Origin of the sequence: Agromyces sp. H66, assembly GCF_004959775.1 — a bacterium.
GTDB lineage: Bacteria > Actinomycetota > Actinomycetes > Actinomycetales > Microbacteriaceae > Agromyces.
The window spans coordinates 278800-389766 of record NZ_SJZG01000003.1; the positions used below are offsets into that span (position 1 = coordinate 278800).

General features: G+C 71.7%; 114 protein-coding genes (2 of these 114 cut by a window edge). 45 read left to right on the forward strand and 69 right to left on the reverse strand.

Features of this window, described 5'->3' with window-relative positions:
• The 5 genes from EZM51_RS07155 to EZM51_RS21205 all read right to left on the reverse strand — a co-directional run.
• A protein-coding gene (locus EZM51_RS07155; protein WP_136707557.1) for a nucleoside hydrolase crosses the window boundary here: on the reverse strand, window positions 1-32 show its beginning. It extends 901 nt beyond the left edge of the window; the window shows 32 of its 933 coding nt (coding positions 1-32); its start codon is at window positions 30-32; its stop codon lies off the left edge, out of view.
• Window positions 29-994 (reverse strand): ribokinase, encoded by a 966-nt coding sequence (locus EZM51_RS07160; protein ID WP_136707558.1) that lies wholly within the window; start codon window positions 992-994, stop codon window positions 29-31. The genes EZM51_RS07155 and EZM51_RS07160 overlap by 4 nt, the downstream gene beginning before the upstream one ends.
• A gap of 1 nt (window position 995) precedes the next feature.
• Window positions 996-4391, reverse strand: a complete 3396-nt coding sequence (locus EZM51_RS21200) for a septum formation family protein (protein ID WP_136707559.1) — start codon at window positions 4389-4391, stop codon at window positions 996-998.
• Window positions 4391-4963 carry an orotate phosphoribosyltransferase gene (gene pyrE, locus EZM51_RS07170; RefSeq protein WP_136707560.1) on the reverse strand — a complete coding sequence of 191 codons (573 nt, stop codon included), beginning with the start codon at window positions 4961-4963 and terminating at the stop codon, window positions 4391-4393. The genes EZM51_RS21200 and pyrE overlap by 1 nt, the downstream gene beginning before the upstream one ends.
• 189 nt (window positions 4964-5152) lie before the next feature.
• Window positions 5153-5275 (reverse strand): hypothetical protein, encoded by a 123-nt coding sequence (locus tag EZM51_RS21205; protein WP_282568134.1) that lies wholly within the window; start codon window positions 5273-5275, stop codon window positions 5153-5155.
• A gap of 136 nt (window positions 5276-5411) precedes the next feature.
• Between EZM51_RS21205 and EZM51_RS07175 the strand changes: the two genes are divergently transcribed.
• The 3 genes from EZM51_RS07175 to EZM51_RS07185 are packed head-to-tail and all read left to right on the forward strand — an operon-like array spanning window position 5412 to window position 7653.
• Window positions 5412-6329 (forward strand): LysR family transcriptional regulator, encoded by a 918-nt coding sequence (locus EZM51_RS07175; RefSeq protein WP_136707561.1) that lies wholly within the window; start codon window positions 5412-5414, stop codon window positions 6327-6329.
• A 30-nt stretch (window positions 6330-6359) separates the two neighbouring features.
• The gene (locus tag EZM51_RS07180; RefSeq protein WP_136707562.1) at window positions 6360-7157 is read left to right on the forward strand and encodes an enoyl-CoA hydratase/isomerase family protein; all 798 of its coding nucleotides are present in this window, start codon (window positions 6360-6362) and stop codon (window positions 7155-7157) included.
• A 22-nt stretch (window positions 7158-7179) separates the two neighbouring features.
• Window positions 7180-7653, forward strand: a complete 474-nt coding sequence (locus EZM51_RS07185; RefSeq protein ID WP_136707563.1) for a CinA family protein — start codon at window positions 7180-7182, stop codon at window positions 7651-7653.
• Between the two features lie 39 nt (window positions 7654-7692).
• On the opposite strand, the gene EZM51_RS07190 is transcribed toward EZM51_RS07185, so the two are convergent.
• Genes EZM51_RS07190 through EZM51_RS07205 form a run of 4 tightly spaced genes read right to left on the reverse strand, consistent with a single transcriptional unit; the run spans window position 7693 to window position 10856 of the window.
• On the reverse strand, window positions 7693-8451 hold the full coding sequence (locus EZM51_RS07190; protein ID WP_136707564.1) for an HPr family phosphocarrier protein: 759 nt from the start codon (window positions 8449-8451) through the stop codon (window positions 7693-7695).
• The gene (dhaL, locus tag EZM51_RS07195) at window positions 8448-9107 is read right to left on the reverse strand and encodes a dihydroxyacetone kinase subunit DhaL (RefSeq protein WP_136707565.1); all 660 of its coding nucleotides are present in this window, start codon (window positions 9105-9107) and stop codon (window positions 8448-8450) included. The genes EZM51_RS07190 and dhaL overlap by 4 nt, the downstream gene beginning before the upstream one ends.
• Window positions 9108-9111: 4 nt before the next feature.
• Window positions 9112-10104 carry a dihydroxyacetone kinase subunit DhaK gene (gene dhaK / locus EZM51_RS07200; protein WP_136707566.1) on the reverse strand — a complete coding sequence of 331 codons (993 nt, stop codon included), beginning with the start codon at window positions 10102-10104 and terminating at the stop codon, window positions 9112-9114.
• A complete protein-coding gene (locus EZM51_RS07205) occupies window positions 10101-10856 on the reverse strand; it encodes an MIP/aquaporin family protein (protein ID WP_136707567.1) in 756 nt (251 codons plus the stop codon). The genes dhaK and EZM51_RS07205 overlap by 4 nt, the downstream gene beginning before the upstream one ends.
• 182 nt (window positions 10857-11038) lie before the next feature.
• Here EZM51_RS07205 and EZM51_RS07210 point away from each other — a divergent pair, with 182 nt between their 5' ends.
• Window positions 11039-11791: an IclR family transcriptional regulator gene (locus EZM51_RS07210; protein WP_136707568.1), complete on the forward strand. Its 753-nt coding sequence runs from the start codon at window positions 11039-11041 to the stop codon at window positions 11789-11791.
• Window positions 11792-11794: 3 nt separating this feature from the next.
• On the opposite strand, the gene EZM51_RS07215 is transcribed toward EZM51_RS07210, so the two are convergent.
• The 11 genes from EZM51_RS07215 to EZM51_RS07265 form a co-directional block, all read right to left on the reverse strand.
• Entirely contained in the window at window positions 11795-12220 is a 426-nt protein-coding gene (locus EZM51_RS07215; RefSeq protein WP_169053816.1) for a TA system VapC family ribonuclease toxin, read from the reverse strand.
• Window positions 12217-12462, reverse strand: a complete 246-nt coding sequence (locus EZM51_RS07220) for a hypothetical protein (RefSeq protein WP_136707570.1) — start codon at window positions 12460-12462, stop codon at window positions 12217-12219. Before EZM51_RS07220 ends, EZM51_RS07215 begins: the two co-directional genes overlap by 4 nt.
• A gap of 53 nt (window positions 12463-12515) precedes the next feature.
• Complete coding sequence (locus tag EZM51_RS07225) at window positions 12516-14048, reverse strand: CoA-acylating methylmalonate-semialdehyde dehydrogenase (protein WP_136707571.1); 1533 nt, start codon at window positions 14046-14048, stop codon at window positions 12516-12518.
• 3 nt (window positions 14049-14051) lie between these two features.
• Window positions 14052-15380 (reverse strand): aspartate aminotransferase family protein, encoded by a 1329-nt coding sequence (locus EZM51_RS07230; RefSeq protein WP_136707572.1) that lies wholly within the window; start codon window positions 15378-15380, stop codon window positions 14052-14054.
• Window positions 15381-15449: 69 nt separating this feature from the next.
• Window positions 15450-16601 carry an ABC transporter substrate-binding protein gene (locus EZM51_RS07235; protein ID WP_136707573.1) on the reverse strand — a complete coding sequence of 384 codons (1152 nt, stop codon included), beginning with the start codon at window positions 16599-16601 and terminating at the stop codon, window positions 15450-15452.
• Window positions 16602-16675: 74 nt separating this feature from the next.
• Window positions 16676-17509, reverse strand: coding sequence for an ABC transporter permease (locus EZM51_RS07240; protein ID WP_136707574.1), 834 nt, complete (start codon window positions 17507-17509; stop codon window positions 16676-16678).
• Window positions 17509-18378 (reverse strand): ABC transporter ATP-binding protein, encoded by an 870-nt coding sequence (locus tag EZM51_RS07245; RefSeq protein WP_136707575.1) that lies wholly within the window; start codon window positions 18376-18378, stop codon window positions 17509-17511. Before EZM51_RS07245 ends, EZM51_RS07240 begins: the two co-directional genes overlap by 1 nt.
• On the reverse strand, window positions 18375-19349 hold the full coding sequence (locus EZM51_RS07250; RefSeq protein ID WP_248305507.1) for an ABC transporter permease subunit: 975 nt from the start codon (window positions 19347-19349) through the stop codon (window positions 18375-18377). The genes EZM51_RS07245 and EZM51_RS07250 overlap by 4 nt, the downstream gene beginning before the upstream one ends.
• 11 nt (window positions 19350-19360) lie before the next feature.
• Entirely contained in the window at window positions 19361-20377 is a 1017-nt protein-coding gene (locus EZM51_RS07255) for a TIGR03842 family LLM class F420-dependent oxidoreductase (protein ID WP_136707576.1), read from the reverse strand.
• A gap of 8 nt (window positions 20378-20385) precedes the next feature.
• Window positions 20386-21822, reverse strand: a complete 1437-nt coding sequence (gene hydA / locus EZM51_RS07260) for a dihydropyrimidinase (protein WP_136707577.1) — start codon at window positions 21820-21822, stop codon at window positions 20386-20388.
• A 30-nt stretch (window positions 21823-21852) separates the two neighbouring features.
• Window positions 21853-22701 carry a nitrilase-related carbon-nitrogen hydrolase gene (locus tag EZM51_RS07265; protein ID WP_136707578.1) on the reverse strand — a complete coding sequence of 283 codons (849 nt, stop codon included), beginning with the start codon at window positions 22699-22701 and terminating at the stop codon, window positions 21853-21855.
• 249 nt (window positions 22702-22950) lie between these two features.
• Here EZM51_RS07265 and EZM51_RS07270 point away from each other — a divergent pair, with 249 nt between their 5' ends.
• The gene (locus EZM51_RS07270; RefSeq protein WP_136707579.1) at window positions 22951-24357 is read left to right on the forward strand and encodes an aminotransferase class I/II-fold pyridoxal phosphate-dependent enzyme; all 1407 of its coding nucleotides are present in this window, start codon (window positions 22951-22953) and stop codon (window positions 24355-24357) included.
• A 138-nt stretch (window positions 24358-24495) separates the two neighbouring features.
• On the opposite strand, the gene EZM51_RS07275 is transcribed toward EZM51_RS07270, so the two are convergent.
• Window positions 24496-26556, reverse strand: a complete 2061-nt coding sequence (locus EZM51_RS07275; protein WP_136707580.1) for an elongation factor G — start codon at window positions 26554-26556, stop codon at window positions 24496-24498.
• 78 nt (window positions 26557-26634) lie between these two features.
• The gene (locus tag EZM51_RS07280; protein ID WP_136707581.1) at window positions 26635-27498 is read right to left on the reverse strand and encodes an LLM class flavin-dependent oxidoreductase; all 864 of its coding nucleotides are present in this window, start codon (window positions 27496-27498) and stop codon (window positions 26635-26637) included.
• Between the two features lie 60 nt (window positions 27499-27558).
• On the opposite strand from EZM51_RS07280, the gene cofD reads away from it, so the two are divergent.
• Window positions 27559-28602, forward strand: coding sequence for a 2-phospho-L-lactate transferase (gene cofD, locus EZM51_RS07285; protein ID WP_136707582.1), 1044 nt, complete (start codon window positions 27559-27561; stop codon window positions 28600-28602).
• Window positions 28603-28663: 61 nt separating this feature from the next.
• Here the strand turns inward: cofD and EZM51_RS07290 are convergent, their stop codons facing one another.
• The gene (locus tag EZM51_RS07290; RefSeq protein ID WP_136707583.1) at window positions 28664-29134 is read right to left on the reverse strand and encodes a hypothetical protein; all 471 of its coding nucleotides are present in this window, start codon (window positions 29132-29134) and stop codon (window positions 28664-28666) included.
• A 238-nt stretch (window positions 29135-29372) separates the two neighbouring features.
• Between EZM51_RS07290 and EZM51_RS07295 the strand changes: the two genes are divergently transcribed.
• The 5 genes from EZM51_RS07295 to EZM51_RS07315 are packed head-to-tail and all read left to right on the forward strand — an operon-like array spanning window position 29373 to window position 33427.
• Complete coding sequence (locus EZM51_RS07295) at window positions 29373-30365, forward strand: putative F420-0 ABC transporter substrate-binding protein (RefSeq protein ID WP_136707584.1); 993 nt, start codon at window positions 29373-29375, stop codon at window positions 30363-30365.
• Window positions 30365-31513, forward strand: a complete 1149-nt coding sequence (locus EZM51_RS07300; RefSeq protein ID WP_136707585.1) for a putative F420-0 ABC transporter permease subunit — start codon at window positions 30365-30367, stop codon at window positions 31511-31513. Before EZM51_RS07295 ends, EZM51_RS07300 begins: the two co-directional genes overlap by 1 nt.
• A 13-nt stretch (window positions 31514-31526) precedes the next feature.
• Window positions 31527-32360: an ATP-binding cassette domain-containing protein gene (locus tag EZM51_RS07305; protein ID WP_136707586.1), complete on the forward strand. Its 834-nt coding sequence runs from the start codon at window positions 31527-31529 to the stop codon at window positions 32358-32360.
• A 10-nt stretch (window positions 32361-32370) separates the two neighbouring features.
• A complete protein-coding gene (locus EZM51_RS07310) occupies window positions 32371-32859 on the forward strand; it encodes a hypothetical protein (RefSeq protein ID WP_136707587.1) in 489 nt (162 codons plus the stop codon).
• A 10-nt stretch (window positions 32860-32869) separates the two neighbouring features.
• On the forward strand, window positions 32870-33427 hold the full coding sequence (locus EZM51_RS07315; protein WP_136707588.1) for a class I SAM-dependent methyltransferase: 558 nt from the start codon (window positions 32870-32872) through the stop codon (window positions 33425-33427).
• On the opposite strand, the gene EZM51_RS07320 is transcribed toward EZM51_RS07315, so the two are convergent.
• Genes EZM51_RS07320 through EZM51_RS07330 form a run of 3 tightly spaced genes read right to left on the reverse strand, consistent with a single transcriptional unit; the run spans window position 33405 to window position 36413 of the window.
• The gene (locus EZM51_RS07320) at window positions 33405-34217 is read right to left on the reverse strand and encodes an ABC transporter permease subunit (RefSeq protein WP_282568135.1); all 813 of its coding nucleotides are present in this window, start codon (window positions 34215-34217) and stop codon (window positions 33405-33407) included. The two genes, EZM51_RS07315 and EZM51_RS07320, sit on opposite strands and share 23 nt — an antisense overlap.
• Window positions 34207-35169, reverse strand: coding sequence for an ATP-binding cassette domain-containing protein (locus EZM51_RS21035; RefSeq protein ID WP_136707590.1), 963 nt, complete (start codon window positions 35167-35169; stop codon window positions 34207-34209). Before EZM51_RS21035 ends, EZM51_RS07320 begins: the two co-directional genes overlap by 11 nt.
• Window positions 35170-35180: 11 nt before the next feature.
• Window positions 35181-36413, reverse strand: coding sequence for a DUF2092 domain-containing protein (locus EZM51_RS07330; protein WP_136707591.1), 1233 nt, complete (start codon window positions 36411-36413; stop codon window positions 35181-35183).
• Between the two features lie 228 nt (window positions 36414-36641).
• Here EZM51_RS07330 and ggt point away from each other — a divergent pair, with 228 nt between their 5' ends.
• The gene (gene ggt / locus EZM51_RS07335; RefSeq protein ID WP_136707592.1) at window positions 36642-38489 is read left to right on the forward strand and encodes a gamma-glutamyltransferase; all 1848 of its coding nucleotides are present in this window, start codon (window positions 36642-36644) and stop codon (window positions 38487-38489) included.
• 85 nt (window positions 38490-38574) lie between these two features.
• Here ggt and EZM51_RS07340 read toward each other — a convergent pair whose 3' ends face one another.
• A complete protein-coding gene (locus tag EZM51_RS07340) occupies window positions 38575-38982 on the reverse strand; it encodes a nuclear transport factor 2 family protein (RefSeq protein WP_136707593.1) in 408 nt (135 codons plus the stop codon).
• Window positions 38983-39032: 50 nt separating this feature from the next.
• On the opposite strand from EZM51_RS07340, the gene EZM51_RS07345 reads away from it, so the two are divergent.
• Window positions 39033-39509, forward strand: coding sequence for a MarR family transcriptional regulator (locus tag EZM51_RS07345; protein ID WP_211195841.1), 477 nt, complete (start codon window positions 39033-39035; stop codon window positions 39507-39509).
• Between the two features lie 147 nt (window positions 39510-39656).
• On the opposite strand, the gene fgd is transcribed toward EZM51_RS07345, so the two are convergent.
• The 4 genes from fgd to cofE form a co-directional block, all read right to left on the reverse strand.
• Window positions 39657-40676: a glucose-6-phosphate dehydrogenase (coenzyme-F420) gene (fgd, locus tag EZM51_RS07350; protein ID WP_136707595.1), complete on the reverse strand. Its 1020-nt coding sequence runs from the start codon at window positions 40674-40676 to the stop codon at window positions 39657-39659.
• The gene (gene cofC / locus EZM51_RS07355; protein ID WP_136707596.1) at window positions 40673-41365 is read right to left on the reverse strand and encodes a 2-phospho-L-lactate guanylyltransferase; all 693 of its coding nucleotides are present in this window, start codon (window positions 41363-41365) and stop codon (window positions 40673-40675) included. Before cofC ends, fgd begins: the two co-directional genes overlap by 4 nt.
• A gap of 94 nt (window positions 41366-41459) precedes the next feature.
• A complete protein-coding gene (locus tag EZM51_RS07360; RefSeq protein WP_248305508.1) occupies window positions 41460-42458 on the reverse strand; it encodes a TIGR03557 family F420-dependent LLM class oxidoreductase in 999 nt (332 codons plus the stop codon).
• Window positions 42459-42517: 59 nt separating this feature from the next.
• The gene (gene cofE, locus EZM51_RS07365) at window positions 42518-43303 is read right to left on the reverse strand and encodes a coenzyme F420-0:L-glutamate ligase (protein ID WP_211195842.1); all 786 of its coding nucleotides are present in this window, start codon (window positions 43301-43303) and stop codon (window positions 42518-42520) included.
• Window positions 43304-43366: 63 nt separating this feature from the next.
• Here cofE and EZM51_RS07370 point away from each other — a divergent pair, with 63 nt between their 5' ends.
• The 7 genes from EZM51_RS07370 to EZM51_RS07400 all read left to right on the forward strand — a co-directional run bounded on the left by EZM51_RS07370 (window position 43367) and on the right by EZM51_RS07400 (window position 49774).
• Window positions 43367-43777 (forward strand): hypothetical protein, encoded by a 411-nt coding sequence (locus tag EZM51_RS07370; RefSeq protein ID WP_248305509.1) that lies wholly within the window; start codon window positions 43367-43369, stop codon window positions 43775-43777.
• Between the two features lie 131 nt (window positions 43778-43908).
• The gene (locus EZM51_RS07375) at window positions 43909-44481 is read left to right on the forward strand and encodes a DUF6328 family protein (protein WP_136707597.1); all 573 of its coding nucleotides are present in this window, start codon (window positions 43909-43911) and stop codon (window positions 44479-44481) included.
• A 150-nt stretch (window positions 44482-44631) separates the two neighbouring features.
• Window positions 44632-46155, forward strand: coding sequence for a cell wall-binding repeat-containing protein (locus EZM51_RS07380; protein WP_136707598.1), 1524 nt, complete (start codon window positions 44632-44634; stop codon window positions 46153-46155).
• A 90-nt stretch (window positions 46156-46245) separates the two neighbouring features.
• A complete protein-coding gene (locus EZM51_RS07385) occupies window positions 46246-47085 on the forward strand; it encodes an exodeoxyribonuclease III (RefSeq protein ID WP_136707599.1) in 840 nt (279 codons plus the stop codon).
• Window positions 47086-47169: 84 nt separating this feature from the next.
• The gene (locus EZM51_RS07390) at window positions 47170-48438 is read left to right on the forward strand and encodes a serine/threonine-protein kinase (protein WP_136707600.1); all 1269 of its coding nucleotides are present in this window, start codon (window positions 47170-47172) and stop codon (window positions 48436-48438) included.
• Window positions 48435-48893 (forward strand): hypothetical protein, encoded by a 459-nt coding sequence (locus tag EZM51_RS07395; protein WP_136707601.1) that lies wholly within the window; start codon window positions 48435-48437, stop codon window positions 48891-48893. The genes EZM51_RS07390 and EZM51_RS07395 overlap by 4 nt, the downstream gene beginning before the upstream one ends.
• A gap of 65 nt (window positions 48894-48958) precedes the next feature.
• Window positions 48959-49774: an alpha/beta hydrolase gene (locus EZM51_RS07400; RefSeq protein ID WP_136707602.1), complete on the forward strand. Its 816-nt coding sequence runs from the start codon at window positions 48959-48961 to the stop codon at window positions 49772-49774.
• A gap of 35 nt (window positions 49775-49809) precedes the next feature.
• Here the strand turns inward: EZM51_RS07400 and EZM51_RS07405 are convergent, their stop codons facing one another.
• Window positions 49810-50238 carry a DUF6069 family protein gene (locus EZM51_RS07405; protein WP_136707603.1) on the reverse strand — a complete coding sequence of 143 codons (429 nt, stop codon included), beginning with the start codon at window positions 50236-50238 and terminating at the stop codon, window positions 49810-49812.
• An 80-nt stretch (window positions 50239-50318) separates the two neighbouring features.
• Between EZM51_RS07405 and EZM51_RS07410 the strand changes: the two genes are divergently transcribed.
• The 4 genes from EZM51_RS07410 (at window position 50319) to EZM51_RS07425 (ending at window position 53824) form a co-directional block, all read left to right on the forward strand.
• Window positions 50319-50786 (forward strand): GNAT family N-acetyltransferase, encoded by a 468-nt coding sequence (locus tag EZM51_RS07410; RefSeq protein ID WP_169053817.1) that lies wholly within the window; start codon window positions 50319-50321, stop codon window positions 50784-50786.
• 139 nt (window positions 50787-50925) lie between these two features.
• The gene (locus EZM51_RS07415) at window positions 50926-51807 is read left to right on the forward strand and encodes an ABC transporter ATP-binding protein (protein ID WP_136707605.1); all 882 of its coding nucleotides are present in this window, start codon (window positions 50926-50928) and stop codon (window positions 51805-51807) included.
• Window positions 51808-51854: 47 nt separating this feature from the next.
• The gene (locus tag EZM51_RS07420; protein WP_136707606.1) at window positions 51855-52889 is read left to right on the forward strand and encodes an aliphatic sulfonate ABC transporter substrate-binding protein; all 1035 of its coding nucleotides are present in this window, start codon (window positions 51855-51857) and stop codon (window positions 52887-52889) included.
• 11 nt (window positions 52890-52900) lie between these two features.
• On the forward strand, window positions 52901-53824 hold the full coding sequence (locus tag EZM51_RS07425) for an ABC transporter permease (protein ID WP_211195843.1): 924 nt from the start codon (window positions 52901-52903) through the stop codon (window positions 53822-53824).
• Between the two features lie 6 nt (window positions 53825-53830).
• On the opposite strand, the gene EZM51_RS07430 is transcribed toward EZM51_RS07425, so the two are convergent.
• From EZM51_RS07430 to EZM51_RS07450, 5 genes are all read right to left on the reverse strand, one after another.
• Window positions 53831-55411: a polysaccharide deacetylase family protein gene (locus EZM51_RS07430; RefSeq protein ID WP_136707607.1), complete on the reverse strand. Its 1581-nt coding sequence runs from the start codon at window positions 55409-55411 to the stop codon at window positions 53831-53833.
• A 66-nt stretch (window positions 55412-55477) separates the two neighbouring features.
• Window positions 55478-57205: a DUF5671 domain-containing protein gene (locus EZM51_RS07435; RefSeq protein WP_248305510.1), complete on the reverse strand. Its 1728-nt coding sequence runs from the start codon at window positions 57203-57205 to the stop codon at window positions 55478-55480.
• Window positions 57163-57630, reverse strand: a complete 468-nt coding sequence (locus EZM51_RS07440; RefSeq protein WP_136707609.1) for a hypothetical protein — start codon at window positions 57628-57630, stop codon at window positions 57163-57165. The genes EZM51_RS07435 and EZM51_RS07440 overlap by 43 nt, the downstream gene beginning before the upstream one ends.
• Window positions 57631-57663: 33 nt before the next feature.
• On the reverse strand, window positions 57664-58956 hold the full coding sequence (locus EZM51_RS07445; RefSeq protein WP_136707610.1) for an RNA polymerase sigma factor: 1293 nt from the start codon (window positions 58954-58956) through the stop codon (window positions 57664-57666).
• A 42-nt stretch (window positions 58957-58998) separates the two neighbouring features.
• Window positions 58999-59358: a YciI family protein gene (locus EZM51_RS07450; protein WP_169053818.1), complete on the reverse strand. Its 360-nt coding sequence runs from the start codon at window positions 59356-59358 to the stop codon at window positions 58999-59001.
• A 195-nt stretch (window positions 59359-59553) separates the two neighbouring features.
• Here EZM51_RS07450 and EZM51_RS07455 point away from each other — a divergent pair, with 195 nt between their 5' ends.
• Entirely contained in the window at window positions 59554-60246 is a 693-nt protein-coding gene (locus EZM51_RS07455; protein WP_211195844.1) for a DUF998 domain-containing protein, read from the forward strand.
• A 1-nt stretch (window position 60247) separates the two neighbouring features.
• Here the strand turns inward: EZM51_RS07455 and EZM51_RS07460 are convergent, their stop codons facing one another.
• Window positions 60248-60868: a helix-turn-helix domain-containing protein gene (locus EZM51_RS07460; protein ID WP_136707612.1), complete on the reverse strand. Its 621-nt coding sequence runs from the start codon at window positions 60866-60868 to the stop codon at window positions 60248-60250.
• 57 nt (window positions 60869-60925) lie between these two features.
• Between EZM51_RS07460 and EZM51_RS07465 the strand changes: the two genes are divergently transcribed.
• Window positions 60926-62416, forward strand: coding sequence for a DHA2 family efflux MFS transporter permease subunit (locus tag EZM51_RS07465; protein WP_248305511.1), 1491 nt, complete (start codon window positions 60926-60928; stop codon window positions 62414-62416).
• 13 nt (window positions 62417-62429) lie between these two features.
• Here the strand turns inward: EZM51_RS07465 and EZM51_RS07470 are convergent, their stop codons facing one another.
• Window positions 62430-63191 (reverse strand): DNA alkylation repair protein, encoded by a 762-nt coding sequence (locus EZM51_RS07470; protein ID WP_136707613.1) that lies wholly within the window; start codon window positions 63189-63191, stop codon window positions 62430-62432.
• Window positions 63192-63421: 230 nt separating this feature from the next.
• On the opposite strand from EZM51_RS07470, the gene EZM51_RS07475 reads away from it, so the two are divergent.
• Window positions 63422-64876, forward strand: coding sequence for a DUF6421 family protein (locus tag EZM51_RS07475; RefSeq protein WP_136707614.1), 1455 nt, complete (start codon window positions 63422-63424; stop codon window positions 64874-64876).
• Window position 64877: 1 nt separating this feature from the next.
• Window positions 64878-65549, forward strand: coding sequence for an SDR family NAD(P)-dependent oxidoreductase (locus EZM51_RS07480; RefSeq protein WP_248305512.1), 672 nt, complete (start codon window positions 64878-64880; stop codon window positions 65547-65549).
• Window positions 65550-65573: 24 nt separating this feature from the next.
• On the opposite strand, the gene EZM51_RS07485 is transcribed toward EZM51_RS07480, so the two are convergent.
• Complete coding sequence (locus EZM51_RS07485; RefSeq protein ID WP_136707615.1) at window positions 65574-66227, reverse strand: hypothetical protein; 654 nt, start codon at window positions 66225-66227, stop codon at window positions 65574-65576.
• A 108-nt stretch (window positions 66228-66335) separates the two neighbouring features.
• On the reverse strand, window positions 66336-67670 hold the full coding sequence (locus EZM51_RS07490; protein ID WP_169053820.1) for an MFS transporter: 1335 nt from the start codon (window positions 67668-67670) through the stop codon (window positions 66336-66338).
• Between the two features lie 113 nt (window positions 67671-67783).
• On the opposite strand from EZM51_RS07490, the gene EZM51_RS07495 reads away from it, so the two are divergent.
• Entirely contained in the window at window positions 67784-68176 is a 393-nt protein-coding gene (locus EZM51_RS07495; RefSeq protein WP_136707616.1) for a phage holin family protein, read from the forward strand.
• 204 nt (window positions 68177-68380) lie between these two features.
• Window positions 68381-68992 carry a DUF305 domain-containing protein gene (locus EZM51_RS07500; protein ID WP_211195845.1) on the forward strand — a complete coding sequence of 204 codons (612 nt, stop codon included), beginning with the start codon at window positions 68381-68383 and terminating at the stop codon, window positions 68990-68992.
• An 11-nt stretch (window positions 68993-69003) separates the two neighbouring features.
• On the opposite strand, the gene EZM51_RS07505 is transcribed toward EZM51_RS07500, so the two are convergent.
• Window positions 69004-69378 (reverse strand): cupin domain-containing protein, encoded by a 375-nt coding sequence (locus EZM51_RS07505; protein WP_136707617.1) that lies wholly within the window; start codon window positions 69376-69378, stop codon window positions 69004-69006.
• Window positions 69379-69461: 83 nt separating this feature from the next.
• On the opposite strand from EZM51_RS07505, the gene EZM51_RS07510 reads away from it, so the two are divergent.
• From EZM51_RS07510 to EZM51_RS07525, 4 genes are all read left to right on the forward strand, one after another.
• Window positions 69462-69797: a metalloregulator ArsR/SmtB family transcription factor gene (locus EZM51_RS07510; protein ID WP_136707618.1), complete on the forward strand. Its 336-nt coding sequence runs from the start codon at window positions 69462-69464 to the stop codon at window positions 69795-69797.
• Complete coding sequence (locus EZM51_RS07515; protein ID WP_248305513.1) at window positions 69794-70303, forward strand: SRPBCC domain-containing protein; 510 nt, start codon at window positions 69794-69796, stop codon at window positions 70301-70303. Before EZM51_RS07510 ends, EZM51_RS07515 begins: the two co-directional genes overlap by 4 nt.
• Window positions 70300-70881 carry a dihydrofolate reductase family protein gene (locus tag EZM51_RS07520; RefSeq protein ID WP_169053821.1) on the forward strand — a complete coding sequence of 194 codons (582 nt, stop codon included), beginning with the start codon at window positions 70300-70302 and terminating at the stop codon, window positions 70879-70881. Before EZM51_RS07515 ends, EZM51_RS07520 begins: the two co-directional genes overlap by 4 nt.
• Before the next feature lie 129 nt (window positions 70882-71010).
• On the forward strand, window positions 71011-71391 hold the full coding sequence (locus EZM51_RS07525) for an SHOCT domain-containing protein (RefSeq protein WP_136707620.1): 381 nt from the start codon (window positions 71011-71013) through the stop codon (window positions 71389-71391).
• A 253-nt stretch (window positions 71392-71644) separates the two neighbouring features.
• Here EZM51_RS07525 and EZM51_RS07530 read toward each other — a convergent pair whose 3' ends face one another.
• Window positions 71645-73000 (reverse strand): MFS transporter, encoded by a 1356-nt coding sequence (locus EZM51_RS07530; protein WP_136707754.1) that lies wholly within the window; start codon window positions 72998-73000, stop codon window positions 71645-71647.
• A 185-nt stretch (window positions 73001-73185) separates the two neighbouring features.
• Between EZM51_RS07530 and EZM51_RS21210 the strand changes: the two genes are divergently transcribed.
• Window positions 73186-75765 (forward strand): LuxR family transcriptional regulator, encoded by a 2580-nt coding sequence (locus EZM51_RS21210; protein WP_136707621.1) that lies wholly within the window; start codon window positions 73186-73188, stop codon window positions 75763-75765.
• 39 nt (window positions 75766-75804) lie between these two features.
• On the opposite strand, the gene EZM51_RS07540 is transcribed toward EZM51_RS21210, so the two are convergent.
• A complete protein-coding gene (locus tag EZM51_RS07540; protein WP_248305514.1) occupies window positions 75805-76515 on the reverse strand; it encodes a methyltransferase domain-containing protein in 711 nt (236 codons plus the stop codon).
• A gap of 123 nt (window positions 76516-76638) precedes the next feature.
• On the reverse strand, window positions 76639-77202 hold the full coding sequence (locus EZM51_RS07545) for an OsmC family protein (RefSeq protein ID WP_136707622.1): 564 nt from the start codon (window positions 77200-77202) through the stop codon (window positions 76639-76641).
• A gap of 145 nt (window positions 77203-77347) precedes the next feature.
• Here EZM51_RS07545 and EZM51_RS07550 point away from each other — a divergent pair, with 145 nt between their 5' ends.
• Window positions 77348-78418: a low specificity L-threonine aldolase gene (locus EZM51_RS07550; RefSeq protein ID WP_136707623.1), complete on the forward strand. Its 1071-nt coding sequence runs from the start codon at window positions 77348-77350 to the stop codon at window positions 78416-78418.
• 4 nt (window positions 78419-78422) lie between these two features.
• Here EZM51_RS07550 and EZM51_RS07555 read toward each other — a convergent pair whose 3' ends face one another.
• From EZM51_RS07555 to EZM51_RS07565, 3 genes are all read right to left on the reverse strand, one after another.
• Complete coding sequence (locus EZM51_RS07555; protein WP_169053822.1) at window positions 78423-78962, reverse strand: flavodoxin domain-containing protein; 540 nt, start codon at window positions 78960-78962, stop codon at window positions 78423-78425.
• 147 nt (window positions 78963-79109) lie between these two features.
• The gene (locus EZM51_RS07560) at window positions 79110-80861 is read right to left on the reverse strand and encodes a S8 family serine peptidase (RefSeq protein ID WP_136707625.1); all 1752 of its coding nucleotides are present in this window, start codon (window positions 80859-80861) and stop codon (window positions 79110-79112) included.
• Window positions 80862-81232: 371 nt separating this feature from the next.
• The gene (locus EZM51_RS07565) at window positions 81233-82282 is read right to left on the reverse strand and encodes a zinc-dependent alcohol dehydrogenase family protein (RefSeq protein ID WP_136707626.1); all 1050 of its coding nucleotides are present in this window, start codon (window positions 82280-82282) and stop codon (window positions 81233-81235) included.
• Between the two features lie 236 nt (window positions 82283-82518).
• Between EZM51_RS07565 and EZM51_RS07570 the strand changes: the two genes are divergently transcribed.
• The 4 genes from EZM51_RS07570 (at window position 82519) to EZM51_RS07585 (ending at window position 85772) form a co-directional block, all read left to right on the forward strand.
• A complete protein-coding gene (locus EZM51_RS07570; protein ID WP_136707627.1) occupies window positions 82519-83682 on the forward strand; it encodes a Fic family protein in 1164 nt (387 codons plus the stop codon).
• Between the two features lie 64 nt (window positions 83683-83746).
• Window positions 83747-85039, forward strand: coding sequence for an MFS transporter (locus tag EZM51_RS07575; protein ID WP_248305515.1), 1293 nt, complete (start codon window positions 83747-83749; stop codon window positions 85037-85039).
• Window positions 85040-85092: 53 nt separating this feature from the next.
• Window positions 85093-85371 (forward strand): type II toxin-antitoxin system Phd/YefM family antitoxin, encoded by a 279-nt coding sequence (locus tag EZM51_RS07580; RefSeq protein WP_136707629.1) that lies wholly within the window; start codon window positions 85093-85095, stop codon window positions 85369-85371.
• On the forward strand, window positions 85368-85772 hold the full coding sequence (locus EZM51_RS07585) for a PIN domain-containing protein (protein WP_136707630.1): 405 nt from the start codon (window positions 85368-85370) through the stop codon (window positions 85770-85772). The genes EZM51_RS07580 and EZM51_RS07585 overlap by 4 nt, the downstream gene beginning before the upstream one ends.
• 6 nt (window positions 85773-85778) lie before the next feature.
• On the opposite strand, the gene EZM51_RS07590 is transcribed toward EZM51_RS07585, so the two are convergent.
• On the reverse strand, window positions 85779-87341 hold the full coding sequence (locus EZM51_RS07590; RefSeq protein WP_136707631.1) for a carboxylesterase/lipase family protein: 1563 nt from the start codon (window positions 87339-87341) through the stop codon (window positions 85779-85781).
• A gap of 137 nt (window positions 87342-87478) precedes the next feature.
• Window positions 87479-89698, reverse strand: coding sequence for an AAA family ATPase (locus EZM51_RS07595; protein ID WP_136707632.1), 2220 nt, complete (start codon window positions 89696-89698; stop codon window positions 87479-87481).
• 194 nt (window positions 89699-89892) lie between these two features.
• Between EZM51_RS07595 and EZM51_RS07600 the strand changes: the two genes are divergently transcribed.
• Entirely contained in the window at window positions 89893-90333 is a 441-nt protein-coding gene (locus tag EZM51_RS07600; protein ID WP_136707633.1) for a nitroreductase family deazaflavin-dependent oxidoreductase, read from the forward strand.
• A 20-nt stretch (window positions 90334-90353) separates the two neighbouring features.
• Window positions 90354-91028, forward strand: coding sequence for a M23 family metallopeptidase (locus EZM51_RS07605; RefSeq protein ID WP_136707634.1), 675 nt, complete (start codon window positions 90354-90356; stop codon window positions 91026-91028).
• Between the two features lie 7 nt (window positions 91029-91035).
• On the opposite strand, the gene EZM51_RS07610 is transcribed toward EZM51_RS07605, so the two are convergent.
• The 10 genes from EZM51_RS07610 to EZM51_RS07655 all read right to left on the reverse strand — a co-directional run bounded on the left by EZM51_RS07610 (window position 91036) and on the right by EZM51_RS07655 (window position 101298).
• Window positions 91036-92172, reverse strand: coding sequence for an NAD(P)/FAD-dependent oxidoreductase (locus EZM51_RS07610; protein WP_136707635.1), 1137 nt, complete (start codon window positions 92170-92172; stop codon window positions 91036-91038).
• A complete protein-coding gene (locus EZM51_RS07615) occupies window positions 92165-92944 on the reverse strand; it encodes a methyltransferase domain-containing protein (RefSeq protein ID WP_349236061.1) in 780 nt (259 codons plus the stop codon). The genes EZM51_RS07610 and EZM51_RS07615 overlap by 8 nt, the downstream gene beginning before the upstream one ends.
• Before the next feature lie 90 nt (window positions 92945-93034).
• Window positions 93035-94183, reverse strand: coding sequence for a type III polyketide synthase (locus EZM51_RS07620; RefSeq protein WP_248305517.1), 1149 nt, complete (start codon window positions 94181-94183; stop codon window positions 93035-93037).
• A 145-nt stretch (window positions 94184-94328) separates the two neighbouring features.
• Complete coding sequence (locus EZM51_RS07625) at window positions 94329-96203, reverse strand: alkyl sulfatase dimerization domain-containing protein (RefSeq protein WP_136707637.1); 1875 nt, start codon at window positions 96201-96203, stop codon at window positions 94329-94331.
• A 55-nt stretch (window positions 96204-96258) separates the two neighbouring features.
• On the reverse strand, window positions 96259-96930 hold the full coding sequence (locus EZM51_RS07630; RefSeq protein ID WP_136707638.1) for a GAP family protein: 672 nt from the start codon (window positions 96928-96930) through the stop codon (window positions 96259-96261).
• Window positions 96911-98602 (reverse strand): SulP family inorganic anion transporter, encoded by a 1692-nt coding sequence (locus tag EZM51_RS07635; RefSeq protein WP_211195846.1) that lies wholly within the window; start codon window positions 98600-98602, stop codon window positions 96911-96913. Before EZM51_RS07635 ends, EZM51_RS07630 begins: the two co-directional genes overlap by 20 nt.
• Window positions 98603-98689: 87 nt before the next feature.
• Window positions 98690-99319 carry a hypothetical protein gene (locus EZM51_RS07640; RefSeq protein ID WP_136707640.1) on the reverse strand — a complete coding sequence of 210 codons (630 nt, stop codon included), beginning with the start codon at window positions 99317-99319 and terminating at the stop codon, window positions 98690-98692.
• Window positions 99320-99328: 9 nt separating this feature from the next.
• Window positions 99329-99673, reverse strand: coding sequence for an SHOCT domain-containing protein (locus EZM51_RS07645; RefSeq protein WP_248305518.1), 345 nt, complete (start codon window positions 99671-99673; stop codon window positions 99329-99331).
• Between the two features lie 11 nt (window positions 99674-99684).
• Window positions 99685-100113, reverse strand: coding sequence for a DUF6325 family protein (locus tag EZM51_RS07650; protein WP_136707641.1), 429 nt, complete (start codon window positions 100111-100113; stop codon window positions 99685-99687).
• Window positions 100114-100233: 120 nt separating this feature from the next.
• Window positions 100234-101298: an AI-2E family transporter gene (locus EZM51_RS07655; protein WP_136707642.1), complete on the reverse strand. Its 1065-nt coding sequence runs from the start codon at window positions 101296-101298 to the stop codon at window positions 100234-100236.
• Window positions 101299-101412: 114 nt separating this feature from the next.
• On the opposite strand from EZM51_RS07655, the gene EZM51_RS07660 reads away from it, so the two are divergent.
• Window positions 101413-101823: an SHOCT domain-containing protein gene (locus tag EZM51_RS07660; RefSeq protein ID WP_136707643.1), complete on the forward strand. Its 411-nt coding sequence runs from the start codon at window positions 101413-101415 to the stop codon at window positions 101821-101823.
• Here the strand turns inward: EZM51_RS07660 and EZM51_RS07665 are convergent.
• The 5 genes from EZM51_RS07665 to EZM51_RS07685 form a co-directional block, all read right to left on the reverse strand.
• Window positions 101820-102980, reverse strand: a complete 1161-nt coding sequence (locus EZM51_RS07665; RefSeq protein ID WP_248305519.1) for a hypothetical protein — start codon at window positions 102978-102980, stop codon at window positions 101820-101822. The two genes, EZM51_RS07660 and EZM51_RS07665, sit on opposite strands and share 4 nt — an antisense overlap.
• A 91-nt stretch (window positions 102981-103071) precedes the next feature.
• Entirely contained in the window at window positions 103072-103566 is a 495-nt protein-coding gene (locus EZM51_RS07670) for a DUF2017 family protein (protein ID WP_136707644.1), read from the reverse strand.
• Window positions 103563-103853: an ATP-dependent Clp protease adapter ClpS gene (clpS, locus tag EZM51_RS07675; protein WP_136707645.1), complete on the reverse strand. Its 291-nt coding sequence runs from the start codon at window positions 103851-103853 to the stop codon at window positions 103563-103565. Before clpS ends, EZM51_RS07670 begins: the two co-directional genes overlap by 4 nt.
• Before the next feature lie 97 nt (window positions 103854-103950).
• Entirely contained in the window at window positions 103951-105078 is a 1128-nt protein-coding gene (locus tag EZM51_RS07680) for a methyltransferase (RefSeq protein ID WP_136707646.1), read from the reverse strand.
• Window positions 105079-105148: 70 nt separating this feature from the next.
• Window positions 105149-105784 carry a hypothetical protein gene (locus EZM51_RS07685; protein WP_136707647.1) on the reverse strand — a complete coding sequence of 212 codons (636 nt, stop codon included), beginning with the start codon at window positions 105782-105784 and terminating at the stop codon, window positions 105149-105151.
• Window positions 105785-105971: 187 nt separating this feature from the next.
• On the opposite strand from EZM51_RS07685, the gene EZM51_RS07690 reads away from it, so the two are divergent.
• Complete coding sequence (locus EZM51_RS07690; protein ID WP_136707648.1) at window positions 105972-106670, forward strand: hypothetical protein; 699 nt, start codon at window positions 105972-105974, stop codon at window positions 106668-106670.
• Window positions 106671-106714: 44 nt separating this feature from the next.
• On the opposite strand, the gene EZM51_RS07695 is transcribed toward EZM51_RS07690, so the two are convergent.
• Window positions 106715-107518, reverse strand: a complete 804-nt coding sequence (locus EZM51_RS07695; RefSeq protein ID WP_169053823.1) for a mechanosensitive ion channel domain-containing protein — start codon at window positions 107516-107518, stop codon at window positions 106715-106717.
• 109 nt (window positions 107519-107627) lie between these two features.
• On the opposite strand from EZM51_RS07695, the gene EZM51_RS07700 reads away from it, so the two are divergent.
• Window positions 107628-109304: a hypothetical protein gene (locus EZM51_RS07700; RefSeq protein ID WP_136707650.1), complete on the forward strand. Its 1677-nt coding sequence runs from the start codon at window positions 107628-107630 to the stop codon at window positions 109302-109304.
• A gap of 47 nt (window positions 109305-109351) precedes the next feature.
• On the opposite strand, the gene EZM51_RS07705 is transcribed toward EZM51_RS07700, so the two are convergent.
• The 3 genes from EZM51_RS07705 to EZM51_RS07715 all read right to left on the reverse strand — a co-directional run.
• Window positions 109352-109768: a MerR family transcriptional regulator gene (locus EZM51_RS07705; RefSeq protein WP_136707651.1), complete on the reverse strand. Its 417-nt coding sequence runs from the start codon at window positions 109766-109768 to the stop codon at window positions 109352-109354.
• A 4-nt stretch (window positions 109769-109772) separates the two neighbouring features.
• Entirely contained in the window at window positions 109773-110762 is a 990-nt protein-coding gene (locus EZM51_RS07710) for a DnaJ C-terminal domain-containing protein (RefSeq protein WP_136707652.1), read from the reverse strand.
• 109 nt (window positions 110763-110871) lie between these two features.
• Window positions 110872-110967, reverse strand: partial view of a nucleotide exchange factor GrpE gene (locus EZM51_RS07715; protein ID WP_136707653.1) — the 3' portion only. 579 nt of this gene lie beyond the right edge of the window; the window shows 96 of its 675 coding nt (coding positions 580-675); its start codon lies off the right edge, out of view — the gene reads right to left on this strand; the stop codon is at window positions 110872-110874.

The window sequence follows — 110967 nt, forward strand, 5'->3', positions numbered from 1 at the left end:
GGATCGCAGTCGACGATGACGGGGATGGTCATGCCGGCGCGGCTCCCCCTGCAGGCGATGCACCGCCGCGGGCCGCCGCCTCGAGCACCGCCGCTCGCGGCGCGTACGAGTCCACCGTGCCGCGAGCCTGCACGGCAAGGGCACCCGCCGCCACCGCGATTCGCAGCGACTCCTCGAGCGACCGCCCCTCGGCGAGGAATGCCGCGAGCGTGCCCGTGAAGGCGTCGCCGGCGCCGGTCGTGTCCACCGCAGACACGCTCGGGGCCGCGATCGCCCACGTGCCGTCGACCGACGCCGCGACCGCCCCCGCGGCACCGAGCGTCACGACGACGGACCGGGCGACCCTGCCGACGGCGGATGCGGCGGTCGTGCGCCAGTCCTCGAGCGTCGCGTCCGGGGCATCCGTGCCGATGCCGACCGCTCGCGCCTCGTGCTCGTTGACGACGAGCGGGTCGGCAACGGCGAGTGTCTCGGCGGAGACCGGGGCGGGCGGGGCGAGGTTGAGCACGAACCGCACGCCCGCCTCGGCGGCGAGCGAGGCGAGCCGATCGATCGTCGCCACGGGAAGCTCGCCCTGCGTGAGCACGAGCGCGGCGACGATGCGATCCCGTTCCGCGTCGACGACGGCCGGCGTGAGCGCGAGGTTCGCGCCGCCGGTCACGATGATCGTGTTCTCGCCCGAGTCGGCGACGGTGATCTGGGCGACGCCGGTCGGGGCATCCGTCTCACGCGCGATCGCGCCGGTCGGCACCCCGAGTCGATCGAGCGTTGCCACCGCGAAGTCTCCCGCTGCGTCACCGCCGACGCGCGCGACGAGTTCCACGGCCGCACCCACCACATGCGCCGCGACCGCCTGGTTGGAGCCCTTGCCGCCGAGCGCGACCCGGAAGCCGTGCGAGCGGATCGTCTCGCCGGGAGCCGGGAACGATGCCACATAGCTCGTCGAATCGACGTTCAGCGAGCCGACGACGACGACCCGAGCGGATGCCGCCACGCTACGCCGTGGGTCCAGGGCCCTGGATCGGGCCCGTCAACGGCTCGCCGCCCGCGCGGTTCGCGAAGCAGTAGTACGTGCGCTCGCCGTCGGTCCACTGCTCCTCGGTGACCGGGAACGCGGCTTGCACCTGCAGGTCGGGAATGCCCTCGACGAGCCCCACGTCGATGATCCCGGGCGCGCTGCAGAGCTGGCTCGTCTGCGAGGCGATCGCCTCCTCCCCGGGGAACGGCGCGGCCGCGTCGCCCGGCAGTTCGCCGCGGTACACGAGCTGGGCGGCGTGCGGAGCCGCACAGTCGACGACCGAGAACTCCTCGGCCCAGGCCGATTCGAACGGGTCGATGCACTCGCCGCCGAACAGCGTGTTCCAGTCGTGCACGCCCACGGGTTGCGGCGCCGTGGGCTCGGCCACGGGGGTCTCGGTGGCACTCGGCGACGCCGACGGGGATCCCGCCTCGACGCCGCCCGAGAGCCGGGTGCCGAGGTAGAACAGGCCGGCGATGACGACCGCCACGACGAGGCCGCCCGCGACCCAGAGGAGGGTTCGGACCGCTCGGTTTCCGCCGCCGCCGGAGCCGCCGCTCGCGGCGCCGCCGGGATCTCGTCCGGCGCCGGATCCGCTGGGCGCCGGGCCGGCGGCCGGGTGGCGGGGCGGCAATGCGGTGCCTGCCTGGGCGGCAGCGAACGCGGTCGGTGCGGATGCCGCGGCAGGCGGCCACGGATCGGCAGCCGACTGCTGGGCGGCCGACGCGCCGAAGAGCGAGGCGAGCGGATCCTCGTCGTCGTGCGCGGCGGTCGATGCCGGCGGAGCGGTGTGCGGAGCCACCGGCTGCGCCGGCGTCGCGGCGGCGGTGAACATCGCCGTCAGGTCATCGCCGCCGAACGACCGCTCGGGCTCTGGCTCGGCCTCCGCCTGCCACTGGGGCTCGGACTCGGCCTGCCACTCCGGCCCGGGCTGCCACGCGGGTGCGGGTTCCCAGTCCGACGGCGGCTGCTCGACGTTCTCGTGCCCGAAGCCCAGCGGTGACGGTTGCGCGAAGGGCGAGGGCACCGTGGAATCGGGCTGCTGCTCGGCCGCCTTGGGGTCGACCGCGGTGGGATCCGGAGTCAGGTTCCAGAAGTAGCCGGTCTCCGCGATCTCCCGTGCGATCGTCGACTCGGCCTCGTCAGCGTAGTCGTCGGGCGTGCCGCTCGAGTCGTCTGCTTCGTCGGCCTCCTCGAAGCCGAACGCATCGAATCCGCGGTCGATCGGCTCGGCCGGTTCCCGGGGCGGGAGGTCGCCGCGCGATCGCGAGTCCCCGACGCCACCGGCCCCGCCGTTCCGGTCGCCGGAACCGTCGTCTCGGGTGGGTCGGGCTCCGCCGCCGAGGGCGGCGAGCAGGTCGTCGACCGGCCCATCGGGCTGCTGGTCCCGGCGCTCGGGACGGTCGTCGCCGCCGTTCGAGGCGAATGCGGGAAAGGGGGCACGACGATCGGCCATGGACTCGGCTGCCGTCGCGCCGACGATCGGCACGGGCGATCCGGCCGCGCCCCGCACCTCGATGAAGGGGAATCCGTCGGAATGCGACGGCTCCACGGGCGTGGGCGTCGTGGCTGCGAACGGGACCTCGAATGGCGCGGCCGGCGGCGTGTCCGCGGCCGCCGGGAGCGGCGCCGACGGGACGGGCGCCGCGAACGGCGGGATCGGCGCCGTGGGCGGCACCGGCGCCGCGGGCGGCAACGCGGAAGCCGAGGCCGAGGCGGGCGGAACCGAAGGAGCCTGCGGCGGCCCGACCGGCGTCACCGTCGCGCCCCGTTGGACGAATGCAGCGTCGGGCGTTGCACGCTCATCGGACGGCACGGCCGGCTGGGCGGGCGGGATCGGAACGTCAGGTGGCACCTGAGTGGACGGAACCGGCGCGACGTGCGCGGTCGGGGGCATCACCGCAGGGGGCACGGTCGCCGCAGGAGGCACGGTCGCCGCAGGAGGCACCGGCGCCGCAGGAGGCACCGGCGCCGCAGGAGGCACCGGCGCCGCAGGAGGCACGGTCGCATCGGGCCGCACCGGTGCGGCAGGCGTGGCCATGGGAGGCGCCGTGTCCGGCGACTGCGGCGGCGCGGTCATGGCCGGCGTCTCGTCAGCGTCCTCGTTGAGCGCAGACCACAGCTCGTCGTCGAAGTGGCTGGGCGTGCTCGGCCGTGCGGCGCGCTCCTCCCAACTGGGTGGCGCGGTCGTCGGTGCGATCGGATGCTGCGGCGGCGGCACGGGGGTGAACGACTGGCGCGCGACGGGTGGCGGTGAGAAGCCGGCGAACGGATCGGCTTCGGCCGGCGTCGAGGCCGCGGCCGAGGGCGGCGGCGCGGCATCCGAAACCTGCGGCGGCGGGACCTGAGTCGGTTCGGCGGCCGGAGCAACCGGCGCGTCCGACGTCGCGAGTCCGGATGTGGAGAGGCTGCGGAACGCGGCGCGGATCGCCTCCTCGGAGTCGAGGTCGCCAGCACCCCAGGTGAGGGCGAACTGGGCGGGCGGCGTCACGGGGCCGGGCGGCGGGGCGGGCTCGGGCGGCAGCAGGGGCGCGACGGGCTCGGCCGGGACCACAGGCGCAGCCTGCTCGGGCAGCACAGGCGCACTCTGCTCGGGCAGCACCGGCCGCACCGGCTCGGGCGGCAGCACGGGCGCAGCCTGCTCGGGCGGCAGCACGGGCGCAGCCTGCTCGGGCATCGGCGTCGGCATCGGCGCCGACTGCACCGGCCGGATCGGCACGGGCGCTGCGGGCGCCGTCTCGGGCAGGGGCGGCGGCGTGCTACCGACGGGCGGCTCGACCGAGGTCAGCGGCGAGGACCCCGGCGACGCGGCCGGGGCGGGAGGTGCGGGCGGCATGGACGCCGCGGGCGGCACCGCGACCGGAGGCACTGCGACCGGCGGCACCGCGACCGGCGGCACCGCGACCGGCGGCACGGCGGCCGGAGGCACCGCGCCGGTACGACCGACGGTGAACGGCGGATTCCACGCGGGGAGCCCGGCGGGCGCGTCGGGTTCCACCGGTGTCGCCGGAGGCGGTGCCACGGGCGGCTCGACCCGCTCCGACGGTGCGCCGATCACCGGAAGGGCACGCGTCACGTCATCGGGCTCGCCCTCGGGCTCGGCGAGCGAGAACCAGTCGAGCACCTCCTCGCTGCGCGGCGCCGGCGTGGGCGTGACGGCGGGCTGCGCCGGCGGCTGCACGACCGGCGGCTGCGCCAGAGGCTCGACGGACGGCTCTGCAGCGGGCGCAGGAGTGACGGGCGGAGCAGCCCCGGCCGGAGGGGCGATGGGCGGGGGAGCGACCGGCGGATCCTGACGAGCCGGCGTCCGGCCGCTCGCGAGTTGCGCAAGCAGCCAGTCGGCGTCGTCGGCGTCTCGCCCGTCGCGATTCATCAGGCCAATCCCAGGTCTTCGAGGCCGATCGCGGCCCGATACGGCACACCGGCGGCCTCGATCACTTCACGCGCACCGGTCGCGCGGTCGACGACCACCGCGACGGCGACGACCTCGGCGCCCGCCGCGCGCAGCGCCTCGATCGCCTTGAGCGGCGAGCCGCCGGTGGTCGAGGTGTCCTCGAGCACGATGACGCGCTTGCCCGCGACATCCGGCCCCTCGACCTGCTTGCCGCGGCCGTGGTCCTTCGGTTCCTTGCGCACGACGAACGCATCGTACGCGAGGCCGCGCGCGGCGCCCTGGTGCAGCACGGCGGCTGCGATCGGGTCGGCGCCCATCGTCATTCCGCCGACGGCGTCGACGTCGGGGATGTCGGCGATGAGGTCGAGCATGACCTGCCCGATGAGCGGTGCCACGCGGTGGTCGAGGCTGACCTTGCGCAGGTCCACGTAGTACGACGCCTTCTTCCCGCTGGTCAGGGTGAAGTCGCCGTGGAACACCGCGTCGGCCGCGATGTGCTCGATGAGCTGGCGGCGCGTGTCGGTGCTACGGTCCTGAGGCGCAAGGGTCACCCGAATACTCTACGACTCCCCCGCCTGAGAGGAAGGTCGGGATGCCACGCGCGTGCGCCCTGTTCGGGAGGCACGCGTGCCGGACGTCGAGTGAGATGCGGCCGCGGGAACGACAAAGGGCCGCTCCGCGGGGTGTCCCTCCCCTGCGCAGCGGCCCTGCACCCGGCCGAGCCGGGTTGTCGCGACGACCTAGACGGTGCGGGCGAACGTCTCCCGCGGCTGGCGGCGGTAGCCGTCGCGCGCGGAAACGACGATGGAGCCGACGATGCCGGCTGCGGACGCGAGGCCCAGCATGACGAGAAGCGTGAACACGGTGGTTCCTTTCGAAGAGGTGGCGGGTTCGTCGAGCGACGGAGGCGCCGTTGCACGTGTTCGACCCTTCAATCATCGCGCCGCCGACCGTGCAGCACAAGCGCACGATCCTTCACTGACGATGTAGCTTGGCTACATGGATGTGCGACGGCTCGACCTGCTCAGAGAACTCGCCGAGCGCGGCAGCGTCACGGCGGTCGCCGAGGCCACCGGCCGCACCCCGTCGGCCGTCTCCCAGCAGCTCAAGGTGCTGGAGCGGGAGGCGGGGATGCCGCTCACGACCCGCAGCGGTCGTGGTCTCGCGCTTACGAGCGCCGGGCAGGCGCTCGCGCGCAGCGCCACCGAGGTCGCGATCGCCCTCGAGCGCGCCACGGCGCTGTGGGACGAGTTCCGCCACCATCCGAGCGGAGAGGTGACACTGCTCACCTTCCCCACGATCGGTGCCACGCTGCTGCCCGGCGTGCTCACCGACCTCGCCCGGGTCGCGGGCCTGGTGGTGCACTGCACCGACCTCGACCCCGAGCTCGCCGAGTTCCCCGACCTCACCGCCGATCACGACATCGTGCTCGCGCACACCATGCCCGGCGAACTGCCCTGGGGCGGGCGCGGCCTCAAGGCGGTTCCGTTGCTCACCGAGCCGCTCGACGTCGGCCTGCCGGCCGACCATCGGCTCGCGAACCGCGCGTACGTGACGCCGGCGGACCTCGTCGAGGAGACCTGGCTCGGCGTGCCGCCCGGGTTCCCCTTCGAACGCATCCTGCACGCCATCGAGCAGGAGGGCGGCAAGCGCGTGCACGTCGCCCAGCGCTTCAGCGACATGCGCATCGTCGAGGCATTCATCGAGGCGGGCCTCGGCATCGCGTTCGTGCCCAGGTTCACGTCGGGCACGATGACCTCGGCAGTCGTGCTGAAGCCCATTCGCGGCGTCGCGTCGGCACGCCAGATCGTCGCGCTCCTGCGGCCGGATGTCGCGGAGCGACTCGCCGTGCGCACGGTGCTCGACGTGCTCGTGACCCGAGCCGCCCGGCTGCTCGAGGCGCACGCCGAAGCCTGATCGCGGTCCCGCGAAGTAGACTCCAGCACCATGAGCGACGACGCGATCCTGTTCCACGTGAGCGATGGGCTCGCCCATGTCACGCTCAACCGGCCGACACGGCTCAATGCCGTCGATCCCGTCGCGATCGGGCTCTGGCAGTCGATCGCGCACGAGATCGACGAACGAGACGACATCGGCGCGGTGCTCTTCGACGCGGTCGGCCGCGCGTTCTGCGCGGGCGGCGACGTGGTCGCGATGTCGGGGCTGGCAGCGGCCGAGCCCGACGCCGGCCGGGTCATCCAGGGCCTCGCCGACCGGATCCACGACGGTCACCGCACGCTCCGCGAGAGCTCCAAGCCCACGGTCGCGGCCGTGCAGGGACCGGTGGCCGGCGGCGGCCTCGGCTTCATGCTGGTGGCCGACGTCATCATCGCCTCGGAGGCCGCGACCTTCGCGAGCCGCTACTCCGATGTCGCGCTCACGCCGGACTGCGGTGTCAGCACCCTGCTCCCCGAGGCGGTCGGCACCCGGCGCGCACTCGAACTCACCCTCACCTCACGCACGCTCTCGGCCGCCGAGGCGCTCGACTGGGGGCTCGTGACCGAGGTGGTTCCGGCCGACGCGGTCGCCGCGCGCGCCCGCGAGGTCGCGGACTCGTGGCTCACCGGCGCGACGTCGGCGTTCGGGCAGGCGAAGCGGCTCGTCCGGTCGGGTCTCGGGCGCGCGTTCCAGGAGGCGCTCGATGACGAGGCACGCACGATCGCAGCCGCGTTCGAGACGCCCGACGCGCAGGCGGCCATCGCGGCGTTCGCCGGAGCCTCCCGCGCCGCGCGCCCGCGAGGCTGAGCGGACACGACAGGGGGACGGCATGCAGGATCCGGCAGACGAGTTCGCCGCACTCGCGGCGGAGGTCGCGCGCCGAGCCACGGCCGCGGGCCTCACCGTCGCGGCGGCGGAATCGCTCACGAGCGGCGCGATCACCAACGCGCTCGGGGCGGCGCCGGATGCCTCGCAGTGGCTGCGCGGCGGCGTGATCGCCTACGCCGAGGAGGTCAAGCGAGAGGTGCTCGGCGTCACGGCCGACGACATCACCTCGGCCCGGTGCGCCCGCGAGCTCGCCGCCGGCGTCGCCGGGCTCCTCGGAGCGGATGCCGCGGTCAGCGTGACCGGGGTCGGCGGCCCCGAGCCCGATGACGGCGAGCCCGCGGGCAGCGTCTACGCGGCGGTCACGGTACGCGGCGACGTCCGCGAAACGCACTTCCAGTTCGACGGCGACCCGTCCGAGGTCGTGCACCAGACGGTCCGCGCCGCGCTCGAACTGCTGCGCGACGCACTTCCCTGATGCGCGGGCCGCGGCGGACGCCCGAGCGGCGTCAGGTCGTCAGCTCCGCGCGGGCGTGCCCTCGCCGAACCCGTCGGCGAGCAGCCGCCGGAGCGCGCCGACCGCCGTCGCCGCATCGGGGCCCTGGCCGTCGAGCCGGATGCGGTGACCCTGCTTCGCCCCGAGCGACAGCAGGCCGATGAGGCTCTTCGCCGTGACCGGTCCGGTGCCCGTGGTCAGGTTGGTGACGTCGACGACGGCGTCGTAGCCGCCGACCGCCTGCACGAACATGGCGGCGGGGCGGGCATGCAGGCCCTCGGGGTTGATGAGCACCTCATCGGCCGAATGCGGATCCGGCGCGACCGGCGCAGCGGTCTCGTCGGTCGCGTCGGTCGCGCCGGTGGCCGCCGTCGGCTCCTGGAGCGGCTCGAGCTGGGCGAGCTTCGCGTCGAGCGCGGCGGAGGCCTCGCGGGCGACCTCCGCCAGCGGAGCGCCGGTCGCGGCGAGCACGAGCGCCGCGGTGACCCCCTCGACGAAGGGCCCACCGCTCACGATCACCTCCGCGCTCGACTCCCTGAGCTCGAGGGCCAGCCCGGCGCTCAGCACGGCCGAGCCGAGGTCGGTGATCACGAGCACGCCGTGGTCGCCCGCGACCTCGTCGATGGCGGCGGCGACGGCCGCGGCATCCGTGCCGAAGCGTCCCTCGACGCCCGCGGCGATGCGGATCGCGGGAATGCTGCCGTGCACCATCTGCAGCGCCAGTTCGACCGCCGCCTCCGCGAGCCGAGGACTGTGCGAGACGATGACGAGCCCGATCATCGGCCACGCTCCGCGTGCGAGTCCGCCAGCGCCTGCACGAGGATCGCCGCCGAGGCCGCACCGGGATCGAGGTGGTCTGCGCTGCGATCACCGAGGTAGCTGGCGCGGCCCTTGCGGGCGACGAGCGGGATGGTCGCATCCCGCCCCGCCGCGGCAGCGGCTGCGGCCGACCGCAGCGCCGCCGCGAGCGGCACGCCGTCGGCTGCCGCGGCGTCCAGCACGTCGACGGTCGGATGCAGGGCGTCGACCATGGTCTTGTCGCCCGGCTCGGCGCGGCCCCGAGCCACGACACCGGCGACCCCGGCGCGGAACGCGGCGGCGAAGACGGTGGAGTCGAGCTCCGAGGCCGCGCCGACGTGCTTGGCCATCTCGAGGAACAGCGTGCCGTACAGCGATCCGCTCGCACCACCGACCGTCGAGACGAGCGCCATGCCGCAGGACTTCAGCAGCGCGCCCGCGTCCTCGGGACGCGCCGCCGTGAGTCGCGACCGCACGGCGGCGGTCCCCCTGGCCATGTTCGTGCCGTGATCGGCGTCGCCGATCGCGGAGTCGAGCTCGGTCAGGCGTTCGGCGTGCTCGACGATCTGCTCGTCGAATCGCATCAGCCACGCGATCAGGTCGTCGACCGTGAGGCGGCTGTCCTCGAGCGTCCTCATCTGTTCAGACCCCCCAACGCAGCGCCGCAGTGCCGACCGGCGCGTCCCAGAGTCGGAGCATCTCCTCGTCGGCGCGGAGGAGCGTGAGCGAGCATCCGGCCATGTCGAGGCTCGTGATGTAGTCGCCGACGAGCGACCGGGCGACGGTGACGCCGCGCTGCTCCAGCAGGGCGGCGACGTCGCCGTACATCGCGTACAGCTCGATGAGCGGCGTGCCGCCGAGACCGCTGAGCATCGCGATCACCGGGGCGCCGGTGAAGTCGTGGTCCGCGAGGATCGACGACACCAACTCCTCGGCGATCTCCGCCGCCGGCCGCAACGGGACTCGCTTGCGACCGGGCTCTCCGTGGATGCCCACGCCCATCTCGATCTCGTCCTCGGGCAGGTCGAAGCTCGGCTTCCCGACCGCGGGCAGCGTGGCGCTCGTGAGCGCGACGCCCATCGACCGGCCGTTCTCGGCCACGCGGGTGGCGATCGCGTGCACGGCTTCGAGGTCGTCGCCCGCCTCGGCGGCGGCGCCCGCGATCTTCTCGACCAGCACCGTCGTGCCGACGCCACGACGGCCGGCGGTCCACGTCGAGTCCTCGACCGCGACGTCGTCGGCCACGAGCACCGTCTTCACGGGGATCCCCTCGGCCTCGGCGAGTTCGGCGGCCATCTCGAAGTTGAGCACGTCGCCGGTGTAGTTCTTCACGATGTAGAGGACTCCGGCGCCGGCGCTCACCGTCGTGGCGGCGGCGAGCATCTGGTCGGGCGTCGGCGACGTGAAGATCTCGCCGGCGCACGCGGCATCCAGCATCCCGAGGCCCACGAAGCCGCTGTGCAGCGGTTCGTGACCCGAGCCGCCGCCCGAGATGAGCGCCACCTTGCCCTGCTTCGCCGACGCGCGCGACACGACGCGATTGTCGAAGTCGACGGCGAGGTCGGGGTGCGCGGCTGCGACGCCCTTGAGTGCGTCGGCCAGCACGGCCGACGGTGCGTTGATGAGCTTCTTCATGCGCGGGTCTCCTCTTCGATGAGCGCTTCGGTGAGCGTGGTGCGGTCGGCCTGCGTCCGCGAGATGACGCCGAACAGGACGCCCGCCAGGATGCCGCCGACCACTTCGGCGATGACGTAGACCGGCCACTGTTCCCACTGCACCGTGCCGCCGAGGATCTGCTGCGCGAGCATCGGACCGGTGGTGCGGGCGGGGTTGATGGAGGCGCCGGTCGCCGGAGCCACCGGGATGATGGCGGCGAACACCACGAGTCCGATCACGAGGCCGGCGAATCCCGGCGCAGCCTTGCGATGGATCACGCCGAAGACCGTGAACACGAGCAGGAAGGTGCCGAGGAACTCGGCCGTGAACGCCTGCCAGATCGGGATGTCGCCGTACGCCGCCACGCCGAGGCCGAGTTCACTCGCCTGCGGGCCGAGGGCCCCGACGATGGCGAACGCGCCCACGGTCGCGCCGAGCAGTTGCGCGGCAAGATAGCCCGGCACGTCGCGCCAGGCGAACTTGCCCGTCACCGCGAGGGCCACGGTGACGGCCGGATTGATGTGGTTGCCCGAGATGTACCCGAACACGTAGACCGTCGCCACGACGATGGTGCCGAAGGCGAGCGAGATGAAGCCGAGATCGGCCGGTGCGAACGGCGCGTCGCCCCGAACGAGGGCGAAGGCCGGCACCGAGCCGACGCCGACGAATACGAGGAAGGCCGTGCCGAGGAACTCGGCAGCGAGCCGCTGCCAGGTCCTGTTGTCGTCCATGTTGCGTTCTCCTTTGAAGCGTTGGAACCGGGGAGAGCCCACCGGGCTCGGGAACCGGGTAGATTCGACATTGTCGAACCTCATTCGGCAATACCGAATACTGCACCTTCACCGCCGGCCTGTCAAGAACCCGACAGAATGGAAGCCGGTGCGGTGCCGCGACGACGCAGGGAGGGAGCGCGATGATCCAGTCGATCGACCGCGCGGCGAAGATCCTCGGTCTGCTGCAGGGTTCGCGACGCATGGGCATCACCGAGATGGCCGCCGCCCTCGACCTGCCGCCGTCGACGGTGCACGGCATCGTCAAGTCGCTGCAGTCGCACGGTCTCGTGGCGCAGCAACCCAGCGGCAACCGGTACGTGCTCGGCCCGACCCTCCTGAAGCTGTCGAGCGTCTACCTCGACACGCTCGACGTGCGTGCGCGATCGATGCGCTGGATGCACGAACTCTCGAGCCGCACCGGGCTGGCCACCCGACTGGGCGTCGAGCTGTTCGGGGAGGTGATCGTCATCCATCACGACCGGCGGCCCGACGGCAGTGAGCAGATGCCCGAGACGGGTGTGACGATCCCGAGCCACGCCTCGGCGATGGGCAAGGTGCTCCTGGCCTACGACGCGGCGCACGCCGCGGATGTGCTGTCGCGGCCCCTCATCGCGCTCACGGCCGACACCATCACCGATCCCGATCGCCTGCGCGAGGAGTTCGAACCCGTGCGCCGGGACGCGCTCGGATTCGAGAACGAGGAGGCCGTCATCGGCGAAGCGTCGGTGGCGGCGCCGATCTGCTCAGACGAGGGGGAGGTGATCGCCGCGATCGCGGTGGTGCTTCCGGCGACCGAGTGGCCCCCGTCCGACGCCGTGCTGAACGAGCTGCGCGAAGCGGCCCGCAATGTCTCACGCGAGCTCGGCGCGCCCGCCTGGCCGCCCCGCCCGTGAGGATCAGCTCGGGACGATGATCTCGAGATCGTCGAACCGACGGAAGTCCCGGTCGAAGCTCGCCACCGGGCACGCGTAAGCACGTGCGATCGACGCGATGTACGCATCAGGCACCAGGTTCCCGGCTGCGTCCGCCTCCAGGCAGACCCTGGCGAACAGGGAGAGTCCGTCGGTGAGCCCGGGCATCACCCGGTACCCGACGGCCCCGGTGACCGCGGTGACGAACTCGAACGCCTCCGCGACCGTCGCCGGCACGTCGAAGATCGCCCGGTTCGTGGCGATGCGCACGAAGCCGACCCACACGGCATCGGGGATGACGATCTCCTCTCCGTCGGAGAGCACGCGTTCGAGCCAGGGCCGCGCACGATCGTGCTGCTGGTGGTCTTCCCTGAATGCGGCGAGCAGGACGTTGACGTCGATGACGATCACGCGCGCTCGCCGTTCGCGTCGAGTGCGTCGAACAGCCCGCGGTTCGAGGCCTCGATGCCGGCCCTCATGCCGGTGCCTCGCGTGAACGTCGGCAGGGATATCGGCGCGCGCCTGGCCGAGTCGCGGAGCAGCTCGTGCCGTACCGCCTCTTCCACGTACTCACCCAGTGTCAGGTTGCGCGCGGCCGCCCGCCGCTTCGCTTGGACGAGCAGGTGCTCATCGATGTTCACGGTGGTGCGCATGATGCCATGTTAAGGCATCATGCGCATCACCGTGGAGGCATCAACCGCATCACTCAGTCGTGCTGCGGGAACCCGAGGTTGAGCCCACCGTGGCTCGGGTCGAGCCAGCGCGACGTGATCGCCTTCTCCTGCGTGTAGAAGTCGAACCCGCGGGCGCCGTACGCCTTGGCGTCGCCGAACAGCGAGTCCTTCCACCCGCCGAACGAGTGGTAGGCCACGGGCACGGGGATCGGCACGTTGATGCCGACCATGCCGACGGTCACCTCACGCTGGAACTTGCGGGCGGCGCCGCCGTCGTTCGTGAAGATCGCCGTGCCGTTGCCGTACCGCGAGGAGTTGATGAGTTGCAGGCCCTCCTCGTAGCCCTCGACGCGCACGACCGACAGCACCGGGCCGAAGATCTCGTCACGGTAGACGGCCGACGAGGTCGGCACCTTGTCGACGAGGGTCGGGCCCATCCAGAACCCGTCGGGCTCGCCGTCGACCTCGGGGTCTCGTCCGTCGACCACCACGGTGGCGCCGTCGGATGCCGCGACGTCGAGGTATCCCGCGACCTTGTCGCGGTGCTCCCGCGTGATGAGCGGCCCCATGTCGCAGCCACGCGTGCCGTCGCCGGTCTTCAGCCGAGACATCCGCTCGCTGATCTTCGACACCAGCTCGTCGGCGATGGAGTCGACCGCGATCAGCGCCGAGATCGCCATGCACCGTTCGCCCGCGGAGCCGAAGCCCGCGTTGACGGCCGCGTCGGCCGCGAGGTCGAGGTCGGCGTCGGGCAGCACGAGCATGTGGTTCTTCGCGCCGCCGAGGGCCTGCACGCGCTTGCCGTTCGCGGTCGCCGTCGTGTAGATGTACTGGGCGATCGGCGTCGAGCCGACGAACGAGATGGCGCGCACCGTCGGGTGGTGGAGCAGCGCGTCGACCGCGACCTTGTCGCCGTGCACGACGTTGAAGACGCCGTCGGGCAGGCCGGCCTCCTGCATGAGCTTCGCAAGCCACACCGCGGCCGAAGGGTCCTTCTCCGACGGCTTCAGCACCACCGTGTTGCCGGTCGCGATCGCGAGCGGGAAGAACCACAGCGGCACCATGGCCGGGAAGTTGAACGGGCTGATGATGCCGACCACGCCGATCGGCTGGCGGGTCGTGTACACGTCGATGCCCGTCGACGCGTTCTCGGAGTACTCGCCCTTCGTGTAGCCCGGCATGGCGCAGGCGAGCTCGACGACCTCGAGTCCGCGCGCGATCTCGCCCGCGGCATCCGACAGCACCTTGCCGTGCTCGCTCGTGAGGATCGCCGCGAGCTCGTCGCTGCGGGCGTTCAGGAGCTCCCGGAACGTGAACATCACCTGCTGGCGTTTCGCGATCGACGTGTCGCGCCAGCCGGGGAAGGCACGCGCCGCCGCCTGCACGGCGGCGTCGACGTCTTCGGTCGAGGCGAAGCGCACGCGCTTCTGCTCGACGCCCAGCGCGGGGTTGTAGATGGGCCCGGTGCGTTCGGAATCGCCCGCGACGGATGCCCCGTCGATCCAGTGCTCGACGGTCGCCGTCGTGGCGCCCGACGCCTGAGTCTCGGTCAATGTTTGGCTCATGAGTCAGCCCTCTCCTTCGAGTGCGGTGCCCAGTACTTCATCGTAGATCGCCATGGCCTCGGCGACCTCTTCTGCGGTGACCACGCACGGCGGCACCACGTGGATGCGGTTGTCGGCGACGAACGGCAGCAGGCCGCGAGCGACGAGCGCGGACTTGAGCCGGCCCATCGCCGCGGCCGGCAGCGGCTCGCGCGTCTCCCGGTCGGCGACGAGTTCCATCGCCCAGAACACGCCCTCGCCGCGCACCTCGCCGATCACGGCGTGGCGCTCGGCGAGGTCGGCGAGTCCCGGCCCGATCGCCGTGGCGCCCACGTCGCGGGCGTTGTCGACGATGCCCTCGGACGCCATCGCGTCGAGCGCGGCGACGATCGAGGCCATCGCGAGCGGATGCCCCGAGTACGTGAGCCCGCCCGGGAACACCCGGTCGTCGAACGTCGCCGCGATGGGGTCGGAGATGATGACGCCGCCCACCGGGATGTATCCCGAGTTCACGCCCTTCGCGAACGTGATGAGGTCGGGACGCACGTCGTACCCGTCGAACGCGAACCAGCGACCGGTACGGCCGAAGCCCGCCATCACCTCGTCGAGGATGAGCAGGATGCCGTGCCGGTCGGCGAGCTCGCGCACGCCGGCGAGGTAGCCGGGGGGCGGCAGGAGGATGCCGGCGGTGCCCGGGATGCTCTCGAGCAGGATCGCCGCGATCGACGACGGCCCCTCGAACTCGATGACGTGTCGCAGGTGCTGCAGCGCCCGCTCCGACTCCTCCTCGGGCGTGGTGGCCCAGAACTCGGACCGGTAGAGGTAGGGGCCGAAGAAGTGCACGTGCGAGCGCGCGAACTCGTTCGGAATGCGGCGCCAGTCGCCCGTCGCCACGATCGCCGCACCCGTGTTGCCGTGATACGAGCGGTACGTCGAGAGGATCTTGTCGCGACCGGAGTGCAGCCGTGCCATCCTGATCGCGTTCTCGATCGCGTCGGCGCCGCCGTTCGTGAAGAACACCTTGTGGAACCCCGGTGGCGCGTGACCCACGATCCGCTTCGCCGCCTCACCGCGAGCGAGGTTCACGGTCGAGGGCGCGATGGTCGTGAGGAGCTCGGCCTGCTCGCGGATCGCCTGCACGACGGCCGGATGCTGGTGGCCGATGTTGACGTTCACGAGTTGGCTCGAGAAGTCGAGGTATTCGCGGCCGGCGTGGTCCCAGACGCGGGTTCCGCGCCCGCTCGCGACCACGAGGTTCGAGCGCTGCGACTGGGCCGACCACGAATGGAAGACGTGGTCGGCGTCGAGCTCGCGCGCGAGCGCGTCGAGGTCCTCGGCGAGGTTCTCGGTCATGGCGTGCCTTTCGTTCGGATGGGGTGCCGCGCGGCCGGCGGGATGCACCGGCCACGCGGCATCCGTTCGCTAGTTGCCGCCCTCCTCGAGGGTGACGTCGATGGGCTCGAAGCCCTCGCCGGTGAGGTCGAGGCCTTCGCCCTCGAGCTCGTCGAGCGCCTGCTGGATCCATTCGTTCGACCACGCGGTCGCGGGCGGCTCCTCGGTGATGAGGCGGGCGCCGGACTCGTTGACCGCGGCGAGCGCGCCCGCCACGGTCTTGTCCCAGGCGGCCTCGTCGATGATGCCGATGCCGTCGGGCGAGGGCCAGATGAGCTTGTTGGTCTCGTTCACCATCCAGAGCTCGTGGCTCGGACCCCAGCCGGAGCCGGCGGCGATGGTGATCTCCGACGCCTCCTCGGGGTTCTCGGCGGCGTAGATCCACCCCTTGATGACGGCCTTCAGGAACGCCACCGTGGTCTCCTGGTACTCCTCGTCGGTCTCGAGCCGCTCGGTGTCGGCCCAGATCGCGTCCTGGAGCATGGCGCCCGCGGTGTCCTCGTAGCTGATGACGTTGAAGTCCTCGGGCTGGTAGAGCTCGCCCGTGTCGGGGTTCGCGCTCTCGAGCAGCTGCGCGTACTCGTTGTAGGTCATCGCCTGGGCCGCGTCGATGTCGCCCTGCAGGAAGGCGTTCATGTTGAAGTCCTGCGTGATGATCTGCACGGTGGTCGAGTCGAGGCCCTCTTCGGCCATGGCGGCGAAGATCTCCCACTCGTTGCCGAAGCCCCAGGAGCCGATCTTCTTGCCCTCGAAGTCGGCGACCGAGTCGATGCCCGAGTCGGCCCACGACACCTGCAGGGTGCCCGAGCGCTGGAAGATCTGGGCGATGTCGGTGAGGTTCGCGCCCTGCTCGATCGAGCCGAGCACCTTCGGCACCCACGCGATCGCGTAGTCCACGTCGCCGTTGGCGAGCGCGTCCTGCGGCACGATGTCGCCGCCGGAGGGGATGATCTCGACGTCCAGGCCCTCCTCCTCGAAGTAGCCGAGTTCCTGGGCCGCGAAGTACCCGGCGAACTGGCCCTGCGGAAGCCACTGGAGCTGGAGCTTCACGGGCGTGAGCTCGCCCTCGGCGCCGTTCGTGTCCCCCGACCCGTCGCCGGATGCCGAACATGCGGTGAATGCGAGCGTCGCCGCGAGGGCGAGCCCGCCGACCGTCGCGAGGCGACGTCTGCTGTGGTTCATGTCAGTCCTTTCGAGTTCTCGGTGCGTGTCGTGCTCTGTTCCGCCGCGGCTCGGGGGCCGCGGTGGCTTCGGCGTCAGGGGCGTCGTCGCACCTGGGGCGCGTGGCGTAGCAGCAGGCGCTCGAGGGCGAGCGTCGCGAGGTAGAAGAGCAGGCCGAGGGCGATGGATGCCACGACGTAGGCCCATGCGCGGGCGTACTGGCTCGACGCGGCCGATGTCGAGATGAGCGAGCCGAGGCCGCCGCGCGGGCCGCCGAAGTACTCGGCGACGAGTGCCGAGATCACGGCGAGCGACGACGCGATCCGGATGCCCGTGAGGATGAACGGCCGGGCGGTCGGCAGCGTGAGCGTGCGCAGCACCTGCCCCGATGAGGCGGCGTACGCCTTCATCAGGTCGCGGTGCACCGGCGCCGTCTGCCGGAAGCCGCGGAGCGTGTTGAGGAAGACGGGGACGAAGGACGCGAGCGTCGCGATCGCCTGCCGCCCGAACTGGCTGTCGGCGCCGAACATGGAGTTCAGCACGGGCGCCAGCGCGACGATCGGCACCACGGCGAGCATCGCCACGACCGGGGCGCTCATGCGGTCGACCGCGCGCCAGCGCGCCGCGAGCGCGGCGAGCAGGATGCCGAGGATCGAGCCGAGCACGAGGCCGATGAGGGCGTTGGTGCCGGTGATCAGGGTGGCCTGCACGATGGAGTCCCAGGAGGCGATGAACTCCTCGATGATGGAGGCCGGGCTGGGCAGCAGGTAGTCCGAGACGCCGACCACGCTCACGAGGAACTGCCAGATGCCGAGCACGATGATCCCCACGGCCACCGGTGCGACGATGCGCAGCGTCGTCTCGGTGCGTGGACTCATGCCCTTCGGCCGCCCGGCGGCGGTCGCGGCGGTGACGGCGCCGGCGGACATCAGCGCGTCTCCACTCCGCGCGCGCCCGCGCCGACGGGCGAGCCGCCGTGCAGGGCTTCGCGCACGGCCGTCACCATGTCGAAGAACGCGCGCTCCTCGCGAAGCTCCTCGGTGCGTTCGGCGCGTTCGGCCTCGGCGCCGAGGCGCATCGGCACGATCTCGCGGATCCGCCCGGGTCGCGGCGACATCACGACGACCCGGTCCGACAGGAACACCGCCTCGGGGATCGAGTGGGTGACGAACACCACGGCGGCGCCGGTCTCGGCGGAGATGCGCACGAGCTCGGTCTGCATCTTCTCGCGCGTCATCTCGTCGAGCGCGCCGAACGGCTCGTCCATGAGGAGCAGTCGCGGCTGCTCGGCGAGCGCGCGGGCGATGGCGACGCGCTGCTGCATGCCGCCCGAGAGTTGGTCGGGGTGACGGTCGGCGAAGTCGGCGAGGCCCACCATGTCGAGGAGCTCCGCGACGCGCGAGGCGCGGGCGGCGGATGCCACGCCGTGCAGTTCGAGCGGGAGGGCGACGTTTCCCGCGACCGTGCGCCAGGGCAGGAGCCCGGCCTGCTGGAACGCGATGCCGTACTCCTGGTCGAGTCGCGCCTGCCGCGCCGACTTGCCGAACACGGCGAGGTCGCCCGCCGTGGGCTCGTCGAGGTCGGCGACGAGCCGCATGAGCGTCGACTTGCCGCATCCGCTCGGTCCGATGAGCGAGACGAACTCGCCGGCCGCGACCGTGAGGTCGATCGACTCGAGCGCCTGCACGTGGCCGGATCGGGTCTCGAACACCTTGTCGACCCCGTGCACCTCGACCGCGGGCGTCGTCTGCGTGGGTCGATCCTGTCGAGACCCGCTTGCGTCCTGGGGCTCGCTCATGCGGCCTCCTCCGTTCGTCGGTAGTTCTTGAGGATCACGCCGAGCAGCGCGACCGAGCCGGCGGCCACGAGTCCGAGCACGACGGCCCCGAAGATCGGCCCCCAGGCCTTCGCCGGGTCGCCGGAGGCCTGCCCGGCGAACTGGATGAGGATGCGACCGATGCCGCCCTGCAGGCCCGTCGACACCTCGGCGACGACGGCGCCGACCACGGCGTTCGCGGCTCCCAGCCGGAGGGCCGGAAGCAGGTAGGGGACGGCGGCGGGGAACCGCAGCTTCACGAGCGTCTGCCAGTAGCCCGCCGCATAGGTCTGCATGAGCTCCTCGTGGATCACGTCGGGAGACTGCAGGCCCTTGAGCGCGCCCACCGCGATGGGGAAGAACGCGAGGTAGCTCGCGATCAGGGCGACCGACATCCAGTCCTGCCACTCGAACGCGCCGATCTCCACGCGCGATCCCCAGCTCTTCACCACCGGCGCGAAGGCGATGAGGGGCACGGTCTGGCTGAGCACGATCCAGGGCAGCAGGCCCCACTCGGCGATGCGCCAGCGCTGCATCACGAGCGCGAGTCCCACGCCCACGACGAGCCCCACGAGCCATCCGGCCGCCGCGATCCCGAGCGTGGTGAGCGCGGCGAGCACGATCACGAGCCACAGCGGTTGCGCCGACGCCGAGCGCGTCACCGGCTCGGCCAGGCGCCCGGCCATGTCCCACACGTGCGGCATCGCGAGATCGGTCGTGCGCGGCAGCACCCGGGCACCGCCGATCACGACCCCGTCGGCCGGTCCGAGCAGCTTGTACACCTCCCAGATGAGCGCGATGGCGACGATGCCCGCGAGGCCCCAGAGCCAGGTGGCGAGGCGCCGGCCGCCGCGGGCGCGACGGGGCGGACGGGTGTCGCGGGCGGGCGCCGAGGCATCCCTCATCGCGACATCCGGCGCATCCGTCACTGCGGTCTCCGTCTGCTCGCGCACGCCGGTCTCCGTCACGCCTTCGCCCGGAGATGCTCGGTGAGTGCGGGAATGACGGTCTCGCCGTAGACCCGCAGCGTCTCCTCCTTGAGGTCGTGCTGGAGGTAGCCCGCGAACTGGTCGACGCCGAGGGCCTTCAGCTGCTCGAGCTTCTCGATGTGCTCCTGCGCCGAACCGAGCACGCAGAACCGCTCGACGATCTCGTCGGGTACGAACTCGGTGTGCACGTTGCCGGCGCGACCGTGCTGGTTGTAGTCGTAGCTCTCGCGTCCCTCGATGTACTCGGTGAGCGCCGTCGGCACCTCGCCGGCCTTGCCGTACTTCGCGACGATGTCGGCGACGTGGTTGCCGACCATGCCGCCGAACCACCGGCACTGATCGCGCATGTGCTCCCAGTCGTCGCCGATGTACATCGGCGCGGCGACGCAGAACTTGACGTCGGCGGGGTCGCGGCCGGCGTCCTCCGCGGCCCGTCGCACCGTCTGGATCATCCACGAGGCGATGTCGATGTCGGCCAACTGCAGGATGAACCCGTCGCCGACCTCGCCCGCGAGCTTCAGCGCCATGGGGCCGTAGGCGGCGACCCAGACCTCGAGCTCGGAGCCGCGGCTCCAGGGGAACCGGATCTTCGAGCCGTGGTAGTCGACCGCCCGCGAGTTGCCGAGCTCGCGGATGACGTGGATCGACTCGCGAAGCTCCGCGATCGTCGTCGGCTTGCCGTTGGCGACGCGCACGGCCGAGTCACCGCGTCCGATGCCGCACACGGTGCGGTTGCCGAACATCTCGTTGAGCGTCGCGAAGACCGAGGCCGTGACGGTCCAGTCGCGCGTCGCCGGGTTGGTGACGAACGGGCCGACCTTGATGCGCTGCGTCTGCGCGAGGATCTGGCTGTAGATGACGTAGGGCTCCTGCCACAGGATGTGCGAGTCGAACGTCCACACGTGGCTGAACCCGTGCACCTCGGCGAGCTTCGCGAGCTGCACGGTACGCGACGCCGGGGGGTTGGTCTGCAGGACCGCTCCGAATTCCATGCTGCTCCCTAGATCAGGTACTGGCTCAGGCCGCGCTTGAGGTACCGGCCGTCGCCCTTGGCGCCCAGGTACTCGTCGCCGTCGACGATGACCCTGCCGCGGCTCATGACCGTGTCGACGTGGCCGTCGATCTCGAAGCCCTCCCATGCGGAGTGGTCCATGTTCATGTGGTGGGTCTTCTCGTAGCCGATCGACGTGTGACCGTTCGGGTCGTAGACGACGATGTCGGCGTCGGCACCCGGCTGGATGACGCCCTTCCTCCCGTACAGGCCGAACATGCGCGCCGGCGTGGTGCTGGTGAGCTCCACCCACCGCTCGAGCGTGATCTCGCCGGTGACGACCCCCTGGTACATGAGGTCCATGCGGTGCTCGATCGAACCGATGCCGTTCGGGATCTTCCGGAAGTCGCCGAGCCCGAGTTCCTTCTGGTCCTTCATGCAGAACGGGCAGTGGTCGGTCGAGACCATCTGCAGGTCGTTCGTGCGCAGCGCCTGCCACATCGAGTCCTGGTGGCCCTCGGCGCGGCTGCGCAGCGGCGTCGAGCACACCCACTTGGCACCCTCGAAGGCCCCCCATTCGTCACTGGATGCCCCGAGCTGGTCTTCGAGCGACAGGTACAGGTACTGCGGGCACGTCTCGCCGAACACGTTCTGGCCCTTGTCGCGCGCCCACGCGAGCTGCTCGACGGCCTGCTTCGCCGACACGTGCACGACGTAGAGGGGCGCGCCGGTGAGCTTCGCGAGCATGATCGCCCGGTGCGTGGCCTCCTCCTCCATCTCCCAGGCGCGGGCGATGCCGTGGTAGTACGGGTCGGTCTTGCCCTGCTCCACGAGCTGGGCCGCGAGCACGTCGATGGCCGGGCCGTTCTCGGCGTGCATCATCGTGAGCAGCCCGGTGTCGCGCGACACCTGCATGGCCCTGAGGATCTGCGCGTCATCCGAGTAGAAGACGCCCGGGTAGGCCATGAACATCTTGAAGCTCGTGATGCCCTCGTCGGGCAGCCGCCGCATGGCCTCGAGCGAGGCGTCGTTGACGTCGCCGACGATCTGGTGGAACCCGTAGTCGATCGCGCAGTTGCCGTCGGCCTTCTCGTGCCAGGCCGCGAGCCCGTCTTCGATGCGCTGCCCGTAGGTCTGCACGGCGAAGTCGATGATCGAGGTCGTGCCGCCGTGCGCGGCGGCCCTGGTGCCCGATTCGAAGGTGTCGGATGCCTCGGTGCCGCCGAACGGCAACTGCATGTGCGTGTGCGCGTCGATGCCGCCGGGGATGACGTACTTGCCGGTGGCATCGATGACCCGGTCGACGGATGCCGCGACATCCGTGCCCAGCAGGGTGCTGCCGGGCTCCAGCACGGCCCGGATGGTCTCGCCGTCGACGAGGACGTCGGCGGCGGCGCGACCCGTGGCCGAGACGACGGTGCCGCCGGTGATGAGGGTGGTCGTCATGGTTGTTCGCTCCCTGAGCTTGTCGACGGGCTACGGCTTGGGGATGGAGGTGTACGACTCGGGCCGGCGGTCGCGGTAGAACTGCCAGGCGTTGCGCACCTGCCGGATCATGTCCATGTCGAGGTCGCGCACCACGACCTCCTCCTCGGTCTCCGAGCCGTAGTCGCCGACGATGTTGCCCTGCGGGTCGACGAACTGGCTCTTGCCGTAGAAGTTCACCGCGAGGTCGCCGTACTCGTTGTCTTCGAGGCCGACGCGGTTCGCGGCGCCGATGAAGTAGCCGTTCGCGGCGGCCGCGGCGGGCTGCTCGATCTCCCACAGGCGGTTCGACAGGCCGGGCTTGGTGGCGTTCGGGTTGAAGACGATCTGCGCCCCGTTGAGGCCGAGTTCGCGCCAGCCCTCGGGGAAGTGCCGGTCGTAGCAGATGTAGACGCCGATCGGACCGACCGCGGTCTGGAAGACGGGGTAGCCGAGGTTGCCGGGGCGGAAGTAGAACTTCTCCCAGAACTTGTCGAGGTTCGGGATGTGGTGCTTTCGGTACGAACCGAGGATCGTGCCGTCGGCGTCGACGACGACCGCGGTGTTGTAGTAGACGCCCGGCTGCTCCTCCTCGTAGATGGGCAGCACCATCACCATGCCGAGCTCCTTCGCGAGCGCGGCGAAGCGCTGCACGACGGGGCCGTCGGCGGGCTCCGCGTAGTCGTAGTACTTCACGTCCTCGGTGATGCCGAAGTACGGACCGTAGAAGAGCTCCTGGAAGCAGATGACCTGGGCGCCCTGCTCCTTCGCTTGGCGGGCGAACTGCTCGTGCTTGTCGAGCATGGACTCCTTGTCGCCGGTCCAGGTCGTCTGCGTGATGGCCGCTCTGACGATCGTCATATTGCCTCCTGAGTCGGTCGGCGCCGTTGCCGTCCGCTCGGTGGTGCCTGGCGTGGAGCTGGTGTCAGGGACTCACCGGGCGTTGCGTTGGCGCCGAGAGGGAAATGCCGAGTGGCTGCTCCCGGGGGAACCGCCGAACGAGCTTGCGACCCGTTCTGTTATTGTTCGGCGTGAACATTTCTCTTTTGTTTCACTCTGTGACGCTGTGGTTACTTATCCTGTCGCCTGCTTCGTGAGGAGGCAATGGTCATGTCAGGTATTCATGTGAAACCTGTTCCCGCCGACGTCTCCACGCTCACCGCGCTCGCCGACTTCCCCGACACGAGTCCACGCGGCATCGCCGGGGTCATCGCACGTCTCGTGAACACCGGCGAGCTCGCCGGCGGCGACCGCCTGCCCACCGTGCGCGACCTCGCCGGCAGCCTCGGGGTGAGCCCCGCGACCGTGAGCCAGGCGTGGCAGGCGCTCTCCCGCGCCGGCCTCATCGAATCGCGCGGTCGCGCCGGGAGCTTCGTGCGGCCGACCTCCCCGGGCCGGCTCGCGCCGCGCATGCGCGGCATGGCCGCACCGAACGACCCCGTCCGCCTCGACCTCTCGCGCGGCACGCCCGACCCGCTCCTCCTGCCCGCGCTCGGCCCGGCGCTCTCGCGGGTCTCCGCGCGCGCCGAGACCGGCAGCTACCAGGACGTGCCCGTGATCCCGCCGCTCGCGGCCGTGCTCGCGCGCTCGTGGCCGTCCCAGGCCGGGTCGATCATGGTCGTCGACGGCGCACTCGACGCGATCTCCCGCACGCTCGAGCAGCTGGTGCGGTTCGGCGACCGCGTGGTGGTCGAGAGTCCGGGCTTCCCCCCGTTCCTCGACCTGCTCGACATGCTCGGCGCCGAGGCCGTGCCGGTGCGCCTCGACGAGCACGGCATGCTGCCCGAGGCGCTCGCGCGGGCGCTCCAGCGCCGTCCGGTCGCGGTGCTCCTGCAGCCGCGCGCGCAGAATCCCACCGGAGCGTCGATGACGCCCGAGCGGGCCGACGAGCTCGCTCGCGTCATCCGCTCCGCCCGCGACGTCGACGACCTCGTCGTCATCGAGGACGACCATTCGGGGCTCATCTCCACCGAGGGCGACGTGACGCTCGGCACGTCGATTCCCGACCGCGTGGTGCACGTGCGCAGCTTCTCGAAGTCGCACGGCCCCGACCTGCGCATCGCCGCCCTCGGCGGACCCGCCGAGCTCATGGAGCGCATCGCCGCGCGCCGCATGCTCGGCCCCGGCTGGACCTCGCGCATGGTGCAGACGATCCTGCTCGACCTGCTGACCGAGGGTTCGTCGATCGACGCGGTCGCCGAGGCGCGACGCCAGTACTACACCAGGCAGCGTGCGCTCGGCGACGCGCTGCGCGCCCGCGGCGTCGCGGTCGCCCCGGCCGACGGCATCAACCTGTGGATGCCGGTGCTCAGCGAGCGCTCGGCGCTCGTGCAACTCGCGGCGGCCGGCATCCGGGTCGCCGCTGGCACCCCGTTCCTCGCGGCCTCCGAGACGACGGATGCGCGTGGCCGAGCCGACTTCGTGCGGGTCACGGTCGGCGTGCTGCGCGAGGGCACCGAGGAGGTCGCCGACGCGCTCGCCTCGGCGGCGACGCACCTCGCGGCGGGCGGGTACTGACCGCCGGCCGCCCTGCAGCGGTCTCGGGCCGGCGGTGCCGGGATCTGAGGAGATTCCCGCAACCGAGGTCGCCTCCGAGCGGCGAGCGTTCCTCAGACGGCCGGATGTCCTCAGTTCCAGCACTGCGTCAGCCGTGCGTCATGCCCTGACCGAGCTGGGCGCCTTCGCGTAGCGGTCGGGCGTGATCACGAGCTCGGCCTGTCCACCCGTCATCGACCGCAGGTCGAGCACGTACCGGGCGAGCTCAGCGTCGGGCACGCTCGCCACCACCCGGGCCCGGCCGTCATCCGCCGCCTCCGTCGCGCTCACGCGACCCCGACGACCTGACAGGTCGGTGAGCACCGTGCCCTGCAGGTCGGAAGGCACCGTGACGGTCACGGTCGACACGGGCTCCAGCAGCACCGTGCCCGCCTCGACGAGCGCGGCCTTGACGCCCATCGACGCGGCCGTGCGGAAGGCCATCTCCGACGAGTCCACCGAGTGCGCCTTGCCGTCGTAGAGCTCCACCCGCACGTCGACCACGGGATGCCCCTGCGGCCCGCCGGTGGCGAGCGCGTCGCGCGCCCCCTTCTCGACCGCGGGGATGTACGTGCGCGGCACGGCGCCGCCCACCACCTTGTCGACGAACTCGAACCCCTGGCCCGGCGGCAGCGGCGAGAGCCGCAGCTGCACGACGGCGAACTGGCCGTGCCCGCCCGACTGCTTCTTGAGCTTGCCCTCGGCCTCGGCCGATCCCGCGATGGTCTCGCGGTAGGCGACGGGCGCCGGTCCCGTGTTCACGTGCACGCCGAAGACCCGCGCGAGGCGCTCGACGGCGACGTCGAGGTGCGTGTCGCCGAGGCCGCGCAGCACGGTCGCGCCGCCGGCTCGATCGATCACGAGGGTCGGGTCCTCGGCGACGAGCCGGGCGAGCGCACCCGAGAGCTTCTCGTCGTCGGCCTGCGATGCGGGTTCGAGGCTCACCGCGAACACCGGCGCCCGCCGTGGCCGCGCCGCAGGCCGCGCGCTGCCGTTGGTGCGCGACCAGAGCAGGGAGCCCGTCGGCGACCCGGTGAGCTTCGCGACCGCGCCCACCTCGCCCGCCCGCAGCGCGTCGGCCGGCAGGTGCTCGGCGCCGCGGAGCCGGAAGAGTCCGTGGATGCGCTCGTCGACGCCCGTGGTGGCGTTGCGCAGCCGATCGCTCGGCCGCAGCACGCCCGAGAGCACCTTGAGCATGGACACCTGCCCGACGAACGGGTCGGCCACCGTGCGGAACACGTGCACGAGCACCTCGCCGTCGGGGTTCGGCGCGACCGCGACCTCGGTGCCCGCGTCGCCCTCTCCCACGACGATCCGCCCGTCGTGGTCGAGCGCCGACGGCGCCAGCGCGCACAGCAGGTCGGCCACGCGATCGACGCCGGTGCCGGTCAGGCCCGAGCACACGACCACGGGCACGGCCTCGCCCGACGCCACCTCCCGGGCGAACGTGCGCTCGAGGTCGCGGGCGGGCGGCTCGTTCCCCTCGAGGTAGGCCTCGAGCTGCTCGTCGTCGTGCGAGACGATCTCCTCGGTCACGTCGACGTGCATGCGGTGCTCCTCGGCCTCGGCCTCGGCCGGCAGCGGCGCCTCGTGATGGCGTCCCGACTCGTCGTACTCGAGCGCCTGCTCGCTCAACACGTCGGCGACCCCGTGGAACGCCTGCTCCTCGCCGAGCGGCAGCTCGAGCGGCCACAGGTGCTCGCCGAACGCCGCCCGCAGTTCGGCCAGCACCCGCCGGAAGTCGGCGCGGGCCTTGTCCTCCTGGGTCACCACGACGATGCGCGGCACCCCCGCCGCCTCCGCGGCCGACCAGACGAACCGCGTGCCGGCGGTGACGCCGTCGACCGCGCTCACGACGACGAGCGCGACATCCGCCACCGACAGCGCCGTGTCGACGCCGCCGACGAAATCCGGATGCCCCGGGGTGTCGGCGAGGGTGACCGCATGTCCGGTGCCGTCGGCATCCGTCCAGTCCAGGTAGGCGAGCGAGAGTCCGAGGGTCGTGCCGCGCGCGATCTCCTCGGGCTCGTGATCGCACACGGTGGACCCCTGCTCCACGCTGCCGATTCTCGAGATGGCGCCGGCGCGATGCAGCAGCGCCTCGGCCAGGGTGGTCTTGCCCGAACCCGTGCCGCCCACGAGGGCGACGGTCCGGTGCGTGGGGGTTGCTGCCGAGTTCATGTGGCCTCCCGCTCCGGTGCGGATCTGCGTCGTCCATCCATCGTGGACCCGTCGCGTCGGGAACGCCAGCGCCGGGGCCTACCCGGCTCGCCGGGCGGCGACGAGCGCGCGGGTCTCCGGACCGATCCGCGTGCCGAGCTCCGCGATGAGCGACGCATCGTCGCCGGTGACGATGAACGTGTCGACGCCATGACGCGTGGCGAGGTCGGCGAGCACGTCGGGCCTGGCGGCATCCGGTCCGACGTTCAGCAGGCGCCGGATGTCGCGTGGCTCGCGCCCGGCGGCCCGCGCCGCGGCGTCGATCGCCGAGTGCCCCGCCTCGAGCGCGGCCGCACCGCCGTCGAGGCGGGCGAGCGACGGGAGCCACCCGTCGGCCGCGCGACCAACGAGCCGGAGGCCCCTGGGCTTCAGCACGCCGAGCCAGATGGGGATCGGCCGCTGCATGGGAGCGGGGCCGCGCTTGGCCCCGCGGACGGGATGGTGCTCGTGGTCGAGGAACACCCCGCCCGAGGCATCCGTGTCGAGCAGTTCCCGGATGACCGTGACCGCCTCGGCGAGCGCGTCGCCCGATTCGGCGGGGGTGCGCACCGGCGCGCCCATCGCCTCGGCCGCCTGCGGGAAGCCGCCCGCGCCGAGGCCGAGCACCACCCGCCCGGCGGTCAGCAGGTCGAGGGATGCCGCCGCGCGGGCGAGCACGGCGGGCGGCCGCAACAGCAGGTTGTGCACGTTCGCCGAGATGCGGATGCGGCTCGTGCGCGCGCCGACCCAGCTCATGAGCGTCCACGCGTCGAGGAAGCGCGGCTGGTAGGGGTGGTCCTGGAACGTCACGAACTCGAGGCCCGCCTCCTCGCTCGCGACGGCGAGCGCCACGGTGCGTTCGGGGTCGAGCGCCGAGGGCGTGATGAAGGTGCCGAATTCGATCGGTCGTCCGTAGTCGCGCATGCGGCCACGCTACGCGTTCGGGCGGGCGGGTGCGCTCGCGGCCGGCGGTAGCGTGGAGCGGTGAAGATCGCGGTGCTGGCGGGCGGTGTCGGGGGCGCACGGTTCGTGCGCGGAGTGCGGGCGGCGTGCGCCGAACGATGGCCGGCGCGAACGGATGACGCGACCGCTCCCGGCTCGTCGAGCGCCGGTGCCGCGACCTCCGCCGACGTGACCGTGATCGTGAACACGGGCGACGACCTGTGGCTCGCGGGCGTGCGCCTCATGCCCGACTTCGACTCGCTGCTGTACGCGCTCGCGGGCGTCAACGACGCCGAACGAGGCTGGGGCCGGGCCGGCGAGACCGAGCGCGTCGCCGCCGAGCTGCGCGAGTGGGGCGTGGGCTGGCCGTGGTTCACCCTCGGCGACCTCGACCTGGGCACGCACCTCGCGCGCACGGCGTGGCTGCGCGAGGGCGCGACGCCGTCGCAGGTGGCCGAGCGCCTGCAGCGTCGCTGGCCGCTCGGCGTGCGGCTTCTCCCGGCGACCGACACCGAGGTCGACACGCACGTGCGCATCGACCCGTCGCTGCCCGACGCGGCCGGACGCGACGAGCTGCACTTCCAGGAGTGGTGGACCCGGTATCGCGCCGCGATCCCCGCGCTCGGCTTCGAGCAGCGCAACCTCGCCGAGGCGCGCCCCGCTCCCGGGGTGGTGGCGGCGATCACGGGCGCCGATGTCGTGCTCGTCGCGCCGTCGAACCCGGTCGTCTCGATCGGCACGATCGTGTCGGTGCCGGGCATCCGGGAGGCGCTCGCCGCGACCGGTGCGCCCGTGGTCGGCGTCTCCCCGATCATCGGCGGCAGGGTCGTGCGCGGCATGGCCGACGCGTGCCTCACGGCGATCGGCGTGGAGACGGATGCCGCGGCCGTCGCCCGCCACTATGGCGTGCGTTCGGCGGGCGGCCTCCTCGACGGCTGGCTCGTCGACGGGACGGATGCCGCGTCGGTCGCGTCGCTCGAGGAGATCGGCCTGGTCGCGGCATCCGTGCCGCTCTGGATGCGCGACCTCGACACGTCGGCCGCGCTCGCGGGCGCGGCGATCGACCTCGCCGCCCGGACGCGCTGACGGCGCCCCCTGCCGCTCGGGGGCGCCGCCGGGTCGCGTCAGGCGCTGTCTCGGCGTCGCGTCACCTGGACGCGGGCACCGGGATCACGGGGCACTCGAACGACGCCACGACACCGCCGACGACGAGGTCGCCGGCCGTCACCGCCGCCCAGAGCTCCTCATCCGAGTCGAGCACGCCGTCGCCGTCGAGGTCGCCCGATCCGAGGGCCGCGTCGTAGCCGTTCGGCAGGCTCACCGCGTGCACCTGCCACCGCCCGCCGCGGTAGCCGGGGTCGCCGGGCGCCGCCGTGGCGATGTTGGGCTGGGTGCCCTCGGGGAACGCGTAGATCGGCTGGAACGAACTCGCCGGCGCGCCCGTGCTCGACAGGTCCGTCGGCGTGCCGACCGTGCGGTACTGCTCCCCGTCGACGTAGAAGCCGGGGCCGCTGACGCCCTCGGCGTTGGCGGCGGATGCGCCCGCCAGCACGGTGCCGACGGCGAACACCGCGGCCGCGATCGCGCCGGTCATCAGGCGGATTCGGGTGGATTCCATGTCTGCTCATCTCCTTCGCCACCGGTTCCGGCGGCACTCCACGAGTCAAGCTCCGCCGGCGGTGCGACACCATGGACGGGGATTACGGTTCGCTGACGCCTCCTCGGATCCGTTCCGGGTCTACGATGGGGATCGACCCCTCGATCTGGATCTGATCGATGCGTGTGGCCCGGGATTGGGCTGCGAGTCGCCGACGTTCGTCGGTATCGACACGTGCACGAACCGTCCCGGAGGCCTCATGTCCGTTCCCCGTCTCGCTCCCCTGTTCGCACTCCCCGCCGCGGCACTGCTCCTCGCCGGCTGCGCGGCGACCTCCACCGCGTCTCCCGGCGCGACCGGCGCCGCCGCGGCATCCGGCTATCCCGTCACGCTCGACAACTGCGGCACCGAGGTGACCGTCGAGAAGGCGCCCGAGCGGATCGTCGCGATCAAGTCGTCGACCGTCGAGCTCCTCCTCGCCCTCGGGCTCGAGGACCGCATCGTCGGCACCGCGTTCAGCGACGGCCCCGCGCCCGAGGCGTACGCCGACGCGGCATCCGGCCTCGCGGTGCTCTCCGACAAGGTGCCGTCGCAGGAGGTCACGCTCGCGGCCGAGCCCGACCTCGTCTTCGCCGGCTGGGAGTCGAACCTCTCGGCCGAGGGCGCCGGCGACCGCGACACGCTCGCGAAGCTCGGCGTCGCGACCTACGTCGCGCCCGCCGCGTGCAAGGCCGAGGGCTACATGCCGAACCCGCTCACGTTCGACGAGGTCTTCCGCGAGTTCGAGGAGGCCGGCGAGCTCTTCGGCGTTCCGGATGCCGCGGCCGACCTCGTGGCCGAGCAGCGCGCCGAGCTCGACGCGATCGAGCCGAACGACGAGGGCCTCACGGCGCTCTGGTACTCGTCGGGCTCGGACACGCCCTACGTGGGCGCCGGCATCGGCGCGCCCCAGATGATCATGGATGCCGCCGGCCTCGAGAACGTCGCCGCCGACATCGAGGACACCTGGACGTCGATGAGCTGGGAGGCCATCGTCGCCGCGAACCCCGACGTCATCGTGCTCGTGGATGCCGCGTGGAACACCGCCGAGCAGAAGATCGAGCTGCTCGAGCAGAACCCCGCGACCGCGGCGCTGCCCGCCGTGCAGGAGCAGCGCTACCTGATCGTCGACTTCCCGGCGACCGAGGCGGGCGTGCGCAACGTCGGCGCGGTCGCGTCGCTGGTGGAGCAGCTGGGAGGGCTCGGGTACTGATGTCGCGGGAAGCGGTCGCGGGTCGAGGAGCGGGCGCAGCCCGCGTCTCGAGACCCGACGATCCCCGGACGGGTTTCGCGCCGGACGCTGCGCGTCCGCCTCGACCCGCGAGCGCTGCGCGTCCGCCTCGACCCGAGCAGACCGGTGCGCGCACGGCGGCGTGGGCCGTCGGCCTCGGCGTGCTGCTCGCGGCATCCATCGTCATCGCCGTGACGATCGGACCGGCGGGTCTCAGCACCGCCGACGTGTGGGCGAGCGTGCTCGCGCACCTCGGCGTCGGCGAGCCGACCCTCAGCCCGCTGCGCGACGGGATCGTCTGGGAACTGCGGATGCCCCGTGTCCTCACCGCCGCGGCGGTCGGCGCGGGCCTCGCCCTCTGCGGCGCGGTCATGCAGGCGCTCACCCGCAATCCGCTCGCCGACCCGTACCTGCTCGGCCTCTCGTCGGGTGCGTCGGTGGGCGCGGTGGTCGTGATCGTGCTCGGCGTGGGCCTGCTCCTGCCGTTCGCGGCGTTCGCGGGCGCACTCGTCGCGCTCGTCGCCACGCTCGCCCTCGCGAACGCGGCCGGTGCGCTCACGCCGACGCGCACCGTGCTCGCGGGGCTCGCGGTGTCGGCCGTGTTCGGCGCGATCACGAGCCTCGTGATCTTCTGGAGCGCGACGGGCGACAGCTATCGCGAGATCCTGAACTGGCTGCTCGGCTCGCTCGCGGGCACCGACTGGACCTCGGTCGCGATCGCGGGCGGCGCGGTCGTCGTGATCGGGGTGCCGCTCCTCGCGAGCGCGCGCACCCTCGACGCGTTCGCGTTCGGCGACACCGCGGCGGCGGCCCTCGGCGTGCACGTGGGCCGCAGTCGCGCGCTGCTCCTCACCGGCACGGCCCTGCTCACGGGCGCGCTCGTCGCGGTCAGCGGGTCGATCGGGTTCGTCGGCCTCATCCTCCCGCACGCCGTGCGGTTCCTCGTCGGCGCCCGCCACCGCGCCCTGCTGCCGCTCTCGGCGCTCGCCGGCGCGCTCTTCCTCGTGTGGGCCGACACCGGCGCCCGCACCCTCTTCGACCCGCGGGAGCTGCCCGTCGGCATCCTCACCGCGCTCGTCGGCGGGCCGGTGTTCGCCGTCCTGATGCTCCGCAACCGGAGGCTCGCATGAACCGGAGGCTCGCATGACCGATGCCCTGCACGCCGACCGCGTGCGCTTCACCCGCGGACGCCGCCTCATCATCGACGACGTCGACTGCACCGTGCCGGGCGGTCGCGTCGGCGCCCTGCTCGGTCCGAACGGCGCCGGCAAGTCGACGCTGCTGCACCTCATCTCGGGCGTCGAACGAACGGATGCCGGCACCGCGCGCCTCGGCGAACGCGACCTCGCCGCGCTCCGTCGACGCGACCGCGCCCGTGTCGTGGCGCTCGCCGAGCAGGAGGTGACGGATGCCCCGGGCCTCCGCGTCGCGGAGGTCGTCGCGCTCGGGCGCACGCCCTACGTCGGCGCGTTCGCCGGGCCCGGCGAGCTCGATCGTGCCATCGTGCGCCGTTGCCTCGAGGACACCGGACTCGTCGAGCTCGAAGGTCGCGAGTACGCGACCCTCTCGGGCGGAGAGCGCCAGCGCGTCAACCTCGCCCGTGCGCTCGCCCAGGAGCCCGAGCTGCTGCTCCTCGACGAGCCGACCAACCACCTCGACGTGCACGCCCAGCTCACGATGCTGGGCCTCCTGCGCGAGCTCGCGCACGGCGGGCTCACGGTGCTCGCGGCGCTGCACGACCTCTCGCTCGCGGCCGGGTATGCCGACCACGTGGTCGTGCTCGCCGACGGGCGGGTCGTCGCCGCGGGCGAGCCCGGCGCGGTGCTCACACCCGAGCTGATCCGCCACGTGTGGGGCGTCGAGGCATCCGTGCTGGAGCATCCCGTCAGCGGCCGCCCGCTCATCGCCTACTCGGAGGTCGCGGCCGAGCGGATGTCGCGTGCGCACGCCGTCGCGGCGCTCGACGCCGAGGCGTAGCCTTGGCGGCATGGACGAGCTGACCGAGGCACGCCAGGCGCTGCTCGACTCGATCGCCGACGAGTTCCTGCACAACTCGCCGCGGGGTCGCCGGCTCCTGGCCGTCGAGAGCGAGACCGGCGAACGGGCCACGCGCTTCGCCGACGAGCTGGCCACCGTGCTGGGCGCCCACGAGCAGCACGCGGTGCGGGTCTCGCTCGGCGACGTCGACGAGCAGACGCTCCGGCACGACACCGTCGAGCCCTTCCGCGCCGGCAGGCTGCCCGGCGCGACCGACCCCGACACGGTGCTCGTGGTCGACGGGCGCCGGCTGCTGAACCTCGCCGTGCGCGGCATCTGGCACTTCTCGGTGTGGGTGCTCGCGGGCGACGAACTGCCGCACGCGTCGGTGGACGTGATCGTCGACGCGACCGACGAGTCGGCGCCGAAGCGGTACTTCTACGACCTGTGCCGGCTTCCGCCGAGTGTCGGCGAGCGCCCGGCCACGCAGGTCGGATAGTCTCCGCGCCATGGCGTCGACGACGGTTCCCGCACGCGTCCGCTGGGCGGTCGAACATCTCGCACCGTCGCCCGGCGAGCGGGTGCTCGACATCGGCTCGGGAACGGGCGCATCGGTCGAGCTGCTCCTCGCGGCGCTCGACGGCTCGGATGCCGCGGCCACGGGCCACCCGGCGGTGGTCGCGATCGACCGCTCGGCGAAAGCCGTCGACCGCATCCGGCGCCGCGTTCCGCAGGCGGTCGACGCCGGCCGCGTCGACCTGCGCGTCGTCGACATCGCGGGACTCGACCCCGCGGTCGGACCGCTCGACGCGGCCGTCGCCGTCAACGTCAACGTCTTCTGGACCTCGGATGCCGCGCCCGAGCTCGCCGCGCTCGCCCGCGTGCTGGCGCCCGGCGGGCGGCTGCTCATCGCCTACGGCGACGGTCCTGCTCCCGGCATGGATCGGCGCCATCTCGACCGGGTCGAGGCATCCGTCACCGCCTCACCGTGGTTCGACGTGACCCGACGCCTCGACGGCGATCACGGGTCGGCGCTCGTCGCCGTCAGGACAGCACGTCCTTCGTGAGGAACCGGCCGATCGCGAGCGTGCCGAACACCAGGATGTAGCCGGCCTGCAGCACGGCGTTGTCGACGAACGAGTCCCACACGATCGGTTCGCGCATGAGATCGCCGAAGCCCAGCCAGTAGTGGGTGAAGAGCCACGGGTGCAGGGCCTCGAGTTGCGGCAGTGCGCCCATGATCTGCGACACGACGGCGAGGATCGCGGTGGCCGCCATGGCGCCGACCGGCACGGTCGTGAGGGTCGAGAGGAACAGCCCGATCGCCGACATGCCGAGGAGCGACACCGTGACGTACCCGGCGATCGCGAGGAACCGCACGAGCGCCTCGCCGACGTCGACGGTGGCGCCCGAGAGCAGGGTGACCGGACCGACCGGGAACAGCGCCCACCCGATGAGCGTGCCGACGATCACGACCGTGAGGGTTGCGGCCGCGCAGAAGGCGGCCGCGGCGAGGTACTTCACGACGAGCAGTCGGATGCGTCCGGCGGGCGCGATGAGCAGGTAGCGAAGGGTGCCGTGGCTCGCCTCGCCGGCGATCGAGTCGCCCGCCACGACGCCGATGGTGAGCGGCAGGAACAGCGGGATCGCCACGGTCATCGCGGTGACGCCGACGAACAGCCCGTTGCCGGCCACCTGGTCGAGGAACGCCGGACCGCGGCCCGGCGACGAACCGCCCGAGATGCGGATCGCCACGGCGATGAGGATGGGGATGAGCCCGAGCGCGGCGAGCATCGCCCACGTGCGGCGCCGGCGGAACAACGTGAGCAGCTCCGAGCCGAGGAGGTCACTGGACAACGTCGAACCCCTCCCCGGTGAGTTCCACGAACCGCTGCTCGAGGTTCGCGTGCAACGTCTCGAACCCGCGCACGCGCACGCCGCCCTCGACGAGGGCGGCCACGACCCGCTCGGGCGGCGTCGCGCCGAGGCGCGCGGTGACGGATGCCTCGGCCGCGGCATCCGGGCCCGAGGCCTCAGTGCCCGCGGCCTCCACTCCGAGCCCGAGCCCCGCCAGCACCTCGCGGGCCCGCGCGACGTCGGGCGTGCGCACGAGCACGCGCGTCTCGCCCTCGGCGCGGAACTCGTCGAGCGTGCCCTGGGCCACGAGCCGGCCCGCGCTCATGACGCCGACGTGCGTGCACACCTGCTCGACCTCGGCGAGCAGGTGGCTCGACACGAACACGGTGGTGCCGTCGTCGGCGAACGACCGGATGAGCGCGCGCACCTCGCGCGTGCCCTGCGGGTCGAGGCCGTTCGTCGGCTCGTCGAGCACGAGCAGCTCGCGAGGCGTGAGCAGCGCGTTCGCGAGGCCGAGCCGCTGCTTCATGCCGAGCGAGTACGCGTGCACCTTCTTGCGAGCGGCGTGCGAGAGCCCGACCCGGTCGAGCGCCTCGGCGACGCGCGCCGAGCGGGTGCGACGCGACGCCCACCGATCGGCCGCGTCGAAGCGGCGGAGGTTCGCCTCGCCCGAGAGGTAGGGCGAGAACGCCGGACCCTCCACGAGTGCCCCGACGCGGGGCAGCACGGTGTCGACGTGCCGTGGCATCTCGGCGCCGAGCACGCGCGCGTCGCCCGCCGTCGCCGCGACGAGGCCGAGCAGCATCCGGATCGTCGTCGTCTTTCCCGAGCCGTTCGGGCCCAGGAACCCGAAGACCGAGCCGCGCGGCACCGCGAGGCCGAGCCCGTCGACGGCGAGCTGCGAACGGAAGCGCTTGGTGAGGTCGTGCGTCTCGATCGCGAGCTCGGCCACCGCAGCGCCCGTCAGCGACCGGCGACGTCGAGCAGGTGGTCGACGGTCACGGCGCCGGCGAGCACGCGGCCGTCGTCGGTGAGGAGCACGGTCACGAGCGAGGTCGAGAGCACGCGTCCGCCGTCGACCCGCTGCGTGAGGGCGTCGAGCATGGCGGATGCCTCGGCGTCGAGTCCGGCCGCGGTGCCGTCGCCCGCGGGCAGTTCGACCACGGTCGTCCAGCCCTCGCCGTGCACGACCGGCTGCGGCATCCCGTCGCCCGTCGCCCCTGCCTCGGCCTTCCGCTGCTCGAGCTCGGCGAGGGTCGGCGCGGTCACGACGTGCTCGGTGACCTCGGTGCCCTCGGGCGGCGTGAAGTCGAACACCGACGCGTCGGGCGCCTCGAACGAGACCTCGGTGAAGGCGACGCGGAATGCGGGCTCGCTCGCGCCGCGGGCGGTGACGGAAGCCGCGAGCGCCGCGCCCGTCTCCCCATCGATCGCGATGGCGATCTCGCCGACGAGCGTCTCGGCGTCGCGGGGCTCGAGCACGAGCTCGTACGCCTCGCGGCCGGCGACCCGCGCGTCGGTGCCGACGGAGACCTCGGTGGTCTCGTCGAGCTTCGCGAGCGCCCGGTCGAGCATCTCCTCGGGCGTGGGCATCGGCTCGCCGGCCTCGGCCTCGAACTGCTCGCGCAACTGGTCGGCGCGCGCCTCGGCGTCGGCGCCGTGGGTCGCCTCGAGCTCCTGCTCGAGCGCCTCGAACGAGGCCTCGTCGACCGTCACGTGGGTCGCCGCTTGCTCACGGGAGTCGTAGACCCACGCGCCGTCGTCGCTCACGTAGACGTCGCGCTCGGCGAGCCGGTCGAGCACCTGCAGGCGCGCGTCGTGCCCGTCGACGTAGACGCGCGCGGTGTGGGTGCCGGTGGCGAGCGAGATGAGGTCGTCGAGGTCGGTGGCGGATGCCTCGGCGTCGGCGGAACCGTCGCTGTCACCCTCGCCCGAGCCGCCGCCCATGGCGCCGCTGAGCCCGGAGAGGTCGGGGAGTCCCAGTTCGGAGGTCTGCTCGATCGTGCCCGAGAGCGCGTCGACCTCGCTCGACGCGGCGAGTTCCAGGAGTTCGGCGGGCGTCAGGTCGGGGAGGTCGACCGCGGCATTCGCCTGCATCGGCACGAGCACGACGCCGACGCCGATCGCGATCGGTGCGGCGATGGCGGGAATCCAGCGGGTGAACCGGCGGGACGCCCCGGTGTCATGGGCGCGCATGTATTCAGGCTACGCCCGCCCGCGGCATCCGGTGCCGGAACGTGGCGAACACTCAGGATGGCGCGCCGAGCGCGTGCAGATCCGACCAGCGCGCATGCGGACGCAATTGCGCCCGACGGATCTGCACGCGCTCGGGTCACGGGGGCGGCGTCAGCGCCCATTGCCTCCGGACGGACGGCGGGTCTAGGGTGGGCGACATCGTCCGTTGTACCCAGTTCGGGGGTCCTCATGGCCAACGTCGTCCACCGTCGCTCCGCCCTTCGCAGGGCGGGCATCGCCCTCGCCGCCACGGTGTCACTCGCGGCCGCCGCCGTGGTCGCACCCGCATCGGCGCTGCCCACAGCCGCGCCGGGATCGGCAGGAGCGGTCACGGCCGGTCGCCCCGCGCCACCCGCGCCGTCGACCTCGACCGGCTACGGCGGTGCCGTGTCGTCCGTCGACGCGGAGGCCAGTCGCATCGGCCTCGAGGTGCTCCGCGACGGCGGCAACGCGGCGGACGCCGCCGTCGCCACGGCCGCGGCGCTCGGGGTCACCGAGCCGTACAGCGCCGGCATCGGCGGCGGCGGGTACTTCGTGTACTTCGACGCCGCGACCGGCGAGATCACCACGATCGACGGCCGCGAGACCGCGCCGGCCGCGATGGAGAGCGACGCGTTCCTCGACCCGGCGACGGGGCAGCCGTACTCGTTCCGCGACGCGGTGTCGTCGGGCCTGTCGGTCGGCGTGCCCGGCACGCTCGCGACGTGGGAGGCGGCGCTCGACGAGTTCGGCACCGAGTCGCTGAAGGAGATGCTGAAGCCGGCGACCCTCCTCGCGACCCGCGGCTTCCGCGTCGACGAGACGTTCCGCGCCCAGACGCTCGCCAACAAGGACCGCTTCGCCCAGTTCCCCGACACGGCGGAGCTCTTCCTTCCCGATGGCGACGCCCCCGTGGTCGGCACCACGTTCAAGAACCTCGACCTCGCGAAGACGCTGCGGCAGATCGCGCTGAAGGGCACCGACATGTTCTACGGTGGACCGATCGCCGACGAGATCGCGGCCGTCGTGCAGGATCCGATCACGGTCGACGGCGCCACGCTGCCGGCCTACCCAGGGTTCATGGCCGCCGACGACGTCGCCGACTACGAGGTGATCCTCCAGGATCCGACGCACGTGGAGTATCGCGGCCTCGACGTCTACGGCATGGCGCCGTCGTCGTCGGGCGGCACGACGGTGGGCGAGTCGCTGAACATCCTCGAGAGCTTCGAGCCGTCGGCGGATGACCCGGGGCAGGCGCTGCACCTCTACTTCGAGGCCACCGCACACGCGTTCGCCGACCGCAACGCCTACGTCGGCGACCCCGCGTTCGTCGACGTGCCGACCGAGACGCTGCTCAGCCAGGAGTTCGCCGACGCCCGGGCGTGCGAGATCGACCCCGAGCAGGCGTCGCCGCGACCCGTGTCGCCGGGCGACCTGAGCGCGACCGGATGCGTCGCGGCCGCGGCATCCGACCGCTCCGACCTCGAGGGACCGTCGACGACGCACCTCTCGGTCGTCGACCAGTGGGGCAACGCCGTCGCGTACACGCTCACCATCGAGCAGACCGGCGGCTCGGGCATGACCGTGCCGGGCCGGGGCTTCCTGCTCAACAACGAGCTGACCGACTTCAGCTTCGTGCCGAACCCGGATGACCCGAACATCGTGGAGCCCGGCAAGCGCCCGCGTTCCTCGATGTCGCCGACGATCGTGCTCGACGGCGGCGAGGTGCGGTACGTGCTCGGCTCGCCCGGCGGCTCGACGATCATCACGACCGTGGTGCAGATCCTGTTGAACCGCATCGACCTCGGGATGACGCTGCCCGAGGCCGTGGCGGCGCCCCGCGCGACGCAGCGGAACACCGTGGCCACGCTCGCCGAGGCCGCGTTCATCGCGGAGTACGAGGACGACCTCGCACCCTACGGGCAGGGACTCGCCCCGACCGGCGAGATCGGCGCCGCGGCAGCCATCGAGGTGGACGCCGACGGGCTCATGACGGCCGCCGCCGAGCCCGAGCGTCGCGGCGGCGGGACGGGGCTGGTGGTCGACCCGTCCGAGTGACGGGCGTCGCAGAAGTCGCAGTCGTGCAGGTTCGGCGGGCCCGAACGCTGCACGACTGCGACCCCTGGCGTCGATGTGCGCCCGATCAGGCGTCGACTGCCCCGAACGGCTCGTAGCAGTCGTAGGAGCGCAGCCGAAGCACCCGCCCGTCGTGGAACTCGTAGAACTGGGCGATGTGGGCGGTGAGCTCCGAGCCCGCGGGCAGGCCAGGCAGGTCGGCGGCCGTGCGGGCGCGCCAGGTCAGGCGCACGGCCGCGGCATCGCCGTCTTCGAGGAACTCATGCATCTCGTACGCCTGCGACGCGAGGATCCGCGCGCCGACCTCGGCGCCGTCGAGGACCCCCTTCAGTCCGCGGGAGCCGCCGGTCGGGTTCATGACGCTCGGGTACTCGACCTGTTCCGCGTCGGGATCGAAGTACTCGGCGAGCGCGGGGCCGCGCTCGCCCCGCTCGATCGCCGACATGAGTCCACGCACGAGTGATTGGTTCGACATGCCGACAACCTATGTTGCACAACCATGGTTGTCAAGTGTGGAATGACTGGATGGACCTCCGTCTGCTCGACGTCACGACCCTGTCCGCGCTCGCCGGTGATGCGGCATCCGATTACGTCCTCGAGCACCTGCGGACGCTCGGCCACACCGGTGTGCGCCTCTCGCACGGCTACGTGTTCCAGCGCCTGCTCGCGACCGAGCCGACGGTCGGCGAACTCGCCGAGTCGCTCGCGATCACCCAACAGGGAGCCTCCAAGCACGTGGCGCAACTCGAAGCGCTCGGATGGGTCGACCGCTTCGGAGACGCCCACGACGCCCGAGTGCGTCGCATCCGCCTGACCGCCGCCGGACGCCGGGTCGTCGAGGATGCCCGACGGGTGCGCGCTGAACTCGACGAGCGCCTCTCCCGCCAGGTCCGCGACGGCGACCTCGCCGCGACGCGGCGCACGCTCGTCGCGCTGCTCGAGCTTACGGGCGGCGACGTGCGGGCGCGCGACCGACGCGTGCCGCTCGACGGCCGCGGCTGACGCCCTCGCCTGCAGGGGGCGGTGCGGGGGGCGCGTGGCGCGCTCACCGAGCGCGTGCACATCCGACCAGCGCGCATGCGGACACAATTGCGCTGGTCGGATCTGCACGCGCTCGGGGGCCGGGGGGAGGGGGAGGGCATCCCGAGCTCAGCGGGCGCGGAGTCGCGGCGCGAGGTCGCGTTCGAAGAGCTCGAGGAAGCGGAGCTGGTCGTGGCCGGGCGCGTGGAACACGAGGTGGTTGAACCCCCAGTCGATGTAATGCCCGATCTGCTCGACCACCTGATCGGGGTCGCTGCCGACGATCCACCGCTTCGCGATCTGCTCGATCGGCAACGCGTCCGCCGCCCGCTCCATCTCGACCGGGTCCGTGATGTCGTGCTTCTGCTCCTTCGAGAGCGACAGCGGCGACCAGAACCGCGTGTTCTCCAGCGCCGCCTCCTCGGTCTCCTCGTACGACAGCTTGATCTCGATCATGTGATCGATCGCCGCGTAGTCGCGGCCTCCGGCCTCGGCGCCCTCCTTCACGGCGGGCAGGAGCTGGTCGACGTAGAGCTCGGGCCCCTTGCCCGAGGTGCAGATGAACCCGTCGCCCGCACGGCCTGCGTACTTCGCCACGGTCGGCCCGCCCGCCGCGATGTACACCGGCACCGGGGCATCCGGCCGATCGTAGATCGACGCGTCGTGCGTCGAGTAGAACTCCCCCTCGAAGCTCATCTGGTCGTCGCCGGTCCACAGCGCGCGCATGAGCCGCACCGCCTCGCGCAGCCGGGCGAACCGCTCCCGGAACTCGGGCCAGTCCTGCTCGCCCGCGCCCCGGAAGCCCGTCGCGATCTCGTTCAGCGCCTCACCGGTGCCGAACCCCGCGATGACGCGGCCCGGGTACAGCACGCCGAGCGACGCGAACGCCTGGGCGAGCACCGCCGGGTTGTACCGGAACGTCGGCGTCATCACGCTCGTGCCGATCCGCACCGTCGACGTGCGCTCGCCGACCGCGGCCATCCACGTGAGCGAGAACGGCGCGTGCCCGCCCGTGTGTCGCCACGGCTGGAAGTGATCGCTCGTCCACACGGACTCCATGCCGTGCGCCTCGGCTGCGACGGCGATCTCCACGAGCTCGCGCGGGTCGAACTGCTCGGCGCTGGCCTTGTATCCGAGTGTGAGCGTCATGCGATTCCCTTTCGATCGGCGAGGTGCGCCACGACGTCGGCGGTGTGCTCGCCGACTCCATGGTGCAGCACGGTTTCGAGGCCGTCGACCGTGTCGACGTCGTGCGTGAGTCCTGGTGCGGCGGATGCCTCGAGCTCGACGAACCCGGCCGCGACGTGCCGTGCCGCCGAGCCGGACCCGAACTGCGGCTCGAACGGCACGCCGGCGGCGGCAGTCGCGAGGGTCGTGCCCGTGCCGTCGGCGTCGCGGACGAAGGCGAGCGGATGCCTCGTCGCCGCGTCGAGGGCGGCGTCGAGTTCCGCGGGCTTGAGCGCGGGCAGGTCGCCGAGAAGCACGGCGACGGCGACCTCCCGCGGTCGCGGGTCGAGGAGCGATCCAGCCGCGCCTCGAGACCCGGCCCGCGCATGCGCGATGCCGTGGCGGATCGCCGGGAGCAGGCCGCGCTCCGCGGCGCTGCCGGGATTCCCGTCGGCGCCCGGCTCGGCCAGGAACTCCGCTCCGTCGGCGAGGTCGGGGTCGTCGCCCACGACGATAACATGCTCGACCGAACGCGCCGCGCGCGCCGCCGCGACGGTGTCGAGCGCGAACGCCCGGGCGAGGGCAGCGCGCGCGGCGTCCGTCACGCCCGGAACGAGCCGCGACTTGCCCGACGCGGGCGCCTTCACGGGGATGACGAGGGTCCACCTCATCGCGGTCCCCGCACGAGTCGATGCGAGACGCACCGGTCGGGTACCCCAGCGGTGCGGATGACATCGACTCGCGACATCCGCCGCCCAATCCCGCTCACGAGCGCAGCCCGGGTAGCACGTCGCGGCCGAACACCTCGAGGAACTCCGCCTGGTTGCGGCCCACGTTGTGCAGGTAGATGCGCGTGAAGCCGAGGTCGAGGTGGCGCTGGATGTCGGCGCGGTGCACGTCGGGGTCGGCCGACACGACCATGCGGCCCGCGAAGTCCTCGGGACGCACCGTGCGGGCGAGCTGGTCGAACTCGTAGGGCGAGCGGATGTCGCTGCGCGGGAAGCGCATCCCCCCGTTGGGCCACTCGCGCAGCGCGTTGCGCATGGCCTCCTCGTCGGTCGGCGCCCATGACAGGTGCAGCTGCACCACCTTGGGCATGGCGGCCGGGTCGCGTCCGGCCTCGCGGGCGCCCTCGGCGAAGCGCGTGACGAGCGGCGCGAGCCGATCGGTCGGGCCGCCGAGGGTGATGAACCCGTCGACGTTCCGTCCGGCCCGGCGGGCGGTCACGGGGCCGGATGCCGCGACGAGGATGTCGGGCGCGACGGTGGGCATGGTCCACAGGCGCGTCGACTCGAGCCGGAAGTGCGGACCGGAGTGACGCACGTCGCGACCGGCGAGCGAGCCCGTGAAGAGCTTGCGGATGACGTCGACGGCCTCGAACATGCGGTTGATGCGCTCGTGCGCCTCGGGCCAGTACGGTCCGACGACGTGCTCGTTGAGCGCCTCGCCCGATCCGATGCCGAGCCAGTGCCGACCGGGATACAGGGCACCGAGCGTGGCGCTCGCCTGGGCGACGACGGCCGGATGCATCCGGAACGTGGGCGTCGTGACGCCGGGACCGAGGTCGCCCGTGGTGCGTTCGCCGATCGCGGCGAGCACGCTCCAGACGAACGAGGACTCGCCCTGCGCGGGCACCCACGGCTGGAAGTGGTCGGTCGCCATGACGCCCGTGAAGCCGTGCGACTCGGCGAGCGCGGCGAGCGCGACCGCCTCGGCGGGCGGGAACCGTTCGAGCATCGCGGCGTAGCCGATGTGCGCTGTCACCCGTCCATCCTCTCGCGATTCCGGAACGGCGCGGGCGGCGGAGACGCCTGCTTCGCGCGTCAGCCCGCCGGGTTCAGCGGCCCCTCGGCCTGGGCCTCGTCGAAGCCGTCTCGATAGCCCTCGTTGTACGCCTCGTCGGCGCCGATGCGGAACAGGTCGCGTTCGGCGGGCCGCTGGATGCTGCGCGCACCGGGCAGGTCGAGGTCGCCCACGAACCGTCCGAGGCCGCGCACCACCGCGACGGGAACCCCCGAGGCCTTCCCCTTCACGAGCTCGGCGGCGCCTGCGATCTCGTCGGCGACGCACGGCATCGTGACCGCGAGCGGCTTGCCCGAGGCATCCGCCTGCCCTCGCAGGTCGTCGAACACGTGCACGCCCGCCGCACCGATCGCGATGTCGGTCTGCCCCTCGCGCCAGGCGCGTCCGAGGGTGTCGGAGAGGATCACCCCGACCGTGGCCCCGGTGAGGGCACGGATGCCGGTGGCGAGCGCCCGCGCCGAGGCATCCGGATCGACGGGCAGCAGCAGCACCGTCCCGTGCGGCGCGTTGGACGCATCCACGCCCGCGGCCGCGCCGATGATGCCCTGGCGATTCTCCACGATGCGGGTCACGCCGCCCTCGTGCTCGCGCGTAGCGACGACGCGCACGGTCTCGGCGGCGATGGCGGCATCTCGATCGTCGGCCTGCACGACTCGGCCCTCGGACTTCGACACGATCTTCGAGGTGACGACGACGATGTCGCCGTCGGCGAGCTCGACGGCTCCGGCGATGAGCGCCGCGAGGTCGTCGCCCGCTGCGATCTCGGGCAATCCCCCGACACCTTCGATGCTGAACTTCACGGCCACCCCCGCCTCCCTGATCCTCAGTCGATCCTTGCAGCTTGCCGTGGCCCGCTGCCAGAATTCGGCATGGCGCGTCCGACGGGGCGGCGACGGCGACGGGGGATCACGGTGATCGAGACATCCGCTCCACCCAGGCGGCCCGTGATCGTGTGGGACCTCGTGCTCACGATCGTGCTGCTGGTGGTCATGGTCGGCGCGGCACTCGTCGCGTCGTTCCTGTCGTTCTTCCTCGCGTTCGCGGGCGACCCGTGCGGGTCGGGCATCACGTGCGATTACGACCGGATGGGCGCGGGCATGCTCATCGCGATGATCGGGCCCCTCGCGGTCGGGCTGCTCGCCCTCATCGCCGGGGTTGTCGTGCTCGTGCTGAAGCGCATCGCGTTCTGGATCCCGCTCGTGGGCATCGTGCTCGTCATCGGCGTGTTCGTCGCCGGGGCGGCCATCACGATCTCTGGGGTTCCCGGCTCGACGTTCTAGGCGGGTCGCCCTTCTCGGCGGGTCGACCTTCTCGGCGGGTAGCCCTTCTCGGCGGGACGACCTTCTCGGCGGGAACGGACCCGCCGCGCAAGGGGTTGAATCGCAGCGCCACCGCGTGGCTACGATCGAGCATGAACGCCCCCCGCCATGCCGATGCCGCGCACCGCGACGGCCGCAGCGAGACGCCCGACGAGCGCAGCGACCGCAACTGGAGCGACATCCTCCAGGAGTTGCGCGTCTCGCTGACGGGAACTCAGCTCATCGGCGGCTTCCTGCTCGCGGTCGCCTTCCAGCCGCGATTCACGGAGCTCGACGGCTACCAGCTGACCCTCTACCTCATCCTGGTGGTGCTCGCCGGGCTCGCGACCGTGGTGGGCCTGGCGCCGGTGACCCTGCACCGGGCCCTGTTCCGGCGGAGGGTGAAGGAGCGCGTCGTCCGCACCGGCGACCGACTGCTCATCGCGAACCTGGTGGTGGTCGCACTGCTGCTGGTGGGCGTCACCAGCCTGGTCTTCGATCTGGCGATCAGCCGCGCTGCGGGCTTCGTGGCGCTCGGCGTGGGCGCCGTGGTGCTGGTCGGCCTCTGGCTCGTGCTCCCGCGGCTGCACCTCGCCTATCTGGATGATGGCGGATCGACCGGCAACGCGTCCACGGCATCGGCGGACGAGCCCGTGGCCGCGGATTCGACGACCGCGAAACGCTAGGGACCCTTGGCACGGCCAACATGGCGATCTCGCGGCTGATCCCCGCAGGCGTCCGACCTCGCTCTGGTGCTGGGCGTCTGCAGGGTCCTAGGCTGACATCGACCGTCTCGGACATCATCCCCCTTCAACTCCGACCCGAATGGATCCCCCATGGCACCTGCCGCCATGGCCGGGCTGCGACGCGCCGCCGTGCTCGTCAGCGCCCTGGCCCTGCTCGGCGTCGGCATCGCCCCCGCGAATGCCGTCGACGAATCGATCCCCGACCTCTCCCCTCCCGTCGCGAAGGCGGCGCCCGATGACACCGGAGGCGACGCGCCGCCGAATCTCCGCGCCAGGGTCGCCGAGGGTTCGGCGGAGGCGTACCTCGCCCAGTCCGACCTTGCTCCTGCCGAGGCGTCACAGCGCCTCAGCGCAGGCGATGCCGCCGAGACCGCCGAGCTGGCCGGTGGGACGATCAGTGGGACGATCACCTACTGGAAAGACGGAGCATCCGCGGGGCCGCTGGCGACCGGATACGCGATCGCGTACGGCTTGGACGACGCCACAGGCGGGTACCTGGAGGCCGGATCGGCGAGCGCCACGGCCGCGGGCGAGTACTCGATCGCAGGCCTTCCCGCCGGCGACTACGTGGTGCTGTTCGCCGACGCCGCCGGAACCGTGCTGCGCTCGGAATTCTGGGACGACGCACAGTACGTGGAGTGGACGCCGGTCATCACCCTCGCCGAGGGCGAGACCCGAACGGGCATCGATGAGCAGCTCGAACCCCTGCTGAAGTGGCGAATCGCCGGTGCTGACCGATACGAGACGGCCGTCGGCGTCTCGACGTCGTTCCCCGAGGACGTGCCTTGCGTTTTCATCGCGAACGGCACGGGCTTCGCCGACGCGCTGAGCGCTGGTCCCGCGGCAGCGCACTGCGGCGGCCCGTTGCTCCTCGTGTACCCGACGCTCGTGCCCGCCGTCGTCTTCGGTGAGCTCCAGAGACTCTCGCCCGACCGCATCGTCATCGCCGGTGGTCCCGGCGCCGTGTCTGCAGAGGTCGAAGCCGCGCTGTCGAAGATCGCACCGGTCACGCGCTACGGAGGCCTCGACCGCTACGAGACCTCCCGCTTGATCGTCGACGGCGAGTTCGGCACCGCGCCCGCTGCGTGGGTCGCCACCGGGGCGAACTTCCCCGATGCCCTCGCGGCGAGCGCCGGCGCCGCTGCGGCCGACATCCCCGTGCTGATCGTGCCGGGTTCCGCTGCCGAACTTGATCAGGCCTCGGCTGTCGCGCTCACCGACCTGGGCGCGACCGACATCGGCATCGCGGGAGGGACCAGCGCGGTGTCGGCCGGCATCGAGACCGCGATCGAGTCCCTCGCGGGCACCGTTTCGGTGATCCGCGCCGGCGGGGCCGACCGATACGAGACGGGAGCGTCGATCATGGACACCGTCTTCGGCGGAAGCTGGGCACCATATGCGTTCTTCGCAAGCGGCGAGAACTTCCCCGACGCGCTCGCAGGGGCGCCCTTGGCCGGGGTCTTCGCCGCGCCGCTCTACGTCACACCGGCCTCCTGCGTGAGCTCGCTGGTCCAGGAGCAGGTCGAGAGCCTCCAGGTCGCGGATGCGTTCGTGCTCGGCTACTACCAGCAGGAGCTGTACTACGACGGTTGGGAACCGTTCCGCACCTGCTGATCTCGGACGGTGGTGAACGGGCGCGCAACCCTCATCGGGTGCGCGCCCGTTCGCATCTCGACGTCGGCCGTCTGCCATACGCTGAGAGCCATGCGCATCGCCACTTGGAACGTCAACTCGATCCGCACCCGAGTCGACCGCGTCGTCGACTGGATGGTGCGCGAAGACGTCGACGTGCTCGCGATGCAGGAGATCAAGTGCAAGCCCGAGCAGTTTCCCGCCGAGGCGTTCGAGTCGCAGGGGTACGAGCTCGCGATCCACGGCTTGAACCAGTGGAACGGCGTCGCCATCGCGAGCCGGTCGCCCATCGAGGGCGTCGAGACCAGCTTCCCCGACATGCCGGGCTTCCTGAAGGGGCTCGAGGGCCCCGACCAGCCGCAGGAGGCCCGCGCGATCGGCGCGGTCGTCGACGGCGTGCGGCTCTGGAGCCTGTACGTGCCGAACGGCCGCGCGCTCGGCGACCCGCACTACACGTACAAGCTCGACTGGCTCGCCGCGCTCGCCGAGTACACCCGCGGCGAGACCGAGGCCCACCCCGACGTGCCGTTCGCGCTCATGGGTGACTTCAACATCGCCCCGTTCGACCAGGACAACGGCGATCCGGCCGTCGTCGAGGGCATCTCGACGCACGTGTCGCCCCAGGAGCGGCAGGCGTTCTTCGCGCTCGAGACCGCGGGCGTGACGGATGTCGTGCGCCCGCGCGTGCCCGAGGGCTTCACGTATTGGGACTACAAGCAGTTGCGGTTCCCACGCAACGAGGGCATGCGCATCGACTTCATCCTCGGCTCCGAGGCGTTCGCCGCCGCGGTGACGGATGCCTCGATCCATCGCAACGAGCGCAAGGGCCAGGCGCCGTCCGACCACGTTCCCGTACTCGTCGAGCTCGACCTCGGCGGGGGCGACGAGGATCTGCCCATGATCTTCGGCTGAACGCGGGTTGCACCACCGCACTCCCGCCGTCAACCCCACGCCCGAGGATGGTCGACACTCAGACACGACGGATACGCTCTGAGCGTGACGACCTCCCCTGACCGCGTCGCCGGCGATTCGTTCGTCGGTTCGACGCTCGGCGAGCGCTACCGCCTCGACGGCCTCATCGGCCGGGGCGGCATGGCGAGCGTGTACCGCGGTGAGGACCTCGCCCTCGGGCGTCCGGTGGCCGTCAAGGTGTTCGCCGAAGCCGCCGAGGGCATCGACGACGCCGAACGCCGCCGCTCGGAGACGGCACTGCTCGCGAGCCTCGCCCATCGGGCGCTCGTGCGGCTCTACGACGCCGCCCACGATCCCGGAAGCGGGCGCGAGTTCCTCGTGATGGAGCTCGTCGACGGCCGCGACCTGCGCGAGGCGCTCCAGCTCGGCCCGATCGGTTCGGCGGACGCCGCGGGCATGCTCGCCGACCTCGCCGAGGCGTTGCACGTCATCCATGAGCGCGGCATCGTGCACCGCGACGTGAAGCCCGCGAACGTGCTGCTCGAGCCCGCGCACCTGCCCAGCCGCACCTGGAACGCGAAGCTCGCCGACTTCGGCATCGCGAGGCTCATCGACGACGCCCGCATCACGCGCACCGGCCTGCTGGTGGGCACGCCCGGCTACCTCAGTCCGGAGCAGGTCACCGGTTCGGCGCCCGGGCCCGCCGCCGACGTCTACTCGCTCGGCCTGCTGGTGCTCGAGGCGCGCACGGGTGAGGCCGCCTTCCCGGGACCCGCGGTCGAGTCCGCGAGCGCACGCCTGGTCCGCGACCCCGACATCCCGGCCTCGCTCGGCGCCGATTGGGTGACCCTGCTGCGCGCGATGACCGCCCGCGAGCCCGCCGACCGGCCGAGCGCACTCGACGTCGCGGTCGCCGCCGCGACGCTCGACACGTCACCCGGCGCCGCCGGCGTCGTCACCGCCCCGACGGTCGCGTTCGGCGATCTCGCGGCGCCGGCGACCCAGGCAGTCGGTGGGATGTCGCCGAGCGCCGTCGAGGAGGAGGATGACTCGACCGCCGACACCCGGATCCTTCCCGCCCCCGACCGTTCGTTCTTCGGCGTTCCCGCGGCATCCGCGCCCGCGCCCGAGACCTCCCGCAGGGCCGCTCGGATCAGCGACCGCCATCGCCGCTGGGTGCGGCCGGCCATCGCGGTCACGTTGCTCGCCGCCATCGCGACGGTCGTCGCTCTGGTGATCGGCTCGGCGCTGGCCGCCCAGCCCGCCGTCGACTCGACGCCCGCACCGCTGCCCGAAGTTCCCGGCGAGCTCGGCGTGCATCTCGAGGAGCTCGAGGAGGCGGTGGCCGGATGACCCGCCTCACGCGTCTGCGCGGCCGCCGCGCCGCTCTTCCGGCCGCCGCGATCGCGCTCGGCCTGACGTTCGGGCTCTCCGCGTGCGGCGCATCGGCCGAGGAGACCGCCGCGGCCCTGCGCACGTCCGTCGTGCAGGTGGCCGATCGCGCTGCAGCGGGCGACTACGCCGGCGCCCTCGCCGAGCTCGCGCTCCTCGAACGCGACCTCGCCGCCGCCGTCGATGCCGGTCGCGTCGACACCGAGTGGGAGCAGCGCATCCGCGCCGCCATGGAGCTCGTACGCGCCGACCTGGAGGCCGCGGAGATCGCGACGACGCCGACCCCCGAGCCCGAGCCGTCACCCGCCGACGACGTCGACCCCGCCGACCCCGGCGTCGACGCGCCGGGCAACAGCGGCGACGCCCCGGGCAACAGCGACAACAAGGGCAAGGGCAAGGACAAGGGCGACGGCTGATGGCCGCCGCGTCGCCGACGACCGGGACCGCCCGCGCCGAGGCATCCGTTGCGTAGTCTCGAAGCATGCCCCGACTGACCGTCCCCGGTGCCGAGCTCGCCTTCGAGACCGACGGCCGCGCCTCGGCTCCCACGGTGCTGCTCCTGCCCACGGGCGTGGCGACCATGCGCATGTGGGACCCGCAGGTCGCCGAGCTCGCGACCGGGCATTTCGTCGTGCGGATCGATCCACGCGGTTCCGGCGCGACGCGGTACGACGACGCGCCGTACTCCGATCGCGAGGACGTGCGGTCGGTGCTCGACCACCTCGGCGTGGAGCGGGCGACCGTGGTCGGCGCCGGACGCGGCGGGACGATCGCACTCGACCTCGCGCTGGAATCGCCTCAGCGCGTGTCGGGACTCGTGATCGTCGGCGGCGGCCCGAGCGGGTACCCCGAGGCCGAGCTCACCCGGGAGGAGCATCGACGCATCGACGAGCTCGACGCGGCCATCGCGGTATCCGACACGGAGCTCCTGATGCGTCTCGAGTCGGCGCTGTGGGCGGCGGGGCCGCTGCGTCTCGAGAGCAACCTCGATCCCGCATTCGTCGCCCTCGCCCACGAGCTGAACGCGCCGAACGCCGTCCACGCCGACCACCCCGCCCGCCCCCGGCCGCTCGAGCCGCCCGCGTACGGCCGGCTCGGCGACGTCCGCGTTCCCTCGCTCGTGGTGGTCGGCGACTACGACCTCAGCGCGACCCGCGCCCAGTACGAGTACCTGCTCGAGGCGCTGCCGGCGGCGACGGGGTTCCGCTGCCACGAGGCGGCGCACCTCGCGAACATCGAGCGACGCGACGAGTTCACGCACGTGCTGCTCGACTGGCTCGGCGAGCACGGCCTGTAGCGGCGGCCGGCGCGGAGCCGGTCGATTCGACGTGCTCAGGTCGCGCTCCCGCGGACGGCCAGGAGTCCGACGATGCTCGTCGGGACGAGCGCGACATGGCAGAGACTCAGGGCCACCGTGCTCGGCGCATCGAACCCGGCCGGGAAGGTCATCAGGGGAACCGTCGCGAGCGCGAGGACCGGCGCGACGACGAGGGCGACAGGGATCACCCACGGCCATACCCGTGCGAGCAGCGCGACGGCGGTCATGCCGAGCAGGAGTGGTACGACGGTGAAGCCGACGACCGTGAGCGCGTCCACTTCGGCCGGTCCGTAGGCGGACTCGAATCGGAACGAACCTCCGGCGGCTCGCCCGATCGCGAAGATGACGAGGTTGACGACGACGGCGGTGACCACGGTCAGGGCCACGATGGCGACCCGCCCGAGCCGTCGCGTGTGGGAGCGTGTGCGAGTTTGCTGAACCATATGGTTCAGTGTATGACACTGAACCGATAAGTTCAATGATTTGCCGCCGAAGGCCGCTGCGGTCGTGCGAGCATGGGTCGATGACGACGCCCGACATCCGACTCGTTCCCAAGTCCGACGACGAGACCGCACGGTGGCTCCCCGTGGCCATGGCCGCCTACGAGCGGGCGCGCATGACGGCTGGCGATTCGCCCGAGCAGGCCGCCGCCGCCCGCCGCGCCTCGCAGGAGCAGTTCTTCCCCGACGGGCGTCTCATCGAGGGCCATTTCCTGTTCACGATCCTGGCCGACGACGAGGACGCCGGTTGGCTCTGGCTCGGCCCGTCGCCCGAGGGCGCGAGCTGGTGGATCTGGGATGTCGCGGTGCACGACTCGCATCGCCGGCGCGGCATCGGCCGCGCCGCCATGATCCTCGCCGAGGACATCGCCAGGTCGCAGGGCGCATCCGAGATGCGCCTGAACGTCTTCGCGTACAACGAGCCCGCGATCCGGCTCTACGACGAGCTCGGATACGAGACCGCGGCGGTGCACAAGCACAAGCGGCTCTGAGCACGCCGCGGCCGCACCGGCCGGGTGTTACGTCGCGTGTCGCGGGTGTTACGCCGCGGGTCGCGCGCGACTGACACGTCGGCCGCACGTGGGTAGCGTCGGGGCATCCATCCCCCTGTACGCCCCGCGAGGAGCAGCCATGACGGCGACATCCGTGACCGGCCGCCAGCCGACCGTCCGCGCGGCCGCGCGCGCCGACGCGACCGCCGCCGCGTCGATCGCCTTCCGCGGGGTCGGCCGTGCCTTCGGGTCGGCCGGCGCGGTTCGGCCCGTGCTGCGGGACCTCGACCTCGACGTCGCCGCGGGCGAGATCCTCGCCATCCTCGGACCGAGCGGATGCGGCAAGTCGACGCTCCTCCGAATCGCCGGCGGCCTCGACCGTCCGACGAGCGGCGAGGTCGCCGTCGACGGCACGCCCGTCGCGCACTACGATCGCCGCACGGGTGTCGGGTTCCAGGAGCCGCGCCTGCTGCCCTGGCGCACCATCGCGAAGAACGTCGCGCTCGGCCTGCCGCGCGGCACGCCGCGGGAGACGGCCCGGGCACAGGTCGCGCGCCTCCTCGAACTCGTGGGACTCGCCGACTTCGCCGGCCATCGTCCGCGCGAGGTCTCGGGGGGCATGGCCCAGCGTGCGTCGCTCGCCCGGGCGCTGGCGCGCAACCCCGGCGTGCTGCTGCTCGACGAGCCGTTCGGCGCACTCGACGCGCTGACCCGGCTGAAGATGCAGGACCTGCTGCTCGACGTGCACGCCGCCGAGCCGACCACGGTGCTCCTCGTCACGCACGACGTCGACGAGGCGCTGCAGCTCGCCGACCGGGTGATCCTGCTCGGCTCGGAGGGCGACGAGCCGGGCGCCGTGATCCGGCAGACCGTCGTCGTGCCCGGCCGCCGCCCACGCGACCGCGGCTCGGCCGAGCTCGCCGAACTGCGCGGGCGCCTCCTCGACGGCCTCGGCATCGACCGGCACGGCGTCGCGCGCGGCGTCGAGACCACCACCACCATCCCGCACTACCCGTACTGACGACGCGCCACGGCATCCCGCGTCGCACGACCCACCCAAGGAGCCCCATGTCCCGCACCCCGTTCCTCACGTCCGCGCTCATCGCGGGCGCCGCCGCCACCGCGCTCCTGCTCTCGGGCTGCGTCGCCGGCGAGGGCCAGGCCGCAGAGCCCGAGCCCGCGGCATCCGGTGCCGCCGCGTCGCTCGAGGGCCAGACGCTGAACATCGACTTCGCGACCTACAACCCGCTGAGCCTCATCATCAAGGACCAGGGCTGGCTCGAGGACGCCGGCCTCACCGTGACGTGGGTGCAGTCGGCGGGCTCGAACAAGGCCAACGAGGCGCTGCGGGCCGGCGCCATCGACGTCGGATCGACGGCGGGCTCGGCGGCCCTGCTCGCGCGCTCGAACGGCTCGCCGATCCACGTCATCGACATCTACTCGCAGCCCGAGTGGTCGGCGCTCGTCGCGCCGGCGGGTTCGTCGATCGGGTCCGTCGAAGACCTGAAGGGCACGCAGGTCGCCGCCACCAAGGGCACCGACCCGTACTTCTTCCTCTTGCAGGCACTCGAGGCCGAGGGCCTCTCGCCCGACGACATCGTGCTGCAGAACCTGCAGCACGCCGACGGCTGGGCGGCCCTGCAGAACGGTTCGGTCGACGCGTGGGCGGGCCTCGACCCGATCATGGCGGGCGCCGAGGAAGAGGGGGCGACGCTGTTCTTCCGCAATGTCGACTTCAACAGCTACGGCTTCCTGAACGCCACCGAGTCGTTCCTCGCCGAGAAGCCCGACGTCGCGCAGGCCGTCATCGACGCGTACGAGAGCGCTCGAGCCTGGGCCGCCGAACACCCCGAGGAGACCGCCGAGATCCTCGCCGAGGTCGCCGGCCTCGACCTCGCGGTGGCCACGAAGGTGATCACCGAGCGCTCGAACCTCGACGTCGACCCCGTGCCGGGCGCCGCCCAGGTGGAGGTGCTCGAGAAGATCGGTCCGATCTTCGTCGAGCTCGGCGACGTCGCCACGCAGCAGCAGGTGGATGCGGCGCTCGCCACGCTCATCGACGACGAGTTCGTGAAGCGGGCCGACGCGGCCCGCTTCGAGTAGGACCACGCCCCATGTCTCCCGACCGGCCCCACGCGGCGCCCGCCGTCGCCGGCCGGCCCGCCGCGGCGGCCGGATCGCACGGCGGGTCGGGCAATGACGGACGCCGCGCTGCGGAGGGCACCGGCCCCGCGGCATCCGTCGCCCCTCGATCGCGGGAGCCGCGCAGCCGGCGCCCACTCACCCGGCGGCGCTGGTTCGTCGTGGCGGGCGGTGCCCTGCTGCCGATCGCGCTGCTCCTCGTCTGGCAGCTCGTGTCGACGAGCGGACTCGTGCCGGTGTCGCAGCTACCGAGCCCCGAGATGGTGTGGCTCGCGGCGATCGACCTCGCGCAGCGAGGCCTGCTCGGCCAGTACGTGGCGATCTCGACGCAGCGCGTGCTGCTCGGCTTCGCCGCGGGCGCCGCGATCGGCCTCGCCCTCGGCGCCGTCGTCGGGCTGAGCCGCCTCGGCGACATCCTGCTCGCGCCGACGCTCGGCGCGATCCGCGCGGTGCCGTCGCTCGCGTGGGTGCCGCTGCTGATCCTGTGGTTCAAGATCGGCGAGGAGTCGAAGATCATCCTCATCGCGATCGGTGCGTTCTTCCCGGTCTACACGATCGTGGCGGCGGCGCTCCGGCACGTCGACCGCCAGCTCCTCGAGGCCGGCCGCGCGTTCGGCCGGCACGGCATCAGCCTCTTCGCGACGGTACAGCTACCCGCCGTCGTGCCGTCGGCGCTCTCGGCGCTGCGGCTCGCTCTCGCGCAGTCGTGGCTGTTCCTCGTGGCGGCCGAGCTCATCGCGAGCTCGATGGGCCTCGGGTTCCTCCTCGTCGACTCGGGCAACAACGGGCGGATCGACCGGATCTTCCTGGCGATCATCCTGCTCGCCGTGCTCGGCAAGCTCACCGACGCGATCATCGGGCTGTTCGAGCGCCGGGCCATCCTCCGCTGGGCGTAGTCCGGCTCAACGCGGGCCGTGCGACACCAGCGTGCCCGAGCCCGGCAGCACCCCGCCGAACTGATCGCTCACCGTCGCGAGCGTGAAGCCGCGGTCGCGCAGGCCGTCGATGATGCCGGGCACCGCGGCGACGGTCTCCTCGTGCGTGTCGTGCATCAACACGATGCTGCCGCGTGACGACCACGAGATCGCGCGCTCGGCCACGACGTCGCTGCCCGGCTCCTGCCAGTCGTCCGTGTCGACGTCCCAGAGAACGATCGGCAGTCCGGCGAGGTCGCGAACCCGCTGGTCGACGTCACCGTACGGCGGTCGCAGGCTGGTCGCCTGCACTTCGGCCGCCGCCTCGATTCCCTCCTGCGTGCGTTCGATCTCGGCGCGCACCTCCGGGTCGGGCAGCTTGGTGAGGTACGGGTGGCCCCAGGTGTGGTTGCCGAGCCCGTGCTCCTCCGCGACGAGTCGACCCACGACGTCGGGGTGGTCCTCGACGTTCACGCCCTGCAGGAAGAACGTCGCCGGCGCCCGGAGATCGCGAAGTGCGTCGATGAGCGCCTCGGTGTGCCTCGAGGGCCCGTCGTCGAACGTGATCGACACGCAGGCGACGAGTGTGCAGTCCACCCGGTCGGCACCCGTCGGTGCCGTCGCCGGCGCGTAGGGAGCCGCACCCGACACCGCCGCCTGCACGGCGACCCCGAATGGGCTGAGGAACGGCGCCACGAGGCGGGCAGGCACGAGGACGGCCACGATCCCTCGCCCGCGCCCGTCGGGCGTCGCGATCAGCGGCACCTGCACGACGATGTCGTCGGCGGTCACGACGGTATCCGCGAGGATCCGGCGCACGCCCTCCGGTGTGAAGCCGGCGAACGGGTCGGCCGACCCCGCGAGGCCCGCCGAACGCAAACCCTCCGCGAGGAGCGCGAGCACGCGCGCCTCTGCGCCGGGCCGGTACAGCGCGGCGCCGTCGCCGAACTCGCCGGTCGCGGCATCCGCGTACCAGGTCGCGCGATCGACGGCGGTCGCGGTCGCGCCATCGCGCCGGATCACGACGAGCCGCTCGCCGAGCAGCGTGCCCGTCGCGGTGACGATCGCGCAGTCGACGGTGAGGCTCGCGCCGACGGGCTCGGTCAGGGGGTGCCGGGCACACGGGGCGCCGACCCCGCCGGGTGCGATGTCGACGCCGGGGGACCACTCGTGGCCGTGCTCCTCCGCATAGCCGCGGACCATCTCCGCGAATCGCGTGTCGAGCGCATCGCCGAGGACGCTGGCACCCGGCGGCGTCGCCCAACGCGCGACCACCGTGAACTCGGGCGCGGCCATCGCGGCGAGGCGGGCGACGAGGCCCGGCGCCTCCTCGGGTCCGAGACGTGGCATCGGGTAGCCGACATCCACTCGCGGCTGCGGCGGCACCTCGGTCGACGACGCCGGCGGGGTGGATGCCGCGGCCGACGCATCGTCGCCGGGCTGCGACGCATCGACCGCGGGCCGGGCCACCGAGCATCCGACGAGCGCGGCGACCACGGCGGCGCAGGTGAGAGCGAGACCCACGCGGCCGCGGGCCGCCGGTCGTCGACCCCACCGGGAGCGCGTCATTCCGCCACCCTATGTCGAACGGTTCCATGCAGCGCTGGACCCGAGCGCCAGCCCCCGCGCGGCCACTCAGTCCGCCAGCGGCACGACCTCCACGGCGGCGCCGGGGCCCGCGAGTACGAGCACCCGCTTGCCGCTGACGCCCTCGAGTGCGCCGACGACGGCTGCGGCATCCGACAGCGCATCCGGCGCGACCTCCGCGAGCACCCCCGGCTCCGGCACGGCTCGCCGCCAGACGGTGACGGATGCCCCGGTGGCGTCGCGCACGGCGCGTTCGAGCACCTCGGCGTCGCCGGCCGTGACGAGGACGACGCGGCCGATGCGCCGCTCGGGCACGAGCCCCTCGGCGGCGATCACCGATCGGTCGTGCCGCCAGACGGCGAAGTGGTACCCGAAGACGAGCGCCGTGGCGACGAGGAGCCCGAGCGGCGCGCGCACGCGATCGATCAGGCTCGCACCCGACGCCTCGACGAGGAAGAACTCGAACAGCCGGAAGCCGACCACCAGCAGGGCGACGAGCGCCACGACGGCGCTCACGCCGAACACGGCGACGAGGTACACGCGACGGCCGACGTACGCGATCTCGGCCGGTCCGGGGCGCCTCGTGGGCTTCCAGTTCAGCCACCAGACGGGCCCGCCGACGACGAGGGCGCTGATGCCGCCGAGGAGGAGGGCACGGGTGTCGGATGCCGCGAGCGGGCTGACGAGTGCCGCGAGGGTGGCGTTCAGCACCACGCCGATCCCCGAGGCGGCCGCCGCGAGACCGACCGCCGACATCACGAGCGTGCTCGCCCGATGTGTGGCGTCGGAGCGCTCGGCCGCGATCCGGCGGTGGTGGAGCCAGACCACGGCGCCGACGAGGAGGGCCGCGAGCGCGGTCCCGAGCGGGCGGAGGATCTCGCTCGCCGGGTCGCTCGGGTCGAAGGCGAGGCGGAGTCCCACGTACAGCGCGGTGCCGAGGCCGCCGAGCATCAGGATGCCCGCCCCCATCACGCCGACGACGACGAGGGCCACGGCGGCGAGACCGGTGTTCAGGCGCTTCGTGCCGTCTCGGTACCAATGCCACCACCAGATGAGCCCGCCGACCGCCGCCCAGATGAGCCCCTCGATCACGCTCCGCCACCAGGGTCCGCCCGCGATCGCCTGCGCGGAGACGCCGCGGATGGCCGTGTCGAAGAGCGACCCGAGCGCGTTCACGGTGCCGCCGACGCCGATCACGAGGCCGTACACCGACCCGGCGACGGCGGGCACCGTGCCGAGCCGCACCGGCCGCCTGACGGGATCCCGCCACATCCAGCGGTGCCACATCCAGACGCCGGCCCACGCCACGCCGATGGCGAAGCTGTCGGGGAGCCACCGGCCGTCCACGCCTGCCGTCGCCGTGCTGACCAGCGCCGTGGCCGCCACGATCAGCGAAACGGTGTACATGACCGACAGATAGAGCCCCCACGCGAGCGAGGTGCGCTCGGATTCCTCGCGGAGCCGGCGCCAGACCGCCCACCAGAGCACGGCCGCGAGCGGTCCGCCGATGAGCGAGAAGGCCAGCGACAGCGCGAGTCCGGTGTCGTCTCCGATCGCGAGCCGGTCACCGAGCCGCAACAGCCGTTCGATGAGGCCCGCGATGCCGATCGCGGCGATGGTGACGAGGGCGAAGAGGATCGTGTAGACGATGAGGCGGCGGACGGTGCCCTGCGCCGAACCGCCGGCGGCGGGAGCCGGGGCGGAGGCCGGCGGTACCTGGTTCGCCATGGCGGTCATCCCCTCACCGGCGTCGGGTTGCACACCGTGAACTGCCATGGCGCCGACTCGATGAGCCAGCTCCCGTCGGCCCTCACGAGGTCGAAGACGCCCTCCTCCTCGTACTGCGAGGAGCCGAACAGCCCGCCCTCGTAGGTGATGACGATGAGCACCTCGACGTCGGCCGTGTCGTCGCGCTCCGTGGTGGAGACGAGGGTGACGCGCATGTCCTGCACCGGGCCGGTGTCGACGCGTTCGCAGTCGTCGGCGAGTTCGGGTACGAGGTACTCCATCGCGGCGGCCTCGTCGCCGTCGATGACGGCGGCGGCGTAGCGCTGCACGACGCCTTCCGGCGTGGACTCGTCGCGCAGTTCGGGCTCGCCGCGCGTGAAGACGACGATGAGGGCGATCACCACCAGGGCGCCGATCACGGAGAGGAGGACGATGAGGGTTCGGTCGGGCTTCGCTGCCGGTGCGTCCGTCATGCCCTCATCATGGCGCGGGGCGAGGTCGCTTGGCTATGACGAATGTCCTCGGGCGCCGGCGTCGCGCGCGGCGCGCGCCCGCCTCGAGAGCAGCGCCCGCTCACGCGCGTTCGACGTCATGGCGGCGGCGCGCTCGAATTCGCCCGCGGCCTCCTCGCCGCGTCCGAGCCGCTCGTAGAGGTCGCCGCGCACGCTCGGCACGAGGTGGTACCCGCGGAGGGCGGGAAGGTCGGCGAGTTGGTCGAGCAGCGCGAGCCCCGCTTCGGGTCCATTCGCCCGGCCGAGCGCGACGGCGCGGTTCAGCTCGACGACGGGCGATCCCGTGCGGCGTCCGAGCCGTTCGTAGAGTGCGGCGATGCGCGCCCAATCGGTGTCGTCGACGGATGTCGCACGCGCATGCTCCGCGGCGATCGATGCCTGCAGGACGTTCGGACCAGGCTCGGCGTCCGGCCCGTCGGCGGCCACGAGCGCGTCGGCGCGGGCGAGGAGCTCGAGGCCGCGGCGGATGCGCGTGGCATCCCACCGCTCGCGGTCCTGGGCGTCGAGCAGGATGGGTTCGCCGTCGGCGTCCGCTCGGGCGGCGAGACGCGACGACTGCAGTTCCATGAGCGCGGCCAGTCCCAGCACCTCGGGGTCGCCGGGCACGAGCGCCGTGAGGATGCGGCCGAGGCGCACCGCCTCGTCGCAGAGCGCCGGGCGCGTCCAGTCCTCGCCCTCGGTCGCCGAGTACCCCTCGTTGAAGAGCAGGTACACGACGCCGAGCACCGTCCCGAGCCGCTCGGCACGCTCGTCGCCGCTCGGCTCCTCGATCGCGGCGCCGGCCTCGGCGAGCGTGCGCTTGGCGCGCGACACCCGTTGCGCCACGGTGGCCTCGGGCGCGAGGTAGGCGCGGGCGATCTCCCGCGTCGAGAGCCCCGCGACGAGCTTCAGCGTGAGCGTCGTCTGCGCCTCGGGCGTGAGCGCCGGGTGGCAGCAGATGAACATGAGGCGCAGCACGTCGTCCTCGACGTGGTCGATCCCGGCGGTCGGATCCTCGTCGACGGACTCGGCGAGGTCGTGCGCGAGCCGGGCCGCCGCCTGGTCGTGCCGGGCGCGGGCACGGAACACGTCGATGGCGCGACGCTTCGCGGTGGTCATCAGCCACGCGCCGGGATTGTCGGGGATGCCGGTCGCCGGCCAGGCGGCGAGCGCGGCGACGATCGCGTCCTGCGCGACGTCCTCGGCGAGCGCGACGTCTCGCACGATGCGCACGAGCGCGGCGATCAGGCGCGTGGACTCGAGCCGCCAGACCGCCTCGATCGCGGCGCGCGTCGTCTCGTCACCCACGCGAGCATGAGACCACGCGCACCGCCGCGGCGCAACCGGGGATCAGTACTCCGCGATCTGCCGGATCTCGACGCTGCCCTCCCAGCCGGGCCAGTGGTCGACGTGGATCTGCATGAGGCGGCGGCCGAGCTCGACGGCCTCCTCGCGGGAATGCACGTCGACGACGGCGTACCCGCCGACGAGCTCCTTGGCCTCGGCGAACGGCCCATCGGTGGCCTTGATCCGTCCGTCGGCGAGCGAGACGATCGCCCCGGCCGCGCTCGGCAGCAGCCCCTGGCTGTCGATGAGGGTACCGTTCACGCGGCCCTCCCGGTCGTACTCGGCCATCGCCTGGTAGAGCTCGGGCGGCGGATCGCCCTGCGGGTTCGTCTCGTCCATCTTCACCATGCACAGGAATCGCATCGCGCTCCACTCCTTCGATCTCGGCACGCCCCGTCGGCGTGCCCTCACGATAGCGACGGCGGCTCGACCGGCTTCTCGACACGGCCTCGAGAGATTTTCCTCCGGCGCCATGTCGAGAACGGATGCCTCGGGGCGACGTCTTGGTGAACGACCCGATCACCACCGACGGGACGACAGCCTGAAAGGAACCCCATCATGAACATCGACACCACCGGTCGGAGCACCGCGCCGAGCGTCGACGACCGCAGGGTCGCGCACGCGACGGACCCGATGACCCGCACCCTCGTCACCGCGGGCGCCGTCGCCGGGCCCCTCTTCGTCGTCGTGGCGCTCGTGCAGGTCTTCACCCGCGAGGGATTCGACCTGACGCGGCATCCGCTCAGCCTGCTCTCGCTCGGCGATCTCGGCTGGGTGCAGATCACGAACTTCATCGTCGCGGGCGTGCTGATGCTCGCGTTCGCCGTCGGCACGCGGCGAAGCCTCGGTGCGGGGCCCGCACGCCGTTGGGCACCGATCCTGTTCGCGGTGTACGGCATCGGGCTCGTCCTCGGCGGTGCGTTCACCGCCGATCCCGCCCTCGGATTCCCCCTTGGCACGCCCGACGGCTACCCGACCGAGTGGACGTTCCACGGCACGGTGCACGCGTTCGCACCGCCGCTCGCGTTCCTCGCACTCGTTGCGGTGACCTTCGTCGTGGCACGCCGACTGACGTGGGAGGGCCACCGCGGGTACGCCGTCTGGTCGCGCGTCATCGGCATCACCTGCCTCGTCCTGTGCATGCCGTTCGGTCCGGGCGCGAGCGTGCGGCTCTTCGTCGGCGTCGCGCTCGGCTTCGCGTGGATCACCGCCTACGCGATCTCGCTGCTCCGCACCCGCGCCGGGGCGTGACTCACCAGGGCTCGTCGGCCGCGGGCAGGAGGCCTCGCACGCGGTCGCCCGCGCCGGGGAGGCACGAGTCGAGCATCTCGGTCACCGCCGCCTCGGTGCCGTAGGCGCCCACGAGTCGGAGACCCACGATTGCATTGATGAGCATGCCGTTCGCCATGAAGTCGCGGGTCTCCTGCTCGCTGAACTCGGCCTCGTCCCGCACGAAGCGCCAGACGGAGTTGAAGCCCGCCCTGGCGACGGGGCCGAGTTCGGGATCGCCGCCGAGGGCGGTGGAGTTGGCGATGACCGGCAGCATGCCGCGTTCCTCGAGCAGCGCGGCATAGGCGGTCGCCATCCGGTCCCGGCGGCCCTCGGGCGGACCCGGCAGGGCCCGCCGGAAATCCTCGATGATGCGGGCGTACGCACGCTCGATCACCGCCGTGTAGAGCTTCGCCTTCGTGCCGAAGAGTCGCACGACGTAGGGCTGGCTCACGCCGGCGGCGCGGGCGACCTCGTCGGTCGTGGTGCCGACGTAGCTCTTCGCGCCGAACACGGCGGTCGCCGCCGCCAGGATGAGCTCTCGCCGGTCGGCGGCCTTCATCCTCGGGGCGGTTCGGGTCTCGTCGACGCTCATGCTTGACATGTTATCAGTCGATTACTACTCTCCAAGTAATCATTCAATAACAACAAGGAGTTCTCCGTGTCAGCCACCGCCCTCGAAGCCGCCGACCAGGCGCGTACCCTGAGGCCGAGCCCGATGTGGCTCGTGCTCCTTGCCACGGCGCTCCCGATGTTCATGGCGAATCTCGACAACCTCGTCATGACGAATGCACTGCCGGTGCTCCATGCCGAGTTCGGGGCATCCGTCGAAGAGCTGCAGTGGTTCATGAACGCGTACACCCTCGCCTTCGCCTCGACGATCCTCATGGCCGTGGCCCTCGGCGACCGGTTCGGCCGGCGAACCGTCTTCGTCATCGGCATCCTGGTGTTCACCCTGAGCTCCGCGCTCGCCGCCCTTGCGACCGATCCCGGCCAGTTGATCGCCGCCCGTGCCGCACAGGGATTCGGTGCCGCCGCGATCATGCCGCTCTCGCTCACCCTGCTCGCCGGCGCCGTGCCGATCGCGCGCCGACCACTCGCGATCGGCATCTGGGGCGGCGTGGCGGGCCTCGGCGTGGCGACGGGGCCGCTCATCGGCGGCGCCGTGATCGAGGGATGGACGTGGCAGGCGATCTTCTGGCTCAACGTGCCGATCGGCGTCGTGTCCGTCGCGATCGCCCTGCTCGCCCTGCCGAACAGCTTCGGCGCACGCCTCCGGGCCGACGTCGTGGGACTCGCGCTCTCCGGTCTCGGGCTCCTCGGCCTCGTCTACGGCATCGTGCAGGGGAACGACGCGGGCTGGAACAGCCCCGAGGTGCTCGGCAGCCTCCTCGGCGGTGCGGCCCTGCTCCTCGCGTTCACGGCTTGGGAGGCGCGTGCCGCCGCACCGCTCCTGCCGCTGCGGCTCTTCCGTGATCGCAGCTTCTCCGTCGCGAACCTCGCGGGATTCGGCTTCGCCTTCGGCTCGTTCGGTGCGATCTTCATCCTCATCCAGTTCCTGCAGGTCGTGCACGGCGCATCGCCCCTCGAGGCCGCCTGGCAGACCTCCCCCTGGACGCTCGCGCCGATGGTCGTCGCGCCGCTCGCCGGAGCCCTCGCGGCTCGGCTCGGGACTCGCACCCTGATCGTGGCGGGGCTCGGCGCCCTCGCCGTCGCGCTGTTCTGGCTGTCGCAACTGCTCGACGCGGGCATCGCGTACTCCGCCTACGTCGCGCCGTTCATCCTGGCCGGCGTCGGTATGGGGCTGGTGTTCGCCCCGTCGGCGACCGCCGTGCTCGCCACCATGGCACCCGACGACCACGCGAAGGCCAGCGGCACCAACTCGATGCTCCGCGAGGTCGGCGTCGCCCTCGGCATCGCCGTGTCGACCGCCGTGTTCACCGGTGCGGGCGGAGCGCTCACGCCCGTCGACTACACCGTCGGCGCCCAGCCTGCCGTGCTCGTCGGCTCGGCGGCCCTGCTGGCATCGGCGCTCGTCGCGCTGCTGCTGCCCTCGGGTCGCGGGGTGGTGCGGGCCGCGAAGCCGGCAGGCGTCGCGAGCGACGAGCCCGAGGCATCCGCTCCCGCCCTTCCGGTCGGTATCGGCGCGTGAGGCGCGGCCGCGGTCACCGCATCGCGCGGTAGGCGGCGCGCTCGTCGGGGGCGAGGTGCTCGGTCGCGTACGAGAGCATCGTCCGTGGCATCCGCGGGGCGTACTCGTCGAGGAAGCCGAGGAGTGCGCCCCGATCCACGCGCTTGCCGAGCTCGCGGAGCATCCAGCCGACCGCCTTGTGCATGAGGTCCTCGCGGTCGTCGAGCAGCCGCGGCGCGAGGCGCAGGGTCGGCTCGCCATCGCCCGCCTTCAGGAATGCGAGCGTCGCGAGCACGCCGACACGTCGTTCCCACAGCGAAGCGGATGCCGCGAGCTCGTCGAACAGCGGATCGTCGCCGCGCCCCGACTCCAGCAGGAATCCGCCCACGAGCACGGGGGCCGAGGTGTCGACGAGATCCCAGTTGTTCACCCGGCCGCCGCGCACGGCGTCGAGGTACGCCTCGTGCAATGCGGCTCGCGCGGCGTCGTCGCGGGTGCGCGGACGGCTCGCCGCCTGGAACTGCCGCACCATGATGAGCAACGCCGTCATCCGGTGCTCGTGCACGTCGCTCGCGAGGAGCGCGCCGACCTCGGCGGGCGGGAGGTGCGCGAAGCGCGCGACGACGGCCCGGGTCGCCGGCAGCGTGGTGCCGATGAACCGGTCGCCCTCGCCGTACTCGCCCGGACCGGTCTTGAAGAACCGCGCCGTCCCGGCGGCCCGCTCGGGCGAGGCGTGCTCGGCGAGCGCGGCCCGCACCTCGTCGGCCGTTCCGGCCGTGGCATCCGCCCCTCCCATGTCCGGAGCCTACCGAGCAGCGCGGCGGCAGGCAGCGTGCCGCCCATCTCGGACAGCGTTGCGCGGCGCGGTGAAGTTCGCCGCGCTTTCTTGCGTGCACGCAAGAAAGTCGCGCCCGACCGCAACACATCGCGGGATGCTGCGATCTAGCCTTGAAGGGGCGGCCGATCGGCCGCGTCACGACCACACCGGCCGCACCCGCGGTCGACACCCGGGGAACGGAGGTTCACATGTCGAATGTCACGATCGACGCCATCATCGGCGAACCCGAGGTCCTCGAGGACGAGGTCACCCCCGAGCAGATCGCACTCGCGCACGACGTGGAGCTCGACCCGGCGTGGCTCACGCTGAAGGGCTCGGCGACGCGCCTCCAGGGCCTGCAGGCGAAGGACGGTTCGGTGCCCGAGCAGGGCGACACGTCCGAGGCATCCGCCCTCGTCGACGCCATCGTGGAGTCGATCGAGGCGCTCGCCCCGCGGTTCCCGCACGAGGCCGCGTATCTCGCGGCATCCGTCACGGACTTCCGGCGTTGGCAGGCCGAGGGCTTCGGCGTGCCCGACTTCCTCGACTCGCTCGTCGAGTTCCAGCCGCAGCTGCACCGCGTCGACGGCATCCGCCATCTCGTGGTGTTCCCGATGTACACGCAGAACGGGTCGCCCGACCGGCACGTCGAGGCGCTCGTCGTCGAGACGATCTGGCCCGAGTTCGTCGCCGCCCTCGAGGCGGGCGAGTACGGCAACAAGCTCTTCGTGAGCCTGCGGCTCGTGGACTTCACTCCGGGCTACGACACCAACTCGGCCGTGCTGTTCCCCGAGACGGTGGCGATGCGCGAGATCCCGCCGTTCACGTGGGGGGCGATCTTCCAGGACCGGGAGGCGGCGCGGTACCGCAGGGTGGTGCGCGCGGCATCCGAGATCACGAAGCTCGAGCTGCCCGACGCGGCCGCCGCCCTGCTGCACGACCAGCAGCTCGCCGAACGCACGTTCGTGATGTGGGACATCATCCACGACCGCACGCATATGCGCGGCGACCTGCCGTTCGACCCGTTCATGATCAAGCAGCGGATGCCGTACTTCCTGTACTCGCTCGAGGAGCTGCGCTGCGACCTCACGGCGTTCCGCGAGGCCGTGAAGATCGAGCGCAGCCTGCGCGCGCGGATGGATGCCGGCACGGCGCTCTCGGATCTCGAGGAGCAGCTGCTCGAGCATGCGAAGCTCGTGCAGTACGCGGTGATCTTCGATCGGATCTTCCGGTTCGCGATCACGGGCTCGCGGGTGCGCAACTACGACGGGCTCGGCGGCCAGCTGCTGTTCGCGTGGCTGCACCAGAAGCACGCACTCGAATGGACCGACGTGCAGCTGAGCTTCGCGTGGGACGCCGTGCCCGACGCGGTCGTCGAGCTCGGCGACGCGATCGACGAGCTGTACTGGAAGTCGATCGACCGCCCCAAGACGGTGCACTGGCTCGCCGCGTACGACCTGGTGCGGAGCGTGCTGACGCCCAACCCCGCATCGGTGTGGGCGAAGGGCCTGCCCCGTGAGGTGCTCGCCGGGCCGCCCAAGGGCTATACCGATCTCGTGATGGACGACGAGTTCCCGCTGTCGATGTTCTACGAGGCCCTCGACAAGAAGATGAAGCCGGTCATCGAGTCGACGGTCGGCATCACCGGCACCACGGAGGCCTGACGTGTCGGTCGAGGGGCGCACCGTGCTGATCGCCGGGGCGACGAGCGCGTCGGGCCGGGCGGTCGCGCGTGCGCTCCTCGACGCCGGGGCGCGCGTCATCGCGGTCGGCAGCGACCAGGGCCGCATCGACGCGCTCGAGGCAGAGCTGCCGGGCGTCGTCGGCGAACGCGCCGACCTCACCGACGGCGACGACGTGCTCGAACTCGCGATGCGCGTGCACGCCCGCGTCGGCGACGTCGACGGCGTCGCGCACCTCGTCGGCGGCTGGCGCGGCGGCGGCGGCATCGCCGGTCAGACCGAGGAGGACTATCGCGTGCTCGAGCGCTCGTTCACGGCGCTCCGCTACGTGAGCCGGGCATTCTGGGACGACCTCGTCGCCTCGCCGGCCGGCCGCATCGCCATCGTGTCGTCGACGACCGTGACGGCGCCGACGGCAGGATCGGCCAACTACACGGCCGTCAAGGCGGCGAGCGAGTCGTGGATGCGGTCGCTCGCCCATGGCTTCGCCGCCGCTCGACGGTCCGAGGGATCGGGGGGAGCCGCGGCGGCCGTGACGTTCCGGGTGAGCGCGCTCTCGGGCCTGGAGGATCGGCTCGCGACATCCGTCGTCGACCTCTGGGAGGCGGATGCCTCGACCCTCAACGGCTCGGTCAGGGAGCTCGCCGCCGGCTGAGTGCCGCCGCGAGCGCCGCCGTCGTCAGCGCCTGCCCCCCGTGATCTGCACGGCACGGCCCCAGCACCCGGCGTCCTGCCAGCGATAGTCGTCGCCCGTGCCGGCGTCCCCCTCGAGGGCGAGCTGCCACGCGGCGACCTCGTCTGGCGTGAGGTCGGCCGGCATCGCGGGGAACCGGTTCGACGTGTCGGGGCCGGGGTTCCACCACTCCCAGTACAGGTACTCCTGCCCTGCGCGGGCCATGCAGTCGCGCACGACCTGCTGGAACGCGAGCCAACGCTGCTTCTCCTCGGGCGTCGGCCCCATGACGGGCGCCCCCGACTCGGCGTCGATGTCGTCGGATGCCTCGTGGTCGGAGTCGGGCGATGACGGCGGGCTCGGCGACGGCGGGCTCGACGGCCCCGTCGTCGGAGTGGGGGCGACCGACGCCTCCGGCGCATCGGGGAGCGGCGCCCCGTCGGCGACCGCCTGCTCCGCATCGTCGACCGGAGCGCCCGGAGCCTGCCCGCCCGACTCGCCGGCGCCGACGTCGTAGGCCTCGTGGTCAGTGGTCACCGGGGTGCGGTACCGGGCGTCGTAGAAGACCGGGGCGCCCGTCGTCGCGGCCGCGGCGCCGACGAAGATGGCCGCCACGAGTGTCGCCGTGACCCCGAGGCCGAGCAGGAGGACCTTTCGCATCGCGCCTCCTCCCCGCCACCCGTGACCGCCCACGGCCCGTGTGTGCCCGACATGTTATCCACGATCGATGCCCCTCGAAAGGGTCACGTCATGAGCGTGACGAAACCGTCACACGGGCGGCAACGAGGCATCCGTCGCCGGGCCGTCGCCGGGCGGCGTCTCGCCCGGCGTCGACTCGGTCGGCGTGACCTCGCGGGCCGTATCGGCGGGTGGCTTCTGCGCTCGGCTGAGGAGCACGAACGGCGCGGCCACAGCCGCGATCACGCCGCTCCAGAGCATCGAGGCACCGTAGCCGCCGAGATCCGCCGAGCGTCCGAGGATCGGCTGGAAGACGGCGCCCCCCGCGCTGCCGAGCAGCGAGTCGAACGAGAGCACGGTGGCCCGCTGCTTCGACGGGATCATGTCGTTGAGGTACGCCCGGTGCACCGGGTCGTCGATCGACGACGCGATGCCCCACGCGGCGACGAGCGCGATCGCGACCCAGAAGTTCGTCGTGAAGGCGAGCGCCACGAGCACGATGGCGCTCGACACCGTGGCGAGCAGGATGGCCGACGTGCGCTTCTTGAACAGTCGGCGCACGTACGGCGCGAGGAGTCCGCCCACGATGCCCGCGCCCGAGAGGAGGGCTGCCGCGAGCCCCGCGATCGAATACGCGCCCTCGTCGCCCCAGAGTTCGAGGAGATACGGCTGGAGCGCGTAGAAGACATAGAACCCGACGCCGGTGATGAACGGCGTGGTGAACATCAGCCAGCGCACCGGGGGGTTGCCGAGGCCGTAGCGGATCGACGCTCGCAGCACGTTGCCCGTGGCTTTGATCGGCCCGGCGCCGCGCTCGGGCGTGAACCCGAGATCGCGCATGAGCAGCCCGGCGACGATGAGCATGAGCACCAGCACGCCGGCCCTGAGCAGGAACGGCACGCCGAGGTCGGTGAGCTGCGCCACGACGCCGCCGAGCACCGATCCGACGAGCATGGCGGCGCTCCCCACGATCATGGCGCGGCCGAACACGGCCTCGAGGCTCCCGCGGTACTCGGTCGCGTGCAGGGCGTCGACGAGCCACGCGTCGACGGCACCCGAGAAGAAGGTGAACCCGAGCCCCAGCAGGACCGAGACGATCGCCCACGCCCAGAACGGGGACTGCCACACCCACAGCAGCCAGTAGAGCACCGTGGTCACGGCGAGGGTGATCGTGCCGAGCAGGTAGGAGGCGCGGCGGCCGAGGGTGTCGGCGACGACCCCCGTCGGGATCTCGAAGAGGAACATGCCGGCACTGAAGAACGCGTTGGCGGCGAACGCCTCGAGGTTGGTGAGCCCGGCGTCGAGGAGGAACAGCGTATTGATGCCCCAGATGAAGGACGCCGCGAGGGTATTGCCGAGCGTCAGCGTGTAGTAGACGGCCTGCACGCCCCGTGCGGTGGGGGCGCGTCGCGCTGCGGCGGTCACGGAAGCCTCGAGCGGGTCACCCGATCATCTTGCTCCCGGCCACCGTCACTGGCAACGGATCCGGCCGATCCGCCCTCGTTGACCGCCCTCCGCACGGCCGATAGCCTCGCGTCATGCTGCGCTTCCTGATCCGCATCCTCATCTCCCTCGTGACCGCGGCGCTCGGCCTGCTCATCGCGATGTGGATCCTGCCCGGCTTCCACATCGAGTGGGGCGGCTTCCTGGTGGCGATCCTCGTGTTCACGGTCGCGCAGGCCGTGCTCGCCCCGTTCATCTTCAACATGGCGCGCAAGTACGCCTCCGCCATCCTCGGGGGCATCGGGCTCGTCTCCACGTTCGTCGCGCTCCTCATCGCATCGCTCTTCCCCAGCGGGATCCGCGTCGACGACGCCGTGACCTGGGTGCTCGCGACGCTCGTCGTGTGGATCATCACGGCACTCGGCGCCTGGCTGCTGCCGCTCGTCTTCCTGAAGCGACGCGCCGGCGACCGCACGAGCGCGGCCTGACGGCACGGATGCCGCGGCGGCCCGCCTGCGGCATCCTCCCACTCGTCGTCGCGCCTCACGAACGCGGATCCTCCCGTCCGCAACCACGACGAGCGCGACTACCAGACCCCGCGGCGGCGGCGCAACGCCTTGCCGTCGCCCGCCTCACCGAGTCGCATGGGGGTGACGGATCGAAACGCACCGGCACAAGACGGGAGGCCGACGATGTCGACGAAGAACACGGAAGGCGGAGCACACCAGGGCGGTCATGAGGGGTCGGAACGCGAGTCGTCGCGGCACACCCTGAAGATGTACCTGCAGTTCGGGGCGATGATCCTGACCTCGATGGTCGTCATGTACTTCGTGATGTTCGCCGGCTCATGGGAGTGGAGCCACATCCGGTTCAGCCAGAGCCGCGTGTTCATGGCGATCACGATGGGCGGCACCATGGGACTGGTCATGCTGGCGTGGATGCTCGGCATGTACAGGAGCGTGAAGGGCAACATCGCGGTCATCGCGGCGAGCCTGCTCCTCATCGGGGGCGGAATCGCCCTCGATCGCACCCAGGCGACCGTGGACGACGCGTCGTTCATGCGCGCGATGATCCCTCATCACTCCCTGGCGATCACGCGCTCCGAACGCTTCCAGAACGAGGACCTCCGGGTCTGCGAGCTCGCCGTCGAGATCAGCGAGGCTCAGCGGCGGGAGATCTCCGAGATGGAATGGCTCATCGACGACATCGCCGAGAACGGGGTCGCCGACACGGCCGAAGCGGCCGAGGCTCGGGCCGTTCCGTCGTTCGAGGAGCCGGCCGATCGGACGTGTCGCGAGGACTGACGGGCCGGACGTCAGTCGAGCTCGCGCAGTACGGCGGTGCGCTCGCTCGGGGTGTCGCCCGTGTTCACCGTGCCCTGCGGCTCGATGAGGAGTGCCGACACCTCGCCGTCGGCGCGCGGGCAGTGCTCGACGCCGCGCGGCACGACGTAGACGTCGCCGGGGCCGAGCACGACGTCTCCTCCGTCTTCGTCGCGCTGCTGGATCACCAGCTCCCCCGAGAGCACCATGAACAGCTCGTCGGTCTCGGGATGGCTGTGCCACGTGAACTCGCCGAGCACCTTCACGACCTTCACGTCGTAGTCGTTGACGCTGACGAGCCGGCGCGGCTGCCAATGATCGGTGAACGAGTCGAGGGCTGTCTGCAGGTTCCGCACGTGGTTTGCCATCCTCCGATTGTGCCGTCTCGGGGTTGACGCGGCATCCGCTCGCTCGTATGTTTAAGCACATTATTAATTAAGGAGTTGCTTACATGGCAGGCGCGAACGACGAGCTCAGCCTCGTCTTCCATGCGCTCGCCGACCCGACCAGGCGCGCGATCCTCTCGCGCCTGCACAGCGGGCCGACGACGGTGGGCGAACTGGCCGAACCGTTCGCGATGAGCCGTCCCGCGATCTCGCAGCACCTCAGGGTGCTCGAGCGCGCCGGGCTCATCGAGCGCACCACCACGGCGCAGTGGCGCACGTGCACGCTGCGCACCGAGCCCCTGGACGAGGCATCCGAATGGGTCGAGCGCCACCGCGGCGAGTGGAACGAGCGCTTCGACCTGCTCGACGAGCACCTCCGCCGGATGAAGGAGAGATCATGACCGAGCAGCACATGCCGGTGACCGAGGCCGCGCAGTCGCGGACCGCGCCGCAGTTCACCATCACGCGCGTCTTCGACGCGCCCCGCGAGTTGGTCTGGCGGGCCTGGACCGAGCGTGCGGATGCCGCGAACTGGTGGCACCCTCGCGGCATCTCGATCAAGCCCGGCAGCGTCGCCCTCGACCTGCGCGTCGGCGGTCGCTACGCCTACACGATGGTCGACGACGCCGACGGCTCGGAGTACCCCACCGAAGGCGTCTACCGCGAGGTCGCCGAGCCCGAGCGGCTCGTGTTCACCTGGGCGTCGCCCGGCGACGACGACGCGACCGCGCCGGTCGTCACCGTGACCCTGCGCGAGCTCCCCGACGACCGCACCGAGATGCTGTTCCACCTGCTCGGCTGGGATGGCCGGCCGGGCGACGAGAACGTCTACGACGGATGGGACTCCGCGTTCGACCTGCTCGCCGAGCATGTCGCGGAGCAGCGTCGGAACGGCGGTGCCCCATGACGGGTCGCCTCATCGTCGAGCAGGTGATCACGGCCGACGGATACGCGGCCGAACCCGACGGCGGCATCGAGTTCTTCGAGGCCCTCGTGCGTCCCGGCGAGAACGGCGAGATCGACCTCAACGACGCCGAGCAACTCGACTACGTCTCGCAGGCCGACGCGATCCTCTTCGGCGCCACGACCTACCGCATGTTCGCCGACTACTGGCCGGAGGTCGATCCCGAGGCCGAGCGGATCGCAGAGCCCATCAACCGACTGCCGAAGTTCGTGGTGTCGAACACGCTGGCGGAGGCTCCATGGGGACGTGGGCGGATCGAGATCCTCCGAGGCGAGGGTGCCGACGCGGCGGCTGCCCTGAAGCAGCGGTTCGACGCCGTCATCGTGTGGGGCAGCCTCACGCTCGCGGACGCGCTGCTCCGCGCCGGGCTCGTCGACGAGTTGCACCTGCGCATCGTGCCGGTGCTGATCGGCGACGGCCGCTCATTCACGCCCGCCGACGTCGGCGACCGCCGGCTGGAGCTCGACCACGTCGAGGCGCGGCCGGGCGGCGTCGTCAGCGTCCGCTACGTCGTGCGCTGAGCGGGTGCGGTGCCGGATGCCTCCGCCGCGACCTCCGCTCACCACCCCGAGGCCGCGGGCCCTTCGTCCCGCGGTCCCCGCTCGAACGGGTGTCGACTGGGTGCGAGGTAGAAACGAGTGGAGGTCGACATGACCGGGTTCTGGGATCTGTTCTGGTGGTTCTTCTGGGTGTACGTCTTCGTGGCGTACCTGATGGTGCTGATCTCGATCTTCGTCGACGTCTTCCGCGACCACGGGCTGAACGGGTGGGCGAAGGCCGTGTGGGTCGTCGCGCTCGTCTTCTTCCCGTTCATCTCCGCGCTCGTGTACCTCATCGCGCGTGGGCGGGGGATGTCGGAGCGTTCGGGCCGAGAGGCTGGGCGCGTCCGGACGGCGCAGGACGACTACATCCGCGAGGTCGCGGGCGCGAGCCCGACCGACGAGATCGCGAAGGCGAAGTCGCTGCTCGATGCCGGGACCATCAGCCAGGGCGAGTACGACCTCCTGAAGTCGAAGGCGCTCGCCCGCTGACGTGGGCGGATGCCGCGGCACCTCGCCGCGGCATCCTTCGGTGCCGGCCATCCGATCACGACCCGGCGACGAGAGCGCCCACGACGGGTGGGACTCCGCGTTCGACCTGCTCGCCGAGCACCTCGCGAAGGACGTGGCGCCGTGACCAGCCGCGTCCTCGTCGAGCAGGTGGTCACCGCCGACGGGTACGCCGCCGACCCCGACGGCGGCCTCGACTTCTTCGAGGCGCGGCCGGCAGCGTCGTCAGCGTCCGCTACGTCGTGCGCTGCGCGGGTGCGGTGCCGGATGCCTCCGCCGCGACCTCCGGCTCGGCGGGACCGCGACGCTGGAACTCCGCCGACAGGAGCCGGTAGGAGCGGGTGCCGAACGCGATCAGGGCGAACGCCACCAGGACGAGCCCGCTGATCAGGAAGACGAGCGCGATTCCGCGCGCGTCGCCCTCGCCGAGCAGCCATCCCCACGTGGCACGCCCACCGGCGGTCTCCATGTACGGGATGATCCAGAACTCGGCGATCGGCGCGATGAGGAACGCGGTGATCGGTGCGGCCGCCGCCTCGAAGGCCTGTGCGAATCCGAAGACGCGCCCCTGACGTCGATAGGGCACGACCCTCTGGATGACGGTCTGCTCGGCCGCCTCCACCGCGGGGATGAGCAGCATGTAGACCCAGATGCCGATCGCGTACAGCGGCCACCACTCCCGGATCGTGAACAGCGCACCGAGCACTCCCATGCCGATGACGACCAGGAGCAGGGTGCGGATCGGGTTGCGCCCCAGTCCCCATTTCGCGATCACGATGCCGCCGACGATGAACCCCGTCGACGTGACGCCGAGCACGACACCCCACAGTTCGACGGGGAACAGCGTGAGGCCGTACGGGTCCATGAGCGCGACGTAGGCGCCGCCGATGAGGTTGTTGAACGTCGAGAAGATGATGAGCGCGAAGAGGCCCGGCGCGGCCCGGACCGCGGCGATGCTGCCGCGGAGGTCGACGGCCCCGGCCCGGTCGCCATCGGCCACCGGGTGCGCCTCGGGGATGCGCACGAAGAGCAGGTGCGCGAGCGCGACGAGGGTCGCGACGATGGCGATGACGAGCGTCCAGCCCATGCCGAGCAGCCCGATCGCGAGGCCGCTGAACACGCTCGTGATGATGAACGCGATGCCCTGCACGGTGCCGACCATGCCGTTCGCGTTCGCGTGCCGGTCGACCGGCACGAGCAGCGTGACGGTCGTCGACAGCGCGATGTTGCGCATGTTCTCGACGACCGAGCCGAACAGGATGACGCCCGCGAACAGCCAGAACCACGGCCCGCCCAGGTCGACGAGCACGGACTCGGGCTGCATGAGGTACAGCAGGCCGCCCACGGCGAACGCGATGAGCGTGACGACGCTCGAGAGCACCATCACCCGGTGCTTGCGGTGCCGGTCGACGATGGTGCCGAACGCGATGCTGAAGACCGCGATGAGCAGCATGTACGCCCCGCCGATGATGCCGGTCGCGAGCACCGAGCGTGTCTCGAGGTACACCCAGAACGTCAGCGCGAACCAGAGGAAGCTGGTCGTGACGTTCGCGATCATGGTGTTGGCGAGCACGTGCAGGAACGTGCGCATGCCGTCGGGCGGCGGGTTCACGCCCGTCGTCGACTCGACCCCCGCCGCGTCAGAACCCCCCATGGATCCGGTCACCTTTGCGAGGGTAGCCACGGCGTCCGACATCCGGAAGACCTCCGCCTCGCGATGGATCGCCGAGACCCGTCGCACGGCCGGTCGGTCGGCCCGCGGGCTACCATCGAGCGATGGAGCTTCTCGAGCGCGAGGGCCCACTCGAGGCCCTGGCGCAGGCGCTGGAAGACGCGCGCGAGGGCCGCGGCTCGACGGTCCTCGTGACGGGGGAGCCCGGCATCGGCAAGTCCGCCCTCGTCTCGCAGTTCATGCGCGACCATGGCGAGCGCGCCAGGTTCCTCACCGGGACGTGCGACGACCTCTCCGTTCCACGGCCGCTCGGGCCGCTCAGGGATCTCGCCCTCACGGGCGAGCTCGCCGACGCGCTCCGCTCCGAGGCTCCCCCGCACCGTATCCACGCGCTGCTCCTCGACCTCCTTGCGGAGCGTCCGCGGCCCACGGTCTTGATCCTCGAGGACGTGCACTGGGCCGACGACGCGACCATCGACGTGATCACGGTGATCGGCCGCCGCATCGCACGGCTGCCGGCCCTGCTCGTGCTCACCTACCGATCGGGCGAGGTCGAACCCGGCGATCCGCTCGCCACCGCGCTCGACGCCATCCGAGGCGGCACCTCCGTGTACCTTCGGCCGGCGCCGCTCTCGCGATCGGCGGTCACGACGCTCGCGCGGGGGCGCGGCGATGCCGAGCAGATCTTCGCGGCGACCGGCGGGAACCCGTTCTACGTCGGCGAGCTGATCAGGTCGTCGCCCGGCGCGGTGCCGCCGTCGGTGGCCGGAGCCGTGGTGGGCCGCGCCTCGAGGCTCCCCGAGTCGTCGCGCCGGCTCGTCGAGCTCGTCGCCATGGTGCCGACCCGGATGCCGACCTGGATCCTCGATGCGATCATGCCGGAGTGGGCCGAGGCGGCCGAGGAGCCGGAGCGTCGCGAGCTGCTGTCGGTCGAGCCGGGATCGGTGCGATTCCGCCATGAACTCGCCCGCACCGCCATCCGCTCGAGCGTGCCTGGGGCGCGCCGGCGCGGCCTCCACGAGGACATCCTGCGAGCCCTCGTCGACGGGGGTGCGGATCCCGCCGAGATCGTGCACCACGCCGCCGAGGCCGGCAACGTCGACGCTCTCGTCGCCTATACGCCGGTGGCCGCCCGCCGCGCGACGTCGGCCGCGTCGTACCGCGAGGCCTACTCGCACCTGCACCTGGCCGTCGAGTTCGCCGATCGCTACCCGCCCGGCGAACGGGGCGCACTCCTGGAGGAGTTCGCGTGGACGGCCTATGTCGTCGGCCGGCTCGAGGAGGCGCTCGACGCCATCGACCTGGCGGTCGCCATCGCCGACGAGAGCGGCGACCGGATGGCACTCGGACGGACCACCCGGATCCGCTCGCGACTGCACTGGTACGCCGGCGACGGGAGTGCCGCGTGGCGCGAGGCCGAGTCGGCGGTGCAGGTCCTGGAGCCGCTCGGCCCGTCGGTGGAACTGGCCCGGGCCTACAGCGGCCTCGCCCAACTGGCCATGCTGTCGGCGCACGACGAGGAGGCACTGGAATGGGGTCGCCGCGCACTCGAACTCGCGGTGCCGCTCGGAGCCGACGATGTGCGCGCCCACGCGCTCGTCTCGATGGGAGTCGTGCGGATGCAGCGCTCCGTCGACGACACCGCAGCCCTCCTCGAGGGCGTCGAAGCGGGCATGGCGGCGGGCGAGCACCATGAGGTGGTACGCGGCCTCCTCGGCCTGGCGTACACCGATCTGCAGGCGATGCGGCCCGCCGCATCCCTGGAGTTCTGCGAGCGGGGACGCCGCTACGCCGAGACGCACCAGGTCGACACGCTGCTCGCCTACCTCAATGTGATCCTCGCGTGGCTGCGACTGCGGGCCGGCGACTGGGAGGAGGCCGAGCACCTGGCGCTCGTCGAGCTCGATACGGGCGCCTCCGTGTCACGGCTGCTGGCACAGACCGTGCTGACCGAACTGGCGGTTCGCCGCGGAGACTCCGACGCCGCCGAGCGGCTCACCGCGGCCGCCGACGCCGCCGAGCGCACCGGGGAGATCCAGCGGCTGGGGCCGGTCTTCGAACTCCAGGTGGAGCGTGCACTGACCGGCGGAGGCCCGATGCCCGCGGCGCGGCTCGCGCGGCTCATCGAGGTGGCCGGAGCGGAGTCGCTCCGGAGCGGCCCCGAGGCCGCCCGGGTGGCGGCGTGGGCCGCCGTCGCCGGCGAGCGGCTCGCCTTCGACGGCGAGGCGCCGCCCGCGTACGCCGCCATGATGGCGGGCGACTACGCGACCGCTGCTCGGCACTTCGGCGCGGCCGGCTGGACCTACGACGAGGCCCTGATGCGATCGCTCCTCGATGACGAGGCGTCGCTGACCGAGGCCCTTCGGACGGCCCGCGCGCTGAGCGCCGAGCCGCTCGAACGTCGGGTCCTGGCGCGGATGCGCGAGGCCGGCCTCCCGATCCCGCGGGCCCCGAAGGCGGCGCCCTCCGCCGACCCGGCCGGGCTGACCCCGCGGCAACTGGAGGTCCTGGGCCTGCTGGCCGACGGCTCGACGAACGCGGAGATCGCCGAGCGACTGTTCCTCTCGCCCCGCACGGTCGAGCACCATGTCGAGGCCATCCTGGGCAAGCTGGGCGTCTCGTCCCGCCGAGAGGCGGCGCGTCTGGCCGGTGAGCACCCGATGACCGGGGGCTCACCGGCCTGACGAGGGGTGCGATCGTTCGTCCGATACCGGCGGCGCACGTCAGAGTCCGCCGAATCCCGGCCGGCCGCGTCCCGCGGACTCGGCCTTCCGCGCCAGGATGGACACGCTCTTCACGCCGTAGCGATCGCTCGCGTTCCTGGACCGTTCGGACAGGAAGCGGTAGGCGTTGCGCTTCATGAGCTCCAGCCGCAGTCCCTGCTCCTCGATGATCCGCTGGTAGTCGTCCTGCTGTGCCGCACCGCCGATGCACGCCGCCCAGAGCTCGCTGTTCCCGACGATCCGCTCGGACAGCGCCGTCTCGGTGACGATGTCCGAGATCGCGAGGCGGCCTCCGGGTCTCAGTACGCGGGCCGCCTCGGCGAACACTCGCGCCTTGTCGGGCGACAGGTTGACCACGCCGTTGGAGATGACGACGTCGAAGCTCCGGTCGGGGAACGGCAGCTTCTCGATCCGCGCCTCCACGAACGTCACGGCAGCGCCGTCGACCTCCTGTCGCAGCGAGCGCGCCTTCTCGAGTTGCGCCGCGGTCATGTCCACGCCGACGACGCGCCCCGCCGCACCGACCTGCAGCGCGGCGAAGAACGCATCCATGCCCGCGCCGGAGCCGAGGTCGAGGACCTCCTCGCCCGCCGCGAGGCGGGCGAGGTCGAAGGCGTACCCCACGCCGGCGAAGGAATCGACGGCATCGCTCGGCAGCCGATCGAGGATGCCGGCCGGGTAGCCGAGCCGCTCCGCGAGGACTCGACCCACTTCGAAGTGCTACTGCCCGAACGGATCCTCGGCGACCGCGCGGTACATGTCCTTCACCCGGGACTCGAGGTCGATCATGTCGACCGTCGTTCCGTTCATGGCCATCACCCCTCCCTGCGCAGCTCACGCCACCTCGAGGGTGGTGTCCACGGGAATCGGGTTGATGAGGCAGTCCAGCACCGGAGAGGTGGCCTGGACGTAACGGCACAGGTCATCGAGTTCCTCCGGCGTCGCGTTGGGACTGGAGACGATGCCCTTCGCCCGGATCCTCGTGAACCCCGGCCGGGGCCCGTCCAGCCCCAGGAACCGGTGCACGTCGAGATCGCCCTCGATCTCGTAGTCCAGCCGGGTGATCTCGATGCCGCGAGCGGCCGCATTGGCCGCGTAGCCGACGGCGTAGCAGAAGGCGAGCGCCTGGAGGAGGAGCTCCACGGCGTTCGGCCCCTGGTTCGAGCCGAGCAGCACCGGCGGCTCGTCGCCATGCAGGACGAAGGGCGCCGTCCGGCTCGTGTCCTCTTCACCGGCGTGAGCGAACCCCGAGATCTCTCCGACGCTGTGCGTTCCCCCCACCCATGTGCTCCGGGCTCGGAAGGTGAATTCCGCCAGCTCGGAGGTGCCCGAGATCGCCTCGATGGTGGCGACCAGCTGGTCGACGTCGACTCCGTTGCGAGTCGTCATGGTGGTCATGATCCTGTCCTCCTCGTCTGCATCGTGGTCATCTCGACTCTGCGCGGCGGGCGGACGGTCCCGCATCGGGTGCGGCTACCCATCTGTGCAGCGGTCGGGTACCCATCCGTGAACCGGACGCCGCGGGGTCTGGGAGGATGGTTCGGTGAACCAGCTCCACGACACGGCCGTCCGCGGCTTCGCCTCCGACAACTACTCCGGCGTGCACCCCGAGGTGCTCGCCGCGATCACCAATGCGAACGGCGGGCACCAGGTCGCCTACGGCGAGGACGTCTACACCGAGCGCCTGCAGGAGGTGTTCGCGCACCACTTCGGCGAGGGCGTCGAGGTGTTCCCGGTGTTCAACGGCACGGGCGCGAACGTCACCGGGCTGCAGTCGATGCTGCCTCGCTGGGGCGCCGTGATCAGTGCGTCGACGGCGCACATCAACTCCGACGAGGGCGGCGCGCCCGAGCGCGTCGGCGGCATCAAGCTGCTCACGGTGCCGACGCCCGACGGCAAGCTCACGCCCGAGCTCATCGACCGCGAGGCATGGGGCTGGGGCGACGAGCACCGCGCGCAGCCGCTCGTCGTCGCGATCACGCAGACCACCGAACTGGGAACCGCCTACTCGGTCGACGAGGTCCGCACCATCGCCGAGCACGTGCACCGGCACGGCATGAAGCTGTACATGGACGGCGCCCGGCTCTCCAATGCGGCCGCCTCGCTCGGCGTCCCCCTGCGGGCCTTCACGCGCGACGCCGGCGTCGACGTGCTGAGCTTCGGCGGCACCAAGAACGGCGCGCTCGGCGGGGAGGCGATCGTGGTGCTGAACCCCGAGGCATCCACCGGGCTCAAGTACCTCCGCAAGCTCAACATGCAGCTCGCGTCGAAGATGCGGTTCGTGTCGGCGCAGCTCATCGCGCTGCTCGAGGGCGACCTGTACCTGCGCAACGCGTCGCACGCGAACGCCATGGCGCGTCGCCTCCGCGACGCGCTCGACGCGGGCATCGCCGCGGGCGAACTGCCTGGCCTCGGCTTCACGCAGGAGACGCAGTCGAACGGCGTGTTCGCGACGCTGCCGCCGGGCGTGGCCGACCGGCTGCGCGAGCGGTTCCGGTTCTACGACTGGAACGCCGCGCGCGGCGAGGTGCGCTGGATGTGCTCGTTCGACACCAGCGAGGACGACATCGACGCGTTCGTCGCGGCCATCCGCGAGGAGCTCGCGCGCGAGTAGGGCTTCAGGGGCGAGCGGCCGACGCTCCCAGTTCGTCGGCGATCGCCGACGCCCACGCGTCGATGGCGTCCCACTCGCGGAAGTCGCCCTCGGGCATGACGTCCCGGATCGCCGGCATCCACGCGACGATGCGGTCGGGGCCGCGGATCTTGTCGTGGTCGTACGCACCGCGGAACACCTGCGTGCCGCGCGGGTGCACGAGGTCCCGGTACTCCCCGAACTGCTTGGGCTCGGCGCCCTTCAGCACGTCGTTTCCCTCGTCGTCGACCGTCTCCGTTCCGAGCGGGCCGCTGGAGAACAGCCAGGTCGGCTTCGCGGCGAGTTCGTCGGCGTTGCGCTCCACGAACTTCCGGGCGTCCTTGCGCCAGTTGAACGCGTAGGCCGCCGACCCGACGACGTAGGCGTCGAAGCCGGATGCCTCGCCCGCTTCCTTGCATCGCAGGACGGCGACCTCGAGCCCTCGCTTCCGCAGTCCCTCGCCGATGCGTCGGGCGATGCCCTCGGTCGCGCCGTACTTGCTCGCGTAGGCGACCAGCACCTTCATGACGATTCCCCCTTCGTCGTGCCTCGAGTATCGGACGCTACGCCGGTGAGGTCTGCGCTCGAGTGACGAAGGTCCCTCGGTCGGTGACGCCGAACGAAGGGGCGGATGCCGCAGCCGCGACATCCGCCCCCGTTCCGGTTCAGCCGATCAGCCGCCGACGGCAGCGAGCGCGTTGATGATGCCCGCGCCGTAGAAGCCGTTCGACTCCTCGGTGCCCTCGCACGTGTGCGTGGCGGTGACGACGTTGCCGTTCGGCAGGATGCGGGTGTAGGTGTACGCCGCGGGGTCGGGGCAGGCCTTCGCCGTGGCCGACTCGAGCAGCATGCTCTCCACCTCGGCGGGGTCGAGCGTGAGCCCGCCGCGCTGGCGCTCGCCGTAGGCGCTCACGATGAGGGCCGCGACGCCGGCCGCGTGCGGCGACGCCATCGACGTGCCCTGCAGGTACTGGTAGTACGCGCAGGTCTTGCCGTTCTCGTCGCAGCTCTTCACCGCCCACGGCACCACCACGTCGCCGTTCTCGTCGATGGCGCCCTCGGCCTCGGCCAGCGCCGCCGGGTAGGCGGCGAGGATGCCGGCCGCGAAGTCGCGGGTGCCGGCAGCCGTGTCGTACACGTCGCCGCCGGGTGCCGCGACGTCCACGAACCCGTCACCGTAGTTCGAGTAGTACGACTTGCGCTCGGAGATGCCGGTGCTCGAGACCGAGATCACGCCCTCGCCCTCGGTCGGCATCGAGATGCACGACTCGGGGTCGAGCAGGTCGCGCACGTAGGCGACCTCGCCGGGCACGCTCGCGAAGTCGGGGCTCGACGTGTCGGAGAGCACCTTGGTGTAGTCGCTCGCGCCGTTGCCCGCCGCTGCGACGAGCGTCACGCCACTGTCACGCGCGAAGTCGAGCGCGCGCTGCATGGCCGTGATGATCGTCTGCTGCTCGGCCTGGTCCTCGGCGCTGTCGGCCGGATGGTCGGTGCAGTTGAAGAGCCACGGGTCGACGTAGTAGCTCATGTTGACGACGTCGATTCCGTTCTCGCCGGCATAGGTGAGCGCGTCGACCGAGGCCTGCAGGAAGAAGTACCCCGAGTCCTGACCGGCGCGGAGGTTCACCAGGGTGACCTCGGGCGCGACGCCCGCGATGCCGATCCCGTTGATCGGCGAGCCGATCGTCGAGGCGACGTGCGTGCCGTGGCCGTTCTCGTCGACGTCGGCCGGGTCCTCGCAGGACTGGTCGGGCTCGTCGGCGCAGTCGCCGTCGATCGGGTCGCCGTTCGCGTCCACGGGGATGTCGACCGTGAAGTTGCGGCTGAGGTGCTTGTCGAAGTTCGGCGCGATGTCGGGGTGGCTGCCATCGACACCGGTGTCGATGATGCCGACCGTGACCTTCTTGTCGCCGCGCTCGACGGCGTACGAGCCGTCGACCGTCGCGTCGATCTGCTGCATGTCCCACTGCAGGTCGGCGAGCGGCTCGGCGCCCTTCACGGGCTTGCCCGGGTCGCTCGGCTTGCCGAGGGCGGCCGCCTCCTCGGGCGTCACGCGGGTCTCGCGCTCGACGGCCTCCTCGCGGAGCTTCTGCTTGGCCGCGCTGTCGTCGGGTACGCCGCCGACCACGCGGTTCTGCGCGGTGCCCTCGATCACGGCCTGGTCGGCCGCCTGCTCGGCGAACTCCGCGTCGGTCGTGACGACGGTGGCGACGCCGATCGCGGTGTTCTCGCTCAGGATCGAGCCGCCGGCCGCCTCGACCGCCGCCTGCGCCTCGGCCGAGGAGGTGCCCTCGGCGAACAGCACCACGTACTGCTGCTCCCTGTCGTCGGGGGCGGCGGATGCGGCGATCGCGGATCCGGCTGCCAGACCGGTGACGGCCAGTGCGAACACGGCTGTCGTGGCGATGGATCTCAACACTCTCATGGAGTTGGATGTCCCTTCTTCTGGGCGCACCCGTGGTGGGGTGCACATCGCGCCATGCTGGCAGAGGCGCGTGCGGAATGGAAGGGCATTCTCCGGATGTCGCCGCGGTCGCGGATGTCGCAGATTCTGCGGGCTTGCGTCGGGGCATCCACCCCGCGGCATCCACTCGCGACTCCGTGCCCCGGGGCAGAATTCAGCAAGACGGCGTGCGCCCCGGGTTCGAATTCAGGAGGGCAGCGTGCTGGGGCGCTGGTCGGCACGGCGATCCGCGGCTGATCTGGCCGACCCGAGGCAACCGTTCCTGAATTCTGAACCGTGCGTCGGATGCCACGCCGCACCCGTTCCTGAATTCTGAACCGGACCCGGGCCGGCTACGGCCGCAGCAGCACCTTGATCGCGCGTCGCTCGTCCATCGCGGCGTACGCCTCGGCCGCCTCGGCGAGCGGGAGTTCGAGGTCGAACACCCGCCCGGGCTCGATGGCGCCCGAAAGCACATCGGGCAGCAGCTCCTCGATGTAGCCCCGCACCGGTGCGACGCCGCCGTTCACGCCGATGTTGCGGTTGAAGAGCGGCCGAACGGGCAGCTCGGGGCCGCCGTTCGGCGCGCCGACGTAGCCGACCATGCCGCCGGGGCGGGTCGAACGGATCGCCTGGTCCATCGACTCCTTGGTGCCCACGCACTCGAGCACCCGGTCGGCGCCGATACCGTGGGTCAGTTCCTGCACGGCCGTGATGCCGACCTCGCCGCGCTCGGCGACGATGTGGGTCGCGCCGAAGTCGCGCGCGAGGGCCTGGCGCTCGGGATGCCGCGACATCGCGATGATGGTCGTCGCACCGAGTCGGCGCGACGCGATGATCGCGCACAGGCCGACGGCGCCGTCGCCCACGACCGCGACCGAGTCGCCGGGGCCGACGCCCGCCGAGACGGCGGCGTGGTGACCCGTGCCCATGACGTCGGAGAGGGTGAGGAGCCCGGGCACCTGCTCGTCGGCGACGGGGCCGGGCACGGCGACGAGGGTTCCGTCGGCGAGCGGCACGCGCACGCGCTCGCCCTGGCCGCCGTCGGCGAAGCCGCCGAGCCGGTCCTCGCTGCCCCACCAGCCGCCGTGCAGGCACGACGTGCTCACGCCGTTGCGGCAGTTGATGCACGTGTTGTCGCACACGTAGAACGGCGCGATGACGAAGTCGCCGACCCGGATGCGCTCGACGTCGTCGCCCACCTCCTCGACGACGCCGACGAACTCGTGCCCGATGCGGTGCGGCTCGCGCGTCGGCGTGATGCCGCGGTAGGGCCACAGGTCGGAGCCGCACACGCACGACGCCACGACGCGCACGATCGCATCGCCGCCGGTCGACAGGACGGGGTCGGGCACGGTTTCGACGCGGATGTCGCGGGCGGCGTGGATGACGGTGGCGAGCATGCTTCCGAGGGTACGCGCCCGCCCCGCGACGTGTGCGTCGGCGACCGGGTCGGTGCGGTGCGACCACCCCGCGGAATCGCCCGCAAGCCGATATCCGACCGACGGCCGACAAGAACCGCAGCTTCGCCTCGGCAAATACTCTCGAATGCGGCTTGCGCACGATCCGCTCATTTCCGGTCTAGTATCGGCATCGTGCACAAATACTGCTCGATTGGCGGACAAGTTCGGATCTCGCCGTGAGCAACAGGTATGAACTGCCGCCGGTCGATTTCGGATCCGATCTCGTTCGCTACGCCTTCGAGATCGAGCGACTCCGCGGCAGCCTCGGCGGTGGCACGACACCCGCACGCACGCTCACCGAACTCCACGCCCTCTTCCGTGTCGTCATGAGTGTGATCTCCGCCCGGATCGAGGGTAATCGCACCACGGTCTATGACGCACTGGCAGACATCCCGGCAGTCGGATCCGGACGCCCCGTGACGTCGGATTCACTGCGGGAGATCACCAATATCCTCGCCGGCATCGATTTCATCGACACCACCGATCCTGCACAACCGCTGACTCACGTCCTCATCCGGGAGCTGCACCGCATCACGGTGGACGGACTGCACCGCGAGGGAGACCGTACGCCGGGCGAGTATCGCGCCAACGAAGTCTCGATCAACGGTTCCGCCCACACGCCGCCATCGCACGTGTACGTCCACGCGGAGATGTCGGAGCTGCTCGACTTCGCGAATCGCGACATGCCCATGCACGAACAGATGCTCCATGCGGCGATCGCTCACCATCGGTTCGTCTGGATCCACCCGTTCACGAACGGCAACGGGCGCGTGTCACGCCTGTTCACGTACGCGATGCTGCGTCGAAACGGTTTCGACTCGGTGCCCGGCTACCGAGCCGTGAATCCGACGGCGGTGTTCGGCAACGATCGCGACGGCTACTATGCGGCATTGGAGGCCGCGGACCATCTTTCGCCAACCGGGACCGTGGCGTGGTGCGAGTTCTTCGTGCGAGGCCTGCGCGACGACCTCGAGCGCCTCGTGCAGATGCAGGACTTCTCGTTCGTCATGGACGAGCTCATCGACCCGGCGATCGACCGTCTCACCACGAGTGGAGCGGCGACCGCCGCCGAGAGCGCCGCACTGAAGATCGCGATACGTCACGGCGTCGTGAAGGCGGGCGATCTGGAACCTGCGCTGCCGGGGACCCCATCGCAACGCTCCGTGACGATCCGGTCGCTCGTCGAGCGCGGGTTTCTGGTGCATGACGAGCGCGGCCCGCGCTTCTACCGGGTCTCGCTCGCCAGGGCACCGCTCGGCCCGTTCGTCATCCGACAACTCGACGCGCTCGGCTACCTGCCCCGCATCCTCAAGGACGACGAACCGAGCGGGCCGGCCTGACGGACGGACCGGCGACGACGGACCGTAGGTTTGCGATGTCGGAGGGGTCCGGCAGAATGCTCTGGTGACCGGCATCAAGACCTTCTGGAGCGCGCTTCCCACCGAGGGCCGATGGCTGCTGTCGACGGTCGCGATCCAGACGCTCGGCCGCGGGCTGACCCTGCCGTTCACGATTATCTACCTGCATGAGGTGCGGGGCTTCGATCTCGGGTTGTCGGGCGCGTTGATGAGCGTGATCGCGATCACCGGCCTGGTCGTGACCGGCCCGGGCGGCACGCTCATCGACCGGTTCGGCGCCCGCAGGGTGCTGCTCACCGGGCTGGCCGCGATGATCGCCGGCTGCACCATGCTCGCGTTCGCGACCCACCCCGCGGTCGCGGCCGTCGCGCTCGTGCTCATCGGCGTGAACTTCGGCGTCTCCTGGCCCGGATTCAACGCGCTGGTCGCGGCCGTGGTCGAGGGCGACCTGCGTCAACGCTATTTCGGCGTCAACTTCGCGCTCGTGAACCTCGGCATCGGCGTGGGCGGCATCATCGGCGGGTTCTACGTCGATGTGCACGCCCCCGAGACGTTCACCGCGATCTTCCTCGTCGACGCCATCAGCTGCCTCGTGCCCGCGGCGTTGCTGCTGGGTCCGCTCCGGCACGTGCGCACCCAGGCGGAGCCCGGCGACGAGGCTCCGGCGGCCGGAACCTACCGCGAGATCCTCCGACAGCCGGCGGTGCTGTGGCTGACCCTGCTCACCTTCATCGCGATGTTCATCGGCTACGGCCAGATGGAGGCCGGGTTCCCGGCCTACGCGCGGCAGGTGGCCGAGGTCTCGACCCGGGTGGTCGGCCTCGCGTTCGCCGTCAACACCGCGGTGATCGTGCTGCTGCAGTTCACGGTGCTGAACCGCATCAGCGGCCGCCGCCGCACCCGTGTCATGTGGGTGATGGCGCTGGTGTGGGCGGGCTCGTGGCTGATCCTGGGCGGTGCCGGGCTGCTGCCCGATTCGGTGGCGGCCGCGATCGGCGTCCTGGCGTTCATGGGCGTCTTCGCGTTCGGCGAGACCCTGCTGCAGCCCACCGTGCCCGCGATCTACAACGACCTCGCCTCCGACCACAACCGCGGCCGGTACAACGCGATCAACGCGGCGGCCTTCCAGGCGGGCGCGATCACCGGCCCGATCGTCGCGGGACTCCTCCTCGGCCAAGGCCTCGATGCGATCTACATCATGGTCATGGTCGTCGGATGCCTCGGCATCGGCGTGCTCGCCACTGCGCTCGAACGCCGCATCCCGCCGAGCGCGAACGGCGTGGTGGCCGAAGGAGCCTCGAGCATGCCACAGGAGGCCACCTCCACCCACGAGGGGTAGGCGGCGACATCAGATTGTAGACGCGCGTCTACAATGGGAACTACACTCATCGCATGCGAACGATCACGTCCCGCGATCTCAAGCAGAACCCGAGCGAGGTGTACCGACGCGTGCTCGAAAGCGGCGAAGAGCACGTCATCACGTCGCACGGCAAGAGCGTCGGCGTGAAGCTCGTGCCCGATCACCCCGGTCCGCAGCGATGGGTCCCTGCCGCGACGTTGCGCGCCGGGCTCGCCAGGCTTCCGCACGAGAACGTGGAGGAGTTCCTGCGCGATCTCGAGGCGCTCCGCGACGCTGAACCGCTCCGCGACCCGTGGGACGACGCCGAATGATCCTGCTCGACACGAACGTGCTCATCGACCTGCCCGATGACGACGTACTCGGCGACGAGACCCTCGGGGCGAGCATCCTCAGCAGGGCGGAACTCGAATTCGCCATCCGTTCGGCCAGGAACGACTCCATCGCCCTCGCGCGGGCGCAGTACCTCTCCGCGCTCGACCGCTTCATCGACTGGCTGCCGTTCGATGCCGATGCGTCCCGCGCGTACGGCTTCCTCGCCGCCTCGATGCTCCGCAACGGCGCGAAGGGACGGGCGCGCAAGACCGACACGTTCATCGCGGCCCAGGCCTACGCGGCCGGCGTCCCCCTGATGACGCGCAACATCGCCGACTTCGCCGCGATCACGAGCCTCGTGCGCATCGTCGACCCGGGTCGGGCCGGCGCTGACGCCTGACCGCCATCACACGTGCGGCACGAACTCCTGCCACGCGAGCCGCTTCTCGCGCCGCGGGTCGGACTCCACGCGGTCGACACGGTCGAACACGAGGGTGCGCCGCCCGGCCTCATCGTACCGCGGCCACTCGGGCCCGGGACTGCCGGATGCCGCGAACGACGTCCAGTGACGTTGCATCCGTCGCCCGACCGCGCGGTACATCCGCCGTCCGCCGAGCAGGGTGAGGGCCGCACCGGTGAGCGTGTCGAACTTCTCGAACAGGGCGAAGAGCTCGAGACCGTGGGTCGCGTCGAGGCCGAGCAGTCGCGGCATCCGCGGCGCCGCGTCGAACCGGTAGAAGTACACCGGTGCGAACCGCGAGTGCCGTTCGCCCACCTTCACCGACGGGAACCAGAACGTGAAGTCGCCGCCGAAGTCGGCGGCCGGGCGTCGCTCGGGCAGCCCGGGATACTGCCGCTTGATGGCCTTGCGCGCCTTCTTCTTCGTGTTCGCGAAGATGGCGCGGATGCGCGGCTTCGTGGTCGGGAGGATGCCGATGCGCCCCTCGAAGAGCGACCCCTCGCGGTCGTTGGTGCCGATGATGAGCGGCGCCCGGTGCGCGAGGCCGTCGCGGAACGCATCGAGCGGGCGATGGGGGAGGAAGTCGCCGTCGATGACGGGCGCGAGGCTGATGGTGCCGGGGTGCTCGTCGGGCGTGCGGACGCTGAGCGCGGTCGTCGCTGCGGCGAGCACCATCGGGTCGGCCGTTCGCAGCATGACCGCGGCATCCTCGGGGGACTCGCTGTCGAGGTCGTCGTCATCGACGAGCCGGCTGAGCAGGTGCACGTACTCCCCCGCCCACTTCGCCGCGACCTCGGGCGGGTACACGGCGTTCGCCGGCGAACTCTGCGCGATGGCCCGGGCGAAGAGCCCCTCGGCCGCGGGCACCGCGAGCAGCGTGGTGACCGAGTTCGCGCCCGACGACTCGCCGAACAGCGTCACGTTGCCCGGGTCGCCGCCGAACGCGCGGACGTTGCGGCGCACCCACTCGAGCGCCGCCACCTGGTCGCGCAGGCCGAGGTTGACGTCGAACGGATGCCGCGGCGACGAGTATGCCCGGAAATCCAGCCAGCCGAGCGCGCCGAGCCGGTAGTTGAGGCTCACGTACACCACGCCGTGCTGCCGTACGAGCCGCTCGCCCTGCCGCGGATACTCGCCCGACGAGCCGACGCTGTACGCGCCGCCGTGGATGAAGACCATGACCGGGCGGCCGCCGACCGGGGCATCCGACTCGTCGGGCGCGGTCACGTTGACGCTCAGGCAGTCCTCGCTGCGCACGAGCCGGGGGTGCGCACCGATGAACTGGCCCCGCCGCAGCTGCGGGGCGACCGGGCCGAAATCCGCTGCGTCGCGCACGCCGTCCCAGCCCGGAGCGCGCTCGGGCGCCCGGAACCTGCGGGCGCCACCGGTGTCGGCCGCGTACGGGATGCCGCGCCACATCCGCACACCCCGGCGACGGATGCCCCGCACGGCGCCGTCCCCGGTCTCCACGAGGAGGGCATCACCTGTGCGGGTCCCGCTCAGCACCATGTAAGCGACCCTACGCCCGGGAGGTGAACGCACGGCATCGACGGGCTCGCGGCATCCGTCACCCCTGTCTCCGTTCCCGCGTGGCGTCACCCGTCCGATGGCAACGCCGCGCGGGAACGGCAACGTGGGGCGAGGGGCTACTCGATGATCTCGGCGTCGATGACACCCTCGGCAGCGCCACCGCCCTCGCCGCCCTCGACGCCGTCGGCCCGTGCGACGGTGAGCGACTCTCCGTCGGCGCCCAGGTCGACCTTCACCGTGTCGCCGTCGCGGATGTCACCCGTGAGCAGCGCCCGCGCGAGGCGGTCGTCGATCTCGTGCTGCATGAGTCGGCGCAGCGGCCGCGCGCCGTAGAGCGGATCGTAACCGCGCTCGGCGAGCCACGCGCGAGCGTCGGGTGTGACCCCGAGCTGCAGGCGACGGTCATGAAGCCTCGCGGAGAGCCGGTCGATGTACAGGTTCACGATCTCGCCGAGCTCCTCCTCGGTGAGCGCCGAGAACACGACGATGTCGTCGAGACGGTTCACGAACTCGGGCTTGAACGACTGCCGCACGGCCTGCAGCACCGCCTGCTCCTTCTCGTCCCACGACAGCGACGGGTCGATGAGGAACTGCGACCCGAGGTTGGACGTGAGGATGAGGATGGTGTTGCGGAAGTCGACCGTGCGTCCCTGCCCGTCGGTCAGGCGGCCGTCGTCGAGCACCTGCAGCAGCACGTCGAACACCTCGGGATGCGCCTTCTCGACCTCGTCGAAGAGCACGACCGAATACGGGCGCCGCCGCACGGCCTCGGTGAGCTGGCCGCCCTGGTCGTACCCGACGTACCCGGGAGGAGCGCCGAGGAGCCGCGAGACCGAGAACTTCTCGCCGTACTCCGACATGTCGATCCGCACCATGGCGTGCTCGTCGTCGAAGAGGAACTCGGCGAGCGACTTCGCGAGCTCGGTCTTGCCGACGCCCGTGGGCCCGAGGAAGAGGAACGAACCCGTGGGCCGGTTCGCGTCGCTGATGCCGGCGCGCGAGCGGCGCACCGCATCGGCGACGGCGGCGACGGCCCGCTTCTGCCCGATGAGGCGCTTGCCGAGCTCCGCCTCGAGCTGCAGCAGCTTCTCGGTCTCGCCCTGCATGAGCTTGCCGACCGGGATGCCGGTCCACGCCGAGATGACCGCGGCGATATCCTCCTCGGTGACCTGCTCGTTCACCATGCGCGGCTCGTCGGGCTCCTCCTCGGCGCGCTCGGCCTCGGCGAGGTCTCGCTCGAGCTGCTTGATGGTCTCGTACTCGAGCTTCGACGCGCGCTGGTAGTCGGCCTCGCGCATGGCGCGGTCGCGCTCGGTGATCGCCTCGTCGAGCCGCTTCTTCAGCTCGCCGACGCGGTTCAATCCCATGCGCTCGCGCGCCCAACGCGCCTCCAGCTCGGCGAGCTCGCGCTCCTGCTCCACGAGCGTCTCGCGCAGCTTGGCGAGCCGCTCCTTCGAGGCCTCGTCCTTCTCGCGCTTGAGGGCGAGTTCCTCGAGCTTGAGGCGGTCGACCTGGCGCTTCAGCTGGTCGATCTCGACGGGGCTGGAGTCGATCTCCATCTTGAGGCGGCTCATGGCCTCGTCGATGAGGTCGATCGCCTTGTCGGGCAGCTGCCGCGCGGTGATGTAGCGATTCGAGAGGGATGCCGCGGCAACGAGTGCGGCATCCGAGATCGTGACCCCGTGGTGCGCCTCGTACCGGCCTTTGAGTCCGCGCAGGATCGCCACGGTGTCCTCGACCGACGGCTCGCCGACGTACACCTGCTGGAAGCGCCGCTCCAGCGCGGCGTCCTTCTCGATGTACTCGCGGTACTCGTTGAGGGTGGTCGCGCCGATGAGATGCAGCTCGCCGCGGGCGAGCATGGGCTTCAGCATGTTGGATGCCGCGACCGAGCCCTCGCCGCCGCCCGCGCCCATGAGCAGGTGCAGCTCGTCGACGAAGGTGATGATGCCGCCCTCGGCGTCGTCGATCTCCTTGAGCACGGCCTTCAGGCGCTCCTCGAACTGTCCGCGGTACATTGCGCCGGCCACGAGCGCCGAGATGTCGAGCGTGACGAGCTGCTTGTCCTTCAGGGACTCGGCGACATCGCCCGCGACGATGCGCTGCGCGAGTCCCTCGACGACCGCGGTCTTGCCGACGCCGGGCTCGCCGATGAGCACGGGGTTGTTCTTCGTGCGGCGTGTGAGGACCTGGCTGACGCGCCGGATCTCGGCGTCACGCCCGATCACGGGGTCGAGCTTGCCCGCCTTCGCGAGGTCGGTGAGGTTCACCCCGTACTGTTCGAGCGCCGACTGCTGCTCCTCCTGCGAGTTCGGCGCACCCTGCATGTTGGCCATCGGCATCCCTTCGTCAAACTTGAGCTTACTAGACTCAACTTTGGGCGAGAGGCTGAATATTCCGGATGTCGCGCCCGGATCGTCCCCCGAGCCTCACGCTAGACGGGTGCCGCAGCCGCCGCCAGCGCCCGCGGGAATGCGCAGCCGCGGCATCCGTGTTGGGATGAACGGACACACGAACAGAGAGGTTGCGAATGCCACTGGTGGGAGAGTACGAGCCGAGCACGTCGGAGTGGGCTCGCGTACAGGCCGAGAACTTCGAGGCGTCGAACGGCGCCGAGGCCAACACGTTGCGGGGACGCCCGATCATCGTGATGACGTCGAAGGGCGCGAAGACCGGGAAGCTCCGCAAGACCGCGCTCATGCGCGTCGAGCACGACGGCGAGTACGCCGTCGTCGCCTCGAGGGGCGGCTCGCCGACGCATCCGACCTGGTACTGGAACCTCAAGAAGCACCCGCACGTCGAACTGCAGGACGGCGCCGAGAAGCATGACTACGAGGCGCGCGAGCTCGAGGGCGAGGAGCGCGAGCTCTGGTGGCGCCGTGCCAACGAGACGTGGCCCGACTACGACGTGTACCAGACCAAGACCGACCGGCAGATCCCGGTCTTCCTGCTCACGCGCATCACGCTCTGAGCAGCGGCGGCGCGATGCCGATGACGCGACCGGTCGAGCTCGCCCTGCCGTTCACGGAACGGTGGCTCGTGCAGAACAGCCCCGCCCGACGCGTGCCGAGCCATGGCACCGACCTCTTCGGCGGGCGGTACGCGATCGACTTCGTCGGCGTCGACGAGCGGCGGCGCACGGCCGGCGTGCGGGGTTGGGGCACCCTGTTCGGCACCGAACCGCCCGAGCGGTTCTTCGCGTTCGGCCGCCCGATCCTGGCGCCGGCCGACGGCGTGGTCGTCGCCGTGCACGACGGGGAACCCGATCACGACGCCCGCCGGTCGCAACTCGCCCTGGTCGGGTACATGCTGGGCCAGGCCGAGCGGGCGCGGGAGGGCATCGGGGCGATCGCCGGCAACCATGTCATCATCGCGCTGCGCGACGTCGGGGCGTTCGTCGCGCTCGTGCATCTGCAGGCCGGTTCGCTCCGGGTCGCCGTGGGCGACGCGGTGACCACCGGGCAGCAGCTCGGCGCGTGCGGCAACTCGGGCAACTCGACCCAGCCCCACGTGCACGTGCAGGTCATGGACGGCCCCGACCCGTCGGTCGCGCGGGGTGTGCCGATGGCGTTCCGGAACTACCGCGAATGGCCGGCGGGCGCGAGCGAGCCGTACGCCGTCGCATCGGGCATCCCGCGCGAGGGCGCCGTCGTCGAGCCGCTCTGAGTCACCCTCAGAGCCACCGCATCGTGAACGCGCGCGCGAGCAGGGCGCGCAACGGCGCGACGCCGAGCACGCGCACGCCGGCGTTCCGCAGGCGCAGCCGCAGGCCGGCGGCGGGCGCGCCCATCGCCATGTTGAACGCCGCCTGCCTGGTGGCGCGGCGAGCCGACGCCCGGCGCAGACGGTCGTAGACGTCGAACGCCTCGAACGGCGCACCAGCCGCGAGGGCGAGCGCGAGGTCGTGGTCGAGGCGCATCGCATCCAGCCAGCCGAGGTTCATGCCCTGCCCGCCGATCGGGCTGACCTCGTGCGCGGCATCGCCGGCGAGCGCGACGCGGCCCCGCGACATCCGCTCGGCGAGGTGCTGTCGCGCCTCGAACGCGCTCGGCTCCGCGGCGGCGGATGCATCGAACGCGCCGTCCGTGCGCGACCGCACGATCGTGGCGAGGTGCTCAGGGCCGAGCTGCGGGGGCGGACGCCGCACCCACGCCACCCAGCGGCGGAGGCCCCCCGGCATCGGGAACGACTCCACCACCCCCGCCGGCTCGAAGTGCAGCAGCGCCGACGCGGGCTCCCCCGTGTCGTCGCGCGTGTCGCCCATCACGTAGTTCGCGCGTCCGCGTCGCGTCCGCCAGCCGATGCCGAGCTGTCGGCGGATGTCGCTGCGCACGCCGTCGGCCGCGACCGCGTACCACGCCCCCACCGCGACCGGCTCGCCGCCCGCGTCGCCCGTGACCTCGACGTGGGATCCGCGGTCGTGGACGGCGTGAACGTCGACACCGCGCCGAAGCGCGCCGGGGCGCAGTTCGTCGAGCCGCCGTTCGAGCATCGCCTCGGTCTCGAGCTGGGGCAGCGACAGCACGGTGCCCGCGCGTCGGAACGACATGGTGCCGAGCACGCGGCCCCGGCACGTCACGCGCCCGTCGACGATCTCGACGGCCCGCGCCCTGACCTCGTCCTCCAGACCCGCGAGCGCGAGCGCCCTGAGTCCCGGCGGATGGATGCCGATCGCGCGGGACCGGCCCGAGCGCGACGAGCGCCGCTCGAGCACGACCGCGTCGACGCCACGGCGGGCGAGGAGGCATCCGAGCAGCAGGCCCACCGGCCCACCGCCGACGATCACGACGTCGTGCCGCGGCTCAGCCATTCGCACCCCAGAGCACCTCGAGGCGGGACGGGAACCCACGTCGCACCCGCCAACCGGCGGGCAGGACGGCCCGGAGTTCGACGGCGGTGTGACTGCGCCGGATCGAGGTGAGCCCGTCGGCGCGGATGAAGGTGCCGGCCAGCAGGTTGCCCGCGAACGGCAGGGTGCCGAGCGCGAATGCCGCGTAGCCGAGCCTGGAGCGCTCGATGTCGCCGTGCACGGCGAGCCCGCCGCCGGCCGCGAGCCGCTCGGACTCGGCGAGGAGTGCCCCGAGCTCGCGCCCGTCGAGGTGGTGCAGCACGTGGTTCGAGGTGACGACGTCGAACCGCTCGCCCGCGTCGGCGAGCTCGCGGCTGGTGACCTGCCGAAGCACGAGTCCGGGCACGGGCGGACGGCGGCGTGCCCACGTGATGGCGCGCTCGTCGGGGTCGATCGCGGTCACCTCGAGGCGCAGTCCGTCGGCGCGCGCCCACGCGAGCATCGCCCGCGGCAGGTCGGCGCCGCCCGTGCCGATGTCGAGCACGCGGCGGGTCTCGACGGGCGACAGCCGCGGCCGGATCCACCGCCGGTACACGGCCCGCGGGTTCGACACCACGGCGTTCACCAGCCGGAACCGGTCATAGGTGCGCTCGAGCATGGCGACGTCGGCGGCGGGGTCGTCCATCAGCTCGACCGCGGTGTCGTCGCGCCGCCCGAGGAAACGCCCATTCCTGCGGATATACGATCGGGCGCGCCGCGGATCGGGCGCGCCGCCCGGCGCGCCCGATCGTATATCCGCAGAATCAGGCACGAAGCTCGCCTCCGCAGCAGCAGATGCAGCCGCCGGCACGGGAGGCGGCCGGTCCCCGGGCGGCACACCCATTCAGGCGCGCACCGTCAGGAGCGCCGACTCGACCGTCAGGCCCGGGCCGAACGCCATGGCCGCGACGCGGTCGCCGTCGGCGGCGACATCCGACCGCAGGATGTTCCGCAGCACGAACAGCACGGTCGCGCTCGACATGTTGCCGAAGTCGCGCAGGGTCTCGCGCGCCGGCACGAGCTGGGCCTCGGTGAGCCGCAGCCGCGACTCGACCTTGTCGAGGATCGATCGGCCGCCGGGATGGATCGCCCAGTGGTCGACCGCTTCGCTCGAGGCATCCGTCGCGAGCGCCTCGGTGAGCGCCGCGTCGTGCGCGAACAGCGGTTCGAGCGCGCCCGTGATGTGGTCGTCGATGATCGCGGGGATCGCGTTCGACAGCACCATCTCGAAGCCGTGATCGCCGATCTTCCACGCCATGTCGTTCTCACCCTCGGGCGTGATGCGCGTCGCGAACCGGTCGAGCCCGAACGACCGCTCGCCCGGTTCGGCCGGCCGCGCCGTCACGATCCCGGCCGCGGCGCCGTCGGCGAAGAGCGACGACGCGACGATCGTGTCGGGGTCGCTCGAGCTGCGCAGGTGCAGCGTGCAGAGCTCGACGCTGATGACGAGCACGACCGCCGAGGCGTCCGCCTCGCACAGCTGCTTCGCGATGCGCAGCGCCGGGATCGCGGCGTAGCAGCCCATGAACCCGAGGTGGTACCGCTCGACGCCGGCGTTCAGGCCGAGGTCGCGGGCGACCATGAAGTCGGGGCCGGGCGCGTAGAAGCCGGTGCACGACACGGTGATGACATGCGTGATGTCGGATGCCTCGACGCCCGGGCATGCGGCGATGGCCGCGCGCCCCGCCTCGACGTAGAGCTGCGTGGCGTGCTCGGCGTAGAGCTCGTTGCGCGCCTTGGTGCCGGGCAGCAGCAACTCGCCGCTGTCGATGTCGAAGAACACCGGTTCGTCGGGATGCGCGTCGCGGCTGAGCTCTTCGAGCACCGTGTGCCGGGTCTCGATGCCCGAGACGTTGAAGGATGTCGCGACGATGCGCTGCGCGAGCCGGTTGAGTCCCGGTTGGGCGGCGAAGACGTCGCGCACCTCGGGTTGCACGAGCACCGTGGGCGGCACGGCGGTCGAGACGGCGCGGAGCGACACCCCGGCGCTCACGCCGTGCTCCTCGTTGTGATCGGTCGGAACTTCGGCATGGCGACCCCCCTCCTCGGCAGACTAACCCGGGAGGGGGGCGCGGTCCAGACTCGGCGCCCCGCCGACGAGGCGCCGAGCCGGTCGTCGGGCTCGCCTCGAGCCCGGCTCAGGGCAGGACGATGTCGAACGACGGGTCGCCGTGCACGAGCACCGATGTGAGGCGTTCGAGCACGCCCGCGTCGCCCTCGACCTGCACGCCGGCGCTCTCGCGGTCGCCGCCGAGGAGCGTGAGCAGCCGCAGCTTCGACAGTGTGACCGTCGCCTGCGCGCTCGCCGCATCGGCCGGCTTCTCACGGTACACGAGCACCCCGTTCCGCAACGTCACCCTGAAGTTGCGGCCGAGGTCGGCGAAGGTGAGGTCCAGCACGAGGTCGAGTTCCCAGGCCCGTGGCCCGTCGACCGAGATGGCGATCGAGTCGAGCAGTTGTTCGGGGGTCAACTGTGCGAGCAGTTCGGGCGCCGCCGTCGAGGTGGGCGTTCCGAAGTTCTCGCCGCGCAGTTCGGTCGCGCCCGAGAGGAAGAAGTTGCGCCAGGTGCCGTTCTCCGCGCCGTAGGCGAGCTGCTCGAGCGTGTCGGCGTAGAGCGCCCGCGCGGCCGCGTGGTCGCGGTCGGCGAACACGGCGTGGTCGAGCAGCGTCGCCGCCCACCTGAAGTCGCCTGCGTCGTAGGCGGCCCGCGCGAGTTCGACGACCCGGTCGATGCCGCCGATCGCGGCGACGTAACGCTCGGCGAGCGGCTTCGGAGGGTGCGGCCAGAGGCGCGCCGGGTTGCCGTCGAACCAGCCCAGGTAGCGCTGGTAGATCGCCTTGACGTTGTGGCTGACCGATCCGTAGTAGCCGCGGGCGTGCCAGGCGCCCTCGAGCGCCGGCGGCAGCTGGATCTCCTCCGCGATCTCCGCGCCCGTCATGCCCTGATTGAGCATCCGCAGCGTCTGGTCGTGCAGGTACGCGTAGAGGTCGCGCTGCAGGCCGAGGAACTCGCCGATCTCGTCGGCGCCCCACGTCGGCCAGTGGTGCGACGCGAACACCACGTCGGTGCGGTCGGCGAACCGGTCGATCGCCTCGGTCAGGTATTTCGACCAGACGTGCGGGTCGCGCACGAGCGCGCCCCGAAGGGTCAGCAGGTTGTGCAGGTTGTGGGTCGCGTTCTCGGCCATGCACAGCGCCCGGTACCCCGGGAAGAGGAAGTGCATCTCGGCGGGCGCCTCGGTGCCCGGCGCCATCTGGAATTCGATCTCGACCCCGTCGACCGTGTGGGTCTCACCGGTGTTCCGGATCTCCAGCGTCGGGACGACGATGCCGGGATGCCCCGTGGACGTCGACTGGCCGAGTCCGGCGCCGACGGCACCCTTCGGCCCGCGGTCGAGCGCGGCCCCGTACATGTAGCCCGCACGCCGCGCCATGGCCGTGCCCGCGTACACGTTCTCGGCGACGGCCTCGCCGACGAGGCCGACGGGCGCGATGACCTGCACGCCCCCGGCGCCGACCTCCTCGGCATCGACGACGCCGAGCACGCCGCCGAAGTGGTCGATGTGGCTGTGCGTGAAGATCACCGCCTTCACGGGTCGCTCTCCCCGATGCTCCCGGTAGAGCGAGAGCGCGGCGGCCGCGGTCTCCTTCGAGATGAGCGGGTCGATCACGATCACGCCGCTGTCGCCCTCCACGAAGGTGACGTTCGAGAGGTCGAGCCCGCGCACCTGGTAGATGCCCTCGACGACCTCGAAGAGCCCCTGCTTCGACACGAGGGCCGACTGCCGCCAGAGGCTGGGGTTCACCGTGTCGGGTGCGTCGCCGCCGATGAAGCCGAACTCGTCGGCGTCCCACACGACGTTGCCCTCCGAGTCGTGCACGAGACCGGGCTCGAGCGCCGCGATGAACCCCCGTTCCGCGGCGTCGACGTCTCGGCGATCGTCGAACGGCAGGGATGCCGCGAGCTCCCGCTGTTGCGAACGGATGGCCTCGGTGGCGTCGTTCTGCTGCATGTCTTCGTTCCTTCCCATTCCCCAGATGGTCGGTGCGGCGCCGTGCGGCGCACGGTCAGAAGCCGCTGATCCCCTTGCCGATCAGCACGACGCCGATCACGACGAGGAGCACGGCCATGACGGTCGCGTTGTTGTGCACGAGCCAGCCGCGCAGACGTTCCAGCGGCGCGGCCATGCGGTCGGATGCCACGAGGTACGCGATCACCGGAACGGCGACGGATGCCGCGGCGATGACGGTGAAGACGATGAGCGCGAGCACGACCGCGCCCACGTCGAGCCCCGCCGATCCGACCGCGAGACCGGCGGCCGCGCCGAGCAGCAGGTTCTTCGGGTTGACGGCGGCGAGCAGGAACCCGAGCCCGAGGGCGCGGCCGGCGGTCATCGCGTCGATCCCGCTCATCCACTTCGGCAGCGGCGGCTCCTCGCCCGGCGCGGGGCGCGATCGCCACTGCCGGAGCGCGAGGAACAGCAGGCCCGCACCGAGGAGCAGCCGGATGACCGCGGTGACCGGCTTCGAGGCATCCGGATCGCTCTCGGGGAGCACCGACGAGAGCAGCGTGAACGCGGTCACGGCGACCGCGATGCCCAGCACCCAGCCGGCCATGAATCCGACGCTCGTGCGCCGGGCCTTCGGCGAGAGCAGCATCAGGATCGCGGCGATGATCGGGATCGGGCTGATGGCGATACCCACCGCGAGGGGCAGGATGTCACCGATGACGGCGCCCATGGGCGTCCTCCTCGTCGTCTGGTGCGGTCATGGCCGCGTCGGACAGGGCGGCGAGCGCGGCCCTGTTGGTCGGATGGACCTCTACGCCCTCGAGCAGGCCGAATCGCGCGAACCTTCGCCGCACCTGCGGGCGAATCCGGCTCATCGACAGCGTCACCCCGTGCTCGTCCAGCCAGCGGCGGAGCCCCTCGAACGCCTCGGCGCCGGTCACGTCGAGATCGGTCACGGCCTCGCCGTCGAGCACGACGTGGCGCACCGGCTCCGCGGCATCGGTCACCGCTCGCTTCACGGCCTCGGCGAATGACGCCGCGTTCGCGAAGAACAGCGGTGCGGCGAGCCGCACGACGACCACGCCGGGCGCGGTGACGCCACCGGACGGCGCCGGGTCGAGAAGGGAGCGGGTCGGTTCGCCGTCGGAGGCGAGCACGTCGAGAGCCGGCCGCGCGGCCCGACGAGCGAGGTTGACCAGTGCCAGGACGAACGCGACGACGATGCCCGAGATGGCGCCCACGAACAGCGTCGTGAGAAAGCACACCGCGGCCACGGCGAACTCGAAGCGGTCGAGCCGCCAGAGGGAGGCGAGTTCGCGGACACCCAGCAGCGGGATGATCGCGACGGCGACCACGGCCCCGATCGCCGGCGAGGGGATGTCGGCGAGCAGCGCAGTGCCGAAGACGAGGAGCAGCAGTGTGCCGGCGGCCGCGACGAGCGTCGGGAGCTGGGTCCGGGAGCCGGTCTGGTCCATCGCGGCGGTGCGCGACGTCGAGGCGCCGATCGCAAAGCCGCCGCTCGCGCCGGCGGCGATGTTCCCGAGGCCGAAGGCGAACAGGTTTCGGTTCGGCCGATCGGGGTAACCGCGCCGTTCGGAGTACGAGCGCGCCACGAGCAGTCCCTCGGCCATCGTCACCATCGTCAACGCGAGGGCGGATGGCACGAGCACGAGCCATGTGGTCCAGTCCAGAACCGGCCACGTGAGCGTGGGTGGTCCGGCGGGCACCTCGCCGAGCACGTCGACCCCCGCGTCCTCGAGGTCCGCGACCACGACCAGCACGGTCGCGAGCACCAGCACCACGAGCGCCCACGGCACGGCGCGGGCGAAGCGGCGTCCGACGAGGAGGATCGCGACGGCCGCGACGGCGATGGCCACCGACCACGCATCGACGTCGCCGAGGTTCGTCACGAGCCCCACCAGCTTGCCGACGAACTCCTCGCCCGAGTCGATCGAGACGCCGAGCATCTTGGCGACCTGGCTGACGAGGATGTCGAGGGCGAGGCCGCCCACGAAGCCGACCAGGATCGGCTTCGACAGGAAGCTCGCAAGGAAGCCCAGCTTGAAGACCGCCGCGAGCAGGAACATGACCCCGCTGAGGATCGCCTGGGCGAGCGCCATGGTCGCGTAGTCGCCCGCGCCCGCCGCGGCGAGTCCGACCAGCGAGGATGCCACGAGCGCGGCGGCCGCGGCATCCGGTGACGCCACCACCTGCCGCGACGACACAGTGAGGGCGTAGACGACCGCGGGCACGACCAACGCGTACAGGCCGGCAGTCGGCGGCAGCCCCGCGATCTGCGCGTACCCGATGTTCAGCGGCACGGCGATCGCCAGCAGGGTCACGCCGGCCCCGAGTTCGCGCACGACGTTCCGCCGATCGAGCCCTTCCAGCGGTCGTCCCACAGCATCCCCCGGTCCGACCCTAGTCACCCGAGCGACGCGGAGGGAAGCCTCCCCGTCGCTCGTCATGATCCTCGTCGACCGCTCCGATCAGATCCGGATCGGGAACGTCGCCAGGATGACCACGCCGACCACCGCCGCGACGATCGCGAGGCCGAGCAGCGTGCGCGCGACCCACGGCGCGAGCTGGCGCTGCGACATCGCGGTCAGGAAGAGGACGAGCGCGAAGAGCACCGTGAGCAGCGAGTAGTTGTCGCCGCGCTGGTTGTTCTCGAGCGCTTGGGCGAACTTCTCGTCGGCGAGCGCGTTCAGCTCCTCGGCCTCCATGGTGCCCTCGGGCACGTATTCCGCACGGGCGAACGGGCCGCTCTCGACCTGGCCGTCCTCGACCCACGCCTCGAAGGCGACCCGGAAGTCGGGCGTGAACCGGTCGCGAATGTAGTCGGCGAGCTGTTCGTTCTCGTTGCCGACCGCCTCGACGTACGCCGCATAGATGGTCAGGTCGAACGCGCGGGCCGAACGGGCCGTGCCGTCTGCGCCCGCGGCCTGGATGCGCGCGCTCGACGCCTGGCTGAACGCGATCGACATCTCCCCGCCCCACTTCGAGGCCTGGAAGCCGCACCACGCCGTCAGCACGGCGACGACGGAGAGCAGGAAGACGCCGAGTATCTCGGTCACCCACTGCCACCGAACGCGCTCCGGCGTCTCCGTGTCGGTCATCCCGTCGGGTCAGCCGAGCAGCTTCGCCTTCGCCGCGGCGAACTCGGCGTCGTCGAGGATGCCCTGCTCCTTCAGCGTGGCCAGCTTCTGCAGCTCGGCGACGACGTCGACGCCGGCAGCGGGCGCAGCGGGTGCCGCGGGCGGCGGTGCCGCGGCGGCGGCCTGCTGCGCCTGGTACTGCTCGGCCTCCCACTGCTGCTGGGCGGCCGCCTGCTGCTGCGCCTGCTGGTCGGCGGCTTTCGCCTGCTGGTGGCGAGAGACGCCGCCCGCGACTGCCGTTGCGGTGCCGGCGACGACCGCGGTACGCGCGGCCATTCCGACGAGGCCGGGTCGGCCCATTCTCCTGAGTGGCATGATGGTTCCCTTCACTCCTCGCTCGCCATGGCGAGCACCTCGTTGACGACCTGCGCGGGAATGCGCTCGACCTGCAGCACCTCGCCGCCGCTTGCGGCGAAGCTCGACGCGAGCCGCTTGGCGAACACGAGCTCGAGCGCGAGCAGCGCACCGGACGACCCCGGTTCGATCGCCATTCCGAGCTCGTCCACGTCCTCATCGCCCAAGAGGCCGGATGCCTCGAGCTCGACGACAGTGAGGCCGTACTCGTCGCGGAACTCCTCGAGTTCTCGCACCGAGAGCTCGCCGTCGTCGGCGCGCGACACGATGAGCATGTCGAGCAGCCGGACCGCGTCGCTCGCCATCAGCTCGCCGAGTGCGGCGAGCGTGTCATCGTCGGGTCTCGAACCCGGGAACCCGATCAGGTAGATGTCGACCGGACCGTACTCGAACTCCGCCATGATGTACCCCCTGAGCGCTGCGAAGATTCACGTTGCGTGGCGGTCGTGTCGCCGCCACCATCGATCCAACCGTGGCGGAGTCGCGCCTCGGGTGCCGAAAGTCCCGTCACGATCGGCGGATCAGGATTCGGTCACGGCCGGGTCGCCGGCGAGTCGGCGCAGCGTACGGGCGCGTGCGTCGGGTTCGAGCAGCAGCGCCCGCACGAGCAGCGTGAGCGGAATGCAGAGGATCGCGCCGATCGGTCCGAGCACGAGCGTCCAGAACACCACCGAGAAGAACGTGAGCGACAGGCTCAACCCGACGGCGTCGCTCACGAACTTCGGCTGCACGAGTACCTGCAGCACGACGTTGATGATGCTGTAGGCGGCGATGACGACGAGCGCGAGCGGCCAGCCGCCGATCACGAACGCGAGCACGGCGGGCGGGATGAGGCCGAGCACGAAGCCGACGTTCGGGATGAAGTTCGTGACGAACGCGAGGATGGCCCAGACGAGCGGGATCGGCACGCCGATCGCCCAGAGCACGATGCCGTCGAGCACGGCGACGACGAGCCCGAACGTGGCGTTCACGATGTAGTAGCGTCGCACGCCCAGGAAGTACCGGGTGCCGATCGCGTCGGCCCGGGCGGACCCGAACAGTCCACCCAGCCGGCTGAACCGCGCGGCATCCGCCGCCATGAAGATCACGTAGGCGAGCACGAAGAAGAACGCGGTCGCGAACCCGACCACGGCGTCGGCCACCGAGGCGGCGACGCTCACGAGCGTGCCCGGATCGAGCGCGCTTCCGGCCGCCGCGGATGCCTCCTCCGAGAGCCCGAGCGAGGAGAACGCCTCCGCGATCGACTGCCCGGCCGCCTCGAGCTCGTCGGCGTAGTCGGGCAGCAGTCGCACGAACTGCACCGAGGCGACGACCAGCAGCACCGCCAGCACCGCGAGGATCGCGTACGCGACGGCGATCACCGCCGTCGTGGCCAGCCAGGCCGGCCAGCCGCGACGCTCGAGCGGAAAGCGCACGGGGTGCGCGATGATCACGACCACGGCAGCGACCGCCGCGGGCGCGAGGATGTCGCGCGCGAACCAGACGCCCACGAGCACGACGACCGCCGCGGCCGCCGTGATCAGCACGCGCGTGCCGGGCGCGAGGCCCGGAGGCCGTGCCGCGGCATCCGTCGTTCCGTCGTCCATGCGCACGCGTCGAGCGTAGGACCTTCGTCAGTGGACGCCCGGCCACGCCACGCGATAGGTTCGGCTCAACAGCGCTCGACTTGGGGGGCGCCTGAGTGATCGGAAGGTCTGCACATGAATTTCTGGGGAAGCTTCTGGGACCTGATCTGGTGGTTCCTCTGGGCCTTCGCCTTCATCGCCTACCTCATGGCGCTGTTCGCGATCATCGGAGACCTGTTCCGTGATCACAAGCTGAACGGCTGGTGGAAGGCGGTCTGGATCATCTTCCTGATCTTCGTGCCGTTCCTCACCGCGCTCATCTACCTGATCGCGCGCGGCAACGGCATGGCCGAGCGCTCGCAGCGCGAGGCGAAGCAGTACCAGGCGGCCACCGACGAGTACATCCGGCAGACCGCGGGCGCCGCGGCGAGCCCGGCCGACGAGATCGCGAAGGCCAAGGCACTGCTCGACGCCGGCACCATCAGCCAGGGGGAGTACGACCTCCTGAAGGCGAAGGCGCTCGCGCACCCGACGCAGAACGTCTAGCGGATCGCCGCAACGGGGTCGGATGCCGCGGCATCCGGCCCCGTTCGCATGCCCGCGGACTCGGGACGCGCCACCGAGCCGGCGTAGCGCAGGAATACGATGATCCAGCTGAAGATCAGCACGGCCGCCACGAGTTCGACGGCGGTGAGGTTGTAGTAGCCGGTCGCGAAGAAGATCGCGAGCACCACGATGACGCCGACGTACACGTAGCCGAGGCCCACGAACACCCGCGGCATCGTCGGGACGAACCACGGCAGCCCGATCACGAGCACCGCGTAGGCGACCGCCATGCCGGTCGCCACGGTGTTGTGCAGCAGGAAGTACTCGCTCACGGGGAAGATGCCGACGCACGCGAGGAAGATGCCGATGATCACGAGTCCGTAGCGCACGATCGTCCGGCCCCGCACCTCCTGCCGCGTCGTCGCAGGCAGTCCGGCCGTCGCGTATCGCGCGACGATGGTGACGATCAGCCCCGCGACGATGAGCGTGAGGTTGAACGCGAGCGCGGAGACGTCGTTCGTGATGCCGAGGCTGCTCAGGTTCTTCTGCCACCAGAGCGGATCGCTCGAGCTCAGCATGCTGGCGAAGGCGCCGACCACGAGGAACACGGCGAGCACGAGCGAGAGCAGCATCGGCGTCATCCGCACCGCCGACAGGAATGAGACGTAGGCCGTGACCGCGAGTGCCACCCCGGCGAGCGCGGCGGCCGGCAACGGATAGACGACCGCGCCCTGGAAGGAGCGCTCGACCACCGACGCCGCTCCGATCCAGCCGAGCAGCGCGATGAGGCCGTGCGCGATCGCCAGCGCCGCGACATCGAACCAGTGGAGCCGCGCGCCGGGGGCCACGAGTTCGTCCGCGGCGATCCTGGCCGCCCGGCCGCGCCGCACCGAGATCCGGCCGGCGACGAACGCGAGCGCGCCGACCACCGCACCGCCGATCGCCACGAAGTCGCCGAGCGACCCCCGGCCCGAGATCTCGAGCGAACGGCCCCAGTGCACGATCATCTCGACCACGGCCCCGCCCACGAACGCGATCGCACCGACGATGAGGGCGAGCGACTCGAGCGAGCCGACCGGTTCCCGCGACTCCGGCGTGCCCGGCGAGTCCACCGACGGCGGTGGCACCTCGGCCGTGCGTTCGTGCGTCTCGGTCATTCCGATCCCCGTTCCCGGCGCAGGGGCACGCCGACGGCACCAGACTGTCAGCGCGCCGCACGCGTGTCACGCACCGCGCACGCGACACGCTTCAGGAGTCGGTCGGGTCGAGCACCTCGAGCATCGATCCCTGCACGAACCCGGCCCACTCGTAGGCGGCGCGCAGGTAGTCGTCGCGCGTCTCGGATGCCGCGTCGTCGCCCTCTTCGACGATGCCGACGCGCTCGGCGAGGATGAGCCGCAGGTCGGTGAGGAACGTCAGCCAGCCCCACGCCTCCGACTGGTCGAGTTCGATCTGCACGACGCCGTCGTCGCCGTCGTCGACGGCGGTCGCGTCGCGCACCCGTTGGGCGGCCTGGCGCTTGCCGTCGACGAGGCTGTCGCGGGTGTACCGGGAGAACTCCCGAGACGAGGTCGCGTCGTCGGGGTAGGCGTTCGGCAGCAGTCGCCCGAGCGCGGGATCGTCGGCCTCGCCGAGCAGGAGCACCGAGTCGACCTGGTCGGCGAGCTCCGACAGCAGCATCGCCTCCTCGGTCTCGAGCACGAGGCGCACGCCCTCGCCGCCGCTGCGGCCCGCGACGATCACGGCTCGCCCCTCGACACCGTGGCCTGCAGTCCGTACCCGTGCATGGCCTCGACGTGCCGCTCCATGGCCTCGCGGTTGCCTGTCGCGACGACCGCGCGCCCCTCGGTGTGCACCTTGAGCATGAGGCGTTCGGCCTCCTCCCGCGGGTACCCGAAGTAGCTGCGGAACACGTAGCTCACGTACGTCATCAGGTTCACGGGATCGTCCCACACGATCGTGCGCCACGGCTCCTCCGACGCCACCCGCGTGGTCGTGTCGGTGTCGAGCTGCTCGAGCGTGCTGGTCACCTCTCCAGCCTGACACGATGAGCGGTCGTCTGCATCCCCGTTCAGCGAGCCCGCCGAAGGTCCCTGAGCCCGCCGAAGGGAACGCGCTTCGACGGGCTCAGCGAGCCACGGACGCCGTCACCGTGAACTTCGGGTTGCGGGCCACCTGTCGGGTCGGGCCGACGACCCGCTCGAGGAGCGGCCGGTACCTGAGGTGCGAGTTCCACACGCACCAGAGCTCACCGCCCGGCGCGAGCACCCGGGCGGCGTCGTCGAACAGGTGCCGGGCGATGCCGGTGTGCAGCGCGGCATCCGAGTGGAACGGCGGGTTCAGCACGATGAGCGGCTCGCTCGCGTCGGGCAGCAGTTCGAGGCCGTCGGCCTGCGTCACGTGCACCCGGTCGGCGACCGAGTTCACCTCCGCGGTCGCGCGAGCGGATGCCGCGGCCGCCGCCGAACGGTCGGTCGCCGTCACCCGCACGCTCGGGCGAGTGCGAGCCAGCCATGCGGCCACCACGCCCGACCCGCACGCGAGGTCGACGGCGGACGCGGCATCCGGCACCGCCTCACCGAGCTCGCCGATGAGGAACCGCGTGCCGATGTCGACGCCCGTGCCCGCGAAGACGCCGCCGTGCGCCACGACCGTGACGCCGAGGTCGTGGTGCCGCTCGCCGCGCGGCCAGCCCGGGGCGGGCGGGAGCCGTTCCGCCCGCGGCCCACGGGCCATCAGCACGCGGGACTTCTGCCGCGCGTGCGACACGTCGACGCGCTCGAACCACGCGCCGAGCACGTCGTTCATCGCGAGCGCCATGTGCTTGACGCGCGCACCGGCGACGACCACGACGTCGGATGCCGCGTGGCGGGCGACGAGCCCGGCCACCTCGTCGAGGCGGTCGAGCGAGCGCGGCAGCCGCAGCAGCACGAGCCGCACCCCGCGGAGGAGTTCCGCGTCGAGCGGCAGTGAGCGCACCTCGGCCGCGAGCCCGGCGCGCCCGGCGTTCAGGGCGAGGGCGCGCTCGCCGGTGATCAGGTCCTGGTGCACCCGGATGTCGCGGGCGCCCGCCGCGGCGGCGCCGAGCGCCAGCGCCCCGTAGGCGTCGTCGACGACGACGAGCTCGCCCGGCGCCGAATCGCCGATGCGACTCGCGGCCTCGTCGAGGATCAGGCGGTCGGCGGCGTCCGACGCCTCGAGCCCTTGGCCCTCGACGTCGGGATGCCGGCGCAGCGCGCAGAGGTCGAACCGCATGCGTCAAGGCTATGCCGGGCGGGCGCACGCGTGCGGGCCCGAGTCCTCGACCCGGGCCCGCGCACGGAGTTCAGCGGACCGGCGCCGCGGCGCCCGTGCGCTCCGGGACGACGGCGAGCAGGATGCCGAGCGTGATGTAACCGAGCAGCAGGTGCGTGGCGGGCAGCCACACGCTGACCGACGGACCGATGACCGCGAGCGCCGGGACGCAGACCACCGCCCAGCTCTCGGCGATGGCCGGCCAGATCCGCAGGGGGCCGCTCCAGCGGCCCTTCACGAGGATCGCGACGCCGATGACGAACATGCCCACCATCGACAACGGCCAGAACAGGTCGAGGATCGGCAGGAACGCCAGGTCGGGCCAGAACGCGTGCAGGAGCGACCACGTCGCGGCGATCGCCAGCAGCACCCGCTCCACGATGAACGCCACCCGCCAGAACCGCTTGGGTCCCGTGGCGAGCGTGCGCTCCTGCACGGCGAGCAGCGCGAACAGGCCGAGCTGGAACACCAGCCCGCCGAGGTCTCCGCCCGCCGCACCCAACGGGGTGTCGGCGATCGGACCGAAGATGACGAACGAGGCGGCCCAGACCAGGCTGCCGAACGCCACGGCGATGCCCGTGCGACGTACCCCCTTGGTCGTGATGCGGATCGCCGGTGCGGTCGGGGGCGGTTCGAGGACGGAGGAGGTGGCCCGTGTGGTGGTCATGATGAGGTTCCCTTCTGGAATCGTTCGGCGGATTCGCCGGGATCGATGCTCCTCGCACGGGGTCCGCAGCGGCAGGGACCGGCGTCCCGTTTCAGACCCGTCGTGGTCCCGACAAGAGCGGGACGCCGTTCCTCCGGGCGCAACGTCAGGTGCGGTTCCCGGCCGGGTTTGCTACCCTCGGGCACCGATGCGGCACGCAGTCCCCCGGGCGACGCGGCGCGCGGCACCACCCGGTGTCGCGGCATCCGTCGGCCGTGCCCGGGTCGCTCGCCGCGTGGCGCCGCTCGCGGCAGCGCTCGCCGTGCTCTCGCTGGGCCTGACGCTGGCGATCGCCCCGCAGCCGGCCGCCGTCACGGCGTCGTCGACGGCCGGTGAGACCCACGCCGGCGACACGCAGAGGGTGAGCGTCGCACCGGATGTCGCAGCCCCCACCCGCTCGCAGGACTCCTACACCGCGACCACGGGTGCACAGACCCTCATCGCCTCGGGCACGAACGCCGACTGGGCCAAGCTCGTGCTCATCTACGGCGACTGGCCGGTGACCGATGAGAACGTCACCGTGATGCTGCAATGGATGCGCGAGGAGAACGGCCCCGACAACTGGTGGAACCGCAACAATCCGCTGAACAACGGCTACGGCTCGGGCGGCGGCTCGGGTCTCGGCAGCTACGACAGCCTCGACACGGCGGCGCGGTATGCGGCCGACAACCTGCTCAAGCGCTCGTTCTACGCCGACATCGTCGCCGCCCTCGAGGACGGCACGTCGGCGCACGCGGTGGCCCAGGCGATCTGGGCGTCGCCATGGGCGTCGAGTCACTACGGCAACGGCACGTGGTGGTCGACGTCACCGGTGCCGATCATCGAGGCCCCCGAGTCGGCCTGGTAGGCACGCGGCCACGTGCTGGGCCCCGGAACCTTCTGCGAGGTCGTTCACGCACGCGGCGGCAGCTTGGTCGCGATCTCGACACCGTCGACTTCGGCGAGCTCGGCGGCAAGGGCCCGCACGACATCCGAGCGCACCGCGCGACCCGCACCGGGATCGTGCCAGACGAGCACGCGTGCGGTCAGCCTCTCGCCCTCGACACCGACCGCGAACGCCCTCGGCGCCTGTGCGGCAGGTTCCGACCGCACGCCGTCGGCCCGACCCGCGGCGGCGCTCAGCCGGGACAGCGCGGTCCCGGCTGCGGCGCCGGCGAGCGGCATCCGCACCTCGAGTTCGCTCCGGCTCGCCCCGAACGTCGACGCATTCCCGAACGCGGAGTTCAGGAACTGCTGGTTCGGGATGTGCATGACGGTGCCGTCGTAGGTCCGCACGACGACGGCACGGCTCGTGAGCGCCTCGACCGTGCCCTCGACCGTGCCCGATACGACATGCTCGCCCGGCTGGATCGGATGCCGGGTCTGGAGCACGATGCCGGCCGAGAAGTTGTCGGCGATGCCGCGCAGCACCAGCACGGCAATGCCGCCGACGATGAGCACGAGTGCGATGAGCGGCTGGAGCGGCGCCCCGAGGAACGCGAGGGCCACGCCCACCCCGAGCAGGATCACCATGGCGCTCGTGCCGCTCACGATGCCGCGACTCAGCGCCTGCGGGACGCCGTCGAGCCGAGCGAGCAGCGCGCGAACGCCCCGTCTGGCGAATCGCGACACGATCCACGCGACGAGCACCGACGCGATCGCGAGGACCGCGTTCCACGCGTCGATGCTTCCTGACCAGTCGAGGAGCTCGCTCATGACGCCCACCCTACGGGCGAGCGTTCCACGTGACGCAGCGGACACGAAAACCTGGATCCGGGACATCCGCCCCTCGTGGCCGGGACGGCGGGCAGGTCATCCTCGCCTGGTGACCACCCCGACTCGAATCCGACGCCACCCCATCTCGGCCCTCACCGCCGCCGCCGTCGCCATCGCGCTGTTCGCCGGCTGCGCCACCGCCGAGACGGTCCAAGGTGAGCCGTTCCCCGACCTTCCCGACTCCACGCCCGCGGAGGCGCTCGGCGTCACACTGCCCGACGACGCGGCCGCATTCGACGCCGCGCTCGCCGACCGGCTCGCCGAACTCGACGAATGGGCGGCCACAGCCGATCTCGCCGCCGACGAGGAGCTCGCCGCCGCGATCGCGGAGTGGTCGACCGCCGAGCCGACGGAGGCGGCCGCGTCGGTCGATCCGAGTGCGGCAGGCGCGGCCGGCTTCACGGTCGCCACCGTGGGCCTGCCCGTCGCGGCCGAGGCGCCGGCGCCCGCCGGCGGTGCGGGCGGGCCCGGCCTCGACATCCCCATGGTCTACTCCGAGCAGAACTCGTCGACGAGCGAGTTCCGCGGCACCCCGGTGCAGACGAACACCTCGTCGGAGAACCGCGTCGAGCGCCAGGTCGAGACCACCACGCGCACGGTCGAGACCACGACCGGCGACCCCGAGAATCCTGCCATTCGCGAAACGGTGCGCACCGAGGCGGCGAAGCAGATCTGCCCGGCCGAGGGAGAGGTGCGCGGGGAGTGGTCGGTGGAGCGAGTGTTGACGACGCGCGCCGACGGCACCTCCGCCGAGATCCGGATGCGGCTCACCGGCGAGTTCAAGCGCAACAAGCACGGCACCGTGGACCTCCGAAACCTCCGAGTCACCCTGACCGCCGCCGGCGCGACGGCGGACGGAGCGACCACCACCGCGGACGTCACCGTGGGCATCGACGTCTTCGCGTGGGACACCTCGAAGGACGTCACGGACGCGGTCGGCCGCTGGCAGCTGCTCGAGGCGTCGAAGGGGTTCGACGGCAAGAAGGCCGAGGATGCCACGACCGCGGCCCTCCTGATGCTGGCCGCCTTCGCCGACGTCCCGAAGCGAGCCGTCGAGTCCGCGCAGAGCGACCGTGAGACCTCGGGGCTGTGCGTGCGCATCGTCACCGACACGCACGGCCAGCACCGGCTCGGCGACGGCGAGCACGCGACCTTCGACGCGTGGGTCGTCGACCCGGCGACCGGAACCGAGCTCACCGACGCGGTCGTCCGAGCGGACAGCTACGACGGGACCGTGACCCCGACCTCGGGCACCGGTCGCACCTCGTACGACTTCACCGCAAAGGGCGACCCGGTCTATCGCGTATCGCTCGTGACGGAGACGCCCCGCGGCGGCCACGCCATGCAGATCCACTACGGCGCGAAGGGATGGCGGTTCTCCGGGGTGCGCTACGACTTCACGATCCCCAGCCACCTCGGACCCATCCCCGCGTCCACCGTCTGGAGCGGCGAGGTGTGCGGCGACGTGTCAGGCGAGTGGGACCTCGTGGCCACCGTCACCGGCGAGGGCGCCTCCCACACCATCGCGTTGCCGATGCAGCCCGAGCGCATCGACCAGGCGACGGGCGGCGTTCGCGCCGTGCTGCTCTACGAGCGGGTGCCGGACCCGGCCGACGGCGAGCTGCCGTTCCGGCTGTGGATCGACGAATACCAGCCCGAGCGCGTTCCCGAGCACAGCCGGGTGGAGATACATCCGGAGCCGCTCGACACCTGCGTCGAAGGGTGACGCCGCGGATTGAAGAGGCCGCCCGCGGCGGTCTCGAAACCCGCCGCCTACTCCCGCTCGAGCGGCCGCCACACCACGACGGCGTTCTCGCGGCGCACCCGCGTGCCGGCCCGGAGCGAGACGACCTCGCCCTCGGTACCGGCGGCGAAGACGCGCCGCCCCGGCCGGTTGAGCATCTCGTCGGCGAGCGCCGCCTCGAGTTCGCGCACCCGCCGGCGGAGCATCGAGACCTCGTCCTCGAGGCCGAGCACGCGGCGGATGCCCTCGAGGCTCACGCCCTCGCTCGACAGCTGGGCGATCTCGCGGAGCTGCACCACGTCGCGCATCGAGTAGCGGCGCGACCTTCCGGCCGTCCGGGTCGGCGACACGAGACCCATGCGGTCGTACTGCCGCAGGGTCTGCGGATGCATGCCGGCGAGCTCGGCGGCCACCGAGATGACGAACAGCGGGCTCGTCTCGTCCATGACGTCAGCTCTTCGCGCGGGTGAGCAGGTCGTCGCGCGGGTTCTCGTCGGGCAACTCGGAGACGAACGCCTTGAGCTTCTCCTCGGCGTCCTTCGACAGGTGCGACGGCACCGCGACCTGGACGACCGCGAGCAGGTCGCCCGTGCCCTTCGACGTCTCGACGCCTCGACCCTTGACGCGCAGCACGCGGCCGCTGGGCGTGCCGGGCGCGACCTTGAGCTTCACGGGGTCGCCGCCGAGGGTCGGCACCTGGATGGTCGCTCCGAGCGCGGCCTCGGCGAACGTCACGGGCACCGTGACGCGCAGGTTGAGTCCGTCGCGCTCGAAGACGGGGTGCTTGCGTACGTTGACGGTGAGGATGATGTCGCCGGCCTCGCCGCCGTCGGGTGACGGATGCCCCTTGCCGCGGAGCTTGATCTTCTGCCCGTCGGCGACCCCCGCCGGGATGCGCACCGTGATCGGTCGGCCGTCGGCCGTCTGCAGCGTGATCTGGTCACCCTTGGTGGCGGTGACGAAGTCGAGGGTCGTGGATGCCACGACATCGCGCCCGCGCGTCGGTCCGCCGAAGCCCCGGTAGCCGCCGCTCGGCTGGCCGAAGCGGCCGCCGCCGAACAGCCCGCCGAGCAGGTCGTCGTAGTCGCCGCCCTGCTGGTACGTGTACCGCGTGCGCCCGCCGGGGCCGCCGAACATGGTGCCGAAGACGTCCTCGAAGCCGCCGGCGCCGCCGGCGCCGCCCGGAGCGGTGAACCGGGCGCCGGAGCCCATCGCCCGGATCGCGTCGTACTCCTTGCGCTCCTCGGCGTCGGAGAGCACCGAGTGCGCCTCGCTGATCTCCTTGAACTTCGCCTCGGCGGCGGTGTCACCCGGGTTCTGGTCGGGGTGGTACTTGCGCGCGAGCTTGCGGTACGCCTTCTTGATGTCGGCGTCGCTCGCATCCTTGGAGACGCCGAGCACCTGGTAGAAGTCCTTGTCGAACCAATCCTGACTGGCCATCGGCACCTCCTCCCTCGTTCAGCTCATCATTCCAGTGTTTCCGTTCCCGCCGGCCGTGCCCGTTGTATCGGACACGGCCGGCGGGAACGGGAACATCCGGCGGATGCCACTACTGCGGCGTCGTGACGACCACCTTCGCGGCGCGCAGCAGCGTGCCGCCGAGCGTGTAGCCCGTCTCGACGACGTCGGCGACCGTGTCGGTCTC

Excerpts from the sequence above, each read along its gene's own strand:
- EZM51_RS07610 (WP_136707635.1), bottom strand. The coding sequence starts at position 92,172 with ATGGCTGAGCCGCGGCACGACGTCGTGATCGTCGGCGGTGGGCCGGTG.
- EZM51_RS07425 (WP_211195843.1), top strand. The coding sequence starts at position 52,901 with ATGTCTCCCGACCGGCCCCACGCGGCGCCCGCCGTCGCCGGCCGGCCC.
- EZM51_RS07520 (WP_169053821.1), top strand. The coding sequence starts at position 70,300 with ATGACGGGTCGCCTCATCGTCGAGCAGGTGATCACGGCCGACGGATAC.
- EZM51_RS07705 (WP_136707651.1), bottom strand. The coding sequence starts at position 109,768 with ATGGACGAGACGAGCCCGCTGTTCGTCATCTCGGTGGCCGCCGAGCTC.
- EZM51_RS07605 (WP_136707634.1), top strand. The coding sequence starts at position 90,354 with ATGACGCGACCGGTCGAGCTCGCCCTGCCGTTCACGGAACGGTGGCTC.
- EZM51_RS07395 (WP_136707601.1), top strand. The coding sequence starts at position 48,435 with ATGACCCGCCTCACGCGTCTGCGCGGCCGCCGCGCCGCTCTTCCGGCC.
- ggt (WP_136707592.1), top strand. The coding sequence starts at position 36,642 with ATGGCCAACGTCGTCCACCGTCGCTCCGCCCTTCGCAGGGCGGGCATC.
- EZM51_RS07370 (WP_248305509.1), top strand. The coding sequence starts at position 43,367 with ATGGCGCGTCCGACGGGGCGGCGACGGCGACGGGGGATCACGGTGATC.
- EZM51_RS07220 (WP_136707570.1), bottom strand. The coding sequence starts at position 12,462 with ATGCGCACCACCGTGAACATCGATGAGCACCTGCTCGTCCAAGCGAAG.
- EZM51_RS07625 (WP_136707637.1), bottom strand. The coding sequence starts at position 96,203 with ATGCAGCAGAACGACGCCACCGAGGCCATCCGTTCGCAACAGCGGGAG.
- EZM51_RS07280 (WP_136707581.1), bottom strand. The coding sequence starts at position 27,498 with ATGCGCGACTACGGACGACCGATCGAATTCGGCACCTTCATCACGCCC.
- EZM51_RS07225 (WP_136707571.1), bottom strand. The coding sequence starts at position 14,048 with ATGAGCCAAACATTGACCGAGACTCAGGCGTCGGGCGCCACGACGGCG.
- cofC (WP_136707596.1), bottom strand. The coding sequence starts at position 41,365 with ATGAGGTGGACCCTCGTCATCCCCGTGAAGGCGCCCGCGTCGGGCAAG.
- EZM51_RS07415 (WP_136707605.1), top strand. The coding sequence starts at position 50,926 with ATGACGGCGACATCCGTGACCGGCCGCCAGCCGACCGTCCGCGCGGCC.
- fgd (WP_136707595.1), bottom strand. The coding sequence starts at position 40,676 with ATGACGCTCACACTCGGATACAAGGCCAGCGCCGAGCAGTTCGACCCG.
- EZM51_RS07470 (WP_136707613.1), bottom strand. The coding sequence starts at position 63,191 with ATGGGAGGGGCGGATGCCACGGCCGGAACGGCCGACGAGGTGCGGGCC.
- EZM51_RS07650 (WP_136707641.1), bottom strand. The coding sequence starts at position 100,113 with ATGGCGGAGTTCGAGTACGGTCCGGTCGACATCTACCTGATCGGGTTC.
- EZM51_RS07450 (WP_169053818.1), bottom strand. The coding sequence starts at position 59,358 with ATGCGATTCCTGTGCATGGTGAAGATGGACGAGACGAACCCGCAGGGC.
- EZM51_RS07185 (WP_136707563.1), top strand. The coding sequence starts at position 7,180 with ATGCAGGATCCGGCAGACGAGTTCGCCGCACTCGCGGCGGAGGTCGCG.
- EZM51_RS07315 (WP_136707588.1), top strand. The coding sequence starts at position 32,870 with ATGGCGTCGACGACGGTTCCCGCACGCGTCCGCTGGGCGGTCGAACAT.
- EZM51_RS07585 (WP_136707630.1), top strand. The coding sequence starts at position 85,368 with ATGATCCTGCTCGACACGAACGTGCTCATCGACCTGCCCGATGACGAC.
- dhaL (WP_136707565.1), bottom strand. The coding sequence starts at position 9,107 with ATGAGGACGCTCGAGGACAGCCGCCTCACGGTCGACGACCTGATCGCG.
- EZM51_RS07300 (WP_136707585.1), top strand. The coding sequence starts at position 30,365 with ATGTCGCGGGAAGCGGTCGCGGGTCGAGGAGCGGGCGCAGCCCGCGTC.
- EZM51_RS07305 (WP_136707586.1), top strand. The coding sequence starts at position 31,527 with ATGACCGATGCCCTGCACGCCGACCGCGTGCGCTTCACCCGCGGACGC.
- EZM51_RS07255 (WP_136707576.1), bottom strand. The coding sequence starts at position 20,377 with ATGGAATTCGGAGCGGTCCTGCAGACCAACCCCCCGGCGTCGCGTACC.
- EZM51_RS07545 (WP_136707622.1), bottom strand. The coding sequence starts at position 77,202 with ATGACCACCATGACGACTCGCAACGGAGTCGACGTCGACCAGCTGGTC.
- EZM51_RS07270 (WP_136707579.1), top strand. The coding sequence starts at position 22,951 with ATGTCAGGTATTCATGTGAAACCTGTTCCCGCCGACGTCTCCACGCTC.
- EZM51_RS07475 (WP_136707614.1), top strand. The coding sequence starts at position 63,422 with ATGTCGAATGTCACGATCGACGCCATCATCGGCGAACCCGAGGTCCTC.
- EZM51_RS07380 (WP_136707598.1), top strand. The coding sequence starts at position 44,632 with ATGGCACCTGCCGCCATGGCCGGGCTGCGACGCGCCGCCGTGCTCGTC.
- EZM51_RS07230 (WP_136707572.1), bottom strand. The coding sequence starts at position 15,380 with ATGACCGAGAACCTCGCCGAGGACCTCGACGCGCTCGCGCGCGAGCTC.
- EZM51_RS07580 (WP_136707629.1), top strand. The coding sequence starts at position 85,093 with ATGCGAACGATCACGTCCCGCGATCTCAAGCAGAACCCGAGCGAGGTG.
- EZM51_RS07595 (WP_136707632.1), bottom strand. The coding sequence starts at position 89,698 with ATGGCCAACATGCAGGGTGCGCCGAACTCGCAGGAGGAGCAGCAGTCG.
- EZM51_RS07555 (WP_169053822.1), bottom strand. The coding sequence starts at position 78,962 with ATGAAGGTGCTGGTCGCCTACGCGAGCAAGTACGGCGCGACCGAGGGC.
- EZM51_RS07560 (WP_136707625.1), bottom strand. The coding sequence starts at position 80,861 with ATGAGAGTGTTGAGATCCATCGCCACGACAGCCGTGTTCGCACTGGCC.
- EZM51_RS07455 (WP_211195844.1), top strand. The coding sequence starts at position 59,554 with ATGAACATCGACACCACCGGTCGGAGCACCGCGCCGAGCGTCGACGAC.
- EZM51_RS21200 (WP_136707559.1), bottom strand. The coding sequence starts at position 4,391 with ATGAATCGCGACGGGCGAGACGCCGACGACGCCGACTGGCTGCTTGCG.
- EZM51_RS07680 (WP_136707646.1), bottom strand. The coding sequence starts at position 105,078 with ATGCGGTTCGACCTCTGCGCGCTGCGCCGGCATCCCGACGTCGAGGGC.
- EZM51_RS07685 (WP_136707647.1), bottom strand. The coding sequence starts at position 105,784 with ATGACCACCACACGGGCCACCTCCTCCGTCCTCGAACCGCCCCCGACC.
- EZM51_RS07240 (WP_136707574.1), bottom strand. The coding sequence starts at position 17,509 with ATGTCCGCCGGCGCCGTCACCGCCGCGACCGCCGCCGGGCGGCCGAAG.
- EZM51_RS07565 (WP_136707626.1), bottom strand. The coding sequence starts at position 82,282 with ATGCTCGCCACCGTCATCCACGCCGCCCGCGACATCCGCGTCGAAACC.
- EZM51_RS07640 (WP_136707640.1), bottom strand. The coding sequence starts at position 99,319 with ATGACCGACACGGAGACGCCGGAGCGCGTTCGGTGGCAGTGGGTGACC.
- EZM51_RS07695 (WP_169053823.1), bottom strand. The coding sequence starts at position 107,518 with ATGAGCGAGCTCCTCGACTGGTCAGGAAGCATCGACGCGTGGAACGCG.
- EZM51_RS07600 (WP_136707633.1), top strand. The coding sequence starts at position 89,893 with ATGCCACTGGTGGGAGAGTACGAGCCGAGCACGTCGGAGTGGGCTCGC.
- EZM51_RS07190 (WP_136707564.1), bottom strand. The coding sequence starts at position 8,451 with ATGATCGGGCTCGTCATCGTCTCGCACAGTCCTCGGCTCGCGGAGGCG.
- EZM51_RS07435 (WP_248305510.1), bottom strand. The coding sequence starts at position 57,205 with ATGGCAGTTCACGGTGTGCAACCCGACGCCGGTGAGGGGATGACCGCC.
- EZM51_RS07310 (WP_136707587.1), top strand. The coding sequence starts at position 32,371 with ATGGACGAGCTGACCGAGGCACGCCAGGCGCTGCTCGACTCGATCGCC.
- EZM51_RS07665 (WP_248305519.1), bottom strand. The coding sequence starts at position 102,980 with ATGACCGAGACGCACGAACGCACGGCCGAGGTGCCACCGCCGTCGGTG.
- EZM51_RS07440 (WP_136707609.1), bottom strand. The coding sequence starts at position 57,630 with ATGACGGACGCACCGGCAGCGAAGCCCGACCGAACCCTCATCGTCCTC.
- EZM51_RS07205 (WP_136707567.1), bottom strand. The coding sequence starts at position 10,856 with ATGGACGACAACAGGACCTGGCAGCGGCTCGCTGCCGAGTTCCTCGGC.
- EZM51_RS07505 (WP_136707617.1), bottom strand. The coding sequence starts at position 69,378 with ATGGCAAACCACGTGCGGAACCTGCAGACAGCCCTCGACTCGTTCACC.
- EZM51_RS07630 (WP_136707638.1), bottom strand. The coding sequence starts at position 96,930 with ATGGGCGCCGTCATCGGTGACATCCTGCCCCTCGCGGTGGGTATCGCC.
- EZM51_RS07645 (WP_248305518.1), bottom strand. The coding sequence starts at position 99,673 with ATGCCACTCAGGAGAATGGGCCGACCCGGCCTCGTCGGAATGGCCGCG.
- EZM51_RS07690 (WP_136707648.1), top strand. The coding sequence starts at position 105,972 with ATGCGGCACGCAGTCCCCCGGGCGACGCGGCGCGCGGCACCACCCGGT.
- EZM51_RS07245 (WP_136707575.1), bottom strand. The coding sequence starts at position 18,378 with ATGAGCGAGCCCCAGGACGCAAGCGGGTCTCGACAGGATCGACCCACG.
- EZM51_RS07330 (WP_136707591.1), bottom strand. The coding sequence starts at position 36,413 with ATGCGCGCCCATGACACCGGGGCGTCCCGCCGGTTCACCCGCTGGATT.
- EZM51_RS07430 (WP_136707607.1), bottom strand. The coding sequence starts at position 55,411 with ATGACGCGCTCCCGGTGGGGTCGACGACCGGCGGCCCGCGGCCGCGTG.
- EZM51_RS07660 (WP_136707643.1), top strand. The coding sequence starts at position 101,413 with ATGAATTTCTGGGGAAGCTTCTGGGACCTGATCTGGTGGTTCCTCTGG.
- EZM51_RS07180 (WP_136707562.1), top strand. The coding sequence starts at position 6,360 with ATGAGCGACGACGCGATCCTGTTCCACGTGAGCGATGGGCTCGCCCAT.
- EZM51_RS07385 (WP_136707599.1), top strand. The coding sequence starts at position 46,246 with ATGCGCATCGCCACTTGGAACGTCAACTCGATCCGCACCCGAGTCGAC.
- EZM51_RS07525 (WP_136707620.1), top strand. The coding sequence starts at position 71,011 with ATGACCGGGTTCTGGGATCTGTTCTGGTGGTTCTTCTGGGTGTACGTC.
- EZM51_RS07235 (WP_136707573.1), bottom strand. The coding sequence starts at position 16,601 with ATGAACCACAGCAGACGTCGCCTCGCGACGGTCGGCGGGCTCGCCCTC.
- EZM51_RS07295 (WP_136707584.1), top strand. The coding sequence starts at position 29,373 with ATGTCCGTTCCCCGTCTCGCTCCCCTGTTCGCACTCCCCGCCGCGGCA.
- EZM51_RS07405 (WP_136707603.1), bottom strand. The coding sequence starts at position 50,238 with ATGGTTCAGCAAACTCGCACACGCTCCCACACGCGACGGCTCGGGCGG.
- EZM51_RS07210 (WP_136707568.1), top strand. The coding sequence starts at position 11,039 with ATGATCCAGTCGATCGACCGCGCGGCGAAGATCCTCGGTCTGCTGCAG.
- EZM51_RS07400 (WP_136707602.1), top strand. The coding sequence starts at position 48,959 with ATGCCCCGACTGACCGTCCCCGGTGCCGAGCTCGCCTTCGAGACCGAC.
- EZM51_RS07655 (WP_136707642.1), bottom strand. The coding sequence starts at position 101,298 with ATGGACGACGGAACGACGGATGCCGCGGCACGGCCTCCGGGCCTCGCG.
- EZM51_RS07485 (WP_136707615.1), bottom strand. The coding sequence starts at position 66,227 with ATGCGAAAGGTCCTCCTGCTCGGCCTCGGGGTCACGGCGACACTCGTG.
- EZM51_RS07590 (WP_136707631.1), bottom strand. The coding sequence starts at position 87,341 with ATGGTGCTGAGCGGGACCCGCACAGGTGATGCCCTCCTCGTGGAGACC.
- EZM51_RS07530 (WP_136707754.1), bottom strand. The coding sequence starts at position 73,000 with ATGCGCACGTTCCTGCACGTGCTCGCCAACACCATGATCGCGAACGTC.
- EZM51_RS07710 (WP_136707652.1), bottom strand. The coding sequence starts at position 110,762 with ATGGCCAGTCAGGATTGGTTCGACAAGGACTTCTACCAGGTGCTCGGC.
- dhaK (WP_136707566.1), bottom strand. The coding sequence starts at position 10,104 with ATGAAGAAGCTCATCAACGCACCGTCGGCCGTGCTGGCCGACGCACTC.
- EZM51_RS07510 (WP_136707618.1), top strand. The coding sequence starts at position 69,462 with ATGGCAGGCGCGAACGACGAGCTCAGCCTCGTCTTCCATGCGCTCGCC.
- EZM51_RS07340 (WP_136707593.1), bottom strand. The coding sequence starts at position 38,982 with ATGTCGAACCAATCACTCGTGCGTGGACTCATGTCGGCGATCGAGCGG.
- EZM51_RS07460 (WP_136707612.1), bottom strand. The coding sequence starts at position 60,868 with ATGTCAAGCATGAGCGTCGACGAGACCCGAACCGCCCCGAGGATGAAG.
- EZM51_RS07495 (WP_136707616.1), top strand. The coding sequence starts at position 67,784 with ATGCTGCGCTTCCTGATCCGCATCCTCATCTCCCTCGTGACCGCGGCG.
- EZM51_RS07265 (WP_136707578.1), bottom strand. The coding sequence starts at position 22,701 with ATGACGATCGTCAGAGCGGCCATCACGCAGACGACCTGGACCGGCGAC.
- EZM51_RS07515 (WP_248305513.1), top strand. The coding sequence starts at position 69,794 with ATGACCGAGCAGCACATGCCGGTGACCGAGGCCGCGCAGTCGCGGACC.
- EZM51_RS07175 (WP_136707561.1), top strand. The coding sequence starts at position 5,412 with ATGGATGTGCGACGGCTCGACCTGCTCAGAGAACTCGCCGAGCGCGGC.
- EZM51_RS07275 (WP_136707580.1), bottom strand. The coding sequence starts at position 26,556 with ATGAACTCGGCAGCAACCCCCACGCACCGGACCGTCGCCCTCGTGGGC.
- EZM51_RS21210 (WP_136707621.1), top strand. The coding sequence starts at position 73,186 with ATGGAGCTTCTCGAGCGCGAGGGCCCACTCGAGGCCCTGGCGCAGGCG.
- EZM51_RS07420 (WP_136707606.1), top strand. The coding sequence starts at position 51,855 with ATGTCCCGCACCCCGTTCCTCACGTCCGCGCTCATCGCGGGCGCCGCC.
- EZM51_RS07375 (WP_136707597.1), top strand. The coding sequence starts at position 43,909 with ATGAACGCCCCCCGCCATGCCGATGCCGCGCACCGCGACGGCCGCAGC.
- hydA (WP_136707577.1), bottom strand. The coding sequence starts at position 21,822 with ATGACGACCACCCTCATCACCGGCGGCACCGTCGTCTCGGCCACGGGT.
- EZM51_RS07500 (WP_211195845.1), top strand. The coding sequence starts at position 68,381 with ATGTCGACGAAGAACACGGAAGGCGGAGCACACCAGGGCGGTCATGAG.
- EZM51_RS07410 (WP_169053817.1), top strand. The coding sequence starts at position 50,319 with ATGACGACGCCCGACATCCGACTCGTTCCCAAGTCCGACGACGAGACC.
- EZM51_RS07290 (WP_136707583.1), bottom strand. The coding sequence starts at position 29,134 with ATGGAATCCACCCGAATCCGCCTGATGACCGGCGCGATCGCGGCCGCG.
- EZM51_RS07345 (WP_211195841.1), top strand. The coding sequence starts at position 39,033 with ATGGACCTCCGTCTGCTCGACGTCACGACCCTGTCCGCGCTCGCCGGT.